The organism is Vibrio sp. 1641 (genome assembly GCF_033339995.1).
Taxonomy (GTDB): Bacteria; Pseudomonadota; Gammaproteobacteria; order Enterobacterales; family Vibrionaceae; genus Vibrio; species Vibrio alginolyticus.
In genome coordinates, this window is sequence record NZ_JAWOVP010000013.1 from 1 (window position 1) to 114,550 (window position 114,550).

92 protein-coding genes are annotated in these 114,550 nt (G+C 43.8%); 43 read left to right on the top strand and 49 right to left on the bottom strand.

The window, feature by feature from the left end; all coding sequences use genetic code 11:
• Positions 1 to 6,876 (top strand): tandem-95 repeat protein (locus R7Z47_RS19365; RefSeq protein ID WP_318130543.1); only part of this gene is annotated, 6,876 nt, incomplete at its 5' end.
• Positions 6,877 to 6,964: 88 nt separating this feature from the next.
• On the opposite strand, the gene R7Z47_RS19370 is transcribed toward R7Z47_RS19365, so the two are convergent.
• Together R7Z47_RS19370 and R7Z47_RS19375 are read right to left on the bottom strand one after the other, a co-directional pair.
• Positions 6,965 to 7,579 (bottom strand): OmpA family protein, encoded by a 615-nt coding sequence (locus R7Z47_RS19370; RefSeq protein WP_167415217.1) that lies wholly within the window; start codon positions 7,577 to 7,579, stop codon positions 6,965 to 6,967.
• A gap of 2 nt (positions 7,580 to 7,581) precedes the next feature.
• Positions 7,582 to 8,898 carry a TolC family outer membrane protein gene (locus R7Z47_RS19375; protein WP_195723090.1) on the bottom strand — a complete coding sequence of 439 codons (1,317 nt, stop codon included), beginning with the start codon at positions 8,896 to 8,898 and terminating at the stop codon, positions 7,582 to 7,584.
• A 401-nt stretch (positions 8,899 to 9,299) separates the two neighbouring features.
• Between R7Z47_RS19375 and R7Z47_RS19380 the strand changes: the two genes are divergently transcribed.
• Positions 9,300 to 16,220, top strand: coding sequence for a Calx-beta domain-containing protein (locus tag R7Z47_RS19380; RefSeq protein WP_318130546.1), 6,921 nt, complete (start codon positions 9,300 to 9,302; stop codon positions 16,218 to 16,220).
• A 70-nt stretch (positions 16,221 to 16,290) separates the two neighbouring features.
• On the opposite strand, the gene R7Z47_RS19385 is transcribed toward R7Z47_RS19380, so the two are convergent.
• Together R7Z47_RS19385 and R7Z47_RS19390 are read right to left on the bottom strand one after the other, a co-directional pair.
• Positions 16,291 to 17,484, bottom strand: a complete 1,194-nt coding sequence (locus R7Z47_RS19385) for a class I SAM-dependent methyltransferase (RefSeq protein WP_262606958.1) — start codon at positions 17,482 to 17,484, stop codon at positions 16,291 to 16,293.
• A 161-nt stretch (positions 17,485 to 17,645) separates the two neighbouring features.
• Positions 17,646 to 19,049, bottom strand: a complete 1,404-nt coding sequence (locus R7Z47_RS19390) for a methyl-accepting chemotaxis protein (protein ID WP_031781373.1) — start codon at positions 19,047 to 19,049, stop codon at positions 17,646 to 17,648.
• A gap of 90 nt (positions 19,050 to 19,139) precedes the next feature.
• Between R7Z47_RS19390 and yccX the strand changes: the two genes are divergently transcribed.
• Positions 19,140 to 19,412 (top strand): acylphosphatase, encoded by a 273-nt coding sequence (yccX, locus tag R7Z47_RS19395; protein WP_017634611.1) that lies wholly within the window; start codon positions 19,140 to 19,142, stop codon positions 19,410 to 19,412.
• A gap of 2 nt (positions 19,413 to 19,414) precedes the next feature.
• Here the strand turns inward: yccX and R7Z47_RS19400 are convergent, their stop codons facing one another.
• Positions 19,415 to 19,744, bottom strand: coding sequence for a TusE/DsrC/DsvC family sulfur relay protein (locus R7Z47_RS19400; RefSeq protein ID WP_005377396.1), 330 nt, complete (start codon positions 19,742 to 19,744; stop codon positions 19,415 to 19,417).
• 408 nt (positions 19,745 to 20,152) lie between these two features.
• Here R7Z47_RS19400 and R7Z47_RS19405 point away from each other — a divergent pair, with 408 nt between their 5' ends.
• Positions 20,153 to 20,527 carry a chromosome partitioning protein ParB gene (locus tag R7Z47_RS19405; RefSeq protein WP_138939228.1) on the top strand — a complete coding sequence of 125 codons (375 nt, stop codon included), beginning with the start codon at positions 20,153 to 20,155 and terminating at the stop codon, positions 20,525 to 20,527.
• Positions 20,528 to 20,603: 76 nt separating this feature from the next.
• Here R7Z47_RS19405 and R7Z47_RS19410 read toward each other — a convergent pair whose 3' ends face one another.
• The 5 genes from R7Z47_RS19410 to R7Z47_RS19430 all read right to left on the bottom strand — a co-directional run bounded on the left by R7Z47_RS19410 (position 20,604) and on the right by R7Z47_RS19430 (position 25,839).
• Complete coding sequence (locus R7Z47_RS19410) at positions 20,604 to 21,266, bottom strand: Bax inhibitor-1/YccA family protein (protein ID WP_025766607.1); 663 nt, start codon at positions 21,264 to 21,266, stop codon at positions 20,604 to 20,606.
• Positions 21,267 to 21,515: 249 nt separating this feature from the next.
• Entirely contained in the window at positions 21,516 to 22,265 is a 750-nt protein-coding gene (locus tag R7Z47_RS19415; RefSeq protein WP_005377400.1) for an amino acid ABC transporter ATP-binding protein, read from the bottom strand.
• A gap of 23 nt (positions 22,266 to 22,288) precedes the next feature.
• Positions 22,289 to 23,386 (bottom strand): amino acid ABC transporter permease, encoded by a 1,098-nt coding sequence (locus R7Z47_RS19420; RefSeq protein WP_104979214.1) that lies wholly within the window; start codon positions 23,384 to 23,386, stop codon positions 22,289 to 22,291.
• A 1-nt stretch (position 23,387) separates the two neighbouring features.
• The gene (locus tag R7Z47_RS19425) at positions 23,388 to 24,593 is read right to left on the bottom strand and encodes an amino acid ABC transporter permease (RefSeq protein WP_005377402.1); all 1,206 of its coding nucleotides are present in this window, start codon (positions 24,591 to 24,593) and stop codon (positions 23,388 to 23,390) included.
• A gap of 217 nt (positions 24,594 to 24,810) precedes the next feature.
• Positions 24,811 to 25,839, bottom strand: a complete 1,029-nt coding sequence (locus R7Z47_RS19430) for an amino acid ABC transporter substrate-binding protein (RefSeq protein WP_206959242.1) — start codon at positions 25,837 to 25,839, stop codon at positions 24,811 to 24,813.
• A 460-nt stretch (positions 25,840 to 26,299) separates the two neighbouring features.
• Here R7Z47_RS19430 and R7Z47_RS19435 point away from each other — a divergent pair, with 460 nt between their 5' ends.
• Complete coding sequence (locus R7Z47_RS19435) at positions 26,300 to 27,220, top strand: bifunctional precorrin-2 dehydrogenase/sirohydrochlorin ferrochelatase (protein WP_005390199.1); 921 nt, start codon at positions 26,300 to 26,302, stop codon at positions 27,218 to 27,220.
• Between the two features lie 101 nt (positions 27,221 to 27,321).
• Here R7Z47_RS19435 and R7Z47_RS19440 read toward each other — a convergent pair whose 3' ends face one another.
• Entirely contained in the window at positions 27,322 to 27,804 is a 483-nt protein-coding gene (locus R7Z47_RS19440; RefSeq protein WP_005377415.1) for a YajQ family cyclic di-GMP-binding protein, read from the bottom strand.
• Between the two features lie 21 nt (positions 27,805 to 27,825).
• On the bottom strand, positions 27,826 to 28,884 hold the full coding sequence (locus R7Z47_RS19445) for a 3-deoxy-7-phosphoheptulonate synthase (protein ID WP_005390197.1): 1,059 nt from the start codon (positions 28,882 to 28,884) through the stop codon (positions 27,826 to 27,828).
• A gap of 374 nt (positions 28,885 to 29,258) precedes the next feature.
• On the opposite strand from R7Z47_RS19445, the gene R7Z47_RS19450 reads away from it, so the two are divergent.
• Complete coding sequence (locus tag R7Z47_RS19450; RefSeq protein ID WP_005377418.1) at positions 29,259 to 29,756, top strand: DUF4442 domain-containing protein; 498 nt, start codon at positions 29,259 to 29,261, stop codon at positions 29,754 to 29,756.
• A gap of 33 nt (positions 29,757 to 29,789) precedes the next feature.
• On the opposite strand, the gene R7Z47_RS19455 is transcribed toward R7Z47_RS19450, so the two are convergent.
• Positions 29,790 to 31,142 carry a hypothetical protein gene (locus R7Z47_RS19455; RefSeq protein ID WP_005377421.1) on the bottom strand — a complete coding sequence of 451 codons (1,353 nt, stop codon included), beginning with the start codon at positions 31,140 to 31,142 and terminating at the stop codon, positions 29,790 to 29,792.
• Between the two features lie 192 nt (positions 31,143 to 31,334).
• Here R7Z47_RS19455 and R7Z47_RS19460 point away from each other — a divergent pair, with 192 nt between their 5' ends.
• Positions 31,335 to 32,168, top strand: a complete 834-nt coding sequence (locus R7Z47_RS19460) for a S1 RNA-binding domain-containing protein (protein WP_017633794.1) — start codon at positions 31,335 to 31,337, stop codon at positions 32,166 to 32,168.
• Between the two features lie 282 nt (positions 32,169 to 32,450).
• Here R7Z47_RS19460 and rsmF read toward each other — a convergent pair whose 3' ends face one another.
• From rsmF to R7Z47_RS19480, 4 genes are all read right to left on the bottom strand, one after another.
• A complete protein-coding gene (gene rsmF / locus R7Z47_RS19465; RefSeq protein WP_213903945.1) occupies positions 32,451 to 33,887 on the bottom strand; it encodes a 16S rRNA (cytosine(1407)-C(5))-methyltransferase RsmF in 1,437 nt (478 codons plus the stop codon).
• A gap of 150 nt (positions 33,888 to 34,037) precedes the next feature.
• The gene (locus tag R7Z47_RS19470; protein WP_017634276.1) at positions 34,038 to 36,686 is read right to left on the bottom strand and encodes an MlaD family protein; all 2,649 of its coding nucleotides are present in this window, start codon (positions 36,684 to 36,686) and stop codon (positions 34,038 to 34,040) included.
• Complete coding sequence (locus R7Z47_RS19475) at positions 36,679 to 37,929, bottom strand: paraquat-inducible protein A (RefSeq protein ID WP_005377429.1); 1,251 nt, start codon at positions 37,927 to 37,929, stop codon at positions 36,679 to 36,681. Before R7Z47_RS19475 ends, R7Z47_RS19470 begins: the two co-directional genes overlap by 8 nt.
• Positions 37,930 to 37,953: 24 nt before the next feature.
• On the bottom strand, positions 37,954 to 39,750 hold the full coding sequence (locus R7Z47_RS19480; protein ID WP_017634277.1) for an ABC transporter ATP-binding protein: 1,797 nt from the start codon (positions 39,748 to 39,750) through the stop codon (positions 37,954 to 37,956).
• A 92-nt stretch (positions 39,751 to 39,842) separates the two neighbouring features.
• On the opposite strand from R7Z47_RS19480, the gene R7Z47_RS19485 reads away from it, so the two are divergent.
• From R7Z47_RS19485 to rmf, 14 genes are all read left to right on the top strand, one after another.
• Complete coding sequence (locus R7Z47_RS19485; protein WP_005377433.1) at positions 39,843 to 40,316, top strand: GAF domain-containing protein; 474 nt, start codon at positions 39,843 to 39,845, stop codon at positions 40,314 to 40,316.
• A 97-nt stretch (positions 40,317 to 40,413) separates the two neighbouring features.
• Positions 40,414 to 41,040 carry an RNA chaperone ProQ gene (proQ, locus tag R7Z47_RS19490; protein WP_005377435.1) on the top strand — a complete coding sequence of 209 codons (627 nt, stop codon included), beginning with the start codon at positions 40,414 to 40,416 and terminating at the stop codon, positions 41,038 to 41,040.
• Positions 41,041 to 41,057: 17 nt separating this feature from the next.
• Positions 41,058 to 43,064, top strand: coding sequence for a carboxy terminal-processing peptidase (gene prc / locus R7Z47_RS19495; RefSeq protein WP_017634279.1), 2,007 nt, complete (start codon positions 41,058 to 41,060; stop codon positions 43,062 to 43,064).
• A gap of 194 nt (positions 43,065 to 43,258) precedes the next feature.
• Complete coding sequence (locus tag R7Z47_RS19500) at positions 43,259 to 43,924, top strand: hypothetical protein (RefSeq protein WP_182016347.1); 666 nt, start codon at positions 43,259 to 43,261, stop codon at positions 43,922 to 43,924.
• Positions 43,925 to 44,150: 226 nt separating this feature from the next.
• Entirely contained in the window at positions 44,151 to 46,757 is a 2,607-nt protein-coding gene (gene pepN, locus R7Z47_RS19505) for an aminopeptidase N (protein WP_318130549.1), read from the top strand.
• A gap of 65 nt (positions 46,758 to 46,822) precedes the next feature.
• Positions 46,823 to 47,041 (top strand): DUF2835 domain-containing protein, encoded by a 219-nt coding sequence (locus R7Z47_RS19510; RefSeq protein WP_005377440.1) that lies wholly within the window; start codon positions 46,823 to 46,825, stop codon positions 47,039 to 47,041.
• A gap of 201 nt (positions 47,042 to 47,242) precedes the next feature.
• A complete protein-coding gene (locus R7Z47_RS19515) occupies positions 47,243 to 52,084 on the top strand; it encodes an NAD-glutamate dehydrogenase (RefSeq protein ID WP_258654547.1) in 4,842 nt (1,613 codons plus the stop codon).
• A gap of 311 nt (positions 52,085 to 52,395) precedes the next feature.
• Positions 52,396 to 53,406, top strand: coding sequence for a quinone-dependent dihydroorotate dehydrogenase (gene pyrD, locus R7Z47_RS19520; protein ID WP_017634281.1), 1,011 nt, complete (start codon positions 52,396 to 52,398; stop codon positions 53,404 to 53,406).
• A gap of 168 nt (positions 53,407 to 53,574) precedes the next feature.
• Positions 53,575 to 54,117, top strand: a complete 543-nt coding sequence (locus R7Z47_RS19525; protein WP_005377444.1) for a cell division protein ZapC — start codon at positions 53,575 to 53,577, stop codon at positions 54,115 to 54,117.
• A gap of 486 nt (positions 54,118 to 54,603) precedes the next feature.
• A complete protein-coding gene (gene rlmKL, locus R7Z47_RS19530) occupies positions 54,604 to 56,724 on the top strand; it encodes a bifunctional 23S rRNA (guanine(2069)-N(7))-methyltransferase RlmK/23S rRNA (guanine(2445)-N(2))-methyltransferase RlmL (protein ID WP_053350765.1) in 2,121 nt (706 codons plus the stop codon).
• 21 nt (positions 56,725 to 56,745) lie between these two features.
• The gene (locus R7Z47_RS19535) at positions 56,746 to 56,988 is read left to right on the top strand and encodes a glutaredoxin family protein (RefSeq protein ID WP_213961979.1); all 243 of its coding nucleotides are present in this window, start codon (positions 56,746 to 56,748) and stop codon (positions 56,986 to 56,988) included.
• On the top strand, positions 56,966 to 58,885 hold the full coding sequence (locus R7Z47_RS19540) for an ABC transporter ATP-binding protein (RefSeq protein ID WP_213893859.1): 1,920 nt from the start codon (positions 56,966 to 56,968) through the stop codon (positions 58,883 to 58,885). The genes R7Z47_RS19535 and R7Z47_RS19540 overlap by 23 nt, the downstream gene beginning before the upstream one ends.
• Before the next feature lie 7 nt (positions 58,886 to 58,892).
• A complete protein-coding gene (locus R7Z47_RS19545) occupies positions 58,893 to 60,626 on the top strand; it encodes a DUF3466 family protein (RefSeq protein WP_033905318.1) in 1,734 nt (577 codons plus the stop codon).
• A gap of 181 nt (positions 60,627 to 60,807) precedes the next feature.
• The gene (rmf, locus tag R7Z47_RS19550; RefSeq protein WP_005377453.1) at positions 60,808 to 60,981 is read left to right on the top strand and encodes a ribosome modulation factor; all 174 of its coding nucleotides are present in this window, start codon (positions 60,808 to 60,810) and stop codon (positions 60,979 to 60,981) included.
• 140 nt (positions 60,982 to 61,121) lie between these two features.
• Here rmf and fabA read toward each other — a convergent pair whose 3' ends face one another.
• Positions 61,122 to 61,640, bottom strand: a complete 519-nt coding sequence (gene fabA, locus R7Z47_RS19555) for a bifunctional 3-hydroxydecanoyl-ACP dehydratase/trans-2-decenoyl-ACP isomerase (RefSeq protein WP_005390081.1) — start codon at positions 61,638 to 61,640, stop codon at positions 61,122 to 61,124.
• A gap of 70 nt (positions 61,641 to 61,710) precedes the next feature.
• The gene (locus R7Z47_RS19560) at positions 61,711 to 63,351 is read right to left on the bottom strand and encodes a Lon protease family protein (protein ID WP_005377458.1); all 1,641 of its coding nucleotides are present in this window, start codon (positions 63,349 to 63,351) and stop codon (positions 61,711 to 61,713) included.
• Between the two features lie 210 nt (positions 63,352 to 63,561).
• Between R7Z47_RS19560 and matP the strand changes: the two genes are divergently transcribed.
• The 4 genes from matP to R7Z47_RS19580 all read left to right on the top strand — a co-directional run bounded on the left by matP (position 63,562) and on the right by R7Z47_RS19580 (position 65,644).
• The gene (gene matP, locus R7Z47_RS19565) at positions 63,562 to 64,011 is read left to right on the top strand and encodes a macrodomain Ter protein MatP (protein WP_005396497.1); all 450 of its coding nucleotides are present in this window, start codon (positions 63,562 to 63,564) and stop codon (positions 64,009 to 64,011) included.
• Between the two features lie 15 nt (positions 64,012 to 64,026).
• The gene (locus tag R7Z47_RS19570) at positions 64,027 to 64,338 is read left to right on the top strand and encodes a DUF3634 family protein (protein ID WP_005377468.1); all 312 of its coding nucleotides are present in this window, start codon (positions 64,027 to 64,029) and stop codon (positions 64,336 to 64,338) included.
• A 114-nt stretch (positions 64,339 to 64,452) separates the two neighbouring features.
• The gene (locus R7Z47_RS19575) at positions 64,453 to 64,776 is read left to right on the top strand and encodes a hypothetical protein (protein WP_025766620.1); all 324 of its coding nucleotides are present in this window, start codon (positions 64,453 to 64,455) and stop codon (positions 64,774 to 64,776) included.
• Positions 64,777 to 65,278: 502 nt separating this feature from the next.
• Positions 65,279 to 65,644 (top strand): regulator, encoded by a 366-nt coding sequence (locus R7Z47_RS19580; RefSeq protein WP_318130553.1) that lies wholly within the window; start codon positions 65,279 to 65,281, stop codon positions 65,642 to 65,644.
• A 13-nt stretch (positions 65,645 to 65,657) separates the two neighbouring features.
• On the opposite strand, the gene R7Z47_RS19585 is transcribed toward R7Z47_RS19580, so the two are convergent.
• From R7Z47_RS19585 to R7Z47_RS19625, 9 genes are all read right to left on the bottom strand, one after another.
• Positions 65,658 to 66,434 carry a hypothetical protein gene (locus R7Z47_RS19585; RefSeq protein ID WP_318130554.1) on the bottom strand — a complete coding sequence of 259 codons (777 nt, stop codon included), beginning with the start codon at positions 66,432 to 66,434 and terminating at the stop codon, positions 65,658 to 65,660.
• Positions 66,431 to 66,598 (bottom strand): hypothetical protein, encoded by a 168-nt coding sequence (locus R7Z47_RS19590; RefSeq protein ID WP_318130557.1) that lies wholly within the window; start codon positions 66,596 to 66,598, stop codon positions 66,431 to 66,433. The genes R7Z47_RS19585 and R7Z47_RS19590 overlap by 4 nt, the downstream gene beginning before the upstream one ends.
• A 340-nt stretch (positions 66,599 to 66,938) precedes the next feature.
• Positions 66,939 to 68,156 carry a zonular occludens toxin domain-containing protein gene (locus tag R7Z47_RS19595; RefSeq protein WP_262628983.1) on the bottom strand — a complete coding sequence of 406 codons (1,218 nt, stop codon included), beginning with the start codon at positions 68,154 to 68,156 and terminating at the stop codon, positions 66,939 to 66,941.
• Positions 68,078 to 68,392: a DUF2523 family protein gene (locus R7Z47_RS19600; protein WP_017822026.1), complete on the bottom strand. Its 315-nt coding sequence runs from the start codon at positions 68,390 to 68,392 to the stop codon at positions 68,078 to 68,080. Before R7Z47_RS19600 ends, R7Z47_RS19595 begins: the two co-directional genes overlap by 79 nt.
• A gap of 1 nt (position 68,393) precedes the next feature.
• Positions 68,394 to 69,869, bottom strand: a complete 1,476-nt coding sequence (locus R7Z47_RS19605; RefSeq protein ID WP_318130559.1) for a methyl-accepting chemotaxis protein — start codon at positions 69,867 to 69,869, stop codon at positions 68,394 to 68,396.
• Positions 69,870 to 70,002: 133 nt separating this feature from the next.
• Positions 70,003 to 70,236 (bottom strand): major coat protein, encoded by a 234-nt coding sequence (locus R7Z47_RS19610; protein ID WP_015975175.1) that lies wholly within the window; start codon positions 70,234 to 70,236, stop codon positions 70,003 to 70,005.
• A gap of 10 nt (positions 70,237 to 70,246) precedes the next feature.
• Positions 70,247 to 70,492 (bottom strand): hypothetical protein, encoded by a 246-nt coding sequence (locus R7Z47_RS19615; protein WP_015975174.1) that lies wholly within the window; start codon positions 70,490 to 70,492, stop codon positions 70,247 to 70,249.
• 11 nt (positions 70,493 to 70,503) lie between these two features.
• Positions 70,504 to 70,857: a DUF1293 family protein gene (locus R7Z47_RS19620; protein ID WP_017822035.1), complete on the bottom strand. Its 354-nt coding sequence runs from the start codon at positions 70,855 to 70,857 to the stop codon at positions 70,504 to 70,506.
• 3 nt (positions 70,858 to 70,860) lie between these two features.
• Positions 70,861 to 72,129, bottom strand: a complete 1,269-nt coding sequence (locus R7Z47_RS19625) for a replication initiation factor domain-containing protein (protein ID WP_318130562.1) — start codon at positions 72,127 to 72,129, stop codon at positions 70,861 to 70,863.
• 126 nt (positions 72,130 to 72,255) lie between these two features.
• On the opposite strand from R7Z47_RS19625, the gene R7Z47_RS19630 reads away from it, so the two are divergent.
• Positions 72,256 to 72,624 carry a DUF3693 domain-containing protein gene (locus R7Z47_RS19630; RefSeq protein ID WP_046875304.1) on the top strand — a complete coding sequence of 123 codons (369 nt, stop codon included), beginning with the start codon at positions 72,256 to 72,258 and terminating at the stop codon, positions 72,622 to 72,624.
• Positions 72,625 to 72,797: 173 nt separating this feature from the next.
• On the opposite strand, the gene R7Z47_RS19635 is transcribed toward R7Z47_RS19630, so the two are convergent.
• The 3 genes from R7Z47_RS19635 to R7Z47_RS19645 all read right to left on the bottom strand — a co-directional run bounded on the left by R7Z47_RS19635 (position 72,798) and on the right by R7Z47_RS19645 (position 76,160).
• Positions 72,798 to 74,519, bottom strand: a complete 1,722-nt coding sequence (locus R7Z47_RS19635; RefSeq protein ID WP_005377471.1) for an ATP-binding protein — start codon at positions 74,517 to 74,519, stop codon at positions 72,798 to 72,800.
• Positions 74,509 to 75,690, bottom strand: a complete 1,182-nt coding sequence (locus R7Z47_RS19640; RefSeq protein WP_017634895.1) for an FIST signal transduction protein — start codon at positions 75,688 to 75,690, stop codon at positions 74,509 to 74,511. Before R7Z47_RS19640 ends, R7Z47_RS19635 begins: the two co-directional genes overlap by 11 nt.
• A gap of 113 nt (positions 75,691 to 75,803) precedes the next feature.
• On the bottom strand, positions 75,804 to 76,160 hold the full coding sequence (locus tag R7Z47_RS19645) for a hypothetical protein (RefSeq protein ID WP_238951925.1): 357 nt from the start codon (positions 76,158 to 76,160) through the stop codon (positions 75,804 to 75,806).
• 257 nt (positions 76,161 to 76,417) lie between these two features.
• Between R7Z47_RS19645 and ccoN the strand changes: the two genes are divergently transcribed.
• The 10 genes from ccoN to uspE all read left to right on the top strand — a co-directional run bounded on the left by ccoN (position 76,418) and on the right by uspE (position 85,419).
• On the top strand, positions 76,418 to 77,845 hold the full coding sequence (gene ccoN, locus R7Z47_RS19650; protein WP_005396488.1) for a cytochrome-c oxidase, cbb3-type subunit I: 1,428 nt from the start codon (positions 76,418 to 76,420) through the stop codon (positions 77,843 to 77,845).
• A gap of 12 nt (positions 77,846 to 77,857) precedes the next feature.
• The gene (gene ccoO / locus R7Z47_RS19655) at positions 77,858 to 78,478 is read left to right on the top strand and encodes a cytochrome-c oxidase, cbb3-type subunit II (RefSeq protein ID WP_005377475.1); all 621 of its coding nucleotides are present in this window, start codon (positions 77,858 to 77,860) and stop codon (positions 78,476 to 78,478) included.
• A gap of 9 nt (positions 78,479 to 78,487) precedes the next feature.
• Positions 78,488 to 78,661, top strand: a complete 174-nt coding sequence (locus R7Z47_RS19660; RefSeq protein WP_005377485.1) for a cbb3-type cytochrome oxidase subunit 3 — start codon at positions 78,488 to 78,490, stop codon at positions 78,659 to 78,661.
• Positions 78,661 to 79,635, top strand: coding sequence for a cytochrome-c oxidase, cbb3-type subunit III (gene ccoP / locus R7Z47_RS19665; RefSeq protein ID WP_005377487.1), 975 nt, complete (start codon positions 78,661 to 78,663; stop codon positions 79,633 to 79,635). Before R7Z47_RS19660 ends, ccoP begins: the two co-directional genes overlap by 1 nt.
• Before the next feature lie 105 nt (positions 79,636 to 79,740).
• Positions 79,741 to 80,217, top strand: a complete 477-nt coding sequence (locus R7Z47_RS19670; RefSeq protein WP_005377489.1) for a FixH family protein — start codon at positions 79,741 to 79,743, stop codon at positions 80,215 to 80,217.
• A 4-nt stretch (positions 80,218 to 80,221) separates the two neighbouring features.
• Positions 80,222 to 82,585: a heavy metal translocating P-type ATPase gene (locus R7Z47_RS19675; protein WP_213872050.1), complete on the top strand. Its 2,364-nt coding sequence runs from the start codon at positions 80,222 to 80,224 to the stop codon at positions 82,583 to 82,585.
• Between the two features lie 15 nt (positions 82,586 to 82,600).
• Positions 82,601 to 82,765, top strand: a complete 165-nt coding sequence (gene ccoS, locus R7Z47_RS19680; protein WP_005377493.1) for a cbb3-type cytochrome oxidase assembly protein CcoS — start codon at positions 82,601 to 82,603, stop codon at positions 82,763 to 82,765.
• An 8-nt stretch (positions 82,766 to 82,773) separates the two neighbouring features.
• A complete protein-coding gene (locus R7Z47_RS19685) occupies positions 82,774 to 83,454 on the top strand; it encodes a sulfite exporter TauE/SafE family protein (protein ID WP_017634899.1) in 681 nt (226 codons plus the stop codon).
• Positions 83,455 to 83,544: 90 nt separating this feature from the next.
• Positions 83,545 to 84,291, top strand: a complete 747-nt coding sequence (locus tag R7Z47_RS19690) for an FNR family transcription factor (protein WP_005377497.1) — start codon at positions 83,545 to 83,547, stop codon at positions 84,289 to 84,291.
• 180 nt (positions 84,292 to 84,471) lie between these two features.
• Positions 84,472 to 85,419: a universal stress protein UspE gene (uspE, locus tag R7Z47_RS19695; RefSeq protein ID WP_005377500.1), complete on the top strand. Its 948-nt coding sequence runs from the start codon at positions 84,472 to 84,474 to the stop codon at positions 85,417 to 85,419.
• A gap of 140 nt (positions 85,420 to 85,559) precedes the next feature.
• On the opposite strand, the gene ttcA is transcribed toward uspE, so the two are convergent.
• The 4 genes from ttcA to R7Z47_RS19715 form a co-directional block, all read right to left on the bottom strand.
• The gene (gene ttcA, locus R7Z47_RS19700) at positions 85,560 to 86,453 is read right to left on the bottom strand and encodes a tRNA 2-thiocytidine(32) synthetase TtcA (protein WP_005377502.1); all 894 of its coding nucleotides are present in this window, start codon (positions 86,451 to 86,453) and stop codon (positions 85,560 to 85,562) included.
• 199 nt (positions 86,454 to 86,652) lie between these two features.
• A complete protein-coding gene (locus tag R7Z47_RS19705; RefSeq protein WP_033905302.1) occupies positions 86,653 to 87,315 on the bottom strand; it encodes a DUF2987 domain-containing protein in 663 nt (220 codons plus the stop codon).
• Between the two features lie 13 nt (positions 87,316 to 87,328).
• Positions 87,329 to 88,165, bottom strand: a complete 837-nt coding sequence (locus R7Z47_RS19710; RefSeq protein ID WP_033905301.1) for a glucosaminidase domain-containing protein — start codon at positions 88,163 to 88,165, stop codon at positions 87,329 to 87,331.
• On the bottom strand, positions 88,158 to 88,955 hold the full coding sequence (locus tag R7Z47_RS19715) for a hypothetical protein (protein ID WP_005389175.1): 798 nt from the start codon (positions 88,953 to 88,955) through the stop codon (positions 88,158 to 88,160). The genes R7Z47_RS19710 and R7Z47_RS19715 overlap by 8 nt, the downstream gene beginning before the upstream one ends.
• A 400-nt stretch (positions 88,956 to 89,355) precedes the next feature.
• Between R7Z47_RS19715 and potA the strand changes: the two genes are divergently transcribed.
• From potA to R7Z47_RS19740, 5 genes are all read left to right on the top strand, one after another.
• A complete protein-coding gene (gene potA, locus R7Z47_RS19720) occupies positions 89,356 to 90,471 on the top strand; it encodes a spermidine/putrescine ABC transporter ATP-binding protein PotA (protein WP_017634901.1) in 1,116 nt (371 codons plus the stop codon).
• Positions 90,452 to 91,312: a spermidine/putrescine ABC transporter permease PotB gene (gene potB / locus R7Z47_RS19725; RefSeq protein WP_005377512.1), complete on the top strand. Its 861-nt coding sequence runs from the start codon at positions 90,452 to 90,454 to the stop codon at positions 91,310 to 91,312. The genes potA and potB overlap by 20 nt, the downstream gene beginning before the upstream one ends.
• Positions 91,312 to 92,082 (top strand): spermidine/putrescine ABC transporter permease PotC, encoded by a 771-nt coding sequence (gene potC, locus R7Z47_RS19730; RefSeq protein WP_005389180.1) that lies wholly within the window; start codon positions 91,312 to 91,314, stop codon positions 92,080 to 92,082. The genes potB and potC overlap by 1 nt, the downstream gene beginning before the upstream one ends.
• 102 nt (positions 92,083 to 92,184) lie before the next feature.
• Entirely contained in the window at positions 92,185 to 93,216 is a 1,032-nt protein-coding gene (locus tag R7Z47_RS19735) for an extracellular solute-binding protein (RefSeq protein WP_017634902.1), read from the top strand.
• Positions 93,217 to 93,465: 249 nt separating this feature from the next.
• Positions 93,466 to 94,503, top strand: a complete 1,038-nt coding sequence (locus tag R7Z47_RS19740) for an extracellular solute-binding protein (RefSeq protein ID WP_005377521.1) — start codon at positions 93,466 to 93,468, stop codon at positions 94,501 to 94,503.
• An 88-nt stretch (positions 94,504 to 94,591) separates the two neighbouring features.
• On the opposite strand, the gene cobB is transcribed toward R7Z47_RS19740, so the two are convergent.
• Positions 94,592 to 95,323, bottom strand: a complete 732-nt coding sequence (cobB, locus tag R7Z47_RS19745; RefSeq protein ID WP_005377522.1) for a Sir2 family NAD+-dependent deacetylase — start codon at positions 95,321 to 95,323, stop codon at positions 94,592 to 94,594.
• Between the two features lie 118 nt (positions 95,324 to 95,441).
• Here cobB and R7Z47_RS19750 point away from each other — a divergent pair, with 118 nt between their 5' ends.
• Positions 95,442 to 95,615, top strand: coding sequence for a hypothetical protein (locus R7Z47_RS19750; protein WP_165401620.1), 174 nt, complete (start codon positions 95,442 to 95,444; stop codon positions 95,613 to 95,615).
• Between the two features lie 32 nt (positions 95,616 to 95,647).
• Here the strand turns inward: R7Z47_RS19750 and R7Z47_RS19755 are convergent, their stop codons facing one another.
• The 12 genes from R7Z47_RS19755 to R7Z47_RS19810 all read right to left on the bottom strand — a co-directional run bounded on the left by R7Z47_RS19755 (position 95,648) and on the right by R7Z47_RS19810 (position 111,291).
• Positions 95,648 to 96,868 (bottom strand): ammonium transporter, encoded by a 1,221-nt coding sequence (locus R7Z47_RS19755; protein WP_130544947.1) that lies wholly within the window; start codon positions 96,866 to 96,868, stop codon positions 95,648 to 95,650.
• Between the two features lie 338 nt (positions 96,869 to 97,206).
• Positions 97,207 to 97,761 (bottom strand): imm11 family protein, encoded by a 555-nt coding sequence (locus tag R7Z47_RS19760; protein ID WP_031781342.1) that lies wholly within the window; start codon positions 97,759 to 97,761, stop codon positions 97,207 to 97,209.
• 2 nt (positions 97,762 to 97,763) lie between these two features.
• Entirely contained in the window at positions 97,764 to 101,951 is a 4,188-nt protein-coding gene (locus tag R7Z47_RS19765; protein ID WP_262606926.1) for an RHS repeat-associated core domain-containing protein, read from the bottom strand.
• A gap of 423 nt (positions 101,952 to 102,374) precedes the next feature.
• On the bottom strand, positions 102,375 to 102,791 hold the full coding sequence (locus R7Z47_RS19770) for a membrane protein (RefSeq protein ID WP_005377532.1): 417 nt from the start codon (positions 102,789 to 102,791) through the stop codon (positions 102,375 to 102,377).
• Positions 102,775 to 103,827, bottom strand: a complete 1,053-nt coding sequence (locus R7Z47_RS19775) for a formate dehydrogenase subunit gamma (protein WP_005377534.1) — start codon at positions 103,825 to 103,827, stop codon at positions 102,775 to 102,777. Before R7Z47_RS19775 ends, R7Z47_RS19770 begins: the two co-directional genes overlap by 17 nt.
• A gap of 14 nt (positions 103,828 to 103,841) precedes the next feature.
• Positions 103,842 to 104,450, bottom strand: a complete 609-nt coding sequence (gene fdh3B, locus R7Z47_RS19780; RefSeq protein WP_005377536.1) for a formate dehydrogenase FDH3 subunit beta — start codon at positions 104,448 to 104,450, stop codon at positions 103,842 to 103,844.
• An 11-nt stretch (positions 104,451 to 104,461) separates the two neighbouring features.
• Positions 104,462 to 107,317, bottom strand: a complete 2,856-nt coding sequence (locus tag R7Z47_RS19785) for a formate dehydrogenase subunit alpha (RefSeq protein WP_005377539.1) — start codon at positions 107,315 to 107,317, stop codon at positions 104,462 to 104,464.
• Between the two features lie 10 nt (positions 107,318 to 107,327).
• Positions 107,328 to 107,528 (bottom strand): twin-arginine translocation signal domain-containing protein, encoded by a 201-nt coding sequence (locus R7Z47_RS19790; protein WP_005377542.1) that lies wholly within the window; start codon positions 107,526 to 107,528, stop codon positions 107,328 to 107,330.
• Positions 107,529 to 107,601: 73 nt separating this feature from the next.
• Entirely contained in the window at positions 107,602 to 108,228 is a 627-nt protein-coding gene (locus R7Z47_RS19795; RefSeq protein ID WP_017820684.1) for a molecular chaperone, read from the bottom strand.
• Between the two features lie 9 nt (positions 108,229 to 108,237).
• Positions 108,238 to 109,899 (bottom strand): 4Fe-4S dicluster domain-containing protein, encoded by a 1,662-nt coding sequence (locus R7Z47_RS19800; RefSeq protein WP_213964309.1) that lies wholly within the window; start codon positions 109,897 to 109,899, stop codon positions 108,238 to 108,240.
• A 308-nt stretch (positions 109,900 to 110,207) separates the two neighbouring features.
• Positions 110,208 to 110,837 carry a DUF3306 domain-containing protein gene (locus tag R7Z47_RS19805; protein WP_213964308.1) on the bottom strand — a complete coding sequence of 210 codons (630 nt, stop codon included), beginning with the start codon at positions 110,835 to 110,837 and terminating at the stop codon, positions 110,208 to 110,210.
• The gene (locus R7Z47_RS19810; RefSeq protein ID WP_005389514.1) at positions 110,827 to 111,291 is read right to left on the bottom strand and encodes a DUF3305 domain-containing protein; all 465 of its coding nucleotides are present in this window, start codon (positions 111,289 to 111,291) and stop codon (positions 110,827 to 110,829) included. Before R7Z47_RS19810 ends, R7Z47_RS19805 begins: the two co-directional genes overlap by 11 nt.
• A gap of 323 nt (positions 111,292 to 111,614) precedes the next feature.
• Between R7Z47_RS19810 and R7Z47_RS19815 the strand changes: the two genes are divergently transcribed.
• A complete protein-coding gene (locus R7Z47_RS19815) occupies positions 111,615 to 112,439 on the top strand; it encodes a formate dehydrogenase accessory sulfurtransferase FdhD (protein WP_005377552.1) in 825 nt (274 codons plus the stop codon).
• A gap of 240 nt (positions 112,440 to 112,679) precedes the next feature.
• Here the strand turns inward: R7Z47_RS19815 and R7Z47_RS19820 are convergent, their stop codons facing one another.
• Positions 112,680 to 114,272 (bottom strand): ABC-F family ATPase, encoded by a 1,593-nt coding sequence (locus R7Z47_RS19820; RefSeq protein ID WP_017634911.1) that lies wholly within the window; start codon positions 114,270 to 114,272, stop codon positions 112,680 to 112,682.
• Positions 114,273 to 114,550 lie beyond the last annotated feature (278 nt).

The following is a 114,550-nucleotide window of genomic DNA, read 5'->3' on the forward strand; positions in this document are numbered from 1 at the left end:
GTTGTGGAAGACACGTCGACCATCATTAACGTCCTAGGTAACGACACGTTTGAAGGCGACGACAAAGTGGTGTCGCTCGATACCAACAACGGTCCAGCGAACGGTACGGTCTCGGTCAACCCGGATGGCAGCGTCACTTACACGCCAAACGACAACTATCACGGAACAGACAGTTTCACCTACATCGTTACCTCCGGAGGGGTATCGGAGTCCACCACGGTGAACGTCGATGTGACGCCAGTCAACGATGCGCCAGTGGCAAAAAATGATACCGCTGTTACTGACGAAGACACGCCAGTGACAATTGATGTCCTGCCAAACGACACCGATATTGATGGCGATACGCTGTCTATCCAATCGGCTTCCGTACCTGAAACACAAGGTACAGTTGAGATCGTTGATGGAAAACTGGTCTTCACACCGGCTGAGAACTTCCATGGTGACGCTGAAATCACTTACACCGTGACCGATGGTGCACTGACTGACCAAGCGACGGTCAACGTCACCGTAAATGCCGTAAACGACACGCCTGTGGTTGAAAGCAACCTCGCAGACCAAACCTTGGCGGAAGATTTCACCCCATACACCATCGATCTGAATACCGCTTTCAGCGATGTGGATAACGTTGATGGTGAGTTAACGTTTAGCGTCTCTGGCAACAGCAATGTGTTGGTTTCGATTGAAAATGGCATCGCGACCATTAGCCCAACGGCAGACTGGAACGGCTCAGAAGCGCTGACCTTTACGGTCACCGATCCAAGCGGCGAAAGCGTTAACCAAACGGTGAACTTCACAGTAGCGCCTGTGGCAGACATCGTGGCAGACAACGCGACGGTTGTGGAAGACACGCCGACCATCATCAAGGTTTTAGATAACGACACGTTTGAAGGCGACGACAAAGTGGTGTCGCTGGATACCAATAACGGTCCAGCTAACGGCACGGTCTCAGTCAACTCGGACGGCAGCGTGACCTACACGCCGAACGACAACTACCACGGTACAGACAGCTTCACGTACATCGTTACCTCCGGTGGGGTATCGGAGTCCACCACAGTGAACATCGATGTGACGCCGGTGAACGACGCGCCAGTGGCAAACGATGATACCGCTGTTACTGACGAAGACACGCCAGTGACGATTGATGTCCTACCAAACGACACCGATATTGATGGCGATACGCTGTCTATCCAATCGGCGTCCGTACCTGAAGCGCAAGGCACAGTCGAGATTGTTGACGGCAAACTGGTGTTCACACCGGCCGAGAACTTCCATGGTGATGCTGAAATCACTTACACCGTGACCGATGGTGCACTGACCGACCAAGCGACGGTTAACGTCACCGTGAATGCGGTGAACGACACGCCTGTGGTTGAAAGCAGCATTGCAGACCAAACCTTGGCAGAAGACTTTACGCCATACAGCATCGATCTAAATACCGCTTTCAGCGATGTGGATAACGTGGATGGCGATCTGAGCTTCAGCGTTGCTGGCAACAGCAACATTCAAGTGGCGATCGTCAACGGTATTGCTACGTTCACTCCAACCGCGGACTGGAACGGCTCAGAAGCACTGACCTTTACGGCCACCGATCCAAGCGGCGAAAGCGTTAGCCAAACGGTGAACTTCACAGTTGCGCCTGTGGCGGACATCGTGGCAGATAAAGCGACGGTTGTGGAAGACACGCCAACCATCATCAAGGTCTTAGAGAACGACACGTTCGAAGGCGACGACAAAGTGGTGTCGCTGGATACCAGTAACGGTCCAGCCAACGGCACGGTCTCGGTCAACCCGGACGGCAGCGTGACTTACACGCCGAATGACAACTACCATGGGGCTGACAGCTTCACCTACATCGTTACGTCGGGTGGGGTATCAGAGTCCACCACGGTGAACGTCGATGTCACACCAGTCAACGATGCGCCAGTGGCAAAAGATGATACAGCTGTTACTGACGAAGACACGCCAGTGACGATTGATGTCCTACCAAACGACACCGACATTGATGGTGATACGCTGTCTATCCAATCAGCGTCTGTGCCGAGTGACCAAGGTAAAGTCGAAATTATTGATGGAAAACTGGTCTTCACACCGGCTGAGAACTTCCATGGCGATGCTGAAATCACTTACACGATTACTGATGGTGCACTGACTGACCAAGCGACGGTCAACGTCACCGTGAATGCGGTGAACGACACGCCTGTGGTTGAAAGTAGCATCGCAGACCAAGCCTTGGCAGAAGACTTTACGCCATACAGCATCGATCTAAATACCGCGTTCAGCGACGTGGATAACGTGGATGGCGATCTGAGCTTCAGCGTTTCTGGCAACAGCAACATTCAAGTGGCGATCGTCAACGGTATTGCTACGTTCACTCCAACGGCAGACTGGAACGGCTCAGAAGCGTTGACGTTTACGGCCACCGATCCAAGCGGCGAAAGCGTCAGCCAAACGGTGAACTTCACGGTAGCCCCTGTGGCGGACATCGTGGCAGACAAAGCGACGGTTGTGGAAGACACGCCAACCATCATCAAGGTCTTAGGTAACGACACGTTTGAAGGCGACGACAAAGTGGTGTCGCTGGATACCAACAACGGTCCAGCTAACGGCACGGTCTCAGTCAACCCGGATGGCAGCGTCACTTACACGCCAAACGACAACTTCCACGGTACAGACAGCTTCACCTACATCGTCACGTCCGGTGGGGTATCGGAGTCCACCACAGTGAACGTCGATGTGACGCCAGTCAATGACAAGCCTGACAGTGAGGACTTTACGTATGTTACTGACAAGCCTTTGACGCAAGTTGTATTTGATACTGATACGAAACCTTTAGGTGATGGCGACTCTCAGGATCATATAGCGGATATTGAAGATGACTTAAATGGCAACGATTTGCATGTGCGGATTATTGAACTACCGACCTCAGGAACATTGTTCTTCAGAGATAACAACGGTGAACTGCATGAAATAAAAGAAGTCAGTGACACTCTTTATGAAAAAGATAGCCTTTACTATGAAGCTGATAATGTGGGTTTCTTATTAGGTATCAAGGATCGCCCAGATACACCAAATAGCTCCGAGTCTACAACAGATTTCAATAATTGGGGGCTAAGTGAGGACGGAGGTCCATCACACTCCCGTACTGAGCATTTAGTTAATGGTTCCTCCATCACTATATCTTCTGATAGTGGTGAACTTGCTCAATACAACCGCCAAGTGTCACATATCGGAAACGGTATTGCTGACAATGATGGGCAGGGTATTGAGAAAGGCGAGACAATTACGATCGATTTGTCTAATAACCCTGTGGGCAGCGTAAACCTTGGCTTAGATGGATTAGGTGGATTGTTTGATTACGGTGATGACAACGCTGCGCTTATTACGGTTACGTATTTAGATTCAAATAATATCGAACAGACTCAAACGTTCGAGTTCTTGAAGCCTGAAGGCAACTTCATGCTATTCCAAGAAACAAGCGTTGGTTTTGGGCAAGATCTAGCTCTTCCTGAAGGTTCGGTCATTACTCAGTTAGATTTTTCTACGAAAAATGAAGGGAACTGGGAGTTACGTTATGTAGAAGGTATTCCTGCCGGAGATAGCTTTGGATATGTGGCAGTCGATTCTGAAAGTGGTGTTAGTGATCCATCTACGGTCAATATCGTTAACGAAATACTAGATGGTAATGTTGCGGAAAATGGACCAGTGGTGGAGAGCATTGCAGGTGTTACTGTTGTTGAGGGTGACGATGTCACGTTTTCTGTTTCTCTAAATAACGAAACAGATCAGACCGTTAAGTATCAAGTGGATTTCTCTGTAGAGGGTTCTAGTACGAGCTCTCAAGACATTGATTTGTCGAACGCAACTTTTACTAATGGCGTGAAGTATTTGGGCGGATACCTTATTGTTCCAGCTGGAGTGAATGGCTTTGAGATTACCATTCCAAGTATTGATGATCAGTTGGTTGAATCAACAGAGAGTCTTGTGATTAAAGTCGGAGATGTGTCTGGCGTTGGCTATATTGATGATAATGATGTTCCGCCAGCAGTTCAAAGCAACGAAATTTCCGGATTAGAAGACGAAGCTATTGTTATAACACTAGAACATTTAGGCATCGTTGATAGTAGTATAAGTGTTGAGTTTGACACTTCTGCTCTAAATGGCTCACTGCAAGTGAAAGGTTCTGATGGTTGGGAAGTGGTTTCTGGAAGTGTGCTCGCTTCTGATATCGAAAATGGTCTTGTTCGTTATGTTCCTGCTGAACATGAATCTGGTGCAAATGTTTTCGATAAAGACGGTGTTGGGAACGGCTTGGATACTTACGAGCAGATTCATTTCACTGTTAGTGATGGCAATTCTTCTGCTTCAGGTACGTTGAGTATCGACATAGAGCCTGTCGCGGACCCAATTAAGATTGACCTTACTTTCGGTCCAGTAACGTCTGTACCTGTGACACTAGGCGGAAGCTGGTCTACAGACGAAGAACTTAAAGATCTGCTTGAGGCAAGTAATTTACCAGGGCTTGACTTTGAACATGTGGTGACACAAACGTTTAATAACGGACATGTTGGTAATGACTTAATGCTAAGCGGTGACACTGAATCGCCACTGAGCTTTGTCGGAGATCAACAAGCAGGTGCGAACGTTGATGCTCAAGGCAGTGATATCTTTGTGACTGGAGGAGGTAATGATTCTATCTATGGCGGTATTGGTTCATTAGATGATCAAGCGGAGACGGACACAGTTGTTTACTCTGGCAAGTTGTCTGATTACAACTTCAACTATTACCCTGCATCTGACCACTCAGAGGTCCCGTATTGGATTGTCGAAGATAGCCGATTTATTGATACAAAAGATGTTGTTTCGAGCACTCATAAAGAGTCGGGTGACCACCTTTATGAAATTGAACAACTTATCTTCCAAGATGCCATTATCAAGCTAAATAACAACACAGGAGAGTATGTTGTACTTACAGAGCAGCAAGTCTCTTTTGAGCTGAACCTTGATCTTATCGATGTGGATGGCAGTGAGTCATTCATTAACGATAGCGTCACCTTAACGGGAATTCCTTCAGGGCTAACATTAGAGGTGAATGGCAAAACGGTTACTGAAAACAGCGATGGTTCTTACACGGTTGACCTTTCAAGTGCACCAAATCAAACCAGTCATCAACTAAGCGGTACGATTACTGTACCAGCCGATTACAATGGTTCGTTAGATTTTGATGTAACAGCGACGGCAGGAAGTGTTGAAGTTAATAACAATACTCAAATGGGAACGGACACGGCTTCTGTTTCAGTTCGAGATTATGATTTTGTTTCCGGTACGCATGGTGATAACAAGATAGCTGGATCTGATAGCAATGATGTGATTGTTGGCGATGTTCAAGGATTACAGATTGTCGAGGGGCAGGACTACAACATTGCTTTTATGCTCGATACATCAGGCAGCATGGGTTACGACGTTGGTCTAGCGCTAGGTGAGCTAAAAACAGTGCTGAATACTCTTACCGAAAGTGCTAGTGGCCCTCATTCGGGCAAAGTGAACGTTTTATTGACCACATTTGCTACTGGGAGCTCTCAGGTACTTGAATTAGATTTGAGTGCTGACAACGCAACATCGCAAATAGAGTCTACATTGGATGCAATTTTACAAATCGGTGATGGTAATACAAATTATGAAGCCGGGTTCCAATCTGCACTAGACTGGTTTGCTAATGCCGATAGTGGCGCAACAAACCTAAGTTATTTCATATCTGATGGTCAACCAAACCAAGCTACGGATAACAATACGAGTTGGTTTAGTGGTTGGGAGGGTGTCGTACTTGGCGTGTCAGAACAAAAGTTAGTGACGCTAGCGGATGTCTTGCCAAGTGATTACAGGTTTGGTGATACAGTCACATACAACAATAAAACAGTCATAGATTTTCGCGGGGCGGTGTATTCGCTCTCTACTGGTGAACAGGTGGGGAGAATGCTTAACTCATATGTCTATGATGATTATGGAAATAATGTTCTATCTCAAGCGAATAACGCATATCAAGCATTGGCTGAATTTAGTGAGGTTCGTTCGATAGGTCTTGGTCGCTACTTAGATGAAGATTCGTTAGAAAACTTCGACTCTGATGGTGTAGTAAGAGCTAACATAGATGTAAACCAACTAGCAGAAGTGATCCTTGGTAAGGAAGTTTCATTGATGCAAGGCAAAGATGAGATTAACAGCCTTGATGGAAATGACATTATTTTTGGTGATGCCATGCGTTTCGACGTCGATGGTGAGCAAGGAGTTTCCGCGCTGCAAAACTACGTAGCTTCTCAACTAGGTAAGGATGTTTCGTTGGTTACCAAAGAAGAAGTTCATCACTACATTACTGAAAACCAAGCAGAATTTGAACAGTCTCGTTATTACGACCAGGCAGATATCATCTCTGGTGGTTCAGGAGATGATATTTTGTTTGGACAAGGCGGTGACGACAAGCTGTTCGGTGGTGCAGATAATGATATTTTAATTGGTGGTTTCGGCAATGATATTTTGACAGGGGGGGACGGTGAAGACATCTTTAAATGGATTGATGTGTCCAATGAACGCGACACTGTCACTGACTTCAATAAAGATGAAGACACTCTAGACTTCTCTGATCTCTTTGATGACTTATCTAAAGATGAAATTGGAGAGCTTCTTAATGATCTTCAATCAGGTGATCATACCGGTGATGTCGGAGAGTATCACGTAGAAGTGGCACCAGATGGCAGCTCTGAGGCAAACCTGAGTATTACAAAAGGTAGCTCGACATTAGACATCCATTTTGACGGTGCAAGTGTTGATGATGTGACTCAAAGCTTGATTGCAAGTTTAGAGGCGCAATACAAAGATATGTAGTGGCGTTCCCATTTAGGTAAAATTGAAAATCAAAAAAGGTCTAGCAATTTGCTAGACCTTTTATTTTTACGTTCTGTTTATGGTTGTGTTAGCTTTTTGGAAGTGTAGTGAAAACAGTCCATTCTTTCTTAACTTCACCCTTGTGACCAATCACTGTTGCGGTTACTCGACGGTTTAGTGCGTGACTCACTTGGTCGGTGCCTTGTGTTGCAAGCACTGTGTCTCCATAGCCCACAATGGTAACTCTATCCCCACTAATACCATTCATCATGAGTTCTTTTCTAACGTTCTCAGCCCGGCGCTTGGATAAGTCGAGATTGTGTTCTGCAGTACCAGTGCGACTAGCATAGCCCTGAATCTCGATAGACGTATTTGGGTACTCTTTCAAGAAATCGGACAGCTCACGAATTTGTTGCGTAAAGATAGGGTTTATAACATCGGAATCGTTCGCAAATAGGACTCGAATTTGCATTTCTTGTGAGGAGTCGACATACGAACCGCAGCCATCGTTATCTATCTCGGCTCCTAAAGGAGTACCCGGACACAAATCGCGCTCGTTAATAACACCGTCTGAGTCATCATCTATATGATCAGCCCACTGATCGGCAATTGGCGTATCGATGTAATCATACTCATCGCCTTTATCGGATGAACTGCATGCCGAAATCATCAATGAGAGTGCAATAAGAGTTATGTGTTTCATAATTAATACTCCACTTCTTCTAGCCATTCTTTAGGCATTTCGACCCTTAATGCACTCAACAGTTGACCTGTTGCGTTCATCACTCGATATTTGGCGTACTGCTCTGCGTATTTAGAATCTAAGTAGTCTTTACGCGCCTCAAAGAGCTCGTTTTCAGTGTTCAATAGATCAAGCAGTGTTCGTTTACCGATGCGATATTGCTTCTCGTAAGCAATTACGGTCTCAGACGCAGAGTCTACATGATCTGATAGAAACTCTTTTTGTTGTAATGTTAAATCAAGCGCACTCCAAGAAAGTCTTAACCCTTCTTCAACATTGCGATAGGCACCTTCACGCAAGTCTTTTGCTTTATTTAGCTGGTAGGCGAAGTTTTCCGAGTTCGCTGCATCACTGCCGCCATTGAATAGGTTGTAGCGTAGGCGCAGCATGGCAAGTGTCTCATCACTGCGACCTTTTAAACCATCAGCGTCGTCACGCCATGTTTGCGAAGCTTCAATGGAAATGGTTGGGTAGTTAACACCTTTAGACTGTTTGTATTGAAACTTAGCCGAGTCTACGTCTGCGAGTGCGACTTGAATAACGGGGTGCAGTTCAAATGCCAAGCCTACCGCTTCATCAATTGTGTAAGGAATAAAGTTTTGGTCCGCTCTCGGAAAGATTAGCCCTTGCGGTGTTTGACCGACTAAACGAGTGAACATCGTGTGAGAGTCATACAGGTTATTTTGAGCAGCGGCTAAGTTGCCGTGTGCTTTTGCCAAACGTGCTTCTACTTGCGTTAAGTCAGCGGTAGAGCCGATACCCGAGTTGACTCGTTTTTTAATGTCATCGTAGATATCTTTGTGAACAGCCAGGTTGTTTTCAGACAGCTTGAGTATTTCGTAAGCTTTTACAGCATCTAGATACACTTTGGTGACTTCAAGTGCTTTATCCGATGCGTCGGCCAAAAGTTGAAATCTTACTGATTCAGCATCCGCTGCGGTTCGGTCTATATCATTAAGAGTCGCACTGCCGTCCCAGATAAGTTGGGTTAGTGTCACCGATGCTTCTTTTCGAGTGTAATCTGTATCTCCACGTCCCACCTCGTCAGAAGGGTCTAATCCTTCATACCCAATACCCGCATCTAGATCAATAGAGGGTAAGTAAGCACCCGAAGATGCTTCATTTACGTATTTTCGGCTCGTAAATTCATTAAATGCACTCTTAATGTCAGGGTTGTTTTTTAACGTCAATGCCACGGCTTGCTCTAAAGTTTGACCGAAAACGGGTATAGACACCATTAAACTACAGCAGCAAGCAATATTTAGTCGGTTCCATTTCACGGTATTTCTCCTAAAAATTCGTGTTGCTTTTTGCTATTTCATCTCATTACTGAGACGAAACATCATAAATAACAGTGCTTGAGTAAGGGATTTATCAACCTACTGTTAAAACAAAGCTTTTGTTTCAAAAATCCAAGATTTCGCCTTTTAAAACCTTAGCACATATGTCGAATGTTGCTTAGCAACATAGCAAGTTTAGCTCGGAGAAAAGCTTGAATTCTTAATATCATAGCGTTTCACGGCCTGTGTCACTCTGCGCTTTTTTGTAACTCTGCCCCTAGAGTTATCAAACGTCCTACAAGCTACACATACAACGAAAATATGATGATTTTGACTAAACTATAGACGTAAATGTAGGGGTGACAAACTTTTGACTTGGTTTGAAGTGGGGCGAGGTAGATATGGAACGTGTAACTTTTAGCTCATTGGCAGGCAACATTGTCGTTATCGGGTTGGACGGGGAGATTAGGACTTTAGGTCAGGGTCAACTACCTCAACCAGGAGAGTTAATAATCGATGAAGTATCAGATACTTCTGAACTTGTTATCGAGCAGGTGACACCACAAGGAAGTTCGATAAATGTAACTGATGATATCACTGCGTTAATTGAAGCAATTGCGAGTGGGGAAGACCCGACAGAGCTGGGTGAAGAGTTTGAACCTGCTGCAGGTGAAGGAAACGGGTCTAGCCCACAGAATACGGGAGCTATAGATCGCACAGGTGCTGAATTACTCGCTAGTACCAATTTTGAGACAGTGGGAACTGACGGAACAGGATTTTCAAGTACTCAAGTAGAGACGCTACTCGATATTCTCCAAATACAACCACCAGAACCAACAGCAACCCCCATTCCTGCAACGATAATTGTTCAGGAAATATCCAGCCCGACTATCAACGAAGGTGATCAGGTTGTATTCGATATTACTTTAAACCAAGCAACAGAAGACAATACTGATGTCACTTTGTCGCTACTTGATGGCACCGCAACTGGCGGTTCAACTGACGAGAGCGGAAGTGACTACGTTAATGAGCGTGTTCTCATAACATTTTCTGATGGTACAACGGAAGAAATCTTGGTTGATGATAACGGTACTTTTACAGTCTCGGTCCCATTAGGTGAAAGCGGGTTTACGGTTTCTCTCGACTCTATAGATGACTCTATATTCGAAGGCCCAGAAACGTTTACGCTTTCTGGCACAACAGAAGAACAAAATACACCTGCAACCGGGGTGGCAACCATTGTTGATGATGGTAGTGGGCCAGGTTTAAGTCCTGATGATGATCGCCCAACGGTAACGATGAGCGATGCAGGGATAGTTAATGAGGGTGAAACGGCTAGCTTTAAAGTGTCGTTATCTAATCCATCAGCTATAGATGTTGAGGTTGAACTGACTCTCAACTTAGGTGACACCGAAGCCGGTGACTTAGGTCTCTTAGAATACAACACGGGAAGTGGCTGGGTTGCAGTGCCAAATGATGGTGTGGTGACGGTGCCAGCCGGGCAAACCGAATTTGATGTGCGTATCGCTTCCATTGATGACGCGGTGTACGAAGGCCCAGAAGATTTCAGCGTGACGGTGACTGGCATTGGGGCAGTGCAAGGCAGCGATACCGGTACGGCAACGATAGTGGATGACGGCAGTGGTCCAGGCCCCGATCCGGATGATGACCGCCCGAATGTGACTATTACCGATGCTGGCACCATCAATGAGGGTGAGACAGCGAATTTCAAAGTGACGTTGTCGAACGCCTCCGAGTCTACAGTTCAACTCGAGCTTGGCCTCAACTTAGGTGACACCGAAGCCGGTGACTTGGGCACCTTAGAATACAACACGGGAAGCGGTTGGGTTGCAGTACCAAATGATGGTGTGGTGACGGTGCGAGCAGGGCAAACCGAGTTTGATGTGCGCATTGCTTCTATTGATGATGCCGTTTATGAAGGCCCTGAAGATTTCAGTGTGACAGTAACTGGCATTGGGGCAGTGCAAGGCAGCGATACCGGTACGGCGACGATAGTGGATGACGGCAGTGGTCCGGGCCCTGATCCGGACGATGACCGCCCAAGTGTGACTATTACGGATGCTGGCACCATTAATGAGGGTGAGACAGCGAATTTCAAAGTGACGTTGTCGAACGCCTCCGAGTCTACAGTTCAAGTCGAGCTTGGCCTCAACTTAGGTGACACCGAAGCCGGTGACTTGGGCACCTTAGAATACAACACGGGAAGTGGTTGGGTTGCAGTGCCAAACGATGGCGTGGTGACGGTGCCAGCAGGGCAAACCGAGTTTGATGTGCGCATTGCTTCTATTGATGATGCCGTTTATGAAGGCCCTGAAGATTTCAGTGTGACAGTAACTGGTATTGGGGCGGTACAAGGCAGCGATACGGGTACGGCAACGATAGTGGATGACGGCAGTGGTCCAGGGCCTGATCCTGATGATGACCGTCCAAGTGTGACTATTACGGATGCTGGCACCATTAATGAGGGTGAGACAGCGAACTTCACAGTCACCTTATCGAACGCGTCTGAAGCGGAAACGCAAGTGGAGTTGGGCCTTAATCTTGGCGATACCGAAGTTGGAGATTTGGGCACCCTAGAATACAACACGGGAAGCGGTTGGGTCACAGTGCCAAACGATGGCGTGGTGACGGTGCCAGCAGAGCAAACCGAGTTTGATGTGCGCATCGCTTCTATTGATGACGCGGTGTACGAAGGCCCAGAAGATTTCAGCGTGACGGTGACTGGCATTGGGGCAGTGCAAGGCAGTGATACGGGGACGGCGACGATAGTGGATGACGGCAGTGGTCCTGGCCCCGATCCGGATGATGACCGTCCGAATGTGACCATCTCTGATGCTGGCATCATTAATGAAGGTGAAACAGCTAACTTCAAAGTGACGCTGTCGAACGCGTCTGAAGCGGAAACGCAAGTGGAGTTGGATCTTAATCTCGGCGATACCGAAGCCGGTGACTTAGGTACCTTAGAATACAACACCGGAAGTGGTTGGGTCGCAGTGCCAAACGATGGCGTGGTGACGGTGCCAGCCGGGCAAACCGAATTTGATGTGCGCATCGCTTCCATTGATGACACCGTTTATGAAGGCCCTGAAGATTTCAGTGTGACAGTAACTGGCATTGGCGCGGTGCAAGGCAGCGATACGGGAACGGCAACGATAGTGGATGATGGCAGTGGTCCGGGCCCTGATCCGGATGATGACCGTCCAAGTGTGACTATTACCGATGCTGGCACCATTAATGAGGGTGAGACAGCGAACTTCACAGTCTCGTTATCGAACGCGTCTGAAGCGGAAACGCAGGTGGAACTGGGTCTTAATCTTGGCGATACCGAAGTTGGAGATTTGGGCACCCTAGAATACAACACGGGAAGCGGTTGGGTCACAGTGCCAAACGATGGCGTGGTGACGGTGCCAGCCGAGCAAACCGAATTTGATGTGCGCATTGCTTCTATTGATGATGCCGTTTATGAAGGTCCTGAAGATTTCAGTGTGACAGTAACTGGCATTGGCGCGGTGCAAGGCAGCGATACGGGTACGGCAACGATAGTGGATGACGGCAGTGGTCCGGGTCCAGATCCGGACGATGACCGCCCAAGTGTGACTATTACGGATGCTGGCACCATTAATGAAGGTGAAACAGCTAACTTCAAAGTCACCTTATCGAACGCGTCTGAAGCGGAAACGCAGGTGGAACTGGGTCTTAATCTTGGCGATACCGAAGCCGGTGACTTAGGTACCTTAGAATACAACACCGGAAGCGGTTGGGTTGCAGTACCAAATGATGGCGTGGTGACCGTGCCAGCCGAGCAAACCGAATTTGATGTGCGTATCGCTTCCATTGATGACGCCGTTTATGAAGGCCCAGAAGATTTCAGCGTGACGGTGACTGGCATTGGGGCAGTGCAAGGCAGTGATACGGGCACAGCAACGATTGTGGATGATGGCAGTGGCCCGGGCCCTGATCCGGACGATGACCGTCCGGTTGTTGCGGCAATTAGTGATACAACCGTAAACGAAGGTGAGTCTGCTACGTTGGTTGTCACTTTGAGTAACCTAAGCACTACGGATACTCTCGTTAATCTGACACTTAATGATGGCACAGCAGAGGGAGGGGTAGATTACACCAAATCGTCTGTTACTGTTACCTATGCAGATAGTTCATCAGACGTTATCCCTGTGAACCCTGATGGTACATTTAATGTGTCCGTACCAGCTGGTGATATTACCTTTGACGTTGTGATAAGTACCACCGACGATGAGCTGTTCGAAAGCGATGAAAATTTCACATTAATTGGACAGACCGAGATACAAACAATTCCGGTTACAGGCACGGTAACGATTCTTGATAACGATACAGTCAGCGTTGCCTCTATTTCTAGTGAAGTGGTTAATGAAGGTGAACCTATCATTTTTGATGTTACTTTAAGTAACCCTAGTGATAGTGAAAGTTTGGTCAATATGGTGCTCGCTGATGGTAGCGCAGAGGGGGGCATAGACTACATCAATACATCGGTTACAGTTACCTATGCGGATAACTCAACAGATGTCATTACTGTCAACGCAAACGGAACATTTGATGTTTCAGTTCCCGCGAACGACGTCTCATTCAGCGTCACAGTCAATACTATTGATGATGACCTATTCGAAGGCGCAGAGACTTTAACACTCTCGGGTAAAACTGCCACTCAAATTACATCTGCAATGGGTACAGGGACTCTTCTTGATGATGGTTCGGGGCCAGGACCTGATCCAGATGACGATCGCCCAACAGTTGCAGCGATTACCTCTACAACGGTAAACGAAGGTGATATTGCAACACTAGATGTAACGTTGAGTAATGAAAGCACCACCAACACCACTGTCAATATGATGCTGACTGACGGATCAGCAGAAGGCGGTGTGGATTACACCGATACTTCAGTAACAATTACTTATGAGAGTGGCGGCATAGAAGTCGTTACGGTAAATCCAGATGGCAGCTTTATTGTCGATGTGCCCGCAAATGATAAGACTTATAGTGTTTCTGTAAGTACAACAGATGATGACTTATTCGAAGGACCTGAAACCTTTACGTTATCAGGTAACACTGATAACCAAGTTGGCTCTGTGATTGGTACCGGTACTATTGTTGATGATGGTAGTGGCCCAGGACCAGATCCTGATGATGACCGCCCGACTGTAGCAGCGATTACGGATGCCATAGTTAGTGAAGGTGAGCTGGCAACGCTTGAAGTCACTTTAAGCAATGCAAGTACCACAAACACCGTTGTTAATATGACATTAGCAAATGGGACAGCTGAAGGAGGTTCGGATTATACAAATACGACAGTAACCGTTACCTACGCTGATAGTAGTACCGACGTTATTTCAGTGAACCCAGATGGTACGTTTGATGTCATTGTACCAGCTTTAGACACAACATTTAGCGTTACTATGGTGACGTTAAACGATGATATTTATGAGGGTGATGAGAACTTTACATTATCCGGTGCCACTACTGTGCAAACAACTGCTGCGGTCGGTACCGTAACGATTAACGATGATGCAGACATACCAACTGTCACTGAAATTACGGATATTCAAGTGGTGGAAGGTAACGATGCGAAATTTAACGTTACACTGAGTAATGCAAGTGCGGTTGCGATTATGGTTAGTATGTCTCTCTTAGACGGAACCGCTGTCGCTGGAGATGATTTTAACGCTACGAGTGTGACCATTACTTATGCTGATAACACGACGGAAGTTATTGCGGTAAACCCTGATGGAACGTTTGATGTCTCGGTACCTGCGAGTGATACTAACTTTAGTGTTACGGTAAACACTGTTGAAGACCAGATTTATGAATCTTCAGAAAACTTTGTTTTAACTGGTTCGATTCAAGGGCAATCACCTGCAGCGTCAGGCCTTGGTACTATTATTGATGATGACAATACACCTCCGACAGTAGAAGACTTTGGCATTTCGGTTGACCTTAGTGTGGGAGGAGACGCTTTAATTGACTTTGCACCACATGCGCAAGACTTTGAAGATGACTTTGATCTTCAAGATGATAAAGAAACGAGCATCTGTGTCACGACGCTTCCAGACTATGGCTATCTCTATTACTTGGATGATCAGAACAATGAAGTCATATTGGACATTGGTGATGTGATTCCAGAAACTACGGAAGTCAGATATGCACTAACGGAAGACTTCTTTGATGAGCAAAGCTTTGATTCCCAAGATTTACTCGATGAATTTTCTAAAGACTTCATTGCCGATTCAGTCGATGTTAACGGTTTAAGTTTCTTTGGAGGAACCATTGATGGTAATGGTGACTTTGTCAATAATGCTCAAATCAAGGTTGACTTTGCCGCTCAGCAGGTAGGTTTAGTCGTAGTGTCTCCGGGCGAAACTGGCCAAGGGGATGAAATTAGTACGAGTGAGTTCATTGCCATTGAATTAGACGAAGGGCTTGAAGCTAAAGAAGCAAGGTTAAACCTAGCAAGCTTGAATGATAGGTTTAACAGTGGCGGCGCTTGGATTCAAGCATACTTTTATATGGGCGATACTCTTGTTGATATACAAACCATACACACCAGTGACATCGTATTTACTGGTAATCAAGAAGGTTACGCTGACGTATCGCTAAGTAATGGCAGTTTTGATGAGATTCGCTTGTTCCCTGAAACAGACAGTTCAAGTGATAAAGCCAGCTTTACTCTAGTTGGTACTCAGATTACAAGTTTTAATAATGTAAACGACTCGTTTGATTACAAAGCGATTGACTCAGATGGTTTAGAAAGCGATACCACTGCAACCGTTGATATTGATTTTAACAATGTCTCTTTTGAAACAGTGACCGCTTTCGGTACACAGACTGCTTCGTTACAGCAAGAGCCTAATATCATCATAGGAACAGACCAAGATGATGTTCTTGTAGGCACCGATGGTAATGATATTCTAATTGGTGGTCTAGGTAATGATATTTTGACTGGTGGCGGAGGTGATGACATCTTCAAGTGGACAGAGATGCAATCCGCAACTGACACCGTGACGGATTTCAGTGACGGGGATCAGCTCGATTTTACCGATGTATTTGATGATATGAGTGGTACTGATATTTCCACATTACTTGATGATCTCGGCTCGGGCGATTATCACGGAAGCGTGGATGATATCACGGTGGCGGTGACTGAAAGTGGAGGTAACTCAACTCTGACCATAAATAAAGATGGACAACAGTTGGAGGTTAATTTTGACGGAGCTTCTGCTTCTGATATTGCCAATAGTTTGATTTCTAATCTTGAACAATTACGAGAGTAAATGATTCAAAATGAAAAACGGAGCGAAAGCTCCGTTTTTCATTTAGTAATGCAGTAAGTTCAGGCAATAATTAAAGCACTTTACATGCAAAACCTTTTAAGTAGAAACCTTCTGGATATGCGGTATCGGTTGGGTGGTCAGCGGCTTGTTCAAAACGCTCCACAAACTTTACTTGGCGGTTAGCATCTACGGCTGCATCAGCGATGATTTTCTGGAACAGAACTTGATCCATCAAGCCAGAGCACGAGTAGGTTAGTAGCGTGCCGCCCGGTTTTAGAATTTGCATTGCTAGCATGTTGATGTCTTTGTAACCACGACATGCGCCGTTTAGTTGTGCTTTGCCCTCTGCGAACTTCGGTGGGTCCATGATCACAACATCGAACTGAGTTCCTTGATCACGATACTCACGAAGCAGCTTAAACACGTCTGCATTTAGGAACACGGCACGCTTCTTCGAAATATCAAACTCGTTTAGCTCTGCGTTGAATTTTGCGGTATCTAAAGCAGGTTGCGACACGTCAGCGTTAATCACACGCTTTGCATCACCTTTTAGAGCGTAAAGTCCGAAGCCACCTGTGTAAGAGAAGCAGTTAAGAACTTCTTTGCCTTTCATATATTTCATCGCTTGCTGGCGACTATCACGTTGATCTAGGTAGAAACCTGTTTTGTGTCCGCCAACGATATCTACACTAATCTTTACGCCATTTTCTTCGATGACGACCGATTTAGGTGGCTCTTCGCCGTGCAAGACGCCCGTGATCTCTTTTAAACCTTCTTTTTTACGAACGGCCACGTCAGAGCGCTCGTACACATTACAATCAGGGAAGCACTCAACCAGAGCGTCAACAATAGCCTGCTTATTGTGTTCTGCGCCAGCACTGAGAAGTTGGCACACAAAGAAATTTTGGTAACGGTCGATCGTAACGCCTGGTAAGCCGTCAGACTCTGCTGCGATAAGGCGATAACCCGTAAGGCCATCACGTTCGATAATGTCTTCACGAAGAAGTTGTGCGTCTTTAAGTCGTTTAACGAAAAACGCGGTGTCGATTTCTTCTTTATCAAAACTCCAAATACGAGCACGAATTTGTGAAGCTGGCGAATATGCCGCTTTAGCTAGCCATTTACCGTCGTGAGTGAATACATCAACCGTTTCACCAAGAGCAGGTTCGCCCTCAACTTTGTTGATGCCTCGAGAGAAGATCCAAGGGTGCTTGCGCTTGACCGATTTCTCACGACCTTTAACCAAATAGATAGCAGCTGTCATTTCATTAGCTCTTGTTGAATTTTGAAAGGGGCGTATTGTCCGGGATGTGAATGGTAAAAGCAATATACCTCGGCAATCCAGTACATTGTAGTGACTTTTAAATACAAAAAAGGTCACTAAAGTGACCCTTTTATTTGAATTTGCTGTAACAGATTCCGTTGCTATGCTTTAAGTCCAGTAAGTAGTGCTTCCATTGTGTCGCTTTGCTTACGCAGTTGATCAACGTTTTGTGAAGTCGTGCTTATCATATTGCACACGTTATCTGCTTGAACTCGAATTTCTTCAACGCTTGAGGCGATATTGTCCGCGACTACACCTTGCTCTTCAGCTGCTGTTGCAATTTGAATGCTACTGTCGGAGATAGTTTGATTTTTATCTGCCAAAGAGCCGATTTCGTGATTCACTTCCGTCATGAGGTTTTGTCCCTCATTTGCATTATTAACTGTCACTTCCATCAGCTTAGTAAGCGACTGGCTGTTACGCTGTAATGATTCAATCATCGTTTGGATTTCAACTGTCGCTTGCTGAGTGCGTCCCGCAAGAGCGCGAACCTCATCCGCAACGACCGCAAATCCACGACCTTGTTCTCCAGCACGTGCAGCTTCAATAGCCGCGTTCAGAGCAAGTAGGTTGGTTTGCTCGGAGATCCCATTGATTGTTGTCACTACTTCATCAATTTGTGCTGCATTGGCATCTAACTCGGCAACGGCTTGAGACGCAGATTGAATCTCATTAGAAAGGTTCGAAATCGAGTGAAGCGTATTCTCAACTTTCACTTGTCCAGACTGAGCCACGTTACGTGCATCATCGGTTTGCGTGCTTGAATCGTGAGCTAGTGTCGCGACTTCTCGAATCGTTGATGCCATCTGTTCAGTTGCACTCGCAAGAGAGTTGAGGTGTTCCTGCTGAGTCGCTGAAATATCTGAACTGTGATGAATCGATTGATTCAGATCTGAGCTAATTTGTTGCATTAAAGCCACAGACTCTTGAATCGACAGCACCATTTGTTGCTCTCGTTCTGCAACTTTGTCTATCGTAATAGCAATTTCACTAAACTCGTCGCGAACAGGGAAGAAGTTCATTCTCGCAGTTAGGTCGCCACCAGCAAGAGTGTTTAATGCTTTGTTCATCGTGAACATCGCGCCGCCAATAAACGTCATGATGTAGTAAACGCCAAGAGCGAGAATAAACAAGCTCACACAGATGATGCTCACTTGAGTCGTTGATAGGGCAGTCCATAAAGAAAGTTCATGGTTTGCAACCAAGCTGTACGCACCATTTAAAACTGACACGGATTGCGGCCCTGAGCCAATAGAAACGGTTTCTGAACCCGCTATGAGGCTTGCTACTTGAGATTGAGAAAGGTTGCCTGCCTCTATCAGACCTTTCATAAGCATGAGCTCTTCTTGGTACATATTTGAGATCAGTGTATTAGCCGCGCTATTAAGGACGAGTGTGAGAATGACTAAAGCAAGAAGAGGGAGAACGAAGAGCAAATAGAACTTTTCTTGAATCTTTAAGTGAATGAGATACTTATCAATCCAGCGGAATGGAATTTCTTTCATAATTATAATAACCGTGCAAAAACCCACTATCCTTAGTGGGGTGAATAGACGCAAAGAATATATCACTCAGTAAAAAGAAGCGGTACAAAGATGAACGTAAAGTGTGAGAGATTTATAGTAAAAGGTCACGTTCAAGGCGTCGGCTTTCGTTACCATACTTCCCATCAAGGATTGAAGCTAGGGTTAACAGGTTATGCGAAGAACCTAAACAATGGTGATGTTGAAGTGATGGCGTGTGGAACAGACGCGCAAATAGTTGCGTTTTCGGAATGGTTACAAGAAGGACCGCGAACGGCAACAGTAGAGCATGTGATGCAGGAGCCTGCGTCGTATAAGCCGTTACGCGGTTTTAAAATTTTATGAATCTACAAGCATTTAGCTGGCTTTGGTAGGCCGGCTAATTTGGTTGCTTGTTTGGCTGGTCCCTTTTTAAACAGCTTGAATAGATACTTACTGTTACCTTTTTCCGGGCCGTGCGCTTTTTCCATCGCTTTCACAAGCATACGCACTGCTGGGGAGGTATTAAACTCTTCATAAAAGTCTCGCACAAAATGCACAACTTCCAAATGAGCATCCGTAAGCTCGATGTCTTCTTCTTTTGCTAAAAGCTCAATCATACCTTCTTCCCATTGAGTATGATCCAATAAGTAGCCTTGAGCATCCGTTTCAATTTCTTTGCCGTTGTAAACGAACATAACGTTTTATCCGTTAAGTAAACATGGATGTTTATAGATTAGCGACAGCCGAGAATGTTCTCAACAAAAGAATCTCGAAGTCGTATCGAGCGAATCAAAAGCGTACAAAATGGTGAGTGTTTTTGACTGAGCTAGGCACTTTGATATAAATGCTCTTTTATTCAAATAAATAGGAAACTATTCAGTTTGTTAGAAACTTTACGGGGTGAGTACCAACAAAATTGCATGGATATCCAGGCTTATTCATTTTTGTTTTGGTTTTTTCTTGGCTACTTGTCTGATTATGGGATTTTATGGGTGAATGAATAGCTGACAACGTTGTGTTTGTTTTCATAGACCGATATTCTCTTTGATTGATGAAAAGCCTGTATTCAGGTTAGAAACAACAATGATGACAAGGAGTTAGTCATGTCGAAACAACGTTACATTGAGATTAATGACAATGTAAAATCCACTTGGTCCATCGAGCGAATTTGGCAACTTGCAGAATCCTTACCTGTAGAAGAAATTGCGATTGATGATATAAAAGGCCCAAATGAAGTGACTTGGTTTAGTCATGAAGGGCCACAGCCAACCTGCCGCGAAATTGCAAAACATTGCCAACGAATCAACAATGCTGATTTGTCGTATCCGGTAATCTTAACCAGTGACTATCGTGTTTTTGACGGTATGCACCGAATCGCCAAGCAAATCATGTTAGGAGAGGAAACGATCAAAGTGAGACGCTTTAGAGAAAACCCAGAAGCTGACGAAGTTATCGAGTTGTCAGTAGAGCAGGCGTAATACACTGAATTGCACACAAAGAAAAAGCCCGAAGGAATTACCTTCGGGCTTTTTGATTCTACTTAACGAGAAACGATTAATCGTCGTTCATAATACCTAGAATGCTTAGTAGGCTGATGAAGATGTTGTAGATTGATACATACAAAGTTACTGTCGCAGAGATATAGTTTGTTTCACCGCCACGAATAATGCTTTGTGTTGTCATCAGGATCGCCATAGTAGAGAAAATGATAAACAAGCTGCTCAACGCCAAGTGTAACAGGGTTGATTGAATAAAGAAGCTTGCAATCATGCCCACAACCAGCACAACAAATAGTGATAGCATTAAGCCACCCATCATCGATAGGTCACGTTTCGTTGTTAGTGCGTATGCCGATGCTGCCATGAAAGATAGTGCCGTACCACCGAGTGCGGTTAATACGATATCGCCCATGCCTGCACCGATGTACATGTTTAGAATAGGGCCAACGGTGTAACCTAAGAAGCCAGTAAATAGGAACGTAAACACAAGGCCAAGACTGTTGTTACGGTTTTTTTCTGTTAAGAATAATAGGCCGTAGAAACCAACCAGCATTAGGATGATACCTGGATGTGGAAGGTTAAATGCCATTGCAACGCCAGCAACGACTGCCGACCATAAAAGTGTCATTGAAAGTAGAGCGTAAGTATTACGCAATACTTTGTTCGTTTGTAGAGCACTTTCTTGAGTTGAAGTGCGGGTAAACATTGGACTGTTCATAATCTTCCTCGATAAGAGACTTTCTTTTAAGTACATTTATGGGATTGAAAGTTCAAAAAATCAAGCCCTAACCATACGTAACTTAGATAAAATAATAATAGAAATAAGATGTTATGTATTTGGCAACTTGTAACACAATATTACTGCCTAGCATAGCTATGTTGATTCTTACACAGATTTTTGAATTTAGTAACAAAAAGCACTGGCTTCATAGAAACCAGTGCTTTTTTATGTCGATTCGGCTAAATCTTAGTGGTGTAAGATTTGCGCTAGGAAGTTTTGGGTCCTATCCGATTGAGGATTCTCAAAGAAGTCGACCGGGTTGTTTTCTTCGATGATCTCTCCTGCGTCCATGAATATCACGCGATCGGCAACCTCTTTAGCAAAGCCCATTTCATGTGTCACACATAGCATAGTCATGCCTTCCTCGGCGAGTTCGACCATTACATCCAGTACTTCGCGAACCATTTCCGGGTCGAGTGCAGATGTTGGCTCATCAAAAAGCATGACTTTAGGGTTCATACACAAAGAGCGAGCAATCGCCACACGTTGTTGCTGGCCACCAGACAGCTGACCGGGATACTTCTCCGCTTGGTCTGGAATTTTTACACGTTCCAGATATTTCATCGCAACCGCTTCTGCCTCATCTTTTGGCATCTTCTTCACCCAGATAGGCGCGAGCGTACAGTTTTCCAGTACGGTTAAATGAGGGAAGAGATTAAAGTGTTGAAAGCACATGCCCACTTCTCGGCGTACTGCTTCAATGTTCTTTAAGTCTTCAGTTAATTCCGTACCAGAGACGTAAATGCTGCCTGCTTGGTGCTCTTCAAGGCGGTTAATACAGCGAATCATCGTTGATTTTCCCGACCCAGATGGGCCACAGATAACGATTTTCTCGCCGCGCTTAACGTCGAGGTTAATATTTTTTAGTACGTGAAACTCACCATACCATTTATTCATGTCCTTCAATTGGATCATGTAATCTTGTTGTTGCGTCATAATACGTCCTTGATCTTGATGAGTTATCGTTTGTGACCGGTATGAAGTTTGTTTTCAAGCCATATCGAATAGCGTGACATGCCAAAACAAAATACCCAAAACACTAACGCGACAAATACATAACTTTCTGTAGCAAAGCCTAACCATTCAGGGTCGGTGTTTGCTGCTTGCCCTATACCGAGTACGTCAAACATACCAATGATGAGTACCAAACTGGTGTCTTTAAACAAACCGATGAAGGTGTTCACGATAGAAGGAATAGTAATCTTTAGCGCCTGTGGCAAGATAATCAGCCCAGTCTTTTTCCAGTAACTTAACCCAAGCGCATCAGCGGCTTCATATTGACCTTTCGGAATGGCTTGTAGACCACCGCGTACCACTTCTGCCATGTAAGCGGAGGCAAACATAACCACACCTATAAGGGCGCGAATCAGTTTATCTGTCTCTGAGCCTTCAGACATAAACAATGGAAGCATAACCGAAGCCATGAACAAAACCGTAATCAGAGGAACGCCACGCCAAACTTCAATGTAGACGGTACAAATGCTGCGAATGATCGGCATCTCTGAACGTCTACCAAGCGCAAGAACCACACCAATTGGCAATGAAACTACGATACCAACTAGCGCAATAATGAGCGTAACGAGTAGTCCACCCCACTTGTGTGTATCTACCACTTCTAGTCCAAAGACACCACCGTATAAAAGTCCAGCGATGATGAATGGGTAGATGTTTACGAAGAAAAGCCAAATCCACATCCGTTTCGGTGTCTTCTCATACGCGAGTAAAACAGTAAATATGGCTAATGTGATATAGAACAGGCGAGGGCGCCATAGTTCGGACTCTGGATAAAAACCATACATGAACTGCTCCCAGCGCACGCTGATAAATACCCAGCAAGCACCATCTCTGCTACAGTCGTCACGCGTTGAGCCAATCCAGTCTGCGTTAATAAACGCCCAATCCACGATATACCATATTGCAGTTACGACAATATACGCAAGAATGACAGTAACAATGGAATTGACAGGGCCATTAAATAGATTTTTCCGCATCCAACCAACGAAGCCTACAGTATTGGCGGGTGGTGGGAGATCCGGTTGAAATTGATGAGTACTCATATTATCTCTCCACCAGCGCGACTTTACGGTTATACAAGTTCATTAATGCAGACGTAATCAGACTTAATGTCAAGTACACGCCCATCGTCATCGCAATGATCTCAATCGCTTGTCCCGTTTGGTTCAGGGTAGTACCAGCAAACACAGAGACAAGATCTGGGTAACCAATCGCCATCGCTAACGATGAGTTTTTGGTGAGGTTGAGATATTGACTGGTTAAAGGTGGAATAATAATTCGTAACGCTTGAGGAATGACAACAAGCTTTAAAGTTTTCGAGCGTGGTAAGCCTAGCGACATCGCTGCTTCGGTTTGACCATGGCTAACCGCATTAATACCAGAGCGCACAATCTCAGCAATGAAAGAAGCTGTATAAACACTCAATGCCAAAAGTAGCGCAGCCAGTTCAGGAATAATGCTAATACCACCTCGGAAGTTAAACCCTTTTAGTTCAGGATAATTCAGTGAAATTGGCATACCAGCAAGGAAGTACACAACCAATGGAAGGCCAACAACTAAACCCAAAACTATTCTTCCCATTGGGGTTTGTTGCCCAGTGAGACGTTGCTTATTATTCGCCCATACATTAATTAATAAGCTTGCGATTACCCCGAAGATTAACGCGGCAATAACGTAGCTACTGCCAGGTTCCATAGTCGGTGCAGGGAAATATAAGCCACGAACGTTCAGGAAAATAGCTTCACCAAGACTTAAGCTTTGGCGTGGTGAGGGTAATGCTTGAAGAACAGCGAAATACCAGAAGAATATTTGCAGAAGAAGTGGGATATTTCGGAAAGTTTCGATATAAACTGCCGCTAAACGACTAACTAACCAGTTAGAAGAAAGGCGGGCAACCCCCATGGTAAAGCCAATCACAGTAGCCAGAATAATACCTAATACGGAGACTAACGCCGTATTAAGAAGGCCGATGATAAATGTTCTACCGTAAGAGTACGTTTCATCGTATTCAATTAATGTTAACCCAATACCAAACCCGGCTTCTTGATTCAGAAAACCGAAGCCCGTTGCAATACCACGAGCATCTAAGTTATTGAGAGCGTTGTTTACAATCGTGTAAAAGAAAAATACCAGTGCAGCAATGGCAATGATCTGGAAAATAGCAGAACGAAAGGCAGGATTATAAATCAGGCTCTTGCTTCCGCTTGGTTTGGACATCGTACTTGGCGATGCATCTTGTGTCGGTTTCATACAGCGATAACCTCAAACCTTAGTTATAGATATCGGCCTGTATAACGAAGTTTCGTCCTTGCTGGCTAAAGAATAACGCTCCATGTCTGGTGACGTACGAACCTTTAAAGCCGTTCCACCAAGCGAGCGCTTTTCGCCATCCAATGAGCGATCCTTACTCATACAGTGAGATATAATCAAGAAAAAGGGCGGCATGAACCGCCCTGATTAACTCTTTCTATCGGATTGGTGGCGCGTACATAAAGCCGCCTGCATTCCATAGCGCATTAACGCCACGAGAGATTTCTAACGGCGAACCAGCACCGACTGTACGTTCGAAGCTTTCACCATAATTACCAACTTGTTTGATAACTTGGTAGCCCCAATCGTCACGAATACCCAAACCTTTGCCTTTAGGGCCATCAACACCGAGGATACGTTTGATGTTTGGATCTGTTGACTTCAGCATTTCATCCGCATTCTTCGAACTAATACCGTATTCTTCAGCGTTAATCATCGCAGACAATGTCCACTTAGCGATGTTAAACCATTGATCATCGCCTTGACGAACGACTGGACCTAGTGGCTCTTTAGAGATGATTTCTGGAAGAACGGCCGCAGAGGACGGATCTTTCAAATTCAAACGCAGTGCATAAAGGCCAGATTGGTCAGTTGTTAATACGTCACAGCGTCCCGCATCAAAACCTTTCGAAGTTTGCGCAGCTGTGTCGAATACCACTGGTTTGTACGCCATGCCTTGGTTGCGGAAATAATCTGCAAGGTTTAGCTCGGTTGTTGTACCTGATTGAACACATACCGACGCACCATCAAGCTCTTTAGCACTTGATATACCAAGTTCCTTCTTCACCATAAAGCCTTGACCGTCGTAGTAGTTCACACCTACGAAGTTTAGGCCCAGTGCAGTGTCACGGTGGAGAGTCCAGGTCGTGTTACGGGAAAGCACATCAATCTCACCAGATTGAAGCGCAGTGAAACGTTCTTTTGCGGTTAGGGGTACATATTTAACTTTCGTTTTATCCCCAAGAACGGCTGCAGCCAGTGCTTGGCAATATTCTACGTCGATACCTTCCCATTCGCCTTTTGAGTTAGGGTTAGAGAAACCAGGTAGACCGGTACTTACGCCACAAGTAAGAAAGCCTTGTTTTGTGACTTTGTCCAGAGTAGTGTCTGCTGCTTGAGCTGATGTTGCCATCATCGCAGTAGAAGCCGCTACGACGGAAGCAAGAACTGTGAGTTTATTTGCCATTTGTATCCTTCCTGTATGATCCATGTTTAATCAGGAGTGACCTGAAATAACGTGTCCAATTCGTTAGAGTTATCGTCCTACGTGATTGATTTTCGAAGAAACGGCATTCGATAGATCAACCAGTTATAAGCGTAGGAAAGGATCTGTTAATTCTCAAATATATAATTTAAATGAAGTTTTGAGAGAACTTACAAAGTGCCTTGAGATTTAGAATGACGAAATGTTAATTGTTTGTAAATAGTGCAATTCATGGACAATTTGGTGCATCAGAACAATCAATAGAAGAGTGAACAATACAAAAGAATAAAAAGTTGTTATTAAAACTGTCATTAGCTGAGCAAGGTGAAGTTTAGTAAAAATTCAAACAAAAATTATTTGTGATACCGAAACAGGGTGATGAGCTTGCCCCATTTTTGGTAGCATGGTCTACAACAGCTAATTAGAGTAATCATGGATTGAAATGCGATATTTTCCTCTGTTCTTAGATTTAATTAATAAACCCGTTCTCGTCGTGGGTGGCGGTGAGGTGGCAAGCCGAAAGGTGGAAGCGTTGCTAAAGGCTGGGGCGGATGTGACTATCGTTTCTCCGACGTTGGTTGATTTTCTGTCTAAGCTTGCTTCTGAGCATCAACTGCGCTGGGTACAACGTTTCTATTCGAGTGACATTGTCACTAAAAGCTTTGTTCAAGTGTGGGCGACGACAGACAATCCTGAGCTAAATCACCAAGTGTACAAAGATGCCAAAGAGCTAGGCATCTTGGTTAACGTTGTGGATGATAAGCCTTATTGTGATTTCATCACGCCGTCTATGATTAATCGTGGCCGCATCCAAATCGCTATCTCTAGTGGTGGAGCTTCGCCAGTTTTAATTCGAAACATCCGTGAAAAACTTGAATCGATACTGCCACAAAACATGGGGTTGATGGCGGATTTTGCTAACTCAAAGCGAAACTCAATTAAAGAGGCATTGCCTAGCGTCGATTTACGCCGTAAGTTTTGGGAGCAATTCTTCTCGAATCCCGAGGTTGAAAACGCACGAGATAATCGAGAGTTAGAAGCAATTTACCAAGCGACCATGGCAACACCTTTAGATGAAAAGGGAAGTTGTACTTGGGTTCATGTTGGGAAAGATGTTGAGATGTTGCCAATAAAAGCCGTACGCTATATGCAACAAGCGGAGCTGGCTCTGTACTCAACTCGATGTGAAGCGAATGTGTTAGAACTAATACGAAGAGATGCAGAAAGAGAAGCTTTCTCGAGCGCTGCTGAGCTTTCGGATATGCTGGCCAAGGCTAAAGCTGAAAAGCTTCGAATTTGCGTGTTCATACCACAAGGAACGAGCGAATTCGTATTGCTGCAAGGGCAGGACTTAGTTATCTAGCAATGCCAAATGCTAAAGTGGATACGTAGTTCGTTACACTAAAGCCAATAAAAAACGCCAGCGGATTATGCGCTGGCGTTTTTATTTACTTCTCAGATTGATTAATCACGGAAGTTGTTAAACTGGAATGGGATACCCATCTCTGCTTCACGAATCGCTGCCATTGTCGCTTGCAGGTCGTCGCGTTTCTTACCAGTAACACGTACTTTGTCGCCTTGAATAGAGGCTTGTACTTTTAACTTTGCGTCTTTGATAAGTTTCACTACTTTTTTCGCCGTTGGAGTATCAATACCTTGGCGGAAAAGCAGAGTTTGGTGCCAGTTTTTACCAGTAACGTCTGGGTCTTGTGCATCCATTGCGTTCGCGTCAATGTTACGCTTCGCTAAGTGGCCGCGTAAAATATCGCGCATTTGCTTAAGTTGGAAGTCACCTTCCGCAGACATTTTTACGTTTTCTTCTACTAGCTCAAAGCTCGCATTTACGTTGCGGAAATCGAAACGAGTAGACAATTCACGGTTAGCGTTATCAACGGCGTTACGTAGTTCAACCGTATCGATTTCAGAAACAATATCAAACGATGGCATGAAGATTCCTTGATTATTTTGTTATAGGGACTTTCGGGACTTAACAGCGCTTGCCAGCATATCTAGCATTGTAGCAGTGTCTTCCCAACCTAGGCATGGATCTGTAATAGACTGACCATACGTTAGGTTATTGATGTCAGTCATTGGCTGATTGCCTTCAAGAATAAAGCTTTCAGCCATGATACCCGCAATACGAGTGCTGCCTGACTTAATTTGGTTACAAATGTCCTGAGCTACGTCGATTTGTTTTCTGTGTTGCTTCTGACAGTTTGCATGGCTGAAATCCACAACCAAACGTTGTGGCAATCCAAACTCAGCTAAAGCATCACATGCTTGTTTGACTGATGCTTCATCAAAGTTAGGGCCTTTTTCTCCACCGCGCAGAATAATATGACCGTAAGGGTTGCCACTTGTGCGGTAAACCGTCATTCGACCGTTCTTATCTGGCGAGTAGAAGTAATGCGATGCTTTCGATGCGCGAATTGCATCAATTGCAATTTTTACGTTGCCATTTGTGCCATTTTTGAAACCAACTGGGCAAGATAGTGCCGACGCCATTTCACGGTGAATTTGTGATTCCGTTGTGCGAGCACCAATCGCGCCCCAAGTGATCAAATCCGCGATGTATTGACCAGTGATCATATCAAGAAACTCAGTAGCAGTCGCAAGACCAAGCTTGTTGATATCCAGTAGTAGTTTACGAGCTTTATGAAGACCAGCTTCAAGTGCGTAAGAACCATCTAGGTTAGGGTCCGTAATCAAACCTTTCCAACCAACTACTGTACGAGGCTTTTCAAAGTAAGTACGCATCACGATAAACAGTTCGTCTTTGTACTTGTCTTGGATTTCACTCAGGCGAGTGGCGTAATCAATGGCAGCTTCAGTGTCGTGAACGGAACACGGACCTACAATCGCAAGAAGGCGATCGTCTTCACCCGATAAAATGTTTTCAATCTGACGACGAGATTGAGCGATACGGTCTGCAACGTCATCCGTAATAGGATGTACACTACCTAGCTCTGCTGGGGTAGGCATTGGACCCAAAGGCTGGGTTCTCAATTCATCTGTTTTTATAGGCATGTTATAGCTTTATTCTCTATTGCGAAGGGGTAAAGATAACGGAATTACAGGCAGGAATAAACCGTTTCACGGGAATCTTCGCCAGGAAATACCGAATTGTATACAAAGGTGTAGGTATTCATTTAAATGACTTATGTATAAATGACAAAACTTGATCATTAAATCAATATATATATACATTTGAATTTATAACCATTTTATCTATCTCGCTGTAAGGTAATCTAAGTAACTGCGATAAACTTCATACCTTACGGGTGACGCCGTCACTTTGTGAGGGTTAAATAACTCGTGAGATCGAGCTTTTGTTAACATTTCTTTGACATCTATTTCTTTCGTTGATTAACTGGTCTGACTAGATTGGTAAGGAGACCAAAATGTTATCAGCTCTACGTCGTGCGAATTTGTATCTAAATCTGTTTGGCTTTTCGAAAGTGCCGCTGATTTGGCTTTGCCACCCTAAAATCATTGCGATAGATAGCAAGCATGTTGAGGTTCGTATCCCATTGCGCAGAAGAACGAAGAACCACCTGAATAGCATGTATTTCGGCGCTTTAGCCGTTGGCGCTGATGTTGCTGGTGGTTTTCTTGCTATGAGTAAAGCGCAAGAAAAGGGAGAAGCGATCTCGCTAGCATTTAAAGGTGTGAAAGCCGAGTTTTTAAAGCGCCCGGAAGCCGATGTGCACTTTGTTTGTAACGATGGTCATGTCATTGATGAGATGCTCGAGCACACCTTGGCAACAGGTGAACGAGTAAATCGTGACGTAAAAATTGTCGCGCTGTGTCCTAACTTACATGGTGACGAGCCAATGGCTGAATTCTCGCTTACTCTTTCGATAAAAAAAGCAGCCCAACAAAGAAAAGAGGCTGCCTAGTGGTTTGTGGCTCGTTTGTTTAAAGGCGTTGGCTTAATTGAGTTCAATCTTCTCGATAGAGACGATTTTGGAGCGATTTAAGACCACTTTCCAGCGGTAATAAACAGGCTCATCGGTGTGGTTGTCCTCTTTGACAATCACATTGAGCAAATGACGTTTCTCTACTGACTCTTTGGTTACTTGACCTTCATTTAAACGGTAAACTCGATTTGAGCTTTTATCCATCAAGCGGATGATAGGGCGTAAACTGATGTTCAATGTTTCTCTCGTTTGTTCGTAACCACTCAAGAAAAGAGAGGTCGCCATTTCGGTTTTCTCGTGATAATGAAGAATCTGCTCTTCACGTTGAACGACGCGTTTTTTACGTATTCTTTGAATCTTATCCGGCAAGCTACTTAAGGTACGATAATCGAGCCACTCCAATTTTTTGCCAACCACTTTTTTCGTCGTTGGATCAACATACTTCTTACGCCATTTTGGCTTGCCTTTACGGATCCATCGCCACATAGCATCGCGTAAATCATCTTTAAAGATTTCTCGTAAAGCGTAAATAAAAGACATCGCGATAATGAATGAGGCAGAAATTTCCCCCAGATAATCGCGAGCGAGAATCACGGTAGAGGTCACGACAACCATAACTAAACCGGTTGCAATGCCTTTGATTGCACGCTTGATGTTGTTACCCATCGATATGGTTTCTTCACGAAGCACGATAGGGTGTTCAATCAATCGCCTTAGCAAGCGCATTTTGTTAGATAAGCGAGTAACGTCTTCAACGACTCTTGATGAGTTGTATTTGTTGAGTTTACGATGGGCTTGCTCTTTCTCACATAGCGTGATCAGGCGCTTCTTGATCGTGCCATAGTCGCCTTCACGTGGTAGGTGGGCCACCAGTGACAGGAACTTTTGCTCGGTATACCAAGACAGATAGTTATCGATGTTAACGTAGTAGCGTTTTAAGTTCTCTTCGTAAGGAATAGAACGCCGCAAGCGCTTTAAGATCTCAAGCGTGAGCTCGATAACTTCGTCCACTTCATCTTCCGTTACGGAGTTGTTCTCATGTTTGTTTAAACTTGCTACCGCTTTGTCTAGCGCGATAACGTATTGGTAAGCGAACAAACTCAAACTTACTCGGTATTGCTGATTCGACAGGCGTCCACGTTTGGCAAGTCGACTGTGTACTAGCGGAAGAAGGATTTCAGTACTGTAATAAGATCGTTGCTGTGTTATTGAGGTGTAATAAAATTCGGATTCACTGATGATATCGGCGTTTAAACCAAGCTCACCAGGTATAAAAAAGTAAATATCTAGGTCGACACTTTTGCTCTTTGCGAGTGCATGACTGATTTTTAATGTTATTGAGTCTTGTTTATCGACGGTGACCAAAGAAAGCTCCTGACTTTGCTAAAGCATTCTTAACTTATGCGTTCCGTTGAGCAGATAAGTATAAGAGTGCTAAAAGAGTGACTGGGGCATATAGCTGAACGACAACAGCATAACAGAGCACTATGCTTTTCTCTCTGATTTTCTTGTTAGTTTAGGTATAATTCCACGTAAATTTAAAAAGAGACAAAATCAATGATTAAAATTGGTCAAATTAACAGCTTAGAAGTCATTAAAAAGGCTGATTTTGGCGTATTTCTGGATGGCGATGATTACGGTTCTGTTCTACTACCTAGTAAGTATGTACCAGAGGGTACTGAAATTGGTGAGCATGTAGACGTATTTCTGTACTTCGATTCAGAAAGCCAACTTGCTGCGACCATTGAAAGACCAATTGCCCAAGTGGGTGAATGGGGTTTAATGAAGATTGAGGGTGTGAATGCGACAGGTGCTTTTGTAAATTGGGGCATCAAAGAAAAGGACTTACTGATTCCTTTTAGTGAGCAACGCACTCGCTTCTCTGCCGGACAAACCATTTTAGTGTATGTTTATACCGACAAAGCGTCAGGTCGCATTGTTGGTACGACTAAGTTCAATAAATGGTTAGATAAAACTCCAGCGAATTATGAAGTTAACGAACAAGTTGATTTGATCATCGCAGAGCGTAGTCAACTTGGTTATAAAGCTATCGTTAACGGTAAGCATTGGGGCATGATTTTCCCATCGGATGTTTTTGGTAAGCTTTACATCGGTAAAAAGCTGAAAGGCTTTATTAAGCACATTCGTGAAGATGGCAAAATCGACCTTGCTCTACAAAAAGTTGGTGTGGCGAAAATGGACGATCTTTCTAGTAAGATCCTTGACCTGCTAGAGAAGAAAGGCGGATTTTTGCCTTTGAATGACAAGTCGTCTCCTGAAGCGATTTTTGATGCTTTCCGCACAAGTAAAGGGACTTATAAAAAGACCATCGGTGGCTTATACAAGCAGGGTAAAATTGTCATTGAGAAAGACGGTATTCGTCTAGCGTAGTCCTAACTCACGTATAGCGGATCTGCAGCCAAAAAAACGGCCCAAACTTTTCCTTTTTTTGGGCCTAGGGGAAACGGCTCCGCAGAGCCTGCGCTAAACTTGTCCAACAATAATTTTGTTGGTGAACATAGAGAGAAATGCCACATCAAAGCATTACTTTGATACAACTAGTTTAGTACAGCGTATCCGGATCGCTAGCGAGCCCAGTTGCTTTCATACTTACGAATTAAAAAGCCATCGCAAATACGATGGCTTTTCATTTATTTATGATTCGCTACTTCTTTAAAATAAGTTCTTATCTCGTACTAATTCGCGAGGAAGACCATTCTTTATTCGGTTGCTTACCCACTTGCCAAGGCCAATAACTGCGCCTTGATAGGTGACAAGTACTTCGCCTTTACCTGTTTTCATTCCCTCAAGAATGGTTTGTGGGCGAACATCACGCCCCATGTACCATTCGCGCGCTTCTTCAATACTGAGTTCAATGGCGTTGCTTTCAGAACCTGTCGCCAGGGCAGTCGCGACTTGGTGTTGCCAACGGTAGCCATTTTTATGGGCTTCCGCGATCTTTATACCCATACGGGAGAAGCGTAATTCGCCGATCATCGGTTCTAAAGCATTAGGGAATAACCAGACATCTTTATCGCGAAGCCATACAGAACTGTCATTTGGAAGTTTAATACCTAACGCGCTTTGGAGTTGTTGAGCAATTTCTGTCGATTCTTTTTTTGAAGTTTTAGCAAAGGGGAATTTCCCCATGCGCTTTTTGACTTCTGGCGCCTCAACAGCAGCCAGTTTGCGAATTCTTGCAACAAAGAACCCTTCACAGTCGTAGACCTGCGGGAAAATATGCAAAAAGCCTTCTTCAGTTAGAGCTGCCTCCGCGTTCTCAAACAAGTTCTCAAGGCTTTCAAACTCTACAGCATCCCCAAAGGTTTCTTTCAAGTGATGACAAACTTGTTGGTTTTCTTCTGTACTGAGCGTACATGTTGAGTAAACCATCACACCACCGGGCTTTAATGCATGGAAGGCGCTTTCAATAAGATCTTTCTGCGTGTCAGCGATGTCGAGTACGGAAGCTTGCGTCCAGTTTTTCATCGCATCTTCGTCTTTGCGAACGGTGCCTTCTCCAGAGCAAGGCGCGTCGAGCAAAACCGCATCAAATTGTTCTGGTAGCCAACCGCCAAAAACGCGTCCATCGAAGTTACTTAGTGCGGCGTTACGTACCCCACAACGTTCCACATTAGCGTGCAGTACTTTTACACGACTTGCGGCGTATTCATTGGCCACAAGTACACCTTCGTTGTTCATTAAAGCTGCAATTTGAGTGGTTTTTGAGCCTGGAGCGGCTGCGGTATCTAACACGGCATCGTAAGATTCATCATTCATAAACAGAGCAGATACCGGCATCATCGAACTGGCTTCTTGAATGTAGAATAAGCCAGACATGTGTTCTGCTGTGTTGCCTAATGGTACAACTGACTCGTCCGCTTCAATCCAAAACCCCGTGTCACACCAAGGCACAGGAGAAAGCTTCCAGCCTTTTGTTTCTGCTCGTTCTAAAAACGCTTCAACGCTGATCTTCAACGTATTAACTCGAATACTCTTGCGCAGTGGCTTTTGGCACGATGCGATAAAGTCTTCCATGTTGAGGTGAGCTGGAAGGATAGTTTGGATTTTTTCCAGAAACGCGTCTGGGATGTAAACATTAGGATGCAATGTGGGATCTCGTTTGCAGAATTTGTGGCAAATAATATACGAAAGCGAAGCAGAAACGAATAGTGACAAGGGCCGAGCAATAAAAAAGAGCAGCGATTGCTGCTCTTTTAAGGTACTCAAACTTCAATTGTACGTGAATTGAGCTTTATTCTACGGCTTAGGAATCGCAGTACGCCATTGAGTCCAACCTTCTTCAGCTTGTGGATACAAAAAGAAAGATTGCCCACTTTTTGCCGCTGGTGGAATAGTCGATTGCTCTGGCGTTGAAAACGCAATTCCTCCGCGAACTAAACTATCAAATGTGCCTGCTTTGATGTTCGCGCCAGTAAGCCCGATGGAGACATCTACTCCTGAAACATTCCAAAACACGCTGTTTTGACGAACGAGGTAAGCATATTCAGGCTGTATTTTGATAGTCGTGACGATGCGATCAGCAAATTCTCCTAGGCTTACGTCGGTCACTTGGCCAACTTCCATCTGGCGGTAAAGAATAGGGGTACCGACTTGTACTGAGCCTCTTTGTTCACTTTGTAACGTAAACATGATTCCATGCACGCGTTCTGAACTATTTTCTAACTGAAAATCAAATTTGGCTTTACCTTTACCTGGTTCAACACTGATGGATTTCGACACCAACGCTCCGAGGTTTTTAACGCCACCTAAACCAATTTCTGGTTCAGTTAGCCAAAAATGTGAACCTTCAACTGCAATGTTTTCTACGTATTCAGGTAGGATTCTTGCAGTGACTTCAACCATGTTACGACGAAAATTCGGTACAACCAGAGTGATTTCACCAACTTTAACACCTTGATATTCAATCGGCATTCCTTTAGCAATCTCTTGCGAACCGTCGGTTTCTAAAGCAATGACGCGCCCAAACTTGCGAGCGGTTTTTTGATCAGAATACAGCTTCCAGTTTTCTCCGATTTTGTTTTCAACGCCTGGTACGGAGTCAAAAGCGATGCCACCTTCGATTAACGATTTTAAAGGGTGCGCTTTTACACTAACTCCGGCTAATGATGCATCTATCTCGATCCCTGAACGATTCCAAAAAACGGTTTGTGGCGTTACAAGATAAGCGAAGCGGTTTTCGATGGTAGCCTTAATTAGTACTCCGCCATCAACTAGTTGGAAATCGGAGACGTTACCAACTGGAAGATTACGATAGAGTAGAGGACTGCCTTTGGAAATCGGCGGCAATTCAGAAGCAAATAGTGTTAGCGCCCTAGAGCCACTTTGATTGTACTGCGCCAATTCAGCCAATGATTCATTTTGGAACAGCTGATACTCTTTTTGAATATCCTGCTTGCCTTCGCTCACAAAACTAATTGACCCGGTTAACAACTGCTTTGCTGGAGGAACGGTAACGCTGAGCCCGGATTCAGTTAACTCTGCTGATGCACTGCCGGTTACATAAAAACGATTGTTTGATTTGATCAGATGTTTGTATTCATGGTCAATCAATACATCCATAAATACTTCGTGTTGTGATTTTTTATCTTCCTTAACTAGGCCCACTTTGATGATTGAACCAACAACGATGCCTTTATAAAGTACATTGGCACCGCTATCTAGGCCAAACGAATTGTCGGACACCAACCGAATCGCGATGGACTTTTCTTGCTGTTGGTTAAACACGTTTTTACGAATGGCAGTAAAGCGGCGAGAGCGTTCACCTGCGCCCGGCACGATCGTTAAGAAGTTTCCTCGCACTAAATTAGCAATGTTTTCAACACCAGAAAGGGACACTTTTGCTTCTTCTAAAACAAATCGAGTACCTGTCGTCAGCATGTCACTAAAAGCGGGTTGAATTGCCGCTGACGCCAATATCACTTCTCGGCCTTCGGAAAGGCTCAAGTCCGTAACTTGGCCAATTTCGATTCCGCGATACATAATTGGAGCGCCTTCTCCGCTGATCTTGCTGTCATCAGGTAGGACGATTTTAACCGCGATGCCTCGACCAGCAGTTTTCAAATCTTTATACAAACGGAACTCGGTGTTCTCTTCTACAGGCTCACCATCATCCGGAGAGTCGACGGCGATGGCGCCACCTAGTAAGGCACTCATGCTTTCTAGTCTTACATCGACACCTTCAAAACCGATGCTGGCACCAATTCCACTGACGTTCCAGAATCGACTGCGGTTGTTAATGATATGTCGGTATTGATCCTGAATGTTGGCTTGAATAGTGATAGATTTTGCATCTTCATCTAGCTGGTAACTGTACACTTCACCGATTGGGATTTTCTTATAAACAATTTGAGAGCCAACCGATACACCACCTAAATCACGGCTTTTGAGCTTAATATTCAAACCTTGAGAAACGCGTAAATCTGTTGGGGCAGAGTCTAACGCATGGAATGTTGTCTCAAACTCTTGACCATCTCCGGGTTGAATCGAGATGTAGTTACCTGAGACGAGCGCATCCAGTCCGGAAACTCCCGTTAGGCTAGCTGTTGGTTTTACTAACCAAAAGCGTGTTTTATCGTTCAGTAACTTTGCAGCTTCAGGATAGATATCAGCATCGACATAAATACTGCCGAGATCTTCGGTGAGGTTAATGTCTCTTACCATGCCGACTTCTAATCCTTGGTAACGGATAGTGGTTCGGCCGGCGACAAGACCAGCGGCATCAGAAAAATAGATTTGCACTCGTTGTCCTGCATCGTGTATCGACTTCACAACAAGCCAGCCAGCTAAGACCATGGTCAAAATTGGCAACAGCCAAAGAGGAGATATGCCTTTACTCCGCTTTACATCTGGTACGTATGACGTTTGAGAACTGTTCTGATCACTCATTCATTGACTCTTTTTCTGATTGTTTTGGGCTTGTTTGGTCCCAGATTAGCCTTGGATCAATACTTTCTGCTGCAAGCATGGTCAATACAACGACAACACCAAATGCTACCGCGCCATATCCTGGTGTGAAATCCAGTATCTGACCACGATCGACTAACGTCATCATGATAGAAATAACAAACAAATCCATCACAGACCATTTACCGATCCATTTAACAACAAAGTAAACCATCATTCGTTGTCTCTTAAACACCGAACGTTTGAATTGGATGCAAAGCATGATGTAGGCGAGCCCAAGTATTTTAATCACCGGTACAACGATACTGGCAACAAAAATGATCGCAGCGATTCCATACATGCCGCTTTTTACCAAACCAGCCACGCCTGAAAAAATAGTGTCCTCCAAACGCTTACCATTGGTAAGCAAGATGGAAATAGGGATCAGGTTAGCAGGGAAGATGGCGACCGTTGCTGCGATGAGGTAAGCCCATGTTTTCTGAATGGAGTTTGGCTTACGATGATATAACTCGTGATGACAACGCTGGCAATGGTCACCTTCAGGTTGGGACAAGTGGCATTCATGGCAATGCACATCTTTATGCTCAAAAGCATATAAACTTTCTGGCTTCCAAGCTTCCCAATAACGACGCACGCTGATTCTTGAAACTAACAAAACGGTAAATATCTGCAAAAGAACCAGACCAATTAACCCTGGACCGACGAAAATGTCGGAATAATCTTGGAGTTTAAAACAGGAAATGGCGATGCTAACTAAGAACACATCCAACATAACCCAATGCTTCAAATGTTGAATTAGCCACAGTGAGATACGAAGCCCACGGAACCATCGTTGATGTAAAGAAATATGCGCCGTTACCACTGAAACACAAACCGTCAGTGGCGCAAGAGAGCTACAAAATAGAATGAGCAATGAAAGAAGAACAAATCCTTCTTCCATCAATGTGATCATCCCTGAAGGTAGGGTTGCCGGAATCATCACACCAAAGAGTCGGATGCTAATAAAGTTAAAAAAGTGCGATGGAATAAATAGTAGGATGCAGGTTATCGCGACGGCTAGATTACCAGAGAGGCTAGGGCTACCTCCGCGATATAATTGCGTACCACAACGAGGGCAGTGTGCATTTTTGCCATGGGGTAAGTCGACGATGTCGACAGGCAATTCACAACCTTGGCACAAACGTACGTTATTGGGTTGCATGGCGTGCTTAGACAGAGAGGTCATAACGACCTCTCTAGCTTGAACGATTTAAGCGTGGGACTGTATGCCCCCATATAAGGTTTGATATAAGCCTTCTTGCTCAACTAACTCACCATGAGTACCTGTTTGCGTCACTTTCCCATCTTCAAGCACGTAGATCAAATCGGCTTGTTTAACAGCGGATAGTCGGTGCGCAACGATTAATGTTGTTCTACCACGTAAGAACTCGGTCAGTGCTTTGTGTAAAGCCGCTTCAGTAGCGGTATCTAGCGCAGACGTGGCTTCGTCTAAAATTACAAATTGAGGATTACTCAGCACCATTCTGGCAATGGCAAGCCGTTGTCGTTGACCTCCTGACAAACGAATGCCATTACGACCAACTTGAGTATCCAAGCCGTGGTTAAGTTGAGAAATTACATCTTGCAGCTGAGCCACTTCAAGCGCACGCCAAAGTGACATTTCGTCAAAATTACCACCAAGCGTTAGATTATGCCTCAAGGTGTCGTTAAATAGTATAGGTTGCTGTAATACCACGGCAATTTTGTCGCGAATTACTTCAAAGCCAATATCTTCTGTTAATTCATCATTAAAGCGAATGCTACCGGAGTTTTGACGGTAAACCCCAATAAGTAATTGTATCAAGGTCGACTTACCACCGCCGCTTGCACCAACTAACGCCACTTTCTTTCCTGCCGGCATATGTAAAGAAAGATTATCTAGGACTTTGTTTTCATTATTGTAAGAGAAATTAATGTTTTCTACTTTAACGTCAACTTCTCTACCTTCTTTGAAAGGATTTACCTTAGGAACCGGTCTCTGCTCTTCTTCTAACTCTAATAAGTCGTTGATGCGTTTTAATGCGGCTTTAGCGCTGTACCAAGAAAACTGAATCCCAAGCAACTCTTGAACAGGAGACAGCATGAACCATAGGTAACCAAAAACGGCAAATATTTGGCCAATAGTAAGGTCACTGAACATGACCATTAACATTGCGACAGCTCTGAATAATTCAAAGCCGATCAAAAAGAGAAGGAAAGAAACGCGACCAGCCGCTTCAGATTGCCAAGCATACTTGTCTGCATCAACGCGAACTTGGTTCGCACTGTCTTTGAGTTGTTGGAGGAATTCTCGCTCTTTATTGGCTGCGCGTAGTTGGTAGATTCCATCTAATGTTTCAACCAAACGGTTTTGGAAAATTTCAAAAGAATGATTTTCCTTCCGTTTCAGATGTTTAACCATACTGCCTAGTTTACGTGAGAAGTAAATGACAATAGGGTTAACTAACAGGATAAACAGACCAAGTCGCCAATCGAGCCAAAGTAGAACGATAGCAGTACCAATAACAGTCAGAAAACTGATAACGAATTTTGCTAACGTAGAACCAATAAATTTATCAATGGTCTCAATGTCAGTGATAAGGTGTGCGTTGATTCCTCCGCTACCTTTGGTTTCGTATTGTCGGATGCTGATACGGCCGAGTTTGTCGATCATTTTACTGCGCATCTCAAACGTGATGGTTTTTGAAACAAGCGTAAATTGTCGGCTTTGAAGGATATTTAATCCTTGGCTCGCAGCTCGCATAAGAACAACCAAGAACAGGGTGAAGAAAATATAGCCTGTCGGAGTGTGCCACGCTTCAGGGAGAATGGCATTCATGGCATCTAAGCCTTTTGCAGGTTGGTCCAATAAGACCTCATCAACCATCAAAGGCATGAGGAGGGGAATTGGAACACTAATCAAGGTTGCAAGCACCGCTATCAAGTTCGCTATGATCAGCTTGGACTTGTGCTTTTTTACTTGTGTTATCAACCAAGAACGGCTAATAGTGTCATTTTTCAGAAGCATTGTAATTGAGAATAAGTCCTATTATAAAGTAGGGCTGCATTTTAGCGCCATACATTGAGAATGGAAGCTTTTATAGTAAGTAGGAAGTTAATATGAACTTAGAACAATACCAAAGACTAACCAAACAAGCTGTTGCTCTAATTGAGTCTGAACCAGACTTTATTGCGAACCTAGCAAACTTGAGCTCATTGCTTTTCATGGAACTTGACGATCTTAACTGGGCAGGCTTTTACCTAACAAAAGGTGAAGAGCTTGTTCTTGGTCCGTTCCAAGGAAAACCAGCTTGTGTTCGTATCCCAATGGGTCGAGGCGTCTGCGGTACTGCTGCACAAACTAATACTATACAAAGAGTATACGACGTTCACGAATTTGAGGGGCATATTGCGTGCGATGCAGCGAGCAATTCAGAAATTGTGATTCCATTTTCTATTAATGGAAAGGTGGTTGGTGTACTTGATATTGATAGTCCAAGTATTGGCCGATTTAATGAAACAGACGAAGAAGGTCTCACTCATTTCATGGTTGAAGTAGAAAAGCTGCTTAATTCACACGCGAACGACGCATAAATTAGCCTTCGAGTGTGGTTTTTCCTTGGCATGTCACTATAATACGAGAATATTTTTTCTTAATGCTCGCGGAAATCCGCTCAAATCAGGACCCCTCATGACTGAAAAGTTAAAAAACAGCAAAGAAGTTATTGCATATATTGCTGAATGTTTCCCTAAGTGCTTTACTTTAGAAGGTGAAGCAAAACCTCTGAAAATTGGTATTTTTCAAGATCTTGCGGAACGTCTAAATGAAGACGAAAAAGTAAGCAAAACACAGCTTCGTGCAGCGTTAAGACAGTACACTTCATCATGGCGTTACCTACACGGTGTAAAACCAGGTGCAGTACGTGTAGACCTAGATGGCAACCCTTGTGGTGAGCTAGAAGAAGAGCACGTTGAACACGCGAAAGCGACACTTGCAGAAAGCAAGGCGAAAGTTCAGGCTCGTCGTAAAGAACAAGCACAAAAAGCTCGTGAAGAGGGTAAGGCGAAAGCGAAACCTGCGGCTAAAAAGCCTCAACAGCCTCGTCGTACTAATAAACCAAAAGTACAAAAACCAACTAAGCCTGTAGAAACGCGCGCTCTAAATGCTGATGAAATCACAGTAGGTAACGCAGTTAACGTGAACATGGGCAAAGGAAACATGGCAGCGACCATTGTTGAAATCAATAAGGATGATGTACGTGTTCAACTTGCTAACGGCCTACAAATGGTTGTGAAAGCGGAGCACTTGCGCGCATAAAGGAGATACTCCTACGCATGAATTGCCGTTCAAAAGTGACCCTGATTGCTGCTAGCTTATGGCTAGCAGCATCAGCTCAGGCTCTTGAAGCCAAACTACATAAAGATGACTTGCCAGTTCTTTCTCCTGAAGTTCAGCATGAAACAGCTAGCAAACGAGTCACCTCGCGATTTACCCGCTCTCATTATAAGCACTTCAGCCTCAATGATGATTTCTCTAAAGCGATCTTTGAACGCTATGTAGAGTTGCTTGATTACAATAGAAATATTTTCACTCAAGCAGACATCGACTCATTTAAAAATTGGTCAGTCGAGCTTGATGATCAGCTTAAATCGGGCAACAACCAAATTGCTTTTGATGTTTACAACCTCTCAATGCAGAAGCGTTTCGATCGCTTTGCTTATGCGTTAACTCTACTCGATGAAGAGATCAAGTTTGATACCGATGACGAGATAGAGTTAGACCGCTCTGAGGCCGCATGGCCAAAAGACGAAGCAGAGCTTAACGAGTTGTGGCGCAAGCGTGTGAAATATGACGCGTTAAATCTGAAACTGACTGGCAAAGAGTGGCCAGAGATTAAAGAAGTTTTAGAGAAGCGTTATAACAACGCGATGAAGCGAATCACACAGACCAACAATGAAGACGCATTTCAGTTGTATATGAATGCCTTCGCGCGACAGGTTGACCCTCATACAAGCTACCTTTCTCCACGTAATGCCGAGCAATTCCAATCGGAAATGAACCTTTCTCTAGAAGGCATCGGTGCCGTTTTGCAAATGACAGACGATTACACAGTAATTCGTTCACTTGTTGTTGGCGGTCCGGCGTCGAAGAGTAAGCAACTTGGTGAAGGGGACCGAATCACTGGTGTTGGACAAGACGGTGAAGAAATTGTCGACGTGATCGGTTGGCGTCTGGATGATGTTGTTCAGTTAATCAAAGGCCCGAAAGGCACAAAGGTTAATCTACAGATCTTGCCAGAAGGTAACGATGCGAAGAGTTACATTGTCACAATTGTTCGTGACAAAGTTCGCTTAGAAGATCGTGCGGTTAAGTCAGAAATCATCGAAAAAGACGGTAAGAAGATTGGTATTTTAGAAGTACCAAGTTTCTACGTCGGCTTATCGAAAGACACCGATAAATTACTAGCTGAGTTGAAAACCAAAAACGTTGACGGCGTAATCGTTGATCTACGTAACAATGGTGGTGGTGCGCTAACAGAAGCGACGGCATTGACAGGTTTATTCATTAAAGAAGGCCCTGTAGTTCAAGTTCGTGACAGCTATGGCCGCATCAAGGTGAATGCCGATACCGATGGAAAAGTGAGTTATGATGGCCCATTGACGGTATTGATTAACCGCTACAGTGCTTCAGCATCTGAAATTTTTGCAGCGGCAATGCAAGATTATAATCGTGCAATCATCTTAGGTGAAAACTCTTTCGGTAAAGGTACAGTTCAGCAACATCGTTCACTGAATCATATTTATGATCTGTTCGATAAAGAGCTAGGTTATGTTCAGTACACGATTCAGAAATTTTATCGTATTGACGGTGGAAGTACGCAAAATCGTGGTGTTGCACCAGATATTTCGTACCCAACGCCAATTGAGGCTTCTGAAACTGGTGAAAGTGTTGAAGACAATGCTTTACCTTGGGATCAGATTGATAAAGCACAATATCAAACGTTTCCAAGTAACGACGCCTTAGTTGAAAAACTTACTGCTCTTCATAACAAGCGTATTTCTGATGAGATGGAGTTCCGCTTTATCAATGAAGACATCGAGAAATATCGTAAAGAAAAAGACGATAATACTTTGTCTTTGAACGAAAAAGTTCGTAAAGCTGAATCGGATAAAGCGGAAGCCCTTCGATTACAACGCATAAATGAACGTCAAGTTGCTTTGGGTAAAAAAGCATTCAAAACATTGGATGACATACCAAAAGACTACGAGGCTCCTGATGTTTATTTAGATGAGTCTGTCGCGATTATGGTCGATCTACTTAAGCAGGAAAATCAGTCATAATAACTGGCAATTTAGAATAAAAAGAGTGAGTCTTTCAGATTCACTCTTTTTTTATGCCTTTTTGTCTTCCGCTGTCTCGATATCGAGCAAGATATTCGCTTATTTTCCCCCAATAATTTACGTGATCTACATCTAAAATTTCGCGAAAGTGAGGACTACTGGCTAAGCTAAAAGAAAACGATAAGGATGCCGATATGAAGTGGTTCTTTATTTTACTTAGCTTTTGCTGCTTTAGTGTGCTTGGTGGAGAAAACACCAGAGAAGATGAATTAAGTCACTTTGACACGCCGTTTCTCATCGGAGACTGGTATTTGATGAACCCAAACCCCGAAGAGTCGGCTGAAAACTTTCGTGCGATCAAACTCTCATTAGGTTCTGACTACAGCTTTTCTATTGATATTCAAAAGAAGGACTATTCCGTTGACCATTGGGAAGGGCTGTATAACGCAAATGAAGACACAATCGTTCTTGGTTTAAACACCGACGAGCCTCAAATTTATGCCTATCGCAACAACCATAATACGCTTGATCTTAATGGTGTAACGTTCACTAAAGGATTATCTAATTCACTTGCAGGTATTTGGTCTAGCTCTCACGTATCTGGTGACGGTCTTGTGGCAAACAACATTAATCAGATGGATTTGATACTTCAACCTGATTTCGTGTTCATGTTTAGGGTTTCGAACGAAGAAGGGGATGAGTCCATCAAACAAGGTGTGTTTTACACAGAAGATGAGTTTTTGGTTCTGTTGTATGAAAATGGCGAGCATGGAACCACGTATAAGCTCAACAAGAATGAGCTAACGATCGAAGATTCCAATGGTGATATGTACGCCGTACTCAATAGAGTTACGCCATGATGCCTTTAACATGCGCCAAATTACACGTGCGTACGGTAAGTCATTAATGTTGTTTAAATGTTAATCAAAAAACGGAGCTAGAGCACTAAAAGCTCCGTTTTTTGATGGAAAGACTTGTATTCTGATACCACAACCCCTACAAATAGCTTATATAGTGATACCAGAACTGCATTTTTGATCATGCAGTCTGGTATTTTTGTTGTTCGACATACAAGGATTTATGCTCATGTCTCAAGCTCCCCTGGCCAAATATCGTAAAGATTATAAAGAGCCATCTCATGTGATTACTGATATCGATCTTACTTTTGATCTATATGACAATGACACAATCGTTACGGCGGTATCAAAAGTTGCTCAAAAAGGCGATACAACAACGCTAGAACTCGATGGCGAAGGGCTTGAGCTACGCGCTGTAAAAGTAAATGGTGAGGATTGGGCTCATCACGAGGTGAAGGAGTCATCGCTGGTACTGACCGATCTTCCATCCGAGTTTGAACTTGAAATCGTCACCAAAATTGATCCTGAAGCGAATACAGCACTCGAAGGTTTGTACAAATCAGGCGGCGCATTTTGTACTCAGTGTGAGGCTGAGGGCTTCCGTCGTATCACGTACTATCTAGACCGTCCGGATGTTCTAGCAAAATACACAACAAAAGTGATCGCAGATAAAGCTGCTTACCCATATTTGCTGAGCAATGGTAACCGAATTGCAGAAGGTGATGCAGAGAACGGTCGTCATTGGGTTCAATGGCAGGATCCGCATCCAAAACCAGCTTACTTGTTCGCCCTTGTTGCTGGCGACTTTGATGTATTGCGTGACAAATATACAACGATGTCAGGTCGCAGTGTTGATTTAGAAATCTTTGTTGATAAAGGTAACTTAGATCGTGCAGGTCATGCGATGACATCGCTGATCAACTCGATGAAGTGGGATGAGGAACGCTTTGGCCTGGAATACGATCTGGATATTTACATGATCGTTGCTGTTGATTTCTTCAACATGGGTGCAATGGAAAACAAAGGCTTGAACATTTTCAACTCAAAATATGTTCTGGCGAACGATCAAACTGCGACAGATCGTGACTATTTAGGTATCGAAGCTGTGATCGGTCATGAGTACTTCCACAACTGGACTGGCAACCGTGTCACTTGTCGTGACTGGTTCCAACTAAGTCTAAAAGAAGGCTTAACCGTATTCCGTGACCAAGAATTCTCTTCTGACTTAGGTTCTCGTGCTGATAACCGTATTGATAACGTACGTATTATTCGTGGTCCTCAATTTGCGGAAGATGCAAGCCCAATGTCTCACCCGATTCGTCCTGACAAAGTCATTGAGATGAATAACTTCTACACGCTAACGGTGTATGAAAAGGGCAGCGAAGTTATTCGCATGTACCATACACTCCTTGGCGAAGAGGGCTTCCAAAGAGGAATGAAACTTTATTTTGAACGTCACGATGGTACCGCCGCGACGTGTGAAGACTTTGTTTCTGCAATGGAAGATGCCACCGGTGTTGATTTAAAACAGTTCCGTTTGTGGTACAGCCAATCGGGTACACCAACGCTGCGCGTAAATAGCGAATACAACGCTGATGCAAAAACTTACGCACTAACGGTAGAGCAATTTACGGAGCCGACGCAAGACCAAGCAGAAAAACAAGCGCTGCATATTCCGTTCGATATCGAGTTGTATGATTCGAAAGGTCGAGTTATCCCACTGGTGATTAACGGTGAATCTGTTCATAACGTGCTGGATGTTAAACAAGATAAGCAAACGTTCGTATTTGAAAATGTCGAAGAACAGCCAGTGCCATCTTTGTTGCGTGAATTCTCGGCACCAGTCAAATTAGAATACGATTACAGCGATGACGAGTTAGTCTTCTTGATGAAGCACGCAACGAACGATTTTGCTCGATGGGACGCTAGCCAAATGCTATTGGCTAAATACATTCGTCAGAATGTGAAAAATGTTAAAGCGGGACAAGAAGTATCACTTTCTGAAGGTGTGATAGATGCTTTCCGCGGTGTGCTGTTGGATGAAACGCTTGAGCCAGCTTTCATTGCTCAAGTTTTCTCTATGCCTTCAATCAATGAGATTACTGGTTGGTACCAGCAAATTGATATCGATGCCGTAGACAAAGTGCTAAACAGCATTACAGTGTCACTTTCTAAGGAATTAGAAGATGAGCTAAGTGCGACTTATCACACGCTTAAGCAAACAGAGTATACGATCGACCATGCTGCAATTGGCAAGCGTGCTTTACGTAACCGTTGCCTTCAGTATCTAGCATATACGGAAAAAGGTAATGATTTAGTCAACGCGCAGTACGCATCTGCAAATAACATGACAGATACGATTGCTGCGATGAGTGCCGCAAATAACGCTCAGCTCGAGTGTCGTGAAGCACTTATGGCTGATTATAGCGATAAATGGAAGCACGATGGTTTGGTTATGGATAAGTGGTTTGCACTTCAAGGTAGCAATCCTGCAGAGGATGCTCTTGAAAAAGTAAAAGCAACCATGAACCACGAAGCATTTAGTTTGAAAAATCCGAACCGTACGCGCAGCTTAATTGGCTCGTTCTTAAGTGCGAACCCTGTACGTTTCCATGATAAATCCGGTGTAGGTTACCAGTTTGCCGGTGAAATTCTTCGCCAACTAAATGATTCGAACCCACAAGTAGCTTCTCGAATGATTGATCCTTTGCTTAAGTTCCGTAAATACGATGAAGCTCGCCAAGCAATGATTCGTGCAGAACTTGAAAAGCTCAAAGCAATGGATAATCTTGCTAAAGATCTATTCGAAAAAGTGACTAAAGCACTAGACGAATAGTAAACAACACAATAGGGTGGTCATTAAGACCACCTTATTTGTTTATGTCACTTAGTTTTCACTTCATGAACTATTACTACTTCAATCTCAACATTTCATATCAAACGTTTTTATCTCATTATTCTGGTGCGGCAAGTGTTGTTCAAGTTGTCACACACAACGGTTTGCGTTTGCAGTTACCCGCCGCGAGATTTAGACCATTTCTTAGTCAATTGGGCGTTAGAGGCCAGTTTAGACTAACAACTGACCAAAATAATAAGTTTCTTAAGTTAGAAACTCTGTGATGTATTGTATTTGCAGAGAGTTAAATAGGAATCTTAGTCACAGAATCGGACATTTCACCTCTTACCACTACGATTAGTTGTTAAACATTTGTAATTATGCTTTTACAATGGGCACATGCATTACCTATGCTTAGTTTCTAAGGTAACAACCTAGCTACTAAGTCCCCCTACAAAACAACAATTCTAATGTGGAGTGTGAATATGACCGCGCGTGAAAATGTAGTGCCGGTTCTGCTTGAAAAGGTTTACCAACTGATTCAAGACAAACTCGAGCTTTCTCACCAAACGCTTGTAACTAAACTTGCTCAACACTTATTCAGTAACATTGCTGATGATGATCTAATTCAGCGAAACGAATCCGACCTTTATGGTGCTGTCGTTAGCCTTTGGCACCATATCAATGAAAAAAAACCAGAAGAGATTTCGGTTCGAGTATTTAACCCGACCGTAAGTCGTCAAGGCTGGCAATCCACACACACAATCGTAGAAATTGTTGTTCCAGATAGTCCATTCTTAGTGGACTCAGTCAAAATGGCTTTAGCACGTTTGGATCTTGTTTGTCACCTAATGTTGAATAACCCAACACAGATTCAGCGTGATAAAAAAGGCCAAGTTACAGACGTAAACGGTGAGGGTGGTGTTCTTCAATCACTTTTCCACATAGAGGTAGACCGCCTTACTAGTAAAGACGAGATGCAAGCGCTTAAAGAAGAGCTGTTAAGAATTCTATCTGATACTCGCTTAGTCGTTGATGACTGGAAGCAGATGGTTGATAAGCTTAAGTTTGTTACTGATGAACTTGAGAAAAATAAAGATCGTGTTTCTATTCAAACTGATCGTATGGATGAAACGATCGCATTTCTTCGTTGGCTAGAAGATCATAACTTTACCTTTATGGGTTATAAAGATTATGACTTAAAAGAGGTCAATGGTGATACCGAACTTGTTCCTGCTAAAGAAAAAGGACTAGGTCTGTTTGCTGATGACAAGCGCGTGCGTAGCGTCAAGCTCTCTGAATTATCAGATTCAGCGCGATTAGAAGCGAAAAAACCATACGCTCTGATCATCACCAAAGGTAACAAAGCATCTCGTATCCACCGTCCAGCTTATACTGATTACATCGGTATTAAAAAGTTTGATAAAAACGGTAAAGTAATAGGTGAGCATCGCTTTACTGGTTTATATACCTCCGCTGTTTACAACCAAGCGGTACAAAGTATTCCTCTGATCCGTGAAAAAGTTGACCGTATCCTTGAAGCAAGTGGATACCGTCACGGATCATACTCATACAAAGCATTGCACAATATCTTAGAAAACTACCCACGCGACGAGTTGCTTCAAGCTAATGAAGAAGAGCTGCTTGAGGTGGGAATGGGTGTTGTACAAATGCAAGATCGTGACTTGCTGCGTTTGTTTGTTCGTAAAGACCCATTTGGTCGCTTCTTCAGTTGCATGGTTTATGTCACTAAAGATCGTTACAACACAGAATTGCGTCGTCAAACTCAACGCATTCTTAAGCAGTACTTTGGTTGCGAGCAAGAGGTTGAATTTACAACGTACTTCTCAGAAAGCCCACTAGCGAGAACACATTACATTGTTCGTGTAGACAATAACAACATTGACGTAGACGTGAAAAAGATCGAGCAAAATCTAATGGAAGTTTCTACCTCTTGGGATGACAGACTAAAAGAATCCATCATTGCTAACTTTGGTGAAAGTAAAGGCCTTCCTCTTTCAAAAGAATATATGAGTGCGTTCCCTCGCTCGTACAAAGAGGACATGATGCCAGGTTCTGCGGTTGCAGATATCGAGCGCTTAGAAGCGTTAAGTGATGATAATAAACTTGGTATGTTGTTCTACCGACCTCAAGAAGAGGGAGCAGATTCCAAAGCTGTCCGCTTAAAGTTATATCATCGCGATGAACCAATTCACCTTTCTGACGTAATGCCGATGTTGGAAAACCTTGGTTTGCGTGTGATTGGCGAATCGCCATATGAGATCGAGAAAAACAACGGTCAGACCTTCTGGATCCTTGACTTCTCTATGCTGCATAAGAGCGAGAAAACCGTTGACCTTCGTGAAGCTCGTGATCGTTTCCAACAAGCATTTGCTGCCATTTGGGCGGGTAATCTTGAAAGTGATGGTTTCAACCGATTGTTATTAGGTGCGTCTTTATCTGGCCGTGAGATTTCCATTCTTCGCGCTTACGCACGATACATGCGCCAAGTCGGCTTCCCATTCAGTCAGCAGTACATCGAAGACACGCTAAGCCACTACCCAGACTTAGCGACAGGTCTAGTCAAGCTGTTCACCAAGCGATTTGATCCGAAACACAAAGGCAGCGAGAAAGGCCAAAACGATCTAATTAAAAAGCTAACAGAGCAGTTGGATCGTGTAGAGAGCTTGGATGATGATCGTATTATTCGTCGTTATATCGAAATGATCATGGCGACGCTTCGTACCAACTACTACCAAGTAGACGAGAATAAGCAGCCTAAGCCTTGGTTATCTTTGAAAATGAAGCCAAGCGATATTCCTGAGATTCCGCAGCCTGTACCTGCATTCGAGATCTTTGTTTACGCACCAGATATTGAAGGTGTTCACCTTCGTGGTGGAAAAGTGGCTCGTGGTGGTTTGCGTTGGTCAGATCGTCAAGAAGACTTCCGTACGGAGATTCTTGGCTTAGTGAAAGCGCAACAGGTTAAGAACACTGTAATTGTACCAGTGGGTGCAAAAGGCGGCTTCGTTTGTAAACGCCAGCCATCTCTCACCAGTCGTGATGAAATTTTTGCGGAAGGTCAGCGTTGTTACAAACGCTTTATCCGTGCACTGCTTGATGTGTCAGATAACATCATTGAAGGAGAGGTGGTACCACCACAAAACGTTGTTCGTCACGATGAAGATGACCCATATCTAGTAGTGGCTGCCGATAAAGGCACAGCAACCTTCTCAGATTTGGCAAACTCTGTTTCTGCAGAATACAACTTCTGGCTAGGTGACGCATTCGCTTCAGGTGGTTCAAACGGTTACGATCACAAAGCAATGGGAATCACCGCAAAAGGTGGTTGGGAATCTGTTAAACGTCACTTCCGTGAAATGGGCATCAACTGTCAGACCACTGATTTTACTGCAATCGGTGTAGGTGATATGGCAGGTGACGTGTTCGGTAACGGTATGCTGTTATCGAAGCATATTCGATTGCAAGCTGCGTTTAACCACATGCACATCTTTATTGATCCAAATCCAGATTCAGCCAGCAGCTGGGAAGAGCGTAACCGCTTGTTTAATTTGCCAAGATCAAGCTGGGAAGATTACAACAAAGACTTGATCTCTCAAGGTGGTGGCATCTTCTCTCGTCGATCAAAATCGATCCAGTTGACGCCAGAAATTCAGAAAATGTTAGGTACGAAGAAAGCATCTTTAGCGCCTAACGATCTGATAAAGATGATCTTGAAAATGAAAGTCGATCTTCTTTGGAACGGTGGTATCGGCACTTACGTTAAATCATCGACAGAAACTCATACAGATGTTGGTGACCGTGCTAACGACATGCTGCGCATTGACGGCCGTGACTTAAGAGCCAAAGTGGTTGGCGAAGGTGGTAACTTGGGTATGACTCAGCTTGGTCGTATCGAATACGCACTAACTGGCGGTCGAGTGAACACGGACTTCGTTGATAACGTAGGTGGCGTTGACTGTTCGGATAATGAAGTCAACATCAAGATCTTCCTCAATGGACTGGTTTCAAATGGCGATCTTACGGTTAAGCAACGTAACCAAATTCTAGAGTCTATGGAAGACGAAGTGGGTGAAATTGTCTTGGATGATGCTTACCGTCAGTCGGAGTCGATCTCTGTTACTGAACAGCAAGGTGTTGGCATTGTTAAGGAGCAAATTCGATTCATCCACACTATGGAGAAAGCAGGGTACTTGGACCGTGCTCTCGAATACATTCCTGATGATGAAACGCTAATCGAGCGTGAAAAACAGGGACTAGGTCTGACTCGCCCTGAGCTATCAGTGTTAGTTGCCTACGGTAAAATGGTACTTAAACAGCAACTTGTTACGGATGAAATCGCAAATGATGAATTCCATGCAAAACAACTTGTTGAATATTTCCCAAGTGCGTTACGACGTAACTATAAAGATCAAATGGTTAATCACCCACTGCGAGCTGAAATTATCGCTACAGCATTGGCTAACCAGATGGTTAATGAAATGGGCTGTAACTTCGTTACTCGTTTGCAAGAAGAAACTGGTGCAAGTGTTGTCGATATTGCCAACGCTTACAGTGCGGCTAGAGAAATCTTTGATTTAGAAGAAATCCTCAAGCAAACTCGCAAACTTGATAACGTTGCGACAGCGCAAGCTCAATACGAAATTATGTTTTACGTGCGCCGAGCACTGCGTCGAATTGCACGCTGGTTGCTTCGTAACCGTAGCGGCAAATGCACGGTCGGTGAGTTGATTGCTATCTACAAGCAAGATGTCAATGTTATCACTGAAACCCTAGACACTATGTTAGTTGAGTCTGAAGTTGAAGAACACAATGAGTTGGCTCAAGGTTGGATAGAGAAAGGGGTTGAAGAGAAACTCGCTCACCAAGTTGCCCGCTTATCAAGCTTACAATCTGCACTGGATATTTCATCAGTAGCAAGTGAAACAGGTAAAACGGTTGAGCAAGCATCGAAACTCTACTTTAACTTGGGTGACCGTTTATCGTTGCATTGGTTCTTGAAGCAAATTAATAGCCAAGCCGTTGATAACAACTGGCAAGCACTTGCAAGAGCGGCATTCCGTGAAGATCTGGACTGGCAACAACGTCAACTTACCGCTCAGGTACTGACTTGTGGCTGCTCAACCGAAGAGCTTGACGTGATGGCTGCGTTAGAAGATTGGATTGAAACTAACGAGCAATCGTTGCACCGCTGGGAGAGTATCTTAAACGAGTTCAAAGTTGGCTCAGTACACGAATTTGCTAAGTTCTCTGTAGCACTTCGAGAGCTAGTACTTTTAAACCTCAACTGCTCATCGAAAGAGTAGTGGAATAATCAAGTCATAAGTAAAAGCCTCGTTATTTAACGGGGCTTTTTATTATCTATTATTCACATTTGGAACGAAAATAGTTACATTGTCACATTGAGTTGAAATTAAAACAGAGTGAAATCGATTGCTTTTAAGCGGTTAGTTACGATTTTTATCGCAGAAACTTGATTGTAATTGTTTGTTTTATATTTGAAAATCTTATAAAGATATAGGTTTTTACTTATTACGTTCATTTTCATTGAATTACGATGAAAAACGGTAAATAATATTGTCCCGTTTATACGGGGCTTTTTTCTTTCGGAGGCACAATGCTTTACCGTCTAGCCAGAACTGGCTTTTTCCAACTCGATGCCGAGAAGGCACATGATCTTGCAATCAAGAACTTCCAACGCTTTAACGGCACACCACTTGATCTCTTTTACCGCCAACAGTTACCAACTCGTCCAGTTGAGTGTATGGGTCTAACATTCCGTAACCCTGTTGGTCTTGCGGCTGGTTTAGATAAAAACGGCGAATGTATTGAAGCATTTGATGCCATGGGCTTTGGCTTTGTCGAAGTCGGCACTGTAACGCCACGACCACAACCAGGTAATGATAAACCACGCTTATTCCGTTTAGTGGAAGCAGAAGGGATCATCAACCGCATGGGCTTTAATAACCTAGGCGTTGATAATTTGATCGAGAATGTTAAACGAGCAAAATTCAATTGTGTGCTCGGAATTAATATCGGTAAAAATAAAGATACGCCAATTGAGAAAGGGGCAGAGGACTACCTGATTTGTATGGAAAAAGTGTATGAGTATGCTGGCTATATTGCAGTAAACATCTCATCGCCAAACACTCCAGGTCTTCGTTCACTTCAATATGGTGAAGCCCTTGATGAACTGCTTTCCGAATTAAAGGCGAAACAAGCGGAGTTATCAGAGAAGTACAACAAGTACGTCCCGTTAGCATTAAAGATTGCGCCAGATTTAAGTGACGATGAAATCTGCCAAATTTGCGATTCTTTATTGAAAAACAATATAGATGGTGTGATCGCGACTAACACAACTTTGGATCGCACGATCGTAGAAGGGATGAAACACGCCAATGAGGCAGGTGGCTTGAGTGGTCGCCCTGTGCAATCACGCTCTACGGAGGTCGTACGTAAGCTTCATGAAGAGCTTGGAGACAAACTTCCAATTATCGGTGTTGGTGGTGTAGATTCCTATGTTGCAGCCAAAGAAAAGATCATGGCAGGCGCTAAGCTTGTTCAAGTCTACACTGGCTTTATTTACCACGGCCCAGGTCTCGTACGTGATATTGTTAAGAATCTTTAACATATACATCAAAAACTACTGAAAAATCAGTACCTGTTACATAAAAAAGAGGACTTTGTTTCCTCTTTTTTTTTATCCGTTCGTTTGTAGAATTTAAAAATCACGAGTAGGTAATTAAGCGTCTTACCTCTTTACCACTGATTTAACTAGTCAAGAGAGAACGGAATAATGCTTAAACCCAGCGACAAATGGAATTGGTATTTTGACGAGCAAAAAGCTTGCTTAATGCTGGATCTGGGGGAGGAAATGATTTTCCAAACCAATCTATCCCGAAAATTGTTGGTTAACTGTGCCTTCTCAAACAGTGAATTTACCGTTGATGACGCCAGCGCATTTCAAACGTTTAATGAGCGCATTCGCTGTCTCGATATCAGTGAATATCGCCAAGCTGAATTAACACTGTATTGTGTTGCTGCAAAGCGTTTTCATAAACCTGTACAGCCTAAGAGCTGGTTCTTCGATGCACAGTCCTCTGATTATGAACCTCAAGAAGGGGACATGGTCTTCCTCACAAATCAATATTCTGATGGTATGTTCATCGTTCTTGAACCAGGCGAAACATCGAGCTTATGTGCTTATGTTAACCAAGAAGCCTTTGTTCTTGATGGCAATAAGGCGCTTCAATTTGGGCAGCCGATTAAAGTAATGCATGATCGCATGGCTTGTGCAAACCACCTCTTTGCAATGACCCCTATGGCAATGGTGGGTTAAAGCTGTTTAATTTTTCTTTATTTCGTTCCTTTGTTTGCCTTAATCGACCTTACTGGGTCGATTTTTTTTGTCCTTTCCTCTGACACTCCAATCCGAAAGACCATGAAACTGTTTGTTTTCTATGCATGCAAACATGAAGCTGGTCACTTTTATTTTACTTATTTCAATTTGATTACTCCTTTAATTAGGCAACCTAGCGCCTAAAACAACCCTATTTATTCCCCTATAAAGGGCATTTGTAAGTAATTTACATCAACCAACCCAAACTGGTGTATACCAAAATGCATGTAAATAAGTATTCACTTCTTCTAAAGGAAACAAAATACGTTCATAAATGAAAAACATTCAAACTAAAGATGTTGAAAGTTTTAGATCATTTGAGTGGTGATGATTTGAACTAACGGGTGGGAAAATACCTTTAAAAACGAGGCATTGATCGTAAAGTCAGGTATAATTGAAGCCATTTTTTATCAGCGAAAGAACACTATGAATCAATATCTCGCGGTAACTTCAAATGGCATGGAAAATTTGCTTGTTGAAGAACTGACTAAACTAGGCATTGAAAATGCGAAACCAGTACAGGCAGGCGTAAAATTTAAAGCGACAAACGAACAGGTTTATCGCTGTTGTTTGTGGAGCCGTTTAGCGTCTCGATTTGTACGTGTTTTATCTGAGTTCACGTGTAACAACGACATGGACTTGTATCTATCCACTTCCACTATTAACTGGGTTAACCAATTTCATAGCTCTAAACGCTTTGTTGTGGACTTTAACGGCACAAACCGTGAGATTAGAAATAGCCAATACGGGGCTATGAAGGTCAAAGATGGCATCGTAGATTGCTTTGAGAATAAAGGCTTGCCACGTCCTAATATCAGCAAAGAACGCCCAGATATTCGTATTCACGTTCGTTTGCATAAAGATAAAGCGTTGCTTGGGGTAGACATGGTAGGTAGTGGTCTTCATCAGCGTGGTTATCGACCAGAATCGGGTCGTGCGCCATTACGTGAAACGCTTGCTTCTGCGATTATCATGCGTTGTGGCTGGGATGGGCATCAACCATTACTCGATCCAATGTGTGGTTCTGGTACTTTGCTTATTGAAGCGGCAATGATGGCAGCCAACATGGCACCTGGCGTTAAGCGCAAACAATGGGGCTTCGAAGTTTTGGAAGACTTTGAACCGGAGACCTGGGCTGAGATTAAATCAGAGGCTAATGTTCAAGCTAGACGGGGTGTCAAGAAAGTTGACGCTAAGTTTTTTGGATTCGATAACGACCCCAAAGTATTAAAAGTCGCTCAAGAAAACGCCCGCAGAGCAGGTGTTGAAGAGTTGATTGAGTTTGCGCAAGGTGATGCTGCAACTATTACTCGTCCCGCAGGATTTGAACACGGTGTTATCGTTTCAAACCCACCTTACGGTGAGCGTCTAGGAACTGAGCCGGGGCTGATTGCGCTCTATACCGCATTCGGTGGACAGCTAAAATCTGAGTTTGGCGGATGTAAAGCATCTATCTTCTCTAGCTCAGACGAGCTCTTGAGTTGCCTTCGTATGCGCGCTGATAAACAGTTTAAATTGAACAATGGTGCGTTACCGTGTCACCAAAAGAACTACAGCATTGCCGAGCGCAGCGCTGATGAAGTTAAAGGTGCAGATACTAACGTTCAAATCGCACCAGACTTCTCAAACCGTTTGAAGAAAAACATTGGCAAGATTGGCAAGTGGGCTCGTAAAGAGAAACTAGACTGCTATCGTATCTACGATGCAGACCTTCCAGAATATAACGTAGCGATCGACGTGTACGGCGATCAAATTGTGATTCAAGAGTACGCAGCACCTAAGAACATCCCTGAAGAAAAAGCCAAGCGTCGTCTAACGGACATTATCCGTGCGACGATTCAGGTGACCGGTGTCGAAGCGAACAAAGTTGTACTGAAAGTTCGTGAGAAGCAGAAAGGTCGAAGCCAGTACCAAAAATTAGGTCAGGTATCAGAGACGCTCGAAGTAAACGAGTACGGTGTGAAGCTGATCGTTAACCTTCATGACTACCTAGACACAGGCCTGTTCTTGGATCATAAGATCACTCGTCGTCGTCTTGGCGAAATGGCACAGGGTAAAGATTTCCTTAACTTGTTTGCTTACACTGGTAGTGCAACAGTGCACGCTGCAGTTGGTGGGGCGCGTTCCACTACAACTGTCGATATGTCAAACACCTACTTGAACTGGGCGAAAGACAATATGCAGCTTAATGGCTGTGTAGGGCGCCAACATAAATATGAACAAGCGGACTGTTTGCAATGGCTAGAAAACGCAAAAGGTGAGTACGACTTGATCTTTATTGACCCACCTACGTTCTCTAACTCTAAGCGTATGGAAACATCATTCGATGTACAACGTGACCACATTAAGCTGATGAAGAACCTCAAACGTTTACTGAGAAGTGAAGGCACAATCGTATTTTCAAATAACAAACGTCATTTCAAGATGGATGAAGAATCACTCGCTGAATTGGGTTTGAAGGCACAGAATATTTCTTCTCAAACGTTACCATTAGATTTTGCGCGTAATAAACAGATTCATAACTGTTGGCTAGTAACGCACGCGTAGTATAAACAAAAGGATTAATACGTGCTGATATTGTATAGCACGGAGGGATGCCATCTTTGTGAGATGGCATTTGCTCTAGTAGACCAAGTCGGTTTGGCCGAGCAAACAGATATCATCGATATTGCGTTCGATGATGTACTATTTTCTCGTTACGGCGTCACAATACCCGTCTTAAAATATCAAGATTCTGAGTTGAACTGGCCGTTTGACTTAGAACAACTCATACATTGGTTGGATAATAATGGCATTACTTACCATTCATAACGCACAACTTGCATTTGGTGACCACCCATTGCTAGATAAAGCGGAGTTCGCTCTTCAAGAAAACGAACGCGTTTGTTTAGTTGGTCGTAACGGAGCAGGTAAGTCCACGTTAATGAAAGTGCTTGCCGGCGACATTTTGTTGGATGATGGCAAGATTCAAATAACTCAAGACGTAGTAGTTTCTCGGCTTGAACAAGATCCACCGCGCAATCAAGAGGGTACGGTTTACGAATACGTATCTGGCGGTTTGGCTGAAATCGGCGAACAATTGAAGATCTATCACGATCTTCTCGATCTTGTTGCTCAAGACCCAAGTGAGAAGAACATTAACCGTTTGGCGAAAGTTCAAGAGCAACTTGATCATTCTAATGCTTGGCGCTTTGATGACCGTGTTAAGAACGTACTTGGCGCTTTAAAACTAAGCCCAGAAACCAAACTGGCCGATCTATCCGGTGGCTGGCAACGTAAAGCTGCTTTAGCTCGTGCGCTGGTTTGTGATCCTGATGTATTGCTTCTTGATGAACCAACAAACCATCTCGATGTGACAACGATCGAATGGTTAGAGAACTTCTTAAAAGACTTCAAAGGCTCGATCATCTTTATTTCTCACGACCGTGCATTCATCAAGTCGATGGCGACACGCATCGTCGACTTAGATCGCGGTCAATTAGCTTCTTTCCCTGGTAATTACGAACAGTATTTGAATGACAAAGAAGAAATGCTTCGCGTCGAAGAAATGCAAAATGCTGAGTTCGATAAGAAACTAGCTCAGGAAGAAGTGTGGATTCGTCAAGGTATTAAAGCACGTCGTACTCGTAATGAAGGCCGTGTTCGAGCCCTTAAAAAACTTCGTGAAGAGCGTCGTGACCGTCGTGAAGTTCAAGGTAAAGTTAACCTAAACATCGATGATGCTTCTCGTTCAGGTAAGATTGTATTTGAAGCAGAAAATGTATCTTTTGCTTACGAAGGCAAGACAATTGTCGACGACTTTAGCTTTAACATCATGCGTGGTGACCGTATTGCACTTATCGGACCAAATGGCTGCGGTAAGAGTACGGTACTTAAATTGCTATTAGGGCAATTGGAAGCGCAGTCTGGTCGTTTACACTGCGGAACAAAATTAGAAGTCGCGTACTTTGATCAGTACCGAGAGATTTTGGATCCAGAAAAGACAGTGATCGATAACTTAGCGGATGGGAAACAAGAAGTAATGGTTGGGGGACGTCAGCGTCATGCGCTGAGTTATCTCCAAGACTTCTTATTTGCACCTAAGCGCGCCAGAACCCCGGTTAAGGCACTTTCCGGTGGTGAGAAAAACCGATTATTGCTAGCCCGTATCTTGTTGAAACCAAACAACTTACTTATTCTTGATGAACCAACTAACGATTTGGATATCGAAACGTTGGAACTTTTAGAAGAAATGCTTGCCAATTATCAGGGTACATTATTGTTAGTGAGTCACGACCGTGAGTTTGTAGACAACACAGTAACAACCAGCTGGATTTTTGAGGGTAACGGTATAATCGAAGAGTTCGTTGGTGGTTATCATGATGCTAAACAGCAGCGTGACCAAGTTCTTGCTTCGCGCAGTCAGGTTGAAAAACCAACGAAGAAAGAGAAAGTGGTTGAGGAAACTCCCAAAACTACGCAACCTAAGAACAATTCGAAGAAGTTATCGTATAAGCTGCAAAGAGAATTAGAGGCTCTACCAGCTAAACTTGAACAATTAGAGTCGGATATCGAGAGCCTTCAGGAGCAAGTGAACGATCCAGAGTTCTTTGCTAAACCTGTAGAGCAAACTCAGCCGGTATTGGAACAGCTTGCTGCACTAGAGCAGGAGTTGGAAATCGCATTCGAGAGATGGGAAGAACTCGAAGCAATGCAACAGGATAGTTAAGAATTCAATGAATTGTAGTAATAAATTCAAATTGACCGCCATTGCAATGATGGTTGGTACCACAATGAACGCACAGGCGGCATTGTATCAAGTTGTTGAGGTTTCACCTCAGGATCATGGTTCAAACGGTGACTACCAAACGGCTTACGGGGTTGCAATTCAACAGGGCGATGCAGGTACAGATCCTTCAACAGGTTCACCTTTCGCTTTAGGCTGCTTTGATGCAGCAGCAAACTGCACGCCAGAGCAGTTTAAACTTGCAATGGAAACTCGCACTACGCCGATTTCAGCGACACAAGCCGTGGATGGGAACAGCTATCGTGAAGAAATCCCATTCGGATTAGACGCTGGCTTTTATTACATCCAAGAACTCAAAGACTTTGAGCGTTACTGTTACAACCAGCTTCGCTATTCCACCTGTGACTCTTGGGCCTCAGTAAACTGGACGCCGTGGAATAAAGAACGTAGTAAAGACTTTACTTCTAATGCGTTAGCGTTCATAGAAGAAGATTCTGCTGCTTATAAAAATGAATATAACAATGTTATCAACCAGCTTACCGAGGATGGTGCAGCTGTCGGTAATCAGAGTAAAGTTAGCACAGAAAATGCTTCTACATTAGAAACACGAAATACCGTAGTTGCACCAGTAGAGCCAAATATTCTTACTGGCGATAGTGACGCAAGTGTTGTGCAAAGCCATGCTTGGAGCACAGACGGCATTTTTACTGTTGGCAGTGTTTCTCGAACAGCAAGCAATACCAATGGATCTCACCATACATCAAAAGCAGCGATTTGGGATCAAAGCGGAACCGTCAGTGAATTGGCTTGGCCAAGTGGCACATCTAAAGATGGAGAAAGGTTAGCTCAAGGGAGCATGCGTGACCTTGTCACTGATGGAACTACGGTCTATGGCGTAGGTTACAACACTTACAGTGATGATAACTACCTGAATGCGACTGTTTTTGTCGGAACTCTAGAAGCCGAAGGTAGCGTTGAAAACGCAACTTGGAAAAATAAAGTTGTTGTAGGAGCTAGACAGCGCGAAGGTGATGATACGGTTCATACAAACTCACGATTAACCGACGTTAACTCTAATTTTGTTGCTATAGGTGAAGCGAAACGTTCGGGCGGATACTTAATGCCAACGGGCTCTGCTCCGAATCGTCTCTTTATCGTAGATGATGTTCGTAAGGATTCTATTAGCGCTTTTTACCCAACTACTGGCATTTTCTTTAGCGGTGCGGGCGGTAAGATGGGCGGTATCAACTCTTACAATGAAATCGTCGGGCAACTTGATGCGGAAACGACTCGTGAAGACGATGGCAAGCCACGTCGTAAGCGCGGTTTTATCTATCCATATAGCCTAGGTGGCGAGACTAGTGAACGTGCTGCAACATTGTTTAATGGAAAAGCTTGGTTCCTAGACAGTTTGACTAATGGCGGTGATTACTCTGAACAAAACAATCAGTTCCGTATTATCGACGCAACTGATATTAATGATGCAGGTGTGATCTCTGGTACTGCTATGAAATGTGCAGGTGGTTATAGCACAACAGCAAACAATGCGACATGTAGCTCTGAAGAGCAAATTGTAGCAGTCAAACTAGTACCTATTGCTGACGCAACTAAGGACGACATCGTATCTCGAAGCATTGACTCAACGACGACAGAGCGTCAAGGTGCAGGCCTTGGTTGGTTAGCTTTGACCATGCTTGGATTGTTTGGGTTCCGTAGAAAATAGTTAAAAATCGTCAGTAATTTTTAAATCAAGCAGAGGCTCACACATTTGAGTCTCTGCTTTTTTTATGCCTTGAGAAATTGCCTACTTTGATCGATTCTTATAAGTGGAGTCATAAAAACTCCATCAAAGTTTCACAATAACAGCTGTACGTTAGTAAATGGACCTGTATGAGGAATTAACTATGAAGAGACAAAAGCGTGATCGCCTAGAACGAGCTCAATCTCAAGGCTACAAAGCTGGATTGAATGGAAGGTCTCAAGAGGCTTGCCCATATCAACAAGTTGATGCTCGGTCGTATTGGTTAGGTGGTTGGCGTGATGCCAGAGATGAAAGACAATCTGGTCTCTACAAATAAACTCTCCACATACAAAAAGAAGGATTCGAAAGGGCTCTACGGAGCCTTTTCTACATTATAGGGACATAGGGAAGCAGGTTAACACTCGATAACAAAAAGGCTCCTAAATAGGAGCCTTAATAAATCGATTAAAATCGTGATTAGAAGCTTGAAGTGTCTTGGAACAAGCCAACTTTCAAATCTTTTGCTACGTAGATTTCTTTGCCGTCCACACATACACGACCGTCAGCCAAACCCATCACAAGCTTACGGTTTACAACGCGTTTCATGTGGATTTCGTACGTCACTTTTTTCGCTGTTGGCAGGATCTGACCTGTAAACTTCACTTCGCCAACACCCAGAGCACGACCTTTTCCTTTGCCACCAACCCAGCCAAGGAAGAAACCAACAAGTTGCCACATCGCATCAAGGCCAAGACAACCCGGCATTACAGGGTCGCCAGGGAAGTGGCAGTCAAAGAACCACAAATCTGGAGTAATATCCAATTCCGCCAAGATCAAACCTTTACCAAAATCGCCTTCAGTCTCAGACATTTTAGTAACACGATCCATCATTAGCATGTTTGGCGCAGGAAGCTGAGGGTAACCAGGCCCAAACAGTTCGCCTTGGCTAGAAGCAAGTAGATCGTCACGGTTATAAGAATCACGTTTGTTTTGCATTATCAATTACTCCAATTTTTGATAGCTGCATCTTAGTGAACACGTGTACGCTAAACAACTCCGATCAGTACTAGACAAACCAGTTTTTGATGCGCTGCACAATTCCTTCTGGATGCTCATGTCTTTCAAAGTTTTCAATACGTTCCGCTATTTTGCCAATAATGCTATCGTCTTCACCTCTAAAAGGTTTATTCATTACAATCGGAATAGCTTCATCTACGGTAGAAACGGACCAAATATGGAACTCACCATTTTTAATGCTTTCTATTACATCTTTATGTAATGCAAGGTGTTTAAGGTTTGATTTTGGCATCACAACACCTTGATTTCCTGTAAAACCTTGATGTTTACAAACCTGATAAAAGCCTTCAATTTTTTCGTTCAAGCCACCGACGGCTTGCACTCGACCAAACTGATCAACAGCTCCTGTAACCGCAACTTGTTGATTAATTGGAGATTCAGATAAAGCACTCACCAAGCAACAAAGTTCTGCAAGAGATGCGCTGTCACCATCAACTTCACTATAAGACTGTTCAAATACGATGGAGGCTGAGTAAGGCAGTGGTTCATCCAGTTTCAGAGCAGAGCTCAAGAAAGCTTGCATAATCATCATGCCTTTTGCATGTAGATTGCCTCCAAGCTCAGCTTTGCGCTCAACATCGGAAACATCGCCATCACCAAAATGAATTACACAAGATATTCGTGCAGGCTCACCATAGCTGACAGGGTGCCCAGCCATATCAATAACGGTTAGGCCATTGATTTGACCAACTTGTTCCCCAGTTGTCTCAATGATGACTTGGCCATCTAAAATATCGTACACGGCACGCTGAGGAAGGTAAGATTCTCGGTAATACTTGTCGTCAATCGCTTTATCTAACGACTTGTAATCTAATGCGTGACCATCACTGAACTGGCTGGCAAGCGTTAGAAGTTGAGAGTGCCACATTACTCCTAAAGGCAGATAATGTTGATCTTCAGTAAATCTCATACCGGCTAGCAACAATCTTCTAAAACCACATTCAGTTAAGTGAGGCAGCTGATATTGAGAACATATCCAGTTCACTAAACCAAAGTAATCTGTCAAATTCTGCTCTGACAGATGAATATCTTCTTCAACTTCCGTATACATGGCAAAGCCAGAACAGAAGTCTTCATCGATGTATTCTAGCTCTGCTAACTGACTTCTTTCTCCTGTTACAATCAGTTTTACATCATAAGCTTTAGCTTGCGGTACTGAAGTAGGTAAACGAGTAGGGCTTAGGTTCAGTGGCTCGATAAGGTTTTGTTGAATTGCAGACTTTATATTTGGCCAAAGCCCTGGGTTAGCCAAAATTAGATTAGCCGGTACAATTAAGTAACCGTTATCTGCCTGTGAAATTAAACCAGGTTGGAAGGCAATATCACCACTTACATCAACACTGTAACGGTCAAATAAACGTTTGGCATCAAGTGATTCCGAAAAAACTATCGCAGCGTTAGACTGGCTCTGAAGAGCTTTACTGATGAACTCTCTATATACAGAATTATCTACGCAGTTAATGAGTAGTACTCGCGTCAATCCGGAAATTTTTGAAAAACGAGATATCGTTGCCGACATTCTCGGTTGGAGATCAGTAAAAGACTTCTTTGGTAACGAAGGTGCAGACTTTAAAAGTGCTTCGTACTGCTCAAGTGAAGGTGTTACGTCTTGCCAATTAAGTTGGTTCATTAAAATTCATCGTAATTCAATCTTGCCGACATTATAACGAAACGGACTATAACACCCTAGCACCAATTTGGTTTGCTCTCGGCATTCATCTCTCAATGAACAATACTTAGACAAATGAGTGATCAACATCGATACTTCTAAGAGTTTTATTTGCCCAAGTAAACCATCTGGGTTACGCTGTCACTAGGTTATGTTTATGGGTCGGAACAAATGAAATATCAGCAGCTTGAGAATCTAGAATGTGGGTGGAAATGGAAGTATCTCATCAAAAAATGGAAAGATGGTGAAGCGATTACCCGACATATTGATACAAGCGAAGCAGATGCAGCGGTCGCAGAACTAAAACGCCTTGAACACGAGCCTACACTTGTCTTAGCTTGGATAGAAAACCACATGTCAGAAGAGTTAGATAATAAACTCAAGCAGGCTATCCGAGCGAAACGGAAACGTCACTTCAATGCAGAGCAAGTCCATACAAAGAAGAAATCCATTGATTTAGATTACCGAGTTTGGGAAAAGCTTTCTAGTAGAGCGAATGAACTTGGTTGTACGTTATCTGACGCAATTGAATATTTGCTTTCCGAAGCGTCGAGAAGTGAAAAAGCGAGTCAAAAAGTTACCTCAATTAAAGAGGATTTGAGTAAATTGCTATCTAGCTAGGATAGGGAGTGCCAAATGTTATATGTAATCTTAATTGCAGCCATCGTGATCTTTTGGTTGATCGCAGTCGATAGGCCGGTGTTAAAAGTAAAGTTCGATAATGGCCATATTAGTAACGTAAAAGGGCACCTACCTCCTTCTTTCAAACACAACTTACAGGATATTAGTGAGCATAACCCGTTTACTGGTGAAATGAAGGTGTATAGCCAACGAACAGGAATGCGCTTAAGCTTTTCCAAAGGCATTCCCAAAAAAGTTCAACAGAGGATTCGTAACGTTTTTCCGCACCAGGGCTTCAAAGCAAACAAAGGCAAGAAGCGCGCTTAATTACATATCAGTTACTTCATCATGTTAAATGGGACGCAATGTGGCGTCCCATTTTCGTATCTACAGAAAAATTACTTATCATCGAACAATCAACAACATAAACGGACCAAAACGATGAGATACGTTGTAACTTTAATGGTATTGATCTTTGCAAGTAATTCAGTTTTTGCTGACGATTCAGAAACGAACCTGTTGGCTAAAAAGATTAAGACTAAGCTTCAAAAGAAAGTAGACAATAAGTTTGATGGCTATCAAGGTTATTGTGACGTCATGATAGAAATGGAGCACAAAAGTAAAAACGCAGTAATAAAAAGAGTAACCAGCAGTGGTGACCAAAAAGTGTGTAGGTACGTTAAGTCCAACTTGAAGAAAGGAAAACGCTATCGTTACAAATACCCCGAAAAGTACATTCGCCTCCATATAACCACAGGCTTATAAATGTTTCAGAACGCAACTGAGCTCGTGATTTTTGGCAGATTTCGTTGCGGAGCGATTAGAGCGTTTAGCTGATTTTTGCTGTTGTACGAGGCGAGTATGAAAGGCTTTTTTGTTTGGTAGCGCTTAAGTTAGTAATCGTGATGCCATTGAATGGCAAATTCAGTGAGTTGGCCATCATCACCATACATAGATTGATTCAGGTGCTTACGGAAGGACACGCCAGTAAGTCGGGGACTAAGCGCGCATCAATTTTCAATAAGAGATTTGATTTGCTTCGTAAGCATAACCACAAACCAAACTAGCGATTGCAAGTCCACAGGAACCTCGGTTAAAGCCTCAAAAGCAAACAATGTTGTTAATCTTAGGAGGACATTTTAAAGTAGCTAAAACCGGACATTATTGCTTTGAGATCTCACTCCTTGGTGCGCATTATATCTGCTTATGTTGAATGCGATTGCATATGTCAGTCCTATAAAATGTCTCTCTTTTGAGGGACTATTCAATGAAGTATCACGAAATGACTAAAAACTATATTTTTCGTGAATTTGAATGTGGTTTATCCGTCGAACAAGCTGCTGAACTTTGTTTGAAAACTGTGAGGACAGTCAAAGAGTGGGATAAGGGAAAAGCTATTCCTCCGGAGTGTAAGAGGCTGATGAGAATGACCAAAGGCCGGGAACTTAGCTCATCCGAAAAGTGGCAAAACTTCAAAATGCATCATGATCGTTTGGAGCTTCCAACAGGCCAGTTAGTTACTGCCCAGCAAGTTTTAACTGGAATAGCCTTACTAGAGATTGGCGCTCTTACAGACTTGGAAGCGGCTAGGAAAGTGCTGAAGTACGCTAGAGCATTGAGAAGTATTATGTAGAAAAAAGGCTCCATTAGGAGCCTGTTTGCGGTTGGTCAGTTTCATTGGATTCTTCATAGATGTAGAGATATTCAATGTTTAAGTTAATTATTTGATTATATTTTAGAATTAACCTTTGTCCCTTTACCTGATAGTAGCGGCCTGATTCTGAGTTATCTTCATTTTGCGTTGCGTTATCCTCTTCTGGAGTAGAGTTATCATCTGCTTTAATATCACGTCTATATACATCAAATAGCACTAACCGATCGAGCTGACCATCTTGGTCTAAATAAAAGTCATCTAAGTAGCCATAATATAGGAATGATCCTTCTTTAGTATCAAGCAAGCAAGATACTTTTATTATTTCGGCGTCAGCATCGCTTGACAACTTCCCCTTAAGTTCATAATACCAAGGAGTGTCGAATGCAAACCTAGAGGATTTATATGGATTTAGCTTGAACAGAATATTTTGAAGTAGCTTTCCCGAAACAAATGAGATTACATACAAACCAATAAAATAAGAGCTAATGTAACCAACATCAGGAGATAAAGCTTCAATGTCGCCATTTGTTAGTTTCACTCCTGTCATTAATTTAATGCAAAGAGCAAAGTCTATAGGCATGATTGATGTGTGGACGACATACCCATAGATAAGTTGAAGAAAAAGCGCACACATTAAAGCACTTGCTGAAGATGCTTCGAATGGCTTTCTTTCTAAAGTCGTGTTTTCTTTTCTCTCGTATGCGCTTGTAAATATAAAACCAGGTAGTATTAGAGCTAGTAGGAAAAAGGCTGGAAATGCAATGTTCATGAAGCTTTTTCAGCCCGTTTTTCATTGGTAATTACGTATTTCTTACCATTTGAAAGAAGAATTACCTTGGAGTTAGAACGACTCTTTACAAATTTTCGTAAAGCTTCTTTTCCATCAGTGTCGTTTCGTATAGCTTTAGCTATCTCGCCCATTAGTGCTTTCATAAAAGCCTCCTTATGTATGTAATGATTCTAGTATTTCGCCTGATACAGATCAATAGATACCATAAGGCATTAATTTCTATAAAGAGTAACTCCCTTAAACTTGAATGTATGGTGGAATTTACCCCCGTAATACAGATTCGGGGGTTTGCTCCGCTTTTAGGTCCCTCCCGCAAAGCGGGCCCCTCCCAAAATGCTCGCAATACCGCGCAAATAATAAAAAAGGGCTCGTATAGAGCCCCATAGTTAAGTTCGGTGTGGAAGTGCCAAGGTTTGGTGTCCTACATGTTCCGCTTCCTCGGTCTACGCAGACTGCGCTAGCTTCGACGCTGTGGCGAGCGGTCTAAATATGGACAGGCATGTTTTGCTGCAATATGTCCGACGGCTTTTCTCTTTGGCCGCACGTGAAGATCCTTTCTGTTTCTTCCCAAGTCACTCGATATACGCAGTCGCTCAACACTTCGAACTGATACCCAATCTTTACCAAGTCCAGATGATCGAAACTGAATAGCTTGTCGCGGCCATCGTACACATCGATGTATATCTTGTAGAACGTCAGGTCACGGTCGAGTTCGGCAGCATACTTCAGCCGTTTGGCGTAGGCGATTTGCTTTGCGTATCCGGTGATATAGAAGTCGTAGTCTTCCAAAGGCCCGAACCCTGATGCTTTCTTTTTCTTCTTCGCTTTGGTTTCTGCCGTATCTACCGTTGGCGTTCCGTCAGGCAGCTGCGCTTGTACTGGTTGTGGTGGTTTAACAGGGTCGGGCGGTTGCTCTGGCTCCGGCCACCAAGCCCAGATATTGAAAACCAATCCAAGCGATAGCAGCACCACCGTTCCGACGACAGGCCAACGCTTCCAGAACGGGCGAATGTCTTTTGCTTCGGCTTCCTGCACTTGTTTGTTGGATTGCGAATGACTCTTATAGAACGGGAAGTATTCTGACTTATAAAATCGGGTAGAGGTGTTCACCACTTCACCGGCACAACCATCTTGCACTTTCTTGGTGTAAGAACTGGTTGAGCCCATGGCCGTGTTCTTTGTGCATCGGTAGGTCACTTCAATCATGTCCTTAATGTCTCGATGCACTTTGCGGATGTTCTGTGTAAGCAAGATGATATCGACACCGTAGTGACGGTGTATTGAGTACCATTCTAGAATGGGCGCGGCCAAGCCTCGACTTGGCAAGCTCATGTGCGCCTCATCGACCACATAAAGTGGCCCTTGTCCTTTTTCATTGCGCCATTCGTCCGAGTAGTCTTCAATCTGACTGAACGGACGCGAGGTTGAACCAAAATCCGTTAAACGGCCATCCACTATTTTGATGAGTTCTCGAACATCTTCACCAAATACCTTAACGAACCAATCAATGTTTAAGGTGATATTGGTAATGACTTTGCGGCCATCTTTAATGGCCGGAATAATATGGTAGGCAACCGCCTCATAAGTTTTACCGCCACCTGGTCTTCCTGCTATGGCGTATATCATGAGCCTAACCTCGTAAACGGAATCAATTGCAGCATCAAACGCACCGTAATAGCGGCCAGAATGATAGACAGACATTGAGGCACACCGACCGCCGCCATGACCCAAGCCACTGTAGGCGGAATACTGGTCATGTACTGGCTCATATCGACCGGAGCGAATAGGGAGAACACACCAGAGAGCAACAGATTCACCATTGCCATGATCTGCTCAACCGCCCAAAAGAACAGGTCTTTGAGCATGTTGACCAGCGAGATTAAAAGCTGATAGAGGAACACCAACAGCTTGTTAAATAAATCGACTAACCAATCCATATTAACCTCCAAAAATAATACGACGCGCCGCAAACACTGACGTCATGATGAGCACCGCACGAATAAAACCGAACACCCAATCAAAGCTGATTTGCTCCTCAAAACTGAAGTCACCGAAGAACGGCACAGGGAGCACGAAAGAAGGGCGCTTGGCACTGGATAAGTCGAGGTCACCAAACGAGTTCACAAAGTTGTCGATGGTGTTGTGTTTAAGATCATCTAACTGACCGGACACCAAACCACCTAAGCCATCGGGATAGCCCGACTCATAAAATCCGGTACAACTTTGGGACTCGATACACGTACCACCCGTACCTGCACCAGACGTATCTGTGTTTGCGATGCCGTCTAAGGTGTCAGAAATACCGGAAACCTCATCCGCGATACCATCCATTGCCCCTGCAATTTTCTCTACATCGTCACCCACACCATTAACGGCATTGGTGTTCTTGTTCATGGCCGTGGTGATGTCAGCATTCGCTTGTTGGATAAGGGCCTTAGTGTTTTCGTAAATCTTGTTGTCGTTGATTTGCTGCTTTTGAATGGCTTGCGTGTTGGTGACCATAGACGCATTCAGCGCAATGATTTGGTTTTGAACGTCAGCACTGGCTTGATTGATGTCGATGTTCATGTCATTCAGGGCTTTGTTGACGTCCTTATTCATCCCAGTAATGGCTTTAAGAACTGCCGTGTCTGTCGATTCATCGGTGTCAGGCTCTTCCACGTCTGGCTCACTGTCGGTATCCGGTGGATTCACCGTATTGGTTGAGCCATCAGGTAATACGCTAGGGTCTTCGATGTCGCCTGTTGGGTCGTCAGGGTCATGAATGGGGTCATCAGGAATAATAGGGGTGTCAGGGCCATCTTTACCCCAGAAGAGTGTACCGCCTTCACACTGGTTGCCTGTGAATTGAAAGTTACCATGACAGATGGTGTTTTGTGTCCATTGGCCGGAATCAACGCCCGTACACAGTGTACTATCACTAGGAGTACGCTCCAATTCACAACGGGTTGCGCCATAATCGCCATAACATGACCCTGTCACTTGTTCGCCATAGACGTAAGCCAACCACTGAAGCGATTTGATTTCATCAATGGATTTTTTAAACTGACACACGTCCATACAAGTGCCGTCAGGGTTCTTGCCATATTCACAAACCGATTTACAACGTAAGGTAGAGGGATCAAATTCGCTATTTTCTGGACAACGCACCTCATAATAGCCAAGACCAAGTCCATTATCACAAACCGTTTGATAGGGATAACGAGCATTAGCATATGGTGTCTTCTCAAATGTGCATGTGTCGAAATACCCAGTATCCAAAAAACAAGTATTTACCTTGTAAGGGTCAACCCATTCACCTTGAGAGCCACAACCCCTCATTTGCATATGACCAATACGAGCTTCTAAAGCATACGTAGGACTACTGGCACACAGAATAACAAGGGCAATAAAAAAACGGAGATAGTGATTCATTGTATTAAACCAATAAAAAAGGGAGCCGAAGCCCCCTTATCCTCTAAAGTTTTGGCTGGCCACGTATCCGGCAATGCCACCCAAAAGCACAAAGACGATGAGTTGGACATCGTGGAGAACGGCCAACATAAACTTAAGCCTTGTTCACAGCACGCTTAGCAAGAGTGATGGATTTGTAAGCCATAGTAATGCCGACAATCACCAGACCTGCCGCGCCGATTTTGGTTGCCACACCAGATAAGTCGATAGCGGAGAACGGGTCAGCTGCACCACCTTCCGCCGCCATAGCAGGGACAGAAAGCACCGCAACAGTGACGGTTGCCGCCGCTTGTTTACCGAACTTTTTAAGCGCGTTTAGACGTTTCATAACAGATTCCTCAAAGTAGTTTTATTAAACGTATTGCCATCTTGATGGCGTAAGTTGAGAGATATCCGCCAACGAACACCAAGGTGAAACCCAAGCCGAACGCTTGAGATATCTCTCCTGGAGTCAGCTGTGTGTAGCTCATTAACGTGTCATATTCTTGAGCCGTGACCATGACATAACCGCTGCATGAAGCCGCTTCAATGTCAGGAACGACAGCGAGAAAACCGTCCGCGTTAGGTAAAGCACACACAGGCATAACGAAATTCCTTATTTAGCCTTTAACGAGGCTTCAAAATGTTTCTTGATGTCGTCATCCACAGGGATGAGTTCTGTCACAATGGCACCTGCCAATGGATCGTCTGGGTTAATCTCCAAACGCAATTGGTATTCACGGCGAGGAACGAGGGCACCAGTGCGCTCAAGTAATAGGGCGTATTGATGATCAATCATCAACGGTTGGTCCCACTGTGGATTCACATCACCCGATTCACCGATAGTGCGGCGTTTGAATTTCTCCGAGTTGATTTCACGTAGAGGACGTGACACGTTCAGTTGAGCACTGTCACCACGTGCTGAGTTCCAAGTGATATCCATGCCAAGTACAAAAACGGATTTAGCCATTTGTTAAGTCTCCAATATGTGAGTCACCAACTTGCCGTAGGTATCGGGGAAGGTGAATTTCGTTCCATCACGGACAAGGGAACCGACCACGGTTTCAATGTCGCCCTCATGGAATTCGATAAGTGAATTAAGGATTTTCCCGTACTGGCGGCGCATCCAGTGCGCAGAGGCCAACAGGTCTAACGCCGCGCGTTTAGTCGGGACGGGTTTGGTATTGAATTTCTTAGCGGTAGAAATTGATGCAGCAAAATCATTGAGCGCGGCATACGCGCCAGCTGGATTCAGCAACACATCAACATTCCATTTTTTAAGCTCAACTTCAGAGCGGTACCAGACAAGGCCCGTGTTCGCGAGTTTCTGCTCAAGAGCTTTGTTGTAGATACGCCAGTAAATGCGCGAGGTACGCGAACCAATCGAGTATTGTTCTTTGGTGTAAATCGGTTTGCCATCTTTGCCGATACTGGCAATGGTCATGTCTTCATGAAGCACCGGACCACGACCACGCTCAGCGGTTCTGAAACAGTCGTCACGCCACGCCTTGTAAGCGTATTCGCAATCAAAAATCCCGTCGTAATCGTCATAGGCCAAATCAACACGCGCCAGAGTTTGCACACCAAGTACATTGGTCAGCCAGTCATGCAGCGACCACGCAGGACGACGGGCAAATACATGCTTGCATCCCGTTCCGTTGATTTGGAAATGTACCGTGTCATTGTTACCGCCGATACCAACGAAGCCGCAGAAGTCTTCACCATCTGGCGAAGTCAGTTTCATGGATTCGGTGTAGAACTGGAAACCCAAACCGCGAGGCGCAGACAGCGACAGACCAAGCACTTGATTGGTGAAGATGCGCAAGCAATCTTCCAAGTAGTTGCGATAGCAGATATCAAAGGCTTTGTTGTACGCTTCAATTTCTTCAGACGTCTTAGCGACCGTCGGATTAAACACAGGTGGAGCAGGGAACTTAGGTGCACGGCAGTGACGCTGTAACAGTCCTGATTTGGCAAAGCCTTTGTATTCTTCATGCTTGTGCAATCGACGAACGGCGTCATGACAATGAAAGTCGGGCGCATCCTTAACGTCTTCATCGGTGATGCCATGAATAGCCGTTGCGTCAGCAGGAATCGAACATGTAGGTTTAACAAGTTCGTTCACGATAACTTTGCCAGTGTGAGCGCAGATAGCAGTGAACTCGACAATTTCTGCTTGAGAACCTAAACCAGTAGTTTCCGTATCAAGAATGATCGCGTTCTGAGTAGAGAGTTTTTTCATAGCAACACCAAGCAAATTTAACTGAGTAACCAAATTTGGTTATTAGCGTAATCACCAAAATTGGTTAGCGCAAGACACCAAAAATGGTGATTGATAAGCTAAACTGACGGAAACGGAGGAAGCGGTATGTATCAGAACAAACTATTAGATGCCTACAAAAAGGCTCAAAGTTACGTACAAGACAAACAAATTGCAGCGGATATGAATGTGCCGCCGCAAAGAATCAGTGATTTCCGCAAAGGAAAGCGTTATATGACTGATACACAAGCAATTTTTCTTGCAGAGCAATCAGGTTTAGACCCTGAAATTGCATTGCTGGGTTGTCACGCTGATCGCAATGATAATCCGCAGATAAAAGCAGTATGGGAAGGAATTGCAAAAAAGTTTAATGGGCTTGGATTGTCAGGAATCTCAATGGCTTGCACTGGATTAGCCTTAGTGATTTCAAGTCCACAGGAACCACTATTACAGTGCGCATTATATGTGTTATGTTAAATTGAATATAGCCGTACGCTAAATGTTGTCTGAGTATGCTCCTATTCCCCTGCAGATTTTAAATTTAAGGGCCTTACTGTGAGCATTAAACATAATCGTTATTTACCATAAAATACTTAATATAGATCTTAATAATCTATCGATTGTTAAGATCTATATTAACGCCTTTTTACTTATTGAAATGACTGTATAGCTTCAAAGATATCTTGTCTTCTAACTGGCTTGGAAATGAATCCGTCCATACCGGCATCCAGGCATTTATCTCTATCGCTTTCTAGCGCATGTGCAGTTAACGCTATAATTGGGGTCCTGAGACCTTTATCTCGAATAAGTCTTGTTGCGGTAATTCCATCCATCACTGGCATCGAGACATCCATGAGAATCAAATCGATTAAATCCTCATTCTCTTCTAAAAATGTTAATGCCTCTGCTCCATGGCTTGCGATATGAACATTATGGCCAAGCTTATTTAAGATAAGCTTTATTACGAACTGATTCGATTCGGTATCTTCTACGACGAGAAGTTCCATTGCTTTTGTCGGTTGATTGGTTTCGATTCTAACTGGACGATTTTGATTACAACGAGTCAAAACTGGAATCGAAATCGTAAAGGTTGAACCAACATGCTCATCACTTTTAACGGCAATCTTTCCACGCATCATTTCGACTAAATGCTTGGTTATTGCGAGCCCCAGTCCTGTACCACCGAAGCGTCTCGTGATGGAACGGTCTCCTTGATGAAATGCCGTAAACAAGTGCTCTTGCTTTGCTTTAGATATACCAATTCCAGTGTCAGATATTGAGATCACAAGTTCAGCATCTTGCTCAGATACAGAAACTTTTACTTCACCTTCGTCTGTAAACTTTATTGCATTCCCTATTAGATTAAACAGAATTTGAGATAACCGCGTGGAGTCAATCCAAAATTGTTTGTCATTAGTGACAGTACAGTTGAGCTTGAATTTAAGATTTTTCTTCTTAGCTATTTGTTTTTGCTGAGAAATAACAAAAGTGACAGTGTCTCTTAAGTTAATCCATTGTTCATTGAGCTGAAAGCGACCTGACTCGATTTTAGAAAGATCAAGAATGTCACTGATTATCGCGAGAAGTAACTCTGCAGAGCACTCCATTTGGCTCAAAGCATCAATTTGTTCTTCTGACAAGGTTGATTGCTTCAGTATATCTAGCATTCCAAGAACGGAATTTAAAGGGGTTCTTATTTCATGACTCATCATCGCTAAGAACTCCGACTTAGACCGGTTCGCAAGCTCTGCTTCTTCTCTTGCTTTAGCGAGCTGAGTTGTTCTTACTTCAACGATACGTTGTAACTTCTCTTTGGTCTCGATATCAATGACCGCCCTTTCAATTAAGGGACGAAACCGCCTCAAGGTTTCCTTATTCTCTATGCTAAAGTGCCCTTTCTGAGCTCCAATAAGTAGGATTACGGTTTGCGTTACTTCTGAACGTATACCAGTTAAAACGACCGAGTTTACATGGCTTTTTATAAAGCTGTTTAAGTTAACAAACTCAGCGAGTTTATCTGGCTCGAACAGTAGAATGCATTCACCATTGAGAGCTCTTTGATAGGTGTTACCGTGTAACCAGGATACATTATCAAATACGCTATTAGTTGATATCAATGTCTTGAAGGGATATCGTTCACCATCACGAGTCAGTACAATAAAATCATCGAAGTTGATGTACTTTTTGAGGACATTGTTTAATCCCGTAAATATCTCATGCCGATTCTTTGCCTCACTCATCGCAGATATCGCGGAAAGAATGGCCTTGTTTTCATCAGCGAGTAGTCGTTCTCTTTGTCTAGCCTGCTTTAGCTCAACTAACGCTTCTTGAAGCGCTTCCTGTTGATATATGTCTAAGTATTTATCTTTCATAAGGTTTATGGAATATAGCCGATGAAATCATCAGGTTTCCATGTCCATTCTCACCACCAATAAATCTACCTTGCTCGCCGAAAGTAAAAGGGCAAATAAAAGGCAAATGTTCTAGTTCTTGGTTAATTTGTTCACAAACGCTATTCATGTCTTGCATTAAGTGCAACATGGGACCTGCGCAAAAGATATTTATCACTCCAATTTTTCGAGACTCTTCTAATTTTTGGTTAAAAGCGGCATTGACGACTTTTGCAGCGCGCGCAACGAGATGCTCACGACTTCCTTTCATTAATGTGAGCTCGTCACCCTCTTCTATTCGTGTAAACAACTCGATTCCACCATCTGGCGTCTCACGGATCGGATGGGATAACTTGTAATATGGGCGATCATAGAGATGACCTGCGATCCGCCCTAATGGATAAGCACTCGAGTTTGTAAACAGCATATTATCTTTACCTACTTGGTTATCCTGGTGATTTGTCCACCTTCTATAAACATTGAGCGCAGGTTCATTATCAATTTCAAGTAAGCATCTATCGTTGGTCTTGGTTGCAACACCTTTGATATTAGTTGGTGTATGCCCAGCGCTAAAAGCGATATCAACAGGTTGAGAGGAGTAAAAGAGAGTTAAGCTTAAACCTGAAGTTTGAGAGCCTTGGGCGGTTATCACAGACCATTTCCCAGCGATGTTATTATCAGCGGCCGAACCACCAATAATTGGAATTAGAGTTCCAAATCTTTCATCTATAGACGCAATGATTGATTCCTCTTGCCCTGGTGTAGCATGAAGTAGAATTAAGTTTGGTACCTCTCCTACACGGTTTGCGTTCTCAAGGGCCATATCCAAAGCCTTGGTGACGCTGTCACCTGAGTTGTGATTAGAAATACCAGTACCATAAGCATGAGGACCTGTATCATAAACAGCAAGTGCCGCAATTACTGGTCCTGTATGAAAGCCCTGATCTGTCATTACGGCTTGACATGAACTGGCGCCATGAAAAGGCACACCAGGAAAATGCGCAAGAAACGCTTCTCGAATCAACTCGAAATTGTATTCTTCCGTGTAGTAACACATCACGTAAGACAAGTTCTGTTGTGTCAATTCGGACCTGAGCGTTTTTATCGCTGAGTCTTCATCTTTAATATGAGTAAAAACTGATTGGCAATGCATACGATTTTATAATTGGATATCACTCTGCTGTTATACCATTCCAACCAATTTTCTCTAGGTAAGAAGGTGTTAATTTCATTAATAAGTTACGATTATCTCGTGATAGATCGTATTTATAATTGAACTACAACAATGTTTTCACCTTTTTTAAAGGTGATTTTTTTCGATTCAGGCATGATGTCCCATTCTACTGACTTATGCTTTTCGTTGAGATTGATAAAATTACCAGATTGATTTAGATCAATTTTTAGAGTGCTACTTTCTGTCGTTTCGAGCGAAATTCCCATTGAGTCACGATTAATCGTGATTATTTCTCCTTCAATTGTTACATCGCATCGTTCTTTTTGTGAACAGTCAACGCTATTAACACTCTCGTGTGTAAAGGTACGCCAGAAAAATGCGCCTATTAAAACACCGAGCATGATTAAGATTTGTGCAAGTCGCGCCTTTGTTAACTTTTGTGCAGGCATAATTACTAATATCCTTGTTACAAACTTCAAACTTTTTAAATAAAAAATGATTTCCAGAGGTCCAGTAAGGTTACTACCCTGTCATTGAATTGTTAATTCAAGTATAGTGTCACGCTGAAAATGCCACTTTTTATTAAAGTCAGCAATGGAAATAAGGTGATGATAACACTTGAATTCTAGAGTTTACTTGGGTGGTGTTACGACGCAAGTCGTGTTGGAAGTAAAAGTGTAGTTAATTAGAAATTGGAAGCATGCAAATGAGCCAAGTAAAGCAGCTTGAACAAAACTACAACTATACAGTCGTTCGCCAATTTACCCTTGTGACCATTTTATGGGGCATAGTTGGTATGGCTGTTGGTGTTTTGATTGCCGCTCAATTAGTTTGGCCACAGCTAAACTTTGATACGCCGTGGTTGACGTACAGTCGCTTACGTCCACTGCATACTAATGCGGTAATTTTTGCGTTTGGTACCAGTGCTCTGTTCGCAACGTCTTATTATGTTGTACAGCGCACATGTCAAACACGTCTTTTTGGTGGCCCACTCGTTGCCTTCACCTTTTGGGGTTGGCAAGCAATCATCCTGGCAGCAGCCATTACTTTGCCTCTCGGTTTAACATCGGGTAAAGAGTATGCTGAGCTAGAATGGCCTATTGATATCGCAATTGCGCTAGTATGGGTATCATATGCGGTGGTGTTCTTCGGCACACTAGTGAAGCGAAACACGTCACATATTTATGTGGCAAACTGGTTCTTCGGTGCCTTTATTATCACAGTAGCAGTACTTCACATCGTGAACAGCATGGCTATTCCTGTGTCACTTGGTAAATCTTACTCGATTTACTCGGGCGCAGTGGATGCGATGGTTCAGTGGTGGTATGGACACAATGCGGTAGGTTTCCTACTGACCGCTGGTTTCCTAGGTATGATGTACTACTTCGTTCCTAAACAAGCTGAACGTCCTGTTTATTCTTACCGTCTATCTATCGTTCACTTCTGGGCACTTATTTCTCTATATATTTGGGCAGGCCCTCACCACCTTCATTATACAGCGCTACCAGACTGGACTCAGTCTCTAGGTATGGTTATGTCGCTGGTTCTATTTGCTCCTTCTTGGGGTGGTATGATCAACGGTATTATGACGTTATCTGGTGCATGGCATAAGCTTCGTTATGACCCTATCCTACGTTTCCTAATCGTTTCACTGTCGTTCTACGGTATGTCTACCTTTGAAGGCCCGATGATGTCGATTAAGACGGTTAACGCACTTTCTCACTACACAGACTGGACCATTGGTCACGTTCACTCTGGTGCGTTAGGTTGGGTTGCGATGGTTTCTATCGGCTCTGTATATCACTTGGTACCTCGCCTATTTGGCCAAGAGCGTATGTACTCTGTTGGTCTAGTTAATGTGCATTTCTGGCTAGCAACAATCGGTACCGTTCTTTACATCGTTGCGATGTGGATCTCTGGTGTAATGCAAGGTCTTATGTGGCGCGCGGTTAACTCTGACGGTACGCTAACTTACAGTTTTGTTGAATCTGTAGAAGCGTCTTATCCGTTCTACTTTGTACGTTTCCTAGGCGGATTTATCTTCCTATCTGGTATGTTCCTAATGGCATACAACACGTACAAAACGGTAAGTGCACCTAAAGAAAGCCTAAAAGCTATCCCACATCCGGCATAAGGAGATTTAAGAATGAGTAATAATTCTAATAATCGCCATGAAATCTTAGAACGTAATGTCGGTTTGTTGGCTATTTTTATCGTGTTTGCTATCAGTTGGGGCGCTCTTGTAGAGATCACTCCTCTGATTTTCCAAAAGCAAACGACTGAACCTGTAGAAAATCTGCGCGCTTACACTCCTTTGGAGATGGAAGGCCGTGATATCTACATCCGTGAAGGTTGTAACGTCTGTCACAGCCAGATGGTTCGTCCTTTCCGCTCAGAGACTGAACGTTACGGTCACTACTCTGTTGCTGGTGAGAGTGTTTGGGAACACCCATTCCTTTGGGGCTCTAAGCGTACAGGCCCGGATTTAGCTCGTGTTGGTGGTCGTTATTCTGACGAATGGCACCGTGTTCACCTGTTAGATCCTCGTGAGCTTGTACCTGAGTCAAACATGCCAGGTTTCCCGTGGCTAGCTGAAAACGTTTTAGACGGTAAGCTAACTCAGAAGAAACTTGAGCTATTTCGTGATCAGTTCGGCGTTCCATACACTGATGAAGAGATCGCGAATTCGGCTAAAGAAGTAGAAGGTAAAACAGAGATGGATGCAATCATCGCTTACCTTCAGTCTCTTGGTCATGCAATGAAGTAAGGGGATCATATGGATTTCGGTACAATTCATAGTATTTATACCGTTGTACTCTTCGCTAGTTTTATTGGCATCGTATGGTGGGCATTTAGTAAAAAGCGTAAAGCACGCTTTGAAGAAGATGCCAACTTGGTGTTTGCTGACGAAGAACAAAAGACCCCTAATAACCAAGGAGTGAAGAAGTAATGACTACATTCTGGAGTCTCTGGATTATCGTGATTACTGTCGGTACGCTAGTAGGCTGTGCGATTCTCCTGACTTGGTGCGCTAAAGATAAAATGGGCGTCGAGGAAGGGGAAGACATGGGCCACGAGTACGATGGTATTCGCGAGCTAAACAACCCTCTACCAAAGTGGTGGACTTACCTGTTTGTAAGCACATTTGTGTTCGCAGCAGTTTACCTTGCCCTATTCCCAGGTCTAGGTAGCTTCAAGGGCTTTTTAAACTGGCAGAGTTCGGCTCAAACCGTTCGCTCACTAGAAGAGTCAAAAGAAGCCATCGCTGCAGCACAAGAGAACAAGCAACTAAACCAATATGCAAAAGAACTGGATGATGCCGACGCTTACTTCGGCGAAGCATTCCGTAAACTTGCGCACAATGACAGTGGTCTACGCCCAATTCCTGAAATTGCGCAAGATCCTGAAGCATTAAAAGTTGGTCAGCGTTTGTTTTTGCAAAACTGTTCTCAATGCCATGGCTCTGATGCACGTGGTCAGAAAGGCTTCCCTAACCTGACTGATGATGCATGGCTATATGGTGGCGAGCCAGCAGCGATCGTTACAACCATCATGCACGGCCGTATTGGTCAAATGCCAGCATGGAAAGATGCCCTTGGTGAGCAAGGTGTTCAAGAAGTTGTAAGTTACACACTTAGTCTATCTGGTCGTAAAGTAAATGCTCGTGAAGCCGCGGCAGGTAAAGCACGCTTCGTAGTGTGTGCTGCTTGTCATGGTACCGATGGTAAGGGTAACCCTGCAGTCGGTGCGCCTGACCTTACAGACCAAGACTGGTTATTTGGTGACTCTCGTGCAGCTGTAACAGAAACCGTAATGAACGGACGCTCAGGCGTAATGCCTGCGTGGAAAGACATTTTGGGTGAAGATAAAGTTCAGCTCGTTGCCTCATATGTCTGGAGTTTAAGTAACTCAGAGAGTAAGTAACTGAGATATTACGTAACATAGCAATAACAGCCCCTTTCATAGGGGCTGTCTTTCCTTTAAATTTAACGCCTTACATTTTTTCATTTAGCTGTTGAGAACTTTTTTATGGTAAAGCCTTGGTATAAACAATTTTGGCCGTGGTTCCTAATCATCCTTCCTCTTACTGTCGTAGTTTGGACTGTGATTACTGTGGTCGTTTTCTCGAACAACTCTGTTTCTTTAGTCGCTGAGGATTACTATAAAAAAGGCAAAGGCATTAATATCGATATTAGTAAAATGAATGTCGCTCGTGACCTAGGTCTTAACGCTGAGATTTCCTCTGAAAATAACAATGTTGTGATTGTTTTCGCTAAAGGGAAGCTACCTCATTACCCTGCTCTAACGGCCACTTTCACTCATCGTACTCTTCCTGATCGTGACTTCACAAAGCTTGTAACAGCGGATGCATCTGGTAATTACCGACTAAAAGCTGAGGAATCTATTCAAGGGCCATGGTTTGTTGAACTACAACCACACGACAAGCAATGGATGATCCAAGGTAAAGTTGAGTTTCCTGCCTCTTCAACACCGTTAATGAAGTAAGCATATGTGTAAATCCTGTTATCACTGCGGTGAAGATGTACCAGCCAACACGGATTTCAAAGTAGAAATATTGGGTGAAATTCGCGACATGTGTTGTCCGGGCTGCGAAACTGTGGCGCAGACTATTGTCGATAGTGGTCTTGTCTCATATTACCAATACCGCACTGCGCCTGCAGAAAAGGCAGATCTAGTACCAGAGCAACTCCAAGCTTTAATTCATTATGACAATGCGGATGTACAATCTGAATTCGTACGAAATCGCGAAAATGTTTCTGAAGTAACCCTTTCTTTGGAAGGCGTTTCATGTGCCGCTTGTGCGTGGTTAATCGAAAAGCAAGTTTCTAATACGGCCGGGTTGGTATCTATCCGTGTTAATACAACCACCAATCGAGCGTTACTAGCCTGGGATAAAACTCAGGTACGGTTAAGCGAGCTCCTTTCCGTTATACATAAACTTGGTTACAAAGCTGCACCTTTTGAAGCAGATAAGCAAGAAGCCTCTTACCATCGAATGATGAAGCAATATCTATATCGGCTAGGTATTGCAGGTTTAGCAACCATGCAGGTCATGATGCTCGCCGTTGCATTGTATCTCGAAGTCTTTGGTGATTTAGAGCCAGAGTTTAAAAGTTACTTTCGTTGGGTAAGTTTGATTTTTGCTACTCCTGTTTTGCTTTATTCCGCTCTTCCATTTTACTTAAACGCATGGCGCAGTATCAAAGGCCGAACCCTTGGTATGGATGTCCCGGTTTCTATCGCGTTGATCTTTGCCTATGTTGCAAGTTTAGTTGCAACAGTAACTGAACAAGGCGAAGTCTTCTTTGAATCTATCTCGATGTTTACCTTCTTTTTGTTAGTAGGTCGATTCTTAGAGATGCGCGCTCGTCGCAAAGCTGCTGCAGCGAGTGGTAACCTTCTTAAGTTGATTCCGGCAATTGCTACAACGCTGGACGGTGATCAGATACCCGTGAAGACGCTAAAAGTTGGCGATCGTATTCGCGTTCTACCTGGTGAACATATCCCCGCTGACGGTAAAGTTATTTCAGGCCGTATTCATATTGATGAATCCATGCTAACGGGTGAGTCAGTGCACGTTGTGAAACGAGAAGGTGATGTCGTCTATGCGGGAACGCTAAACGGAGACGAATCATTTGAACTCGAGGTAGTAAGCTCAAAGGCCGATTCAATGATTTCTAATATCGTGCGTTTACAAGATGAAGCTCAACACTCCAAACCTAAAATTGCGGAAATTGCAGACATTGTCGCCCGTTACTTTGTTGGTGTGGTTCTTATTATCTCTGCTGGTACTTGGTTTTACTGGCATCAAACAAAACCAGATGATGCGTTTTGGATCATGCTGTCTGTGTTAGTCGCTACGTGTCCATGTGCGCTATCTCTGGCCACTCCGACCGCTCTCACTTGTGCTACCTCTAGAATGGGTAATTTTGGCATTTTGCTTCGTAAAGGCCATGTGTTTGAGACATTATGTAAGATCAATCACTTAGTTGTAGATAAAACAGGCACTCTAACGAAAGGTGATATTGAGATCTGTGAAACAAAGGTACTTAGTGATCTCCCACAGAAAGATTGTCTATCACTAGCTGCAGCTTTAGAAGCTCATGCAAACCACCCTATCGCTCGTTCTTTTGCAACTTTCACCAATGATGACTTTATCGTGTCTGATGTGCAAAACGTGATTGGGTCGGGGATTGAAGGGATATGGAATGGCAAAATCGTTAAGATAGGCAGTGCGGCTTTTGTTCAAGGCAAAGAAAGTGGTGAAAGCCAGGCGGTCTATCTGTCGGTTGATGGCAAGCATGTCGCTAGCTTTTACTACCGCGACCCTATCCGAAAAGAAAGCAAAGCCTTTATTCAACGTTTTGCTGACGCTGGAATTAAGACAACCCTGCTAACTGGTGATTCTCTCTCAAACGCCCAACCAGTGGCGAATGAAATTGGTATCGATCACATCGTCGCGTCAGCAAAGCCAGAAGATAAGCTTGCATACCTTAAGAGCTTGGACGAAAACAGTATCACTATGATGGTTGGTGATGGAATCAATGACGCGCCGACTCTCGCCGGAGCTCACCTTTCTGTCGCAATGGGCGGTGGTACAGATGTCGCTAAAGCTTCTGCAGATATGACGTTACTTGGGGATAATCTCGAAAAGCTACTAGAGGCACGTTTGCTTGCACTGCGTACAAGAAAGATTATTCGAGAAAACTTGGCTTGGTCTTTGGGTTACAACCTGTTAATTTTGCCTTTGGCGGTCGCAGGTTTAGTGGCTCCCTACATTGCAGTAGTTGGCATGTCTGCAAGCTCAATTATCGTTGTATCTAACTCTTTGCGCCTGCTCAAAGAGAAATAAGTAGAGAAAGCAAACATGGAAAGTCTTTATATATTGATTCCCATCGCTATCGTTCTCGTTTGTGTTGCTGTCGCCGTTTTTCTTTGGGCGGTAAGAAGCGATCAGTTTGAAGATCTTGAACGGCAAGGGCACAACATTCTTCTCGACGAAGAAGACCAATCTAATAGTGATAAAAAGTAGCGACCTTTATGACTCCTGATTTTATCGGTGCGTTGATGATCGGCTTAGTAGGAGCCGGTCATTGTATGGGTATGTGTGGTGGTATCGCGTCTCTACTTACCATGGGCTCTTCTGCTAAAAATAAAACTACCCCTCTTATCCCCCTCTTCTACAACCTCGGACGATTGATCAGTTATACCTTAATAGGTGCATTAGTGGGTGGTGCTATATCAGGTTTATCTGAACTTAGTGGGTTAACGCACTCTCTTGCTTGGTTAAGGCTGATTGCTGCGTTATTCATGATCCTGGTCGCGCTGTATATTGCTAAATGGTGGCAAGGCTTACTTTTAATAGAAAAGCTAGGGCAGTATATCTGGCGCTTTATCTCGCCGGCAGGGAAGAATCTGTTGCCACTAAAGCACCCTCTTCACGCGTTGCCATTTGGCTTTATTTGGGGTTGGTTACCATGTGGCTTAGTTTATTCAGCGCTTACTTGGTCGGCGGTTTCTGGTAGTGCGATGAACGGCGGCCTAATTATGCTTGCGTTTGGGCTCGGAACGCTACCTGCAATGCTTATTATTGGATACGGTGCCAATCATTTTCAGAAATTACAAAAATCATTAATATTTAGAAATATTTCAGCATTAATCCTTATTGGCTATGGTACGTATACCGCTGTAGGAGCCTTAGCATTACTCGGTTTCATATAACGTTAAACTCTATTGAGGTGACATTTTTGCTACCCTTTAGGATTAAGCGATGCTAAAATATTGATGTATATCAAATAGTGAAAGGTTGTTATGATTTCTGAAAAACCTGCAACAAAGCGTATCCAATCAGGCGGTTGCGCCATTCATTGCCAAGATTGTAGCATTAGCCAACTGTGTATACCGTTCACTCTAAATGAGGCAGAACTTGACCAGCTTGACCAAATCATCGAACGTAAGAAGCCTATTCAAAAAGGACAAGAGCTTTTTAAGGCCGGTGATGAGCTAAAATCGCTATACGCTATCCGCTCTGGTACCATCAAGAGCTATACGATCACAGAGCAAGGTGATGAGCAAATCACAGCGTTTCACTTAGCTGGAGACTTAGTCGGTTTCGATGCTATCACTGGTGACTCCCACCCTAGCTTTGCTCAAGCACTCGAAACGTCGATGGTATGTGAAATCCCATACGAAATTTTAGACGATCTATCGGGTAAGATGCCTAAGCTTCGCCAGCAAATCATGCGTTTGATGAGTAACGAAATTAAAGGTGATCAGGAAATGATTTTGCTTCTTTCTAAAAAGAATGCAGAAGAGCGACTAGCTGCTTTCCTTTACAACCTATCAACGCGTTTTTCTCAGCGTGGCTTCAGCCCTAGAGAGTTTCGTTTAACTATGACTCGTGGTGATATTGGCAACTACCTTGGTCTTACAGTCGAAACGATCAGTCGTTTGTTAGGTCGTTTCCAGAAATCTGAGATCCTAAGCGTAAAAGGTAAATATATCACTATCTTAGACCACGATGCATTGATGGAACTTGCTGGTGTAACTAAAGAATAATACACGCTAATTATTGATGTAGCTCGAAAATGAGCTACATCATATTTCTCATAAATTCCTTTCGAAAGTCCTCAAAAAGTTCTCCAAACTAAGCTACAGTAAAAATGTACGGTGAGTACTCCAAAATACTGATTTAATTTACATTCAGTATCTGGTTTTGCAATAGAAGTGGGCTTAGTTATGAGTATATACAGTAAGATCCTTGTTGTAGCTGACATCAATAATGATGAGCAGCCCGCACTTGCAAGAGCTGTTCAATTAGCTCAGAAAAGTGTATCTAGAAGCCGAATCACTTTCTTTTTATCCATTTACGATTTCTCGTATGACATGACGTCAATGCTATCAGTGGATGAAAGAGATGCTATGCGTCGAGGTGTCATTCATCAGCGTGAGCAGTGGATGCGTAAAATTGCTCAACCATACCTAAACGATGGCTTCGACTTTGATGTTTGTGTTGTCTGGCACAACCGCCCTTATGAGGCGATTATTGCTGAAGTCTATGCAGGCAATCATGACCTAGTCATCAAAGGCACACGTAAGCATGATGTTTTAGAGTCTGTCATTTTCACACCGACAGATTGGCACTTGTTGCGAAAATGCCCTATTCCAGTGCTTCTTATCAAGAATGCTGCTTGGCCGGAACAGGCAAGTATCCTTGCCTCAGTACATGTGGGCTCAGAAAACCCGACTCATATTGATCTCAACGATACGATGGTCGAGCGATTAAAAGAAATCACCACTCGGCTTGAGGCCAAGCCATATCTTGTTAACGCCTACCCCGTTACACCGGCGAACATTACGATTGAACTTCCTGAATTTGACCCAACGACTTATACCGATGCAGTGCGAGGTCATCATTTAACGGCTATGAAAGCACTACGCCAAAAACATGGTCTTGATGAAGAACAAACGATAGTTGAGCAAGGTTTACCTGAAGATGTCATTCCGGCAGCTGCAGAGCGCTTGAACGCTGCAATGGTTATTTTAGGTACTACAGGGCGAACTGGGCTTTCTGCTGTCTTTATTGGTAATACAGCGGAGCACGTAATTGATAAAATAAATTGCGATGTGTTGGCTCTAAAACCAAAAGGCTACATTAGTCCTCTCGATCCAAATACAGCAACCTAATCTCTCCTTAGTATTGCTATGTATTGAGCGCTTTCAAATAAACGCTAATAAATCCCCCGAATACAGGGGGATTTTTGTTTGGGAACAGTTAAAGCGTTGGGTACAAAAAAGGAGGTCTAATTGACCTCCTTTTTTACGAGTTAGATGTTCGTAACATCGATGAACATTGATTCATCAATATTCGTCGAAGAAACGACAGCCTCATTAAATTCATACTCTTCGCGGTTACCTTCACGATCTAGCGGTAAGTTAACAAAGTCGAACAATTCGCGGTCTGCTAGTTGGCTTGGGCTTACGTTTTGAATTGATTTAAAAATTGCTTCCACACGCCCTGGCGTCTTCTTATCCCATTCAATCAACATTGCTTTTATAGATTGACGCTGAAGGTTCTCTTGAGAGCCACAAAGGTTACACGGAATTATTGGGAAATCCTTGTGCTCAGCGTATTTGATCAAATCTTTTTCACGACAGTAAGTCAATGGACGAATGACCACGTTACGACCATCATCAGAGCGTAGCTTTGGTGGCATCGCTTTAAGGCGAGAGCCGTGGAACATGTTCAAGAACATTGTTTCGACGATGTCATCCATGTGATGACCTAGCGCAAGCTTAGTTGCACCAATCTTCTCTGCAAATGAATACAGCGTACCACGTCGCAGGCGTGAACATAGACCACAAGTGGTTTTGCCTTCTGGTACCTTCTCTTTTACGACGGAATACGTGTCCTTATCGACAATATAGTAAGGGATATTCAGTGTTTCGAAATACTCTGGCAGAATGTGCTCAGGGAAGCCCGGTTGTTTTTGGTCTAGGTTTACTGCAACCACTTCAAATTTGATTGGCGCAGCTTTTTGAAGATTCAACAGGATATCAAGCATCGCGAATGAATCTTTACCACCGCTAATACATGCCATCACAACATCGCCTTCTTCGATCATGTTGTAATCAGTAATGGCATTTCCAACATGTCTTCTCAGGCGTTTCTGAAGCTTGTTGAATTCTAGGGTTTCTTTTCTTGTATCTATTTGGTTCATTGCGGGCTCTCACATCGCCGATAAATCGACTAGGACTTCCTAACATGGGTTTCTTTGGGGCGTGGATTATACGAGCTTTTTACACAGGATTAAATGCTTGTCTTATTGAGTCTTTAAGAAAAGAGTGTGAAAGATACTTTAGTTACGGTCACAAATGAAAAAAGAGCTGCGATTGCAGCCCTTTCTAAACGTTCAGTGTTCATTTCTTTGCGTTAGGTAGATAAGGTAACACTCGCATCGTCGGTTCTGGTAGTGTCATTGTGCCACCTTGCCCTATTTCACTTAGTGCGACTTGTATCTTGCCATTGACAATTGGCTTTTCGGTTCCGTTTGAGAAAATCACTTTATCATTCAGTTGATTTGCAAACTCCATCGTCACACCTTGAACCTCCGGTGTAAACCAACCCGCAAACATACCGCCTAAATCTTCCAGCATCGTCTGCATTTGAGGTAGAAGAGGCTTAAGTTGGTCGTAAGAAACGTTACCCTGTAATGGTTCTTTGGTCATCACGACAAGTGAGTAATCGCAACGTGTATCTTTTGGGGTATCGACAAAAACCAACGGATTCGCTGACTTCAAGTTTTTATCAACAGGTAAAGGCAACTCTTGTGAAGCAGGGATAACAAACTCTTCATAGTGCTCTTCTTTTTCCATCCAAGCTTTTTCTATCGTACAAATTTGCTTAGTTTTTGCGTCCACAAAAAAGACACCAACTTTCACATCGTCATGCCCTTCTTTGTTGTTGTTTTTTAGTTGAGTGTATAACTTTGAGTACGTGAACATGTACTCTTGAGCTTGGGTTGTCGGCGATACAAGAATTAGCGCCGCACTTCCCAACAGACTTAGGCTTAACTTTTTCATTTTATCCGTTATTTTATTGCGTCCAGTAGGCGTTGTTATGACGAATCATAGCGCGAAGATCGTGTACATAGGCGATGCCACGTTCAGAATAGGCTAGCAACCCATGCGTTAACTCTGACGCGGTTGCGACCGTTAACAAGCCCTTGTTCTTTTCAGCCAGAGATGTTCTGATTTCACGCAGGTCTGCATACGCTGGGTTTCGATTAACATTCATAAAGTAGCCATGAACAGACTGTTGTATAGAATCGAATTTTTCAACTTCATGAACTTTGTTAGCGCCACGTTGCGCTGGAACAATTCCACAGCCCTTTTTATAACACCATTGGCCGAACAAGTTGTTTGCTTGAGTAGCAAAACGAGAAGTGCCCCACGCAGATTCATTTGCCGCTTGAGTTAGAACCAAGGCTTCAGGTAAGACGTTCACTCGCACAAGCATCTCGTCTAGCCATGCTTGATCAATCTTATCGTTACTCAAGGGCAACGAATACAGAGATGATAACCGCTGAGCATACTCTTGTTGTTCTTGCGTCACTTGTCCCACCTTTAAAGAGGTAAGAAAGGCCCGCTCATGACGAATTCGTTGATTCTCAAGAGCAATTTTAGGCCTTAAAAAATCAAAAAAAGCAGCTTTTTTCTCTTTCGTATCTTTTATTGAATTGAAGTCTGGGATATCACCGATGTATGGCAAGTGTGATAAATCGACATGCTTAATCTTGCCAGAGAGTACGTCAGGATTTTCCACATATTTAAACTGTTTCTCGTAGTGTAAATATGGGCCTATAGAAATGAAAGTGGCGGCTATACAGGTTGCCGCCACTCGTAAACTTATTGATTTCAAAGAATTAGGCATCAAACACCTGTGAGTTACCATCGTGATCATTATCGTTTTTCTGTGTTGTAACGATCTTAAGCTTAATTCCAAACATTTCGCGGTAGAGTATGCCTTTCAAATGGAAGAAGAATGGCAGCACAAAAATCAAGCCAATACCGTAGAACATTGCTGCAATAATAAACATTAACATCACGCCTAAGTAAAGCCCCGCGACCACAAAAATCTTCTTGTTGATTGCGCGAAGTGATAACAGCAACGCTTGCATTGGTGGCACCCTTTTCTCACAAATCAACAAAATAGAGTGACTAAATGCCAAGGAAAGATACAGCGACAGTAAAGGAAAAATCATACCAACCACACCTTGTAGCATTAAGCTCATGAGCGTTGCTAGAATAACAGGAATGGTGAACTGCAACCCCTTTCCAACATGGCGCAACTTAGTCTTCAGGCCAGCGACATGGCTCATAGCCATCAAGCTGATCCCCGCATAAATTGGTGCGCTAATCACCTCATAACTGAAATTCGCGACATAAATAGAAGACACAATATCGTTTGTGAACGACTCTGGGTTCTCAAATGCATCAAGAATAACGCTCAAATCGCCCAACTGCAGTTTTAATGCAATATAGAAAATACCTAACTGGACAAAAAGCAATACAATAATGGCAGGAGAAAATGATAAAAAGTGCTGGATGGTTGCTCGCCAAGCTTCGTTAAAAACCGCGCCAGCTTTAAGCTCGTAGTTGCCAGACAAAGCTCGCTCTACACTCCCCCCAAGATTGAAATCTTTCTCAAAATCGTCGTTCATAGTTTATCCAAGACTAACTTGTAAAATTTTGACTGGAATTCCAGTCAATTAATGTAATCGTCATTATAAAGAAATCTTTCCACATCTAACATCACAACTCACCTGCAATCCTTGCAATCTCAACTGTATGGTTGATAATTAACCACTTTCAAGGTCATGAAATTGAAACAATTGTTGAACAAAGTTTAGTGCTATCAAACTGTGTCTAGATGCCAATTAATCTCATAAAAACAGTATGGTAAGGAATGATGGCTTTTTCCTGCAAAATTATTTCTGTTTCAAGATAAGAAAATGCTTTAATTTCACACTTTTGGTGATTATGATGCGCGCCTCAAAAGTGAATGGTTAGTGTCACATCAGCTGGGATAATCCCGGCTTGAACGTGGGGGAAATACAGACGTTGAACGCAAAACCGCAAGCAGGAAAGCCAGTTATTCGTTTATCTGGTATTAGTAAAAGTTTCGATGGTAAGGAAATCATCGGTAATTTAAATCTGGATGTTAATCATGGTGAATTTCTGACGATTCTCGGGCCTTCTGGTTGTGGTAAGACAACAGTTTTACGCATGATTGCAGGTTTTGAAACGGCAGATAACGGTCAAATTATTTTGGATGACCAGGATGTAACACAGGTTCCTGCAGAGCAAAGGCACGTCAACACGGTATTTCAAAGTTACGCATTGTTTCCACACATGACCGTATATGAGAATGTCGCTTTTGGTCTTCGTATGCAGAAAACGCCTACTGCGGACATTGAACCACGAGTAATGGAAGCGCTACGCATGGTGCGCCTAGAAAAAATGGCACAGCGTAAGCCTCATCAGCTTTCTGGTGGTCAGCAACAACGTATCGCCATTGCGCGTGCGGTTGTTAACAAACCAAAAGTACTGCTGCTAGATGAATCTCTATCTGCACTTGATTACAAACTGCGTAAGCAAATGCAAATCGAGCTTAAACAGCTTCAGCGTCAACTTGGTATTACCTTTATCTTCGTTACGCACGATCAGGAAGAAGCCCTATCGATGTCTGACCGCATTATTGTTATGCGCGACGGTGTTATCGAACAAGATGGCTCTCCACGTGAGATTTACGAAGAGCCGAAGAACCTATTTGTTGCTCGCTTTATCGGTGAGATCAACGTATTCAACGCAACAATGCTAGAGCGTATCGACGAGAAACGTATCCGTGCAGAAATCGAAGGTGTCGAGTCTGTTGTTTACTACGATCAGGAAGCGCAAGCAGGTGAAAAACTGCAAGTACTACTTCGCCCAGAAGACTTACGTATCGAAGAGATCAAAGAGTCTGAAGAAAAAGGCATCGTAGGTCACGTAACAGAGCGTACCTATAAAGGTATGACGCTTGATTCAGTTATCCAATTGGATTCAGGCATGCGTGTAATGGTTAGCGAATTCTTTAACGAAGATGATCCTGATGTGGACCACTCACTTGGCCAGAAAGTCGCTATCACTTGGGTTGAGAGCTGGGAGGTAGTCCTCAATGATAAGCAAGAAGATTAATCTTCAAAACGCGATCATTACCTTAATCGTCGGTTGGTTAACACTTTTCGTGTTGGTACCAAATGTGATGATTATCGGTACGAGTTTCTTAACGCGTGATGAAGCAAACTTAATCGAAATGACATTTACTTTCGACAACTACTTACGTCTACTCGATCCCTTGTATGCGAAAGTGCTGATGCACTCGTTCTACATGGCGATTGTGGCGACGTTGTTGTGTTTAGTAATTGGTTACCCATTTGCTTACATCATAGCGAAAATGCCAGAGAAATGGCGCCCATTCATGTTGTTCTTAGTTATCGTACCTTTTTGGACAAACTCTCTTATCCGTACTTACGGCCTGAAGATTGTTCTGGGTACACAAGGTATTTTGAACAAATCATTAATGGCGATGGAAATCATCGATAAGCCATTACGTATTATGTACACCGAAACAGCAGTAATGATTGGTCTTGTGTACATCCTGCTTCCATTTATGATTCTGCCGCTTTACTCGGCAATCGAGAAGTTGGACAACACTTATATCGAGGCGGCGAAAGATCTTGGTGCGAACAAGTTCCAAACCATTACGAAAGTGATTCTACCTCTTACAATGCCTGGCATTATCGGTGGTTGTTTGTTGGTTCTGCTACCAGCACTAGGTATGTTCTACATCTCTGACCTTCTTGGTGGTGCGAAGAACCTACTGATTGGTAACGTTATTAAGAGCCAAGTATTGAACGCTCGTGACTGGCCATTTGGTGCTGCGACCAGTATCGCCCTCACCTTCGCAATGGCTGTGATGCTTTACGCTTACTACAGAGCAGGCAAACTATTGAATAAGAAAGTGGAGCTAGACTAATGGGACGCACAGTTAGATTTAGCTTTATGGCGCTGGTGTATGCATTTTTGTATCTGCCAATCATCGTCTTAATTGTTAACTCATTTAATGCCAACAAATTTGGTATGAAATGGGGTGGTTTCACCACGAAATGGTACGAAACCTTAGTAAACAACGATAGCCTAATGCAAGCTGCATGGCATTCATTGAACGTAGCGGTATTCTCAGCGACAGCAGCAACCATCATTGGTAGCTTAACGGCCGTTGCCCTATTCCGTTACTCGTTCAAAGGTAAGGGTGCGGTAAACGGCATGCTGTTTGTCGTGATGATGTCTCCAGATATTGTAATGGCGATTTCATTACTTGCTCTGTTCCTGGTATTGGGCGCACAGCTTGGCTTCTTTACACTATTGATTGCTCACATCACCTTTTGTCTACCATTCGTTGTGGTAACTGTATACAGCCGCTTAAATGGCTTTGATGTGAAAATGTTGGAAGCAGCAAAAGACCTTGGTGCAAGCGAGTGGGTTATCTTGAAACAGATCATCCTTCCTCTCGCTAAACCAGCGGTTGCCGCAGGTTGGTTATTGAGCTTTACCCTGTCTTTGGACGATGTGATCATCAGTTCGTTTGTAACGGGTCCAACATACGAAATCTTGCCATTGAAGATTTACTCCATGGTTAAGGTGGGCATTTCACCGGAAGTGAACGCCCTAGCAACGGTGATGTTGATTGTTTCTTTGGTCTTGGTAGTAATTTCTCAGTTGCTAGCAAGAGAAAAAGTGAAGTAGAATCCTCACCTGTTAACATCACGAAACAGAATGGTTACATGCCATTCTGTTTTTCTATCTATCGTCCAAAATTGGACAACGTTTGGTTTGGAGCTAACGTCAATGAAAAAATGGGCTACTCTATTAGCTGGTAGTGCATGTGCGCTTTCTCTGTTCTCTGGTACAGCGACAGCGGATGATAAAGAACTAGTATTTATGAACTGGGGTCCTTACATCAACAGTAATATCCTAGAGCAATTTACTAAAGAAACTGGCATCAAAGTGATCTACTCGACTTACGAGTCGAACGAAACTTTGTATGCAAAGCTAAAAACCCATAACCAAGGTTATGACCTAGTAGTACCTTCAACGTACTTCGTGGCGAAGATGCGTGACGAAGGCATGCTACAAAAGATCGATAAGACTAAGCTGAAAAACTTCGGCAACCTAGATAAAAACTACCTAGACAAGCCTTACGATCCAAGTAACGACTACTCTATCCCACACGTTGTTGCGATTACAGGCCTAGCGGTTAACGCAGACATGTACGATCCAAACGACTTCCAAAGCTGGGCTGACCTATGGAAGCCTGAGCTTGAAGGTCAAGTAATGTTGATGGACGACACTCGTGAAGTGTTCCATATCGCTCTGCGTAAACTTGGCTACTCAGGTAACTCAAAAGACCCTAAGCAAATCGATGAAGCGTACGCTGAGCTACAAAAGTTGATGCCAAACGTTCTAGTTTTCAACTCTGACAACCCAGGCGCACCTTACATGTCTGGCGAAGTGGGCGTTGGTATGCTTTGGAACGGTAGCGCCGCAGCGGCACAAAGTGAAGGCCTAAACCTTAAACTCGTTTTTCCTAAAGAAGGCGGTATCGGCTGGGTTGATAACTTCGCTATCTCTTCCGGTGCGAAGAACGTAGAAGCCGCTCACAAGATGATCGACTTCTTACTGCGCCCAGAAATCGCAGAGCAAATCTCTCGTGATACTGGCTACCTAACGGCGGTGGAGGAATCGAATGCTAAGTTTAAAGACGTTGCCCCACTATTCCCTTCTCAAGAAGACCTTGACCGCGTTGAATGGCAAGATGCGGTTGGTGATCTAACCGTTAAATACGAAGATTACTTCCTCAAGCTGAAAGCGGGACAATAATCTAGCTTGTGTAACAAGTCATCAACCATAGGAAAATAGGCAGCAATACGCTGCCTATTTTTGTCTTAGGCTGATATAATCGCGCGTTGCTAGGTTTATTTGTCTTGGTATCATAGATTTATCGTCTCATAACAAGGAGACAACGATATTCAAGCTAAATGAACATATTTGTGCTTACTGCGATTTGGCTCAACTTGATAACTCCAGCTAGTATTGACTTGTCCAATCGCGAAACAAAACGGAAAACAAATGAAAAGTAAATTCTACGCAAGCGCTCTATGTGCAGCGACGCTCATCGCTACCCCTGCAATGGCTGCTGATCAAGAACTGTATTTCTACAACTGGTCGGAATACATTCCAAACGAAGTTCTTGAAGACTTTACAAAAGAAACCGGAATCAAAGTTATTTACTCTACATACGAATCTAACGAGAGTATGTACGCAAAACTAAAAACTCAAGGTTCTGGTTACGACTTGGTAGTACCGTCTACCTATTTCGTCTCTAAAATGCGTAAAGAAGGCATGCTACAACAGATCGACAAAGAGAAATTATCTCATTTTGCCGATCTTGATACTAACTTCCTAAACAAACCGTTCGATCCGAACAACAACTACTCTATCCCATACATTTGGGGTGCGACCGGTATTGGTATCAATGCTGACATGCTAGACAAGTCATCGGTTTCTAAATGGGATGATTTCTGGGATAGCAAGTGGGAAGGCCAACTAATGCTGATGGATGATTCTCGCGAAGTATTCCACATTGCATTGACTAAGCTTGGTTACTCACCAAACACGACTAACCCAGAAGAAATCAAAGCCGCTTACGAAGAACTGAAAAAGCTAATGCCAAACGTATTAGTATTTAACTCAGACTTTCCTGCAAACCCTTACCTTGCGGGTGAAGTTTCACTAGGCATGCTTTGGAACGGTTCTGCATACATGGCTCGTCAAGAAGGCGCGAACATCGACATCATCTGGCCAGAAAAAGGCACTATCTTCTGGATGGACAGCCTAGCAATTCCAGCTGGTGCGAAGAACGTTGACGCAGCTCATAAGATGATCGATTTCCTACTACGTCCTGAGAACGCAGCTAAGATTGCACTTGAGATTGGTTATCCTACGCCAGTTAAAACGGCACACGATCTGCTACCGAAAGAATTTGCTAATGATCCAAGCATCTTCCCACCACAAGAAGTGATGGACAGCGGTACTTGGCAAGATGAAGTTGGCGAAGCGAGCGTAATGTACGATGAGTACTTCCAAAAGCTAAAAGTGAACAACTAATTCGTTAGTTTTAAAGATATGAAAAAGCGGCTCATGAGCCGCTTTTTTGTTCTTAATGACAAGACAAAAACTCTTCCTGTTGAAGTTACTACGCTCTTTCTTTTCCTTCTAGAGCCAGTATCTCGTCAACTAATTTTGGAACCTCAACGCTTGCTTTTCCGTAGCGTTTTTCCTCAAATTCACTTTCTACCGCACTAGGTTCTAGGTTAATTTCAATGGTATGTGCGCCGTGCATTTTTGCATCATGAACAAAACCTGCTGCGGGATACACAACGCCAGAAGTCCCAATAGAAATAAACAAATCTGCTTCTTCTAATGACGCGTAGATATCCCCCATTCGCAGTGGCATTTCACCAAACCAAACAATATGTGGTCGCATTTGTGAAGGGATCTGACAACAGTGACAAAGCTCGCCGGTCTTAATGTCCTCATTGTGCTCTACTACTTGGTTAGATTCACTACAGCGGGCTTTGAGCAACTCACCATGCATGTGAATCACATTCTGACTGCCGCCTCTTTCGTGAAGGTTGTCTATATTTTGAGTGATGACCGTCACTTTACCTTCTAACTCAGCCTCTAAACGACCCAATGCTTCATGCGCTGCATTAGGCTTTATCGCATTATCTTGAAGTTTCTTGCGGCGTTGGTTGTAAAAATCTTGAACAAGGTCCGGATCGCGAGCAAACCCTTCAGGCGTTGCTACATCTTCGATACGGTGATTCTCCCATAGGCCATCTTGCGCACGAAATGTTTGAATACCAGATTCGGCCGAGATACCTGCACCAGTAAGTACTACAATATTTCTATAAGGGAAATTCATAACTCATCCTTGCTGTTTTTTCATTAGCTTAACACTGAAAGAATAGCAACAGTAGTAATATGGATTAGACCATAGTCGTAATGGTCACTATTAGAATTACAATTTAAGAGGAACAGCAATGAGACAAGTATCTCTAGCGTTTATATTGCTTATGACTTTGGCGGGCTGTCAACTTACCAATGTTGAAGGCGAAGTCGATGATGTAAAGGTAAGAGTCAGCACCAATGATGATGACCATCGAGGTAATGGTAATTTCTGTCCTCCTGGCCAAGCCAAGAAAGGCAATTGCTAAAAGAGCGGCTTTATGCCGCTCCCATATTGGCCTCAATCCTCGTTGGTCGAAGATATTTTATGAATGGCTAGGTCAGCGCCATTGAATTCGTCTTCTTCTGAAAGCCTCAGTCCCATACTGGTATTAATCGCACCGTAGACTACAAGTGCACCAAGCACTGCGATGGAAAGGCCCAAAAGCGTGCCTAGAAGCTGAACGATAATACTCACGCCACCTAGCCCACCCAATGCGCTTTGACCAAAAATCCCAGCGGCAATACCACCCCAAGCGCCACATACACCGTGTAAAGGCCAGACACCTAGCACATCATCAATCTTGGTTTTGTTTTGTAGGTGGGTAAAAAGATAAACAAATAGCACGCCAGCAATCGCACCTGTCACTAAAGCACCGATAGGATGCATTAAGTCTGAGCCCGCACATACAGCAACCAAGCCAGCTAGTGGGCCGTTATGAATAAAGCCAGGGTCATTCTTACCAGCCAACAGTGACGCGACAATGCCCCCGACCATTGCCATCAATGAGTTCATAGCCACCAAGCCACTTATGCCTGACACAGTTTGAGCTGACATGACGTTGAAGCCAAACCACCCCACACATAAGACCCAAGCTCCCAAAGCCAAAAACGGAATATTCGAAGGTGCAAAGTTGGTGTGCTTTCCTGCTCGAACTCTGCCTTTTCTCATGCCCAAAAACACGACGGCAACAAGCGCTATCCAGCCGCCAACACCATGCACAACGACTGAACCTGCAAAATCGTGGAAGCCATAACCAAAGGTATTTTCAAACCAAGATTGAACGCCAAAGTTTCCGTTCCAGATCATTCCTTCAAATAGTGGGTATACAATACCGACAGTGAAAAATGTTGCGATTAAAATCGGATAAAAACGAGCTCGTTCTGCGATACCACCTGAAACAATAGCGGGAATCGCTGCAGCGAAGGTCAGCAAGAAAAAGAACTTCACTAACTCGTAACCATTGCCTTGAGATAATGTCTCAGCATCAGCGAAGAAGGTGCCGCCATAAGCGACCCAGTATCCAATGAAAAAATACGCGATGGCGGATATACCGAAATCGGCCAAGATTTTAACTAAAGCATTAACTTGGTTCTTTTGGCGCACGGTTCCTACTTCAAGAAAAGCAAAACCAGCATGCATCAAAAAAACCATGATTGCGCCAAGTAGTAAGAAAAGTGTGTCGGAACTTTGCGTGAGAGTTTGTACAGCGCCGTGTACCTGATTGGCAGTTACACTCATTATGATTGTCTCCGTTGATCTGTAGCGCACTTATCCTGTGCATCAAAGTTAGGCTCATCACCAATTTGGTGAACTTAGTTTATAGAGCGTCTAACAGAGCAATTCTCATTCCATAATTTACATTTCTAACACTTACACTTTAATTTATTGTTTTGTATGAACTTTAATAAAATTATGCATTCTTGAAATGGTGCTTAACACGCTAATAAATGCACCAATGTGGTTTTGGTGCACCAACATAATGCGCACTATATGGTTCAACAAACAGCAAACTCTCTACCATAAAACGTAAAAGCCACCTCGTAAGAGATGGCTCAAAACAAGCTACCCGCGGATACCTAAAAAGGACGCCATTCACTTTCTGACTTAAATACCACTCCTGAAAAACCTTTATTCTCGATTAATTCCGCCAGTTTTTCATCAACACATAACAACCATTCGATAGCATCCAATTGAAATATAGTGTTCTGCGCTTCAATGTCTTTCTTAAGGATAACTCGATCAATTGAATCAATCTCTCCATCAAACTCACTAAATATTGCATGATTTCTATCCAGTAAGTCGCAAATCGCAATAACATTTAAAAAATAGTATTCACCAAAACTTTTGCCTTGGTAATTAACCTCAATCGGTAGGAATTCAACTTCACTCGTTTGTGTGTGCTCAGAAATTAAATCAGCTAACCGTCGACTCACGATTAATAAAGGACCACTAAGAAAACTATCCGCAGGCTTGTCATCTGATATGACATCAATAGTAACTTTTGGCCATTTGTCTCCTAGGGCAACGCCTCCCGTCAGATTCAACCCTCTTAATACACTAGGCTCCGTTACTTTACCTTGAGTAAAATCGGAATCTCTATCTACCTTGTTGGTCCAAATTTTAAGTGTCATTACTACTTCCTACTTTTCCAGTGCGGATCATCCAATTGCAATCGAACTTCATTCTTTTCCAGAGCATTCCTAATTCTACTTTCTGTTTTTCCAATTTCATCTACAAGAGTCGTATCATCGATAAAACCACGATCATACTTAGTTTGCAACGCTCTCATTTCTCGTCTAACTAAGGCATCCGCTGAACCTTCGTGCCTTGCACTTAGATGTCTACCCACGTGTAAAGGAAGACCTGTTTCGACAGATGTTTCAATATTAGTCGGAAGTGCAATCCCGTTTGTACCTCTGTTAATGTTGTAACCAAGTTCGGCAGCTCTATGCATTACAGGATATTCCTGAGCAATATTGATACTAATTTGATGATGTCCAGCATGGTTTTCAGGTATCCCGCCAACTATTTCGTTATTTAACTTAAGCCCACAATCTCTGTCTAAAGAACCGCCATTAGGATTCACAACACTCCCCCTTTGACTTTTATTCAAGGGGATGATTTGGACAATTTCTTCTATGCCTACAACATGTTGAATTTTTCGTTTACTACCATCTGAATAGTTGATATGACGATAAAAAGTAATTTCATTTTTCTCGCAATCAATATGGTCTAAATCGTATTCATATCGAATATGATTTTTACCTTTTGGTTTTCGGATTTTGACTTGCGAGCGAACGCCATCTTCTCCGACGGATGACTCTTTTGCTGCTTCTAAAATCTGATCGCAAACCTCTTGGGGGACATCGCTTTGCGCCTGATACTCTGCCAACATTTGACCCAAGCGTTTTAGCCCTTCTTCACAAAGGAAACCTGTTGGGTCAATCCACTGGATAGGGTTGACTGCATATTGGTAATGATTAATACCACCAGCAATAGATATCGGATCTTGTTGGATAAAGCGTCCTAGCTTAGGATCGTAATACCGAGCGAGGTTGTAGTGTAAGTCGGTTTCTTGATCGAAGTACTGCCCTTGAAAACGCAGTGGATTTACTACTTTTTCAATATGTACATGAGCAAAGCCATGAGCATCGTAGCTGGCACTCCATACAACATTCCCCTCGCAATCGATCAGTCGCTCTGGTTTACCAACTTGATCGCACTGGTACCAATAAATAACGTCATTTTCTAGCAGTGCCACTGGCGTGTAGGTTTCTGGTTGATATAGGTACCAGCGGAAAGCACATGAAGAGCGTTCACCAATTAAACGTTCCCCTTCCCACAAGAACTCCGTAACGCCTTGTTGTGTAATTTTCTTCGTCCTGCGCCCTAATGCATCATATTCATATTGACTGATGCCATCGTCGGTGTGAACTTCAATGAGCTGATTTAACGCATCAAATACGCGAGTCTGAACGTGTCCTTGCCCCTCACGTTTTGTCTGATTTCCTTGCGCGTCATATTTGAACCGGACATTATCGTGCACTTCAATACGATCAGCGAATACCTCTGAAGATGGCAAAGTAGGATTGCCAAAACTATCGTATTCAAACTTAGTCACTTCTCCGGAAGCATTGACTCGTTTCAGTTGCCCTAAGGCATCGTACTGATAGTGTGTTGCTCCTGCCGTATTATCAATGATTGATGAAATACGGTTTTGCGCATTGTAAACGTACTTTTTCTCTCTATCAGGCCAATGTTGTTCGACCAAACGACCAACACCATCATAAATGATGCGCTCATTAAAATGTGCCGTTTCAATTTGGGAAACTCGTCCCATTTCATCGTAATGAAATTTGATTTGAGGTAAATCTAGGTTTCCAAACCGAATCGCTGAAAAACGCCCATATCGATCGTAAGAGAAGTTCAGCTCCGTATTATCTGGCAGTACCTGAGATACGCGTTGGCCAACTCTGTTAAACTCCTGCGCTATCTCAAACTGACCTTGAATGCGCTTTGTTAAATGCCCGAATGAAGAGTATTGGTATTGCAATGTTTGATGGCGATTGGATGCGAAAGTAAGTCGACCACCAAGCGTATAGTTGAAGTGGTTCTCTACAATACTGCTACCATTTCCTGCTTTGACATGCTTGAGATAACCCGCAGCGTCATAGCGATACAGCACAGTCCTATCGGCGACTTGCTTACGATGGATGCGCCCCATATCGTCATAATCAAATTGGCTGTGTAGATTATCAAACCCAACAGTTCCTGATAGCTGGCCTTCATCGTCATACAGGAATTCGAACTCTAAGCCGTCACTCCGAACTAATTTAGTCAGATTACGTTGTTGATCGTATTCGTAAGAAATATGGCTGCCATCGGGAAAGATGACTGCTTCTTGTTGCGCGAGTGCTCCCCATTGATACGAGGTAATGCCTGCTGGCGTTCGAATCTGAGCAACACGGCTGTGCTCATCGTAAGAATATTCTTCGCTATAACCGACTTTGTCTTCGTCGTTAAAATAACGAACTGATGTACGCCTGCCAAATTGATCATAAGCGAGTTGAGCAATACACCCATCGGGATAAGCAACGCCATTCACTAAATCTTCTTCATTGTAGCTGTAACGAAGTAATGTACCGTCTATTTCATTCGCGATAAGTCTTTGTTGTTCATCCCACCACCACTGACTTTTCTTACCATCTTCAGACTCTTTTTTGACGACTTGACCGTGTTTATCGTAATCATATTCCGTGACACAGCCGAACTGATCGGTATCCCAAACTCTTTGACCGAGGCTATTGTAGTAAGCCTTCTCGATATCCCCGTCAGGTGAAACCGTTTTAACTAACTTACCTAAGCCGTCATAACCATATTGAATTTCTTTGCCAGAGGAATGAAACTTAGAAACTAATTGACCATGCTGATTATATTGATAATTGACCGTTGACTGATCAGGATAGATAGCTTGTGCTTTTCGTCCTAATTCATCATATTGCCATCGCCAAGTTCTACCTGTGGGGCTTATTTTCTCAAGTAGGTTACCCTGCTCGTCATGCAAGAAAGACCATTGATGATCTAACGAGTCAGAATAAGAAGAGTGATTTCCTTGATAATGGAAGCGATAGTCATAAATTCCTGCGTCCCCAACGTTCCTGATGCATTTCGCGTTAGCACCTTCGCCATCCCATTCAAAATAATGAGTAAAGCCAGTTGGTCGTACACGCTTAATAATTAAATGGCCGAGGTATTGATACTGTTCCTTTAGGCCCAAATGATTAGTTGCACTGACCAAATCATCGTGCTCATCATAGGTATAAGTTGCCAGAACTTTTTGGGACTTTGCATTAAGCAGTTCTACAAGCCGTCCTTGCTTATCATATTGACATTCAAGAACCGGACGCTTGTTATATGCGATCTCGATCAATCGATGGTTTCGAGAATACTGCAATTGAAACGTTGAAAACGTGCCATTTCTAACTTGTTTAACAAGCCAGCGATCATCTTTTTGCTCAAACCGATATTGATGCCCATTAGCGAGCGTTACAATCCGAGTTGTTGAGCTCAGGAAATAACAGCTCGCACCAGCGTATATCTGGTAACTTGTTGCTCCAATATCTACTGGCTCAAATTCTGTGATATCTGCCTTATCGTCAACAAACTCCCAAGCGATAACGTTGTCTTTCTCGTCCGTCTTCTCGTGCAATTCAAACTGAAATGCATGTCGCCAACCAAAGCCCATTCCATGATTTACATCCGACTGCGAAGAGCGGTAAGTGCGCTGCCAAGTAGTACCTTGTTGTAGCTCGATATCATAGAGTTCGAGAATTTCTTCACCCGTCACAAGTGATACAGGATCACCGGCTTTCTCATGTTTTTCGCTGCTTTGTTGCTGAGGCTTGGCGGATGCGGCACTTCTGCCACTCTTTTTATTCGACTTCCCCTTTCCCTTCGATGGTTTTGCATTGACGGTATTTTGAGTCGGTGGAGGCGTAACCGCCGACGAGAGTGCGTAGTTTTCGCCGGTAGGTACAATTCGAGCAACATGCAAGTCACCGTTCACCAAAGCATTGGCAAACGTTGAATTATAGTGTTGGGAAGTAAGCTCACCGTCAGGTATGTTTGGCTTGAATTGACCAATCGCATAGAACAAATCCTCGACAGAGCGAAGGTCAAGCTCACCAAAGCTCTCAAGAAACTCTATTGCCTCTTGTTTGGTCACGAATGTTTTAGGTTCGCCGCTAGTAAGTAACTGACCAGAGAAGTGATAACTTTCGCCAAAGCGATTCGTGATAGGAATGACGAATTGAGGGATCATAGCCGTAACGTGTTTGTCCTTTTCTTACCTTGCCGCATCATTTAATGCTCGTTTCGCTCTTTTTATTTGTGAGAGCAAGATGCCTTAATCAAACATCCTCCGATAGAGATTCCTCTGTATGCGTAGACTGAATGTATTGATGGCAATTTTCACGTATGCAACTCTTTGAATTTCTGAGCGCAGCGTACTTTAACGGGACGATGAATCCTGAGTAAATGAACAATAGCGTGAGTGAGACTAATGTCTCATCGTGACGCGATTTTTTTACATGTTTCTTACTTAACTATGATTTTCTGCCCAGTTACGTAAATTCACTCAATAAGTTGCATCAAGTATCACCACTGCGACTCAACGCTTCATATTTGAGACAAAACAGCAACAAAAAAACCGCCTATTACGGCGGTTTTGCTTAAAGAATACTGATTAAAGGTTTGGACCTGTCGATGGTCTGTGTGGTTGGTTATTGAGCAGTTGCTGCATCCCTTGAAACATTCTCATAAACCACACCAAGATGGCTAATGCAGCAAACACCATCCCTACCCAAGGAATAAAGTAAGCGATGGTTTCAAGCAAAGTACTATGCAACCAATAATCACTCACGCCAACGAGTACACCGTTAGAAGTCGCGACGGTGACGATCAACACAACAAAAAACGTCAGGTAGAGAAAGAAGGTGCGAATTAAACCGTAGTAATGAGAAATCACTACGTCGCTGTCTTCTCCCTTATCTAATCGGTAACCCGCATAGATAATTGCGATAACGCCTGAGATCAGAAACGTAAACGGGGTCAGACAGCTCAGGATGTACGCAACCCAAATCCCATTATGAGGTTTGTTCATTCGCTTTCGCTCCTTTTACTTCCGTTTGTGCCGTATCTGTTTCGCCCATTGCTTCTTTGGATTTCACTTCTTCATACCAAAGATCGTGATGCTCTTTCGCCCATGTTTCATCAACTTCACCTGTCACCATGCCTTCTAGCGCACCTTCCATACCGAATAGACCAATATAGATGTGGAAGATAAAGCCACAGATTAGAATCAGCGCCGAAATCGCATGAACTAAGTTAGAAAGCTCCATGTCACGGCGAGTTTGGCCAAAGATAGGAAAGTCCAGAACTAAGCCACTCACTGCCGCGATAGCACCAAAGAAGATCAACAACCAATAGATTGCCTTCTCGCCACCGTTTGAGAAACCAGCAGACGGATGTGTGCCTTTGTGTTTACCAACCATACCGCCCATTTTCATGAACCAACGAACATCAGTCATGTTTGGAATCGACTTGCGCCACCATTTAAAGAGCACGAGCATCAGCAAAATGAAGAACAATGGTCCCATGTAATTGTGGTACTGCTTCGCCAACATGACGATAAAGCCCCAGAACTCAGTAGGAACGTACGGTTTTAAGAAGTGCTTACCGTAAACCAGCATCAAACCACTGAATGCCAACGTTAAGAATGTAAACGCCATACTCCAGTGAAGCGCGCGGTCTAAACGAGACCAACGCTTCATCTTTTTACCAGTACGCGGCTTGCTAAGCATCAAAGGACCAACGAATACGTAAGCCATGATAACCATCGCGATACTGCCGAAAATCGCGACAGCACCAGCAGGAGACATCCATTTCTCTTTTAGAATGTACCAAGTCTCACCAGGTTTACTGATCAATACGCCATGTTCTGGCGATTGGGACGTGGTGTAGCCTTCTTGCCCCTCTCTGACTTCGCGCCAATAGTCTGCCCCGGCGAGTTGCGTGATCTCCTGTTGAATAACTTTAGAAGATTGTTCCTCTGCTGAAGCAGGCATTGCAAAAGTCAGCAGCAATGCCGTCATCATTGACAGCATTGCTAGAGATGCACGTTTAAGCGTGTTTAACATGTGCCTCTCCTTACTTAGCTTTTCGTCGCATCGTAAGAAAGATCGTTTCCGTCTGTCCAACCTGCGTTTTTCGCGCCGCGTTCTACCACACGTTGACGGAAAATGTCAGAGACTTTCTCTGCGTCACCCGCAAGCAGCGCTTTGGTTGAACAAAGCGATGCACACATCGGTAACTTGCCTTCTGCGATACGGTTCGCACCGTATTTTTGACGTTCTTCCTCAGAGCCAGGCTCTGTTTCTGGGCCGCCCGCGCAGAAAGTACATTTATCCATTTTGCCACGTTCACCAAACGCCTCTTGTTTAGGAAATTGAGGTGCGCCAAACGGACAAGCAAACAAACAGTAACCACAACCGATACACAGATCTTTATTGTGAAGAACGATGCCGTCTTCGGTATGTTCGAAACAATCAGCTGGACAAACTGCCATACAAGGCGCATCGGTACAGTGCATACAAGCAACAGAGATAGAGTTTTCACCAGCTTCACCGTCGTTTAGTGTTACCACGCGGCGACGTTGAATGCCCCATTCAAGCGCATCGTCGTTTTCGTTCTTACATGCAGTAACACAGCCGTTACACTCGATACAGCGTTTGGTGTCACATAGAAATTTCATTCGTGCCATTGTCAGACTCCTTACGCTTTACGAATGTTACATAGGGTTACTTTGGTTTCCTGCATCAAGGTAACCGGGTCGTAACCGTAAGTGGTTGCCGTGTTAGCCGATTCGCCAACAACGTAAGGCTGTGTACCTTCTGGGTATTTAGGACGTAGGTCTTCACCTTCGAACTTACCGCCAAAGTGGAACGGAATGAACGCCAAACCAGGTTTCACACGACGTGTTACCATCGCTTTCACCTTGATTCGTCCCTTCTCTGCACCTTCTACCCAAACATCATCACCATCTCTGAAACCAAGGTCGTTCGCGTCTTTCGGATTTACTTCGACAAACATTTCTTGTTGAAGCTCGGCAAGCCATGGGTTTGAACGCGTTTCTTCACCACCACCTTCGTATTCAACCAGACGACCAGAAGTCAGAACGATTGGGTACTCGCCCGATTTGTCTTGCTCTTGAATGGATTTATACAACGTAGGTACACGGAAGATTGCATCTTTGTCTTCCCAAGTTGGGTAGTCCGTTACAAGGTCACGACGTGGTGTGTAAAGTGGTTCACGATGCAGTGGCACACGGTCTGGGAACGTCCAAACAATCGCACGCGCTTTCGCGTTACCAAATGGAATACAACCGTGCTTGATCGCGACACGCTGAATACCGCCAGAAAGGTCAGTCTTCCAGTTTTTACCCTCTGCTGCCACTTTCTCTTCAGCAGTTAGGTCGTCCCACCAACCAAGTTGTTTCAATAACTTGTCAGTGAACTCTGGGTAACCATCTTTGATTTCACAGCCTTTCGAGTAGCTGTCTTCTGCAAGAAGGCTCTTGCCTTCAAATTCCACACCAAAGCGCGTACGGAAATTACCGCCACCTTCTGCAACCGTCTTTGACGTATCGTACAGAATGTGTGTACCTGGGTGTTTCATTTCTGGTGTGCCCCAGCATGGCCAAGGTAGACCATAGGTTTCACCGTTGACAGGGCCACCTTCCGCTTCCAATGTGGTTTTGTGGAACGTATGCCAGTTTTGTTGGTGCGCTTTCAAACGCTCTGGGCTTTGGCCTGTGTAACCAATCGTCCACATGCCTTTGTTGAATTCACGCGTTAGGTCTTCAATCACCGGTTGGTTGTTTTCAACACGGATGTTTTTGAACAGAAGATCGGAATAGCCCAGTTTCTTCGAAAGCAGGTACATGATTTCGTGGTCTGGTTTTGATTCAAACAAAGGTTCAATCACCTGATCACGCCATTGTAGGGAACGGTTAGATGCGGTAACGCTGCCGTGTGTTTCAAACTGTGTTGTTGCAGGAAGCAGGTAAACGCCGTCGGTACGGTCGTTCATTACCGCAGCAACCGTTGGGTATGGGTCCACAATCACCATCATGTCCAACTTCTGCATCGCTTTTTTCATCTCAACACCACGTGTTTGAGAGTTCACTGCGTGTCCCCAGTAGAACATTGCACGGATGTTTTCGCGCTGACGAATGTTGTCTTTGTTTTCCAGTACACCATCAACCCAACGAGATACAGGAATACCTGCACTGTGCATTGGTTTCTGACCGCTGTAAGCGTTGTCATCGAAACGACCTTTGATCCATTCGTAGTCGATTTCCCACACTTTTGACCAATGACGCCAAGCGCCTTCAGAAAGGCCGTAGTAGCCCGGTAGCGTGTCAGAAAGTACGCCAAGGTCGGTTGCGCCTTGTACGTTATCGTGACCACGGAAGATGTTTGCGCCGCCGCCTGATTTACCAATGTTACCAAGCGCTAGCTCAAGCACACAGTAAGCACGTGTGTTGTTGTTACCAGTAGTATGCTGAGTACCACCCATACACCAAACAATACAGCCTGGGCGATTTTCAGAAAGCAGTTTTGCTGTTTGGTAAACGTCTTCTTCGCTTACGCCTGTTACGCGCTCAACTTCTGCTGGCGTCCATTTCGCCACTTCAGCACGGATCTCATCCATACCGAATACACGTTGACGGATGAACTCTTTATCTTCCCATTGGTTTTCGAAGATGTGCCACAACACACCCCAAATGAATGCTACGTCAGAACCAGGACGAAGTGATACATAGTGATCCGATTTTGCTGCCGTACGTGTACGACGAGGATCCGCTACGACGATCTTACAGTTGTTCTTCTCTTTTGCGATCAGAATGTGCTGCATCGCTACTGGGTGTGCTTCAGCTGGGTTTGAACCAATGAATAGCATCGACTTACAGTTGTGCATGTCATTGAAAGAGTTGGTCATCGCACCGTAACCCCAAGTATTCGCTACACCCGCCACGGTTGTTGAGTGACAAATACGCGCTTGGTGGTCAACGTTGTTCGTACCCCAAAGTGATGCCATTTTTCGGAACAAGTACGCTTGTTCGTTGCTGTGCTTTGCGCTCCCTAAGAAGTAAACCGAATCAGGACCGGACTCTTTGCGGATGTCCATCACCTTGTTACCGATTTCTTCGATCGCTTGATCCCAAGAAAGCTTTTTCCACTTCCCGTTTTCAAGCTTCATTGGGTATTTTAGACGACGCTCACCGTGACCATGTTCACGCAGTGCTGCGCCTTTTGCACAGTGACCACCGGCGTTAAATGGGTGGTCGAATGCAGGTTCTTGACCCGTCCAAACACCATTTTGAACTTCTGCGTAAATACCACAACCCACTGAACAATGAGAACAGATAGTACGTTTTACTTCTGTTTTCGCTTCTGGATCGACAGATTTTGCTTGCGCTTTTTTCATCATTCCCGGTGCGAATAGACTAGCACCAACCACTGCACCACCAGCGGCAAGCGAAGTGTTTTTCATGAATGCACGACGAGATACGCCAAGCTGGTTCGTTTCTTTGCTCACACTGTCGGAGCGTTTGACAAGTTTCATCCGTTATCTCCTAAAGTGTGTCGTAGTAATCGCGAATGTGTTGAGTTTCACGATACCCTTTCTTCTTCACGTCGTTTTCAGAAGGCTCAACCGTTTCTGAAGCAACGGCCACTTTCGTGGTTCCCGCAACAACAGCACCGGCAACGGCAGCGGTTGTGAAGCCTTTTAGGAGATCCCTACGGCTTGTGTTTATTTCTTTATTATCTTTCATCATTGCTTCCTTACCTTACGGTAGATCTTTGGAGACTCATGCCTCTCTATCGATATGACCAAGTACTGCTCGATTACTCGTAATCAGTGACGTTTTTCACATCAATTTTTAATTTGTTCTTACTGCTTTTGGTGTTCACGCTAAAGCGCACTTGCTCTAACGTTAAAAACGCATCGCAAAGCTGTGCAGCTGGCTTGTAGAAGTTCACGCTTTCTGCGCTCTCTAGTTGGCGCGTAAAAGATTGGAACCAAGGGGCGATGTGTTTGTTAAACACCGCTTGCTGAAGTTCTTCCTCTTCACCTGTCAGCATTGCCATCACTTCGCACAGTGCAGAAATATGGTCTTCAGGCTCTTTCACGTTCTCTTCTCGTTCGATGCCTAAAAGATCCAAATCGCGACGAATTTCCGCTAACGGTTTTTCCATCATCGAGCCAGTGCGATGCCAAGATCCGAATGGCACAACTTCACCACGTCCAATGCCAATAAACAGATCTTGATATTCTTCTTCTAACGCTTCTCGCTGCGCTTCGTTCGCGGCTTGTTGCAGTGCGAGCCAAGCTTTTTGCATCGCGCTCTCAGACGGTTCAATTTCTAGCGATTTCAGGAACGCCAGCATTTCATCACTAGGCGCACTACGAAAAAGTGCAGATAGAACGAGATAAATGTCTGTTCTCAGTGTTTGTTCTTGTTGTGTGTCCACTGCGAGCTCCTAGTATTTCAGTTGTTTCATTGGGTCTTCTGCCATCGACTCAAACATGTCGATCACACGGCAGTCTTCACACATCGCGATACGATTGATCGCTGCTTCATCAGAGAAGTGAGAGTGACCGCGTAACTTGTTTTGTAGCATGTCGATCATCGATTGCGGAGCAAAAGGCTTGTGACAACGAATGCACTCGGCTGCCTTTTCTTCATGAATCACAACCGCTTTCTGGCGTTCTTCTTTCACCCAGTTCATACGAGGAGTAAGCGTCAGCACTTTCTCTGGACACGCTTTCTCGCACAGCCCACATTGAATGCAGTCTTGCTCGACGAATTTAAGTGACGGAGATCGACCGTCCGTATGCAATGCACGTGTTGGACACACCGCCACACAGCTCATACACAACGTACAATCTTTACTTTCACAAGAGACTGTGCCGTAAGGTGCGTTCGCTGGAAGTTCAACAATGTTCTCAACTGGAATACGTGATGCGGACAACGCATCCAACGCCGTAAATAGACGCTGACGTTTGTTGCCTTGCAAGTCTCCTAATGCCAAATCAAAAGACTCGGTACAAAGTGTCGGAGCACCTTCACGTAGTGACTCTAGATACAGAATGTCGATGGTTTCTTTGGCGATACCAAGCTGACCGAGCAGCTCTTGAGCAATACCTACTTCGCTATTAAGCACACGAATAATGGTTTGAGGCATAAAACGTGAAGCCGCAAACAGCACCTGAGTAGCACCATTCACAAGCGCGGCGAACCAAGTATCAATACCAACCGAAGGCAGTTCTTCCACCACAATTGGAATCACATTATCTGGCAGTGCTTTTAGTGCCATCACGTTGTAGCTCTCGTGGCGAGAACTGCAAATCAATACGATAGGATCTAAACCACCCGCTTGCTCATAGTTGGCGAGCGTACGTTCAATAAACTTTTGCGTATCTTCAGGGTTTGGCAGTGCGTAATGAATCGCTTCTGTCGGACACGCTGTAGCACAAGTACCCACGCCTTGACATAGGTATGGGTTGATCTCGATGCGATGGCCCGTTTTGTCGCTGCCTTCACTCGATAGTGCCCCTGCCGGACAAGCATCCACACACCGTTCGCAACCTTTTACGCCACGAGAGCTGTGTGCACATAAATCGGTATCTAAACGGAAGAATTTCGGTTTATCGAACGTCCCCATTAAGGTTGGAATCTCTTCCAACGCTTCAGCCAGTTTCGGATAGCCACGACCAACTGGGTAGTAGCCCGGTACTGGTACTTCTTCCGACATGCAGCTGTTTAGGCAAAGATCGAGTACGATATCGAAACAATCGCTATTGATCGCGACCTTGGCAAGATTGTTGGTCGAACCATGATTTTCAATGAGAACTTCAAACGTACCTAAGAACCCTGAAACCTGAACCGAATTGGCGTAGTAAAGCTCGGGATTTGTTCCCTTTTCGCCATCGGTAGAAAGCAGCGTTAGGCTGTTCATTTGCGACAATTGCGCTGCCGCACTTTCGATGATTGCCGTTGGACCCACAATCAAAGTGTTACCGCCGCTTTCATAGCTTACGGTTGGTGGAATAAGATTGGTCAACTCTACGGTATTTTCGAAAGCGTACAGCCTCGCTTTACCGTTATTGGAAGTTGCTTGTTCTAATAATTGCTTCAGCATTGCTCAATTCCATTTATGAACATGGATAGTCTTTTCCATCTCTTAGTGTAGTTAGCGCCGGAGATTCTGCTGATTAACTTATCAATGAGCATTCTTGTTCCGCCGTCTATAGGCGATGAATACTACGCAGTGGGCCCGGACTAACTTCAACCAGATTGGTATTGAGCAACAAATAGCAAATGTCATGCCAATAAAATATCAATTAAAATTCAAAAGCTTAGACATTTTACCGACAAATAGTAGGGATAAAAAAACCGGTTGAGACATTTTGTCCCAGCCGGTTCATTGAGTATTTAGTCAAAATGTACCTATTCTTTGTGTGGTATATTTTGTCTCACCTCGTTAGGAGGTGATTCCTCAGAAAAAGTATCACTTTCACCAGGCACTGTGTTTATATACAGTTCATTTTCATCTTGGGTAATTCCGGCACTTTTTTCGGCGTTTGGTTCTGCGTCTTCAACCACCTCATATGCGATATCGTCAGCGTTAAGTTCAGATCCTTGCGTCGTTTCAGCGTCTGGTTCTTCTTCCACTTTTTCTTTAACCCAATCACGCAGCGTCTCTGCGACGTCTTTAGAAAGTGACTTTAAGTTACTGTAATCATCATCGTAATCGTCTAGGCCATCACGCACGTTAAATTCTTCGGACAAGAACATTTTGCGCAGCGCGGCTTTCTTAACGCTTTCTGAAGCTTCAGAAACCAGCAGTTGCGCCACAGACATTTCTTCGGGCTTTTCTGTCTCTACATTCGCGGTAATGTCTGGAGCCTGACTAACCTCATTGACGTTCAAAGCGTCTGAGCTTTCGTCAGCGTTTGAAAGCGCTGTGACACTATCTTCGGATTGCTCCGTCTCTGCTATCGGCGTTATGTCTTCATCATATTGGGAAGATTCTTCTAATTTACGTTTCGACCAACGGCTTAAAAAACTAGTTGCCATTTGCTCTGCCCGCTCCTTTGCGTTTCTTACGTCTTACTTCTAACAACTCACCGTGGCGACCGATGAAGGCTTCCATCCAAGCCTGAACGGCTAACGGCATATCGTTGGATAGTACAAGGTTGTCGCCATCCATATATTGCGCCGCGACAGATTGTGAAGCCGTTAGTAGCTGTATCGCTGGTTTTTCACCAGACTCGACGTTATCCATCACTAAAAAAAGTTTAGGTTGCTGAGAGCTTAAGTTAAAGCGGTAGTCTGTACGCTCGTCTTTGTGCAATTGCAACAGACAAACATCTGGAGTCTCTTCCGTCGGATTTAGCGCAAATCCCGTCAACTGCCATTGGGTTGTCACCCAAATCCCTGTACTGATCTCATGCTCAACAAGCTCTACGCCAATTGGCCATGTGTCTTCAGTCTTTTCGTAATTTTTTTCGAAATCTTTCTTATCCGACATAACTCACCCAGTCTTTGTATTTTTGGTCTGAAAACACACAGGACATTTTGCCCCCGTTTTCGACCATTTTTATTGTCTTCGAAGCAATAAACGCGCCAAGCTGATATAACTTAGTCTATATACACCCTCAGGCTATAAGTACCAAACTAGACGAAACTCAAATGTATTGATGTGTCATTACTGCGAACTCGCAGTTTTAATGCATTGTTGACATAAAACCTCGCAATTTCTGTGGGAACCGCTATTTTGGAATGAGATTTGCTAGCCACTTAACAAGCTAAAATGCGTAGCAACCTAACGCTCTTAATCACTAGGACACGACTGTGCTGAAACCAAACATTATTAAAACCAGTGAAAATCCCCTGCAAACCATTGAAGTCGATGTGTACGACGAGTACGGCGAAAAACTGACAAAGCAAATCGCGTGCGAGCGTCCTCTTACGGTCATGCTGAACTGGAAAGAAGTGGTCACGCTCATGACGCTAGGTTCGCGTCCAGAAGCACTAGTACTCGGTTATTTAAAAAACCAAAGCTTCCTGTCCGATCCAGCCGCGATCGAATCCGTTATTATTGACTGGGAAACGCATTCCGCAGCGGTGATTACTAAAGAAAACACTGAACACTTAGAAGGCGCCCTGAAAAAGAAAACCGTCACCTCAGGTTGTGGCCAAGGCACCATGTATGGCAACGTGATGAAGCAGCTTGAAAATTATCAAGTGCCTCAAGTTTCTCTTAAGCAGTCAGAAATTTATTCTGCGCTGGAAGCGTTAACTCATTACAACGACACCTACAAAAAAGCGGGCGCAGTACACGGCTGTGCGGTTTGCAAAGGTAATGAAGTGTTGTCATTTGTGGAAGATGTCGGCCGTCACAACGCAGTGGATACACTTGCAGGTGAGATGTGGCTCAAAGAAGAAACAGGTGAAGATAAAATTTTCTACACAACTGGTCGCCTTACATCAGAGATGGTGATTAAAGTGGCTCAAATGGGCATTCCTGTTCTGCTTTCTCGCTCTGGCGTTACTCAAATGGGGTTAGATCTAGCGAAGCAATTTGGTATTACGACCATTGCGCGTGCGAAAGGTTTGCGCTTCCAAGTGTTTACAGGAGCCGACAAGGTTGAATTTGATGTAAAAGGCAACCAATAACACCTTTTCAGTGTAAACTAAAACCAATAATGCGGATTCACAGAGGATGTGGACTATGAATAATGACCAATTGTGGAATTTTCTGCTTACGCCCAGCGGTATCATGCTTTCTATGATTATTACCTTTGGCGTGGTCGGGCTCTATGCGTATATAACAGGTCAGTTTAAGGATTAAGGCCAAATATCAAAAAAGCCTCGCTAAATAGCGAGGCTTTTGCTTTTTAAACGCTTTGCGAGTAATTACGCGTCAACACCACGAGATTTTAGGAACTCAGAGTAAGTGCCTTTAAAGTCTGTGATTTTACCATCGCGGATTTCGATAATACGCGTTGCTAGTGAGTCTACGAATACACGGTCGTGAGAGACGAAGAACAACGTGCCTTTGTATTGCTCAAGCGCGGTGTTCAAAGATTCAATCGATTCCATATCCATGTGGTTGGTAGGTTCGTCCATTAGCAGCATGTTTGGCTTGTGCATCATTAGCTTACCAAGCAGCATACGACCTTGCTCACCACCAGACAGTACTTTTACTGACTTTTTAATGTCGTCTTGACCAAACAGCATACGACCAAGGAAACCACGAACGACTTGCTCGTCATCACCTTCTTGACGCCATTGACCCATCCAATCCGTTAGGTTCATGTCTTCTGCAAAGTCATGCGCGTGGTCTTGCGCGTAGTAACCGATGTTTGAGTTTTCAGACCATTTGTACTCACCCGCACGCGGTTCAAGCACACCAGCAAGCGTGTTTAGAAGTGTTGTTTTACCCACACCGTTCTCACCGATGATCGCAACGCGCTCACCCACTTCAAAAATTGCATTGAAGTCTGAGAACAAGTCCTCTTCGAATCCTTGGCTTAGGTTTTCAACAATCAGAGCGTTACGGAACAGCTCTTTCGACTGTTCGAAACGAATGAATGGGTTTTGACGGCTAGACGCTTTAACTTCATCCAGTTTGATCTTGTCGATTTGCTTAGCACGAGATGTCGCTTGTTTTGCTTTCGATGCGTTTGCAGAGAAACGAGCAACGAACGTTTGTAGCTCAGCGATTTGTGCTTTCTTCTTCGCGTTGTCGTTTAGTAGACGTTCGCGAGCTTGAGAAGCCGCCGTCATGTACTCGTCGTAGTTGCCTGGGTAAACGCGTAGCTCACCGTAGTCCAAGTCAGCCATGTGTGTACATACTGAGTTTAGGAAGTGACGGTCGTGCGAAATGATGATCATTGTGCAGTTACGCGCGTTTAGCGTGTCTTCCAACCAACGGATTGTGTCCATGTCCAAGTTGTTGGTAGGTTCGTCAAGAAGCATCACATCTGGGTCTGCGAATAGAACCTGCGCTAGAAGCACACGAAGTTTCCAGCCTGGTGCTACTTCACTCATTAGACCGAAATGTTGCTCCATTGGGATACCTACAGCAAGAAGAAGCTCGCCCGCTTTGGCTTCTGCCATGTAGCCGTCCATTTCAGCAAACTGAACTTCTAAGTCAGCCACTTTCATGCCGTCTTCTTCGCTCATCTCAGCAAGTGAGTAGATGCGGTCACGCTCTTTCTTCACTTCCCATAGCTCTTTATGGCCCATGATGACGGTATCGATTACCGTAAATTCTTCGTAAGCGAACTGGTCCTGGTTCAGTTTTGCAACGCGCTCGTTTGGATCGTAGCTTACGTTACCGCTGGTTTGCTCAAGCTCGCCGCTGAGGATCTTCATAAAGGTTGATTTACCACAACCGTTAGCTCCAATTAAGCCATAGCGATTGCCTTCGCCGAACTTAACTGAAATGTTTTCGAATAGCGGCTTAGCGCCGAATTGTTGAGTAATATTCGCTGTGGAGATCAAAACCTTTACCTTAGCAGTTGGGGTGTATTTAGAAAAACCGGGCAACGGTACTTGTTCATGCTACATACTGCAAGTGTTGTTTTTATTAATTCACTCCAAGTGAAATCATTGTAAGGTTTCTAAGAAGCAAAAGCGTAAACATAAATGCGTCATCAAATACAAAAAAGAGCCACTATCGTCAGTGGCTCTTTTTCCATTAATTATGCCGTCCTAAATAAGGTTGACACTTTCCACCCCAAAAATTGGAGAGTGTTATGAAATCAACCACTAAAAGAACT

What these genes read in the sequence shown, in the direction of transcription:
- R7Z47_RS19370 (WP_167415217.1), bottom strand. Translation starts at nt 7,579, where the DNA reads ATGAAACACATAACTCTTATTGCACTCTCATTGATGATTTCGGCATGC.
- R7Z47_RS19380 (WP_318130546.1), top strand. Translation starts at nt 9,300, where the DNA reads ATGGAACGTGTAACTTTTAGCTCATTGGCAGGCAACATTGTCGTTATC.
- R7Z47_RS19385 (WP_262606958.1), bottom strand. Translation starts at nt 17,484, where the DNA reads ATGACAGCTGCTATCTATTTGGTTAAAGGTCGTGAGAAATCGGTCAAG.
- R7Z47_RS19390 (WP_031781373.1), bottom strand. Translation starts at nt 19,049, where the DNA reads ATGAAAGAAATTCCATTCCGCTGGATTGATAAGTATCTCATTCACTTA.
- yccX (WP_017634611.1), top strand. Translation starts at nt 19,140, where the DNA reads ATGAACGTAAAGTGTGAGAGATTTATAGTAAAAGGTCACGTTCAAGGC.
- R7Z47_RS19400 (WP_005377396.1), bottom strand. Translation starts at nt 19,744, where the DNA reads ATGTTCGTTTACAACGGCAAAGAAATTGAAACGGATGCTCAAGGCTAC.
- R7Z47_RS19405 (WP_138939228.1), top strand. Translation starts at nt 20,153, where the DNA reads ATGTCGAAACAACGTTACATTGAGATTAATGACAATGTAAAATCCACT.
- R7Z47_RS19410 (WP_025766607.1), bottom strand. Translation starts at nt 21,266, where the DNA reads ATGAACAGTCCAATGTTTACCCGCACTTCAACTCAAGAAAGTGCTCTA.
- R7Z47_RS19415 (WP_005377400.1), bottom strand. Translation starts at nt 22,265, where the DNA reads ATGACGCAACAACAAGATTACATGATCCAATTGAAGGACATGAATAAA.
- R7Z47_RS19420 (WP_104979214.1), bottom strand. Translation starts at nt 23,386, where the DNA reads ATGAGTACTCATCAATTTCAACCGGATCTCCCACCACCCGCCAATACT.
- R7Z47_RS19425 (WP_005377402.1), bottom strand. Translation starts at nt 24,593, where the DNA reads ATGAAACCGACACAAGATGCATCGCCAAGTACGATGTCCAAACCAAGC.
- R7Z47_RS19430 (WP_206959242.1), bottom strand. Translation starts at nt 25,839, where the DNA reads ATGGCAAATAAACTCACAGTTCTTGCTTCCGTCGTAGCGGCTTCTACT.
- R7Z47_RS19435 (WP_005390199.1), top strand. Translation starts at nt 26,300, where the DNA reads ATGCGATATTTTCCTCTGTTCTTAGATTTAATTAATAAACCCGTTCTC.
- R7Z47_RS19440 (WP_005377415.1), bottom strand. Translation starts at nt 27,804, where the DNA reads ATGCCATCGTTTGATATTGTTTCTGAAATCGATACGGTTGAACTACGT.
- R7Z47_RS19445 (WP_005390197.1), bottom strand. Translation starts at nt 28,884, where the DNA reads ATGCCTATAAAAACAGATGAATTGAGAACCCAGCCTTTGGGTCCAATG.
- R7Z47_RS19450 (WP_005377418.1), top strand. Translation starts at nt 29,259, where the DNA reads ATGTTATCAGCTCTACGTCGTGCGAATTTGTATCTAAATCTGTTTGGC.
- R7Z47_RS19460 (WP_017633794.1), top strand. Translation starts at nt 31,335, where the DNA reads ATGATTAAAATTGGTCAAATTAACAGCTTAGAAGTCATTAAAAAGGCT.
- R7Z47_RS19470 (WP_017634276.1), bottom strand. Translation starts at nt 36,686, where the DNA reads ATGAGTGATCAGAACAGTTCTCAAACGTCATACGTACCAGATGTAAAG.
- R7Z47_RS19475 (WP_005377429.1), bottom strand. Translation starts at nt 37,929, where the DNA reads ATGACCTCTCTGTCTAAGCACGCCATGCAACCCAATAACGTACGTTTG.
- R7Z47_RS19480 (WP_017634277.1), bottom strand. Translation starts at nt 39,750, where the DNA reads ATGCTTCTGAAAAATGACACTATTAGCCGTTCTTGGTTGATAACACAA.
- R7Z47_RS19485 (WP_005377433.1), top strand. Translation starts at nt 39,843, where the DNA reads ATGAACTTAGAACAATACCAAAGACTAACCAAACAAGCTGTTGCTCTA.
- proQ (WP_005377435.1), top strand. Translation starts at nt 40,414, where the DNA reads ATGACTGAAAAGTTAAAAAACAGCAAAGAAGTTATTGCATATATTGCT.
- prc (WP_017634279.1), top strand. Translation starts at nt 41,058, where the DNA reads ATGAATTGCCGTTCAAAAGTGACCCTGATTGCTGCTAGCTTATGGCTA.
- R7Z47_RS19500 (WP_182016347.1), top strand. Translation starts at nt 43,259, where the DNA reads ATGAAGTGGTTCTTTATTTTACTTAGCTTTTGCTGCTTTAGTGTGCTT.
- pepN (WP_318130549.1), top strand. Translation starts at nt 44,151, where the DNA reads ATGTCTCAAGCTCCCCTGGCCAAATATCGTAAAGATTATAAAGAGCCA.
- R7Z47_RS19510 (WP_005377440.1), top strand. Translation starts at nt 46,823, where the DNA reads ATGAACTATTACTACTTCAATCTCAACATTTCATATCAAACGTTTTTA.
- R7Z47_RS19515 (WP_258654547.1), top strand. Translation starts at nt 47,243, where the DNA reads ATGACCGCGCGTGAAAATGTAGTGCCGGTTCTGCTTGAAAAGGTTTAC.
- pyrD (WP_017634281.1), top strand. Translation starts at nt 52,396, where the DNA reads ATGCTTTACCGTCTAGCCAGAACTGGCTTTTTCCAACTCGATGCCGAG.
- R7Z47_RS19525 (WP_005377444.1), top strand. Translation starts at nt 53,575, where the DNA reads ATGCTTAAACCCAGCGACAAATGGAATTGGTATTTTGACGAGCAAAAA.
- rlmKL (WP_053350765.1), top strand. Translation starts at nt 54,604, where the DNA reads ATGAATCAATATCTCGCGGTAACTTCAAATGGCATGGAAAATTTGCTT.
- R7Z47_RS19540 (WP_213893859.1), top strand. Translation starts at nt 56,966, where the DNA reads ATGGCATTACTTACCATTCATAACGCACAACTTGCATTTGGTGACCAC.
- R7Z47_RS19545 (WP_033905318.1), top strand. Translation starts at nt 58,893, where the DNA reads ATGAATTGTAGTAATAAATTCAAATTGACCGCCATTGCAATGATGGTT.
- rmf (WP_005377453.1), top strand. Translation starts at nt 60,808, where the DNA reads ATGAAGAGACAAAAGCGTGATCGCCTAGAACGAGCTCAATCTCAAGGC.
- fabA (WP_005390081.1), bottom strand. Translation starts at nt 61,640, where the DNA reads ATGCAAAACAAACGTGATTCTTATAACCGTGACGATCTACTTGCTTCT.
- R7Z47_RS19560 (WP_005377458.1), bottom strand. Translation starts at nt 63,351, where the DNA reads ATGAACCAACTTAATTGGCAAGACGTAACACCTTCACTTGAGCAGTAC.
- matP (WP_005396497.1), top strand. Translation starts at nt 63,562, where the DNA reads ATGAAATATCAGCAGCTTGAGAATCTAGAATGTGGGTGGAAATGGAAG.
- R7Z47_RS19570 (WP_005377468.1), top strand. Translation starts at nt 64,027, where the DNA reads ATGTTATATGTAATCTTAATTGCAGCCATCGTGATCTTTTGGTTGATC.
- R7Z47_RS19575 (WP_025766620.1), top strand. Translation starts at nt 64,453, where the DNA reads ATGAGATACGTTGTAACTTTAATGGTATTGATCTTTGCAAGTAATTCA.
- R7Z47_RS19580 (WP_318130553.1), top strand. Translation starts at nt 65,279, where the DNA reads ATGAAGTATCACGAAATGACTAAAAACTATATTTTTCGTGAATTTGAA.
- R7Z47_RS19585 (WP_318130554.1), bottom strand. Translation starts at nt 66,434, where the DNA reads ATGAACATTGCATTTCCAGCCTTTTTCCTACTAGCTCTAATACTACCT.
- R7Z47_RS19590 (WP_318130557.1), bottom strand. Translation starts at nt 66,598, where the DNA reads ATGAAAGCACTAATGGGCGAGATAGCTAAAGCTATACGAAACGACACT.
- R7Z47_RS19595 (WP_262628983.1), bottom strand. Translation starts at nt 68,156, where the DNA reads ATGTCTGTCTATCATTCTGGCCGCTATTACGGTGCGTTTGATGCTGCA.
- R7Z47_RS19600 (WP_017822026.1), bottom strand. Translation starts at nt 68,392, where the DNA reads ATGGATTGGTTAGTCGATTTATTTAACAAGCTGTTGGTGTTCCTCTAT.
- R7Z47_RS19605 (WP_318130559.1), bottom strand. Translation starts at nt 69,869, where the DNA reads ATGAATCACTATCTCCGTTTTTTTATTGCCCTTGTTATTCTGTGTGCC.
- R7Z47_RS19610 (WP_015975175.1), bottom strand. Translation starts at nt 70,236, where the DNA reads ATGAAACGTCTAAACGCGCTTAAAAAGTTCGGTAAACAAGCGGCGGCA.
- R7Z47_RS19615 (WP_015975174.1), bottom strand. Translation starts at nt 70,492, where the DNA reads ATGCCTGTGTGTGCTTTACCTAACGCGGACGGTTTTCTCGCTGTCGTT.
- R7Z47_RS19620 (WP_017822035.1), bottom strand. Translation starts at nt 70,857, where the DNA reads ATGGCTAAATCCGTTTTTGTACTTGGCATGGATATCACTTGGAACTCA.
- R7Z47_RS19625 (WP_318130562.1), bottom strand. Translation starts at nt 72,129, where the DNA reads ATGAAAAAACTCTCTACTCAGAACGCGATCATTCTTGATACGGAAACT.
- R7Z47_RS19630 (WP_046875304.1), top strand. Translation starts at nt 72,256, where the DNA reads ATGTATCAGAACAAACTATTAGATGCCTACAAAAAGGCTCAAAGTTAC.
- R7Z47_RS19635 (WP_005377471.1), bottom strand. Translation starts at nt 74,519, where the DNA reads ATGAAAGATAAATACTTAGACATATATCAACAGGAAGCGCTTCAAGAA.
- R7Z47_RS19640 (WP_017634895.1), bottom strand. Translation starts at nt 75,690, where the DNA reads ATGCATTGCCAATCAGTTTTTACTCATATTAAAGATGAAGACTCAGCG.
- R7Z47_RS19645 (WP_238951925.1), bottom strand. Translation starts at nt 76,160, where the DNA reads ATGCCTGCACAAAAGTTAACAAAGGCGCGACTTGCACAAATCTTAATC.
- ccoN (WP_005396488.1), top strand. Translation starts at nt 76,418, where the DNA reads ATGAGCCAAGTAAAGCAGCTTGAACAAAACTACAACTATACAGTCGTT.
- ccoO (WP_005377475.1), top strand. Translation starts at nt 77,858, where the DNA reads ATGAGTAATAATTCTAATAATCGCCATGAAATCTTAGAACGTAATGTC.
- R7Z47_RS19660 (WP_005377485.1), top strand. Translation starts at nt 78,488, where the DNA reads ATGGATTTCGGTACAATTCATAGTATTTATACCGTTGTACTCTTCGCT.
- ccoP (WP_005377487.1), top strand. Translation starts at nt 78,661, where the DNA reads ATGACTACATTCTGGAGTCTCTGGATTATCGTGATTACTGTCGGTACG.
- R7Z47_RS19670 (WP_005377489.1), top strand. Translation starts at nt 79,741, where the DNA reads ATGGTAAAGCCTTGGTATAAACAATTTTGGCCGTGGTTCCTAATCATC.
- R7Z47_RS19675 (WP_213872050.1), top strand. Translation starts at nt 80,222, where the DNA reads ATGTGTAAATCCTGTTATCACTGCGGTGAAGATGTACCAGCCAACACG.
- ccoS (WP_005377493.1), top strand. Translation starts at nt 82,601, where the DNA reads ATGGAAAGTCTTTATATATTGATTCCCATCGCTATCGTTCTCGTTTGT.
- R7Z47_RS19685 (WP_017634899.1), top strand. Translation starts at nt 82,774, where the DNA reads ATGACTCCTGATTTTATCGGTGCGTTGATGATCGGCTTAGTAGGAGCC.
- R7Z47_RS19690 (WP_005377497.1), top strand. Translation starts at nt 83,545, where the DNA reads ATGATTTCTGAAAAACCTGCAACAAAGCGTATCCAATCAGGCGGTTGC.
- uspE (WP_005377500.1), top strand. Translation starts at nt 84,472, where the DNA reads ATGAGTATATACAGTAAGATCCTTGTTGTAGCTGACATCAATAATGAT.
- ttcA (WP_005377502.1), bottom strand. Translation starts at nt 86,453, where the DNA reads ATGAACCAAATAGATACAAGAAAAGAAACCCTAGAATTCAACAAGCTT.
- R7Z47_RS19705 (WP_033905302.1), bottom strand. Translation starts at nt 87,315, where the DNA reads ATGAAAAAGTTAAGCCTAAGTCTGTTGGGAAGTGCGGCGCTAATTCTT.
- R7Z47_RS19710 (WP_033905301.1), bottom strand. Translation starts at nt 88,165, where the DNA reads ATGCCTAATTCTTTGAAATCAATAAGTTTACGAGTGGCGGCAACCTGT.
- R7Z47_RS19715 (WP_005389175.1), bottom strand. Translation starts at nt 88,955, where the DNA reads ATGAACGACGATTTTGAGAAAGATTTCAATCTTGGGGGGAGTGTAGAG.
- potB (WP_005377512.1), top strand. Translation starts at nt 90,452, where the DNA reads ATGATAAGCAAGAAGATTAATCTTCAAAACGCGATCATTACCTTAATC.
- potC (WP_005389180.1), top strand. Translation starts at nt 91,312, where the DNA reads ATGGGACGCACAGTTAGATTTAGCTTTATGGCGCTGGTGTATGCATTT.
- R7Z47_RS19735 (WP_017634902.1), top strand. Translation starts at nt 92,185, where the DNA reads ATGAAAAAATGGGCTACTCTATTAGCTGGTAGTGCATGTGCGCTTTCT.
- R7Z47_RS19740 (WP_005377521.1), top strand. Translation starts at nt 93,466, where the DNA reads ATGAAAAGTAAATTCTACGCAAGCGCTCTATGTGCAGCGACGCTCATC.
- cobB (WP_005377522.1), bottom strand. Translation starts at nt 95,323, where the DNA reads ATGAATTTCCCTTATAGAAATATTGTAGTACTTACTGGTGCAGGTATC.
- R7Z47_RS19750 (WP_165401620.1), top strand. Translation starts at nt 95,442, where the DNA reads ATGAGACAAGTATCTCTAGCGTTTATATTGCTTATGACTTTGGCGGGC.
- R7Z47_RS19755 (WP_130544947.1), bottom strand. Translation starts at nt 96,868, where the DNA reads ATGAGTGTAACTGCCAATCAGGTACACGGCGCTGTACAAACTCTCACG.
- R7Z47_RS19760 (WP_031781342.1), bottom strand. Translation starts at nt 97,761, where the DNA reads ATGACACTTAAAATTTGGACCAACAAGGTAGATAGAGATTCCGATTTT.
- R7Z47_RS19765 (WP_262606926.1), bottom strand. Translation starts at nt 101,951, where the DNA reads ATGATCCCTCAATTCGTCATTCCTATCACGAATCGCTTTGGCGAAAGT.
- R7Z47_RS19770 (WP_005377532.1), bottom strand. Translation starts at nt 102,791, where the DNA reads ATGAACAAACCTCATAATGGGATTTGGGTTGCGTACATCCTGAGCTGT.
- R7Z47_RS19775 (WP_005377534.1), bottom strand. Translation starts at nt 103,827, where the DNA reads ATGTTAAACACGCTTAAACGTGCATCTCTAGCAATGCTGTCAATGATG.
- fdh3B (WP_005377536.1), bottom strand. Translation starts at nt 104,450, where the DNA reads ATGGCACGAATGAAATTTCTATGTGACACCAAACGCTGTATCGAGTGT.
- R7Z47_RS19785 (WP_005377539.1), bottom strand. Translation starts at nt 107,317, where the DNA reads ATGAAACTTGTCAAACGCTCCGACAGTGTGAGCAAAGAAACGAACCAG.
- R7Z47_RS19790 (WP_005377542.1), bottom strand. Translation starts at nt 107,528, where the DNA reads ATGAAAGATAATAAAGAAATAAACACAAGCCGTAGGGATCTCCTAAAA.
- R7Z47_RS19800 (WP_213964309.1), bottom strand. Translation starts at nt 109,899, where the DNA reads ATGCTGAAGCAATTATTAGAACAAGCAACTTCCAATAACGGTAAAGCG.
- R7Z47_RS19805 (WP_213964308.1), bottom strand. Translation starts at nt 110,837, where the DNA reads ATGGCAACTAGTTTTTTAAGCCGTTGGTCGAAACGTAAATTAGAAGAA.
- R7Z47_RS19810 (WP_005389514.1), bottom strand. Translation starts at nt 111,291, where the DNA reads ATGTCGGATAAGAAAGATTTCGAAAAAAATTACGAAAAGACTGAAGAC.